This window comes from Anaerorudis cellulosivorans (assembly GCF_025943985.1).
Taxonomy (GTDB): domain Bacteria; phylum Bacteroidota; class Bacteroidia; order Bacteroidales; family Dysgonomonadaceae; genus Anaerorudis; species Anaerorudis cellulosivorans.
In genome coordinates this window covers 1-115,343 of the sequence record NZ_JAPCWE010000001.1, presented here as the reverse complement: position 1 = coordinate 115,343, position 115,343 = coordinate 1, and the positions used below count along the sequence as shown (strand labels likewise).

Below are 115,343 nucleotides of genomic sequence, written 5' to 3'. Positions count from 1 at the left end.
TTCAGACGGGTTTGTATTTATATGATCTATTCAATTTGCAAGATGCATATCATTCTCACCTCGCCTGAAGGCAGGTATGAAAATGATGATGATGAAGCATGTTAACTTTCATTTTATCGTTTTTGTTCCGCAAAGATAATGGATTTATTTTTATCGACCGCTATTTTTTCTAAAAAAATCGAGTTTCGACTTTTTTTGTCCCTATTCTTATTTAAAGATTGCGCCCTTACGATTCATCTTTTAAAAATTCCGGTTTCTTGTTTAGTCCCGATATACGTTTACAACAAAGGAAACAAAACCCGGGACGATACACACGTCTGCATCTCTCTCATACGGAGAATCCTACGCTTTCCTACACTTTCCTACACTTCGGTATGCACCTGAAACCCGCTCCGGGTAAGACTTTCCTACACTTCCTACACTTCCTACACTTCCTCTATTATGAGGCTTAAGGAAACCGGGTTATTCTTCGCTAGCATTACGTAACCCTGAACATTTCAATTCCTTCCGGTGCGATTAAAAGAACCAACTGAGCGTGGAAATAGTTTCCCATGCTTTTTGAAGGCAAAGAATAATCAAGATTAATAAGTATAAGACACAAAAGCTACTCTTTTTGAATCCGGGCTCCACGAGGGCACATTTATCGTTCCTTGTCCTCCATATAGAAATGCCATCACTCTGATTTTGTCTCCCCTCATTGGCATCAGTCGCAGCATTACTCGTTGGTTATGGGGATGGGAATTGGCTGGAACTTCCGGTAGATAGGAAATAAAAATAAGATGTTTCCCATCAGGGGAAGGATGAGCAAACCAATTTTGGTATTCATCGTTCGTCACTTGTTGCTGTTCGCTGCCATCGGGCTTCATACGCCAAATTTCCATGTGTCCCGATCTTTCCGAATTAAAATAAATGTATTTTCCGTCCGGGGAATACTCGGGACCGTCATCGAGTCCATCAGCGGTAGTAAGCCGAATTTCTTCACCTCCTGTGGCAGGAATTTTATAGATATCATAGTTTCCATTTCTTTCGGCACAGTAACATAGCCATTTATCGTCGGGCGACCAACCATGCCAGTAAGAAGGTCCCAGGGGGGTAATTCTATTTGGCCATCCTCCTGTTATCGGCAACGTATAAATAATAGAATGACGCCGATCGTTATCTTGAGTATCATGACTGATGGCTATAGTTTTTCCATCGAAAGAGATACCATGATCATTATTAATGGCATCTGCAAAACCCGTATGAATTTGTTGTGAAGTTCTGCTTTTCAAATCGAAACGATACAATTTCCCGCCGGAATTGTAAATCAAAAATTTTCCATCTCTCGACCAGTTAGGTGCTTCAATATGAGCTTCGGTTTCATCAATGATAGTACGGTAACCCGTTTCAATATCCAAAATTTCCAGTCGGCTTGGCGAAGGAGTTTGATAACCATCGATCCCGTCGGGAGCAGGTTTTTCGATTCGTACGTTCCAAAACTTTGCCCGTTCCAATATGTTTTCATTGTGAGAACACACAAACATCCCCGCAAAAACATTTTGCGGCATATCAAGAGTTATACGACCCACTTCGCACAAAGGTTCGCCATTCTTAGAAATTCTGAAAATGAAAAGATTGTTTTTCCTTTCCACCTGAATGAAATCAGGGAGTCTTATTTCAGTAGAAATTTCTTTTGTTTCTTTTCCCTGATTTTCCCTGTATTGAAGGGAAGTAAGGCCATCACCATGAACAACCCCATCCATATAAACTGCATTCTCTGTTTGAGCAGCCCGGATCATTAGACCCATTTTTCGGTGCGATTCCATGCCTTTCCCTAAAAATTTAAGGTTAGCAGAAAAAATAAAATTGCCCTCGATGGGGAGGGAAACAAAATAAAATTCGTCACGAGTAAACCATATATTGTAGCCACCCCCTTCGACAGTAAATTCTTGTTTTACCTCGTCAAATAGAAAATTGCCTTTTTGTTTAGGATTCCCTATATTATATCCATCGAATCCCATAAATAAATTTTGCCCACAAATGGCCAATGACGAAGAGAAAAAAAATAAGAAAAAGATACTGTTTTTGATCGTTTTGATTTCCATGTTTATCCTATTTTTGTTTGCTATTTGTTTTTTTCTATGTCAAGTTTACTCATATTATTTTTATTTTTAAGGTATTCGTGATTGCTTTGCAATTCACAAGGTTGTTTACGAAAACTTGGATTTTCAATAGGCTTTAAAAGTATAATTTTATTTTTAAATTAATAAGGATTTTGTTTAATAATTTCAGGTTTTAACATAAACCATAACTTCATCCAAAGGCAACCAGGTAGTTTCCCTTATGGAGACGGCTAAACTTTCTTCCAACTCATTTAAAGCGTATACGATCTTATGAGGGCGTGAGCTCTTATAAGATCGTATTATTGCTTCAGGTAGATTACACTATACACAAATTTGAGGGACGAACAGCGTTAATTTGAATTAGTCAAGACTTAATCTGGCAAATACAAATAAAAAGAATAATTTTTGTAACAGAAAACGGATTGAGTTATGGCCACATCAGAAAAAGTCATCAAGAACAAATTGGGATTGTTGGAACTATCCCAACAGTTAGGAAATGTGTCACGAGCATGTAAGATCATGAGCTATAGTCGTGACAGCTTTTACTGTTTCAAAGATTTGTACGAACGAGGCGGAGAACTTGCATTGAAGGAAATATCCCGTCGTAAACCTGTCATAAAGAACCGGGTTGAAGAGCATATAGAGCAGGCTGTTATACAAATGGCTGTTGACAAGCCGGCCTTAGGGCAGGTTCGTGTATCTGATGAATTACGCAAGAAAGGTATCCTAATCTCTACCGGCAAACCATCATCAATACCTATTCCAAGATTGGGTTTGCAAAGTTGTATGATCGCAAGAACGCACTTGTTGCCGCCGATATGCTTAATGATAGGGTTATTCTTTTTTCGAACAACACGATCTGAAACTTATGCGTATGCTCACGGACAGAGGAACTGAATATTGCGGAAACAGGGAAACTCACGAGTACGAACTTTATTTGGCCGTAGAAGACATAGATCATACCAAAATCAAGGCTAAAAGTCCTCAGACAAACGGTATTTGTGAGCGATTCAATAGAACCGTCCAAAACGAATTCTATGCTGTTGCGTTCCGAAAGAAAATCTACACTTCGATCGAACAGTTGCAGACGGACCCGGATATATGGATGAACTCCTACAACACGCAAAGAACACGCTCCGGAAAGTTCTGTTTTGGCAAGACACCGATGCAGACTTTCATTGATGGAGTAGCTGTAGCAAGAAAATATGAGATACAGAATACAGGCAATCTGCAATCGGATGAGCATAACAGTATCTCTTCCGATTGTAAGGATGAGAAAAATTACGTAACTTCGCAAAAGTCATCGGACAGTTTTTGTTCCCTAATGTAAGATAAGTGTCAGAGAAAGTCTTGACTATTGCAATTGAGATACATAAGAAATTTTGTTTTTATGCGCCCGCTTCCGCCCTTCGACACATTCAAAAAGCACCTCTCTTGGGTTACTTTTTCTCTTTCTGACACAAGTTGTCTAAAGCAAATATTTTCTTTGTCGTTTATATGTCAAAAAACTTTTCTTTTCGCTTTATTCTATTTGTGAATAATTGTTTAACTTTGCCGTATTACGACAATTCTTATAAACATAAGCTAAAAGTATAATGATAATGCCATTCGTTAATAAAATTCGATAATTAAAGATAGACGATCAGGGGTTGCAATACCACATAACAACAACTCTCAATGAAGACAATTGGACATATTATAAAGTCAATCAATAAAACCGTATGGCAAAAACATTTACAGGTAATTGTTATATCTCCATTGCTTTCTACCGATAAAATCGAACTGCTCACCCATCCGGTTGTCAGATAAAGTGCCGGAAATGTTAGAAGGAGAAAAAGAGAGGTGGCAGGAAAGGCAATGAAAATCGTAAAAGATTATTTTAAATAAGCATAATGATGAACATAGAACAATATTGGAAAAATATAAATCTAAACAAGGAATTGCATATTGCAGGTACCTTTTTGTATGATGCAATTTCTTGTTTGGAGAAAATGAGACATTTTTGTTATGAAGACGAATGTTTTAGTTTTTTATACAACACTTCTGTCGGCATTGAGCGTTTGGAAAAGATAGTTATTATTTTATTAGAACATAATGAAAGAGATCAAAAACAATTTGAAAAATCTTTGATTACACACAATCATTTAGAGTTGATCAAACGTATTGAAAGAATAAACTCTTTAAATTTAGGAAAAGAACATAAGAAATTTCTAAGCTTATTATCAAAATTTTATAATTCATACAGATATGATAGATATAATTTACTTTCTGAAATAGGAGAAGATAAGGATCAGTTGGCATTAATCTCGTTCGTTTCAGAAAGTTTGGGTATAGAAATACAAACAAATCTTTTATTTCCGACGCCAATCGACAAACAGATTAGAAGTTTTCTCCAAAAAATAATAGGCAAAATAGCAACTCAATTATATCAAATAATTCGAGAGTCGAAAACTTTTACTTATGAACTAAGATGCGATTCAAAAGCGGCAAAGATATTTTACGCAAATGAAAAAGAATATAATTTTGTTGATAAAAGAATATGCCAAAAAGAGATACTTGTATATCTAATGAACAATCAAAATACAAATAATGGTTTGATTGGTTTTATAAAATCAATTAAACCATTAGAGCTTGATCCAGCCGTCATTGCTGAATACATTAAGTTTCTGTTTGATATTAAAGACGATACCTATGGAGTAGTTGATGAAATCACTCAAATTTATGAAGATAATAGATTTGATAAGGAAAGATTTGAAATGTTATCTATAATTGGAGATGATAGAGTTAGTTTTGATATTGATGAAGATTATGAATAAATCAAATAAATTGATCACATAGTAAAATTATTTAAAAATATTTATGACCAAAGAACAAGAACGCGACGAGCTTCACCGCACCATTTGGCAAATAGCCAACGACCTCAGAGGCAGCGTAGATGGATGGGATTTCAAATCGTACGTGCTGGGGATGTTGTTTTACCGCTTCATATCCGAAAATCTCACTTCCTATATTAACGAAGAAGAGCGGCGGGCAGGCAATCCCGACTTCGACTATGCGAGCATTTCCGACGAGGAAGCCGAATACGGAAGGAGCGAAACCGTAAAGGAAAAGGGTTTTTACATTCTGCCCTCCGAGCTTTTCGAGAATGTGCGCCGTAACGCCAAAAACGATCCCGATCTCAACGAAACGCTCAGTCGTGTTTTCAAGAACATTGAAGATTCAGCGAAAGGTTCCCCGAGTGAAAAAAACTTCAAAGGGCTGTTTGACGATATCGATGTCAACAGCAATAAACTCGGACCTACGGTTGTCAAGAGAAACGAAAAGCTAGTGAAGATCTTGGATGCCGTTGGCGATTTGCAACTGGGTGACTATCAAGACAATTCTATCGACACTTTTGGCGACGCTTATGAATACCTGATGACCATGTATGCAAGTAATGCCGGCAAGTCAGGAGGCGAATTTTTCACCCCTCAGGAAGTATCCGAGCTGCTTGCCCGCATTGCCGAAATCGTTATCCGCCAGCAAAAACTTCGCGAAGCTATCGACGAAATTGTGGCCGATTTGGAAGGAGGTGCAGCATGAATGAAACGCAAAGAGGAGAAATTATAATTTATCAGTCCGAAGAAGGCAAAACCAACATCGAAGTTCGTCTCGAGGATGACAATGTTTGGCTTACGCAAAAAATGATGGCGGAATTGTTTCAAACCACGCCTCAAAATATTACGCTCCATCTGAAAAATATTTTTGAAGAGGGTGAATTACAGGAAGATGCAACTTGTAAGGATTTCTTACAAGTTCAAACAGAAGGCTCTCGTAAAGTCAGACGGAAACAAAAATTTTATAATCTTGATGTTGTTATTTCTGTCGGTTATCGCATTAAATCGCGCATTGCCACCAAGTTTCGCATCTGGGCTACCGAACGGCTCAAGGAATACATGATTAAAGGCTTCACCATGGATGACGAGCATGTAATATGCAACATGCAAATGGTTGTTTTTCGGCAAAGTTGATTCCCTGACTTAGGGGATTCATAGTTACCGATTACACTTTCAGCCGGTAGATTCATTCCGTCATTCCGCTTCGCTTTCTTTACTCAATAAACAACTCTCAAACTGCTAAAAACTCAAATCTCCAAATCTCCAAAATGGCAATTTGGAGATTTGGCAAAATAGAAAATCAAAATTGTGAACTTTTGTTCGGCGTAACCTCCCGGCCGGATCGCAATAAAATAAATTTTTCCGATATTATTTTTTTCGCTGCCCTTGCCGGCTAACGCATGCACACTTGCCCATTGTGAAATACTGCAGATAATCAAACATGATTTTCATGGAGAATGGAATTATACAATTAGTCCAAAAACTATTATTAAATGATAAACTTATTTCGTTGCCATCACTAAGTCAAAAATATTTAATACATTTGTAGCTCGAAATATGTAACAAATTATTGCTTTATTTGTGACACAACATTAGATAATATAGAATGAAAAGTACTAATGATGAAATAATTAAATACATAAAGCGAAATCGTCGTGGAAAAATATTTTTTGCAGACGAATTTCGTAAGTTCGGCAGTAATGAAGCAGTCAGACAATCATTGTCACGTCTGTGTAAAAAAAATTTTCTTGTACGGCTTTCGGTAGGAATTTATCTGTATCCGCAAATCGACAGCGAGATTGGCATTGTTTTTCCGTCAATAGAAAACGTCGCCAAAACCATTGCCAAGCGGGAAAAAACGAGAATGATACCGACAGGAGCCTATGCTCTTAACGCTTTGGGGCTTTCAACTCAAGTGCCTGCAAAAGCCGTTTTTCTCACTGACGGAACACCAAGAGTGGTGAAAGTAGGCAAAAACGCTACCATCAAATTCAAAAGAACAGTTGCTAAAAATTTATCTTATAAGGGGAAAATTTCGCTTTTGGCTATCTCTGCACTCAAAGAAATTGGCAACGGAAAAGCAACTGCAGAACAACTACAAATAATCAAAGAGGCATTACAGCAGGAAAAGCGAGAAAATATAATACACGATGCAGCGATTGCACCGGTATGGATTTCAAATACTATCCTAAAGCTCATTGAGAATGAATAAGTTTATTGATCTGTCAGCAGCTCAGCAAATCAGATATTTTGACAATTTGTCGTTGCAGTACAACCTCTCATCGGTCGCCATCGAAAAAGATTGGTGGGTTACGGCAGTACTGCGGGCATTGTTTGCTTTGCCATACGCTGAACAATTGTCTTTCAAAGGTGGAACTTCGTTAAGCAAGTGCTACAACCTGATAGAACGATTTTCTGAGGACGTTGATATTGCACTAAATCGTGGTTTTCTCGGTTTTGACGGAAAGCTGTCAAAAACGCAGATTAGCGACAAATTGCGTCGTGCTGCTTGCTCGTTTGTCCGCCGGAAATTTCTGAAAATGCACTAAACGACAAAGATTTATACAATTCTGTTATCGAACATCGTCGGATATTCGTTGGCTTAAAAGATTTTGATTATGATACACTTGCACCGAAAACATTAAAAATTGTTCCGCCCGATACTATTATTTCCGAATGGAAAGAGGATTACGAAACAATGCGCGAAACAATGATTTACGGTGAATCTTTGCCATTCAACAGGTTGATAGATAAGATAAAACGACTGAATGACAGGATAAACCACATGGATTGGTAACTTTCGAAAATTCTCAAACCCCCATATCCCCACAACTGAGGATGGGATATTTTTCAATCTTAGCGGTATAAATCCGTTAATAAGTGCCTCCGTTCCAACAGAGCAGGTAATAAAAGTGTTCGTCAATCGCTCTCTTTGTGCGCAAATTTCGTGTAAAGCGAACGCAGAGCTTAGCTCGCTGAAGCTTTGATGAGCAACGCTGCAATTTGCTTCAGCCCGAGAACCCACTTGTTTGACGGATGAAAGGAAAAACAATACTCATCGGCCTCACACACCAACGAAGCCACCGGCAGCATTCTCATCGACTCGCCCGACTTATGCAACTGTTTTCATAAAAAAGGCAGAAGTTACAGGATGAAAAATAGAAAAAACCATTTTCAATGGAGAACTAATGATGGAGTCCCCCTTCGTAAGTCAAAAAATACGAAATCGAAATTTGTGATTATTTAACTATAAAAAAGGGGAAAATAGTTTGTTGTCTACGAAATATTCGTAACTTTACATCGTATATGTAGACAGAGCATTAATAATAAGAATAATAATTTGATTATGGAACGATTAACCCCTCAGGAAGAAATGGTGATGCTGCATATTTGGCAGTTAAACGAGTGTGCCATAAAAGATGTGGTGGAGAGAATGGAGGATCCTAAACCACCTTACACTACGGTGGCGTCTATTTTTCAGAAATTGGAAAACAAGGGATATCTGACCAAAAGAAAATTTGGGAATGTTAAGGTGTTTAAGCCGAAAATTACCGAAGCTGCCTATAAAAAGCATTTTTTAACGGGAGTAGTACGGAATTATTTTGATAATTCGTACAAGGAGTTGGTGTCGTTCTTTGCAAAAGAACAAAAGATAACGAAAGAGGAACTGGCCGAAATTATTCGTCTTATCGAAAAAAAAGAGGAATAAAGCGGGAGCGGATTCTTTGGATGTATAAAACCGTCTACTTTTAATTTTCGAAAAAATGGAAACGCTTTTCATCTACTTGGTTAAAGTAAACATTGCATTAACGATGTTTTACCTCATGTACGTAGGATTGTTGAGAAAAGACACTTTTCTCCGGTTGAAACGGTTTTACCTTTTTGCAGCGATTGTTTTTTCGCTGGTCTACCCGCTTTTTACCATCGAAGTAGGGGGAAATATCTTTTCTTTCCTGAGAAAAAACTATGCTGCAGAAGTTCTTATCGGACAACCATCCATAGCACTGGAGACAACAGATGCTTCTGCGGAAAATCATTTTTTCCCTCTTCATGGGGAGAATATCTTCTTTTTTATCATGATGGCGGGAACGGCATTTTTCTTGGTGCGTTTTATTTGGCAGCTCATCACCATCTTTCGTATTAAACATAAAAGCGTTCCGAAAAGAATAGGCACGCAGAACGTTTACCATTTATCCGAGAAGATGATGCCTTTTTCTTTCTTCCGATGGATTTTTATCAATACCGAAGTTCATTCCGAAGAAGAATTGAAGCAAATTCTCCTGCATGAGCAAATTCACGTACAACAGTGGCATTCGCTGGATATCCTGTTGGCGGAATCATTGTGCATTTTTTTCTGGTGGAATCCGATCGTGTGGTTAATAAAAAAAGAAATTGCCATCAATCTGGAATATCTGGCCGATAGCGAAATCTTACGTAAAGGCGTAAACAGTCGCGATTACCAGTACCACCTTTTACGATTGACTTATCATGGAACTGCAGTTCAGATAGTAAATAATTTTAATGTATCACAATTAAAACAACGAATTATGATGATGAATAAAAACAAATCGCCAAAGCGGAAGCTGGCAAAATACCTGATGATACTGCCACTTGCAGTAGTATTGATGATGACAAACTGTGTACAGGAAAAAGATCCGGGAGGTGTTTCTTCACAGGAAGAAACGGTGCAGGATGAGAAACAGCAGAAGGTAACGGACAACGACGAAATATTTGTTGTAGTAGAAGAAATGCCTCAATTTCCCGGCGGGCAAGAAGCGCTAATGAAGTATCTTTCCGAAAACATTCATTATCCGAAAGAAGCACAGGATAAGGGTATTCAAGGAAGAGTAATCTGCAGTTTTATTGTCGGAAAAGACGGGAGCATTACGGATGTGCAAATAGTTCAAGGTGTTGATCCGTCATTGGATGAAGAAGCCATTCGGGTAATTAAATCGATGCCTAAATGGGAACCGGGCAGGCAAAAGGGAAAAGTCGTAGATGTGAGGTTTACTTTACCCATCGTTTTCAGATTGCAACCATCGGGTAAACCCGCCCAAAATTCCACAGACAATGCAGAAGGAAAAATAAGCGCTACCGATGCGAAGTATTTCAAATTTATAAGTGAAAATATCCGATATCCTGTGATTGCGCAAGAAAATGGGATAATGGGATTGGTGAAAGCCAAATATAGTGTGAACGAAAAAGGCGAAATTTCAAATGTAAAAATTATCCAAGGTGCAGATCCTTCTTTAGATGCTGAAGTTATGCGGGTAATAAAAGCGCTTCCTCCCGATATTGCTTTGGCAAAAACAGGAGGCAAAGCAAATTCCAATGTTGAATTTTCAGCATATTTCCGCCTTCAGGACGACGAATCTTCACAAAAAATTAGCAATATCCAAAGCGAAATAGTGGTTGTAGGTTACGGAAAATCGAACATGAAAGATAAGGAATAAAAATAACTCAATAACTTGTTAATCATTATTTTTTAATCAAAGGAGCATAGCGGCTTTATTTTCCTATGCCCCTTTGATTTTTTCCTATACTTCATCCAAGGGCAACCAGGTAGTTTTCCTTATGGAGACGGCTAAACTTTCTTCCAACTCATTTAAAGTGTATACGATCTTATGAGTGCGTGAGCTCTTACAATCACGTATTATTGCTTCAGGTAGATTACACTATACACAAATTTGAGGGACGAACAGCGTTAATTTCTCAAAACAGACAGATGATTTCGCCATTATAAGTGATTACAAAGCGCTCGGCGATTTCTGACGGGTTATTCTATGCAAATTCTGCACACGTCTGCATCTCTCTAATACGGAGAATCCTATACTTTCCTACACTTTCCTACGCCTCGAATATGCACCTGAACCCTGCTCCCAATCTCACTTTCCTACACTCTATACCCCCTCCTTAACTCATTAACTTACTAAACACTCATTGTTTCGGATTAGACCTACTGACAATTGAATTAAAAGTATCAACTTTTATTTCTCTTTTTGGAAAAAAACAATTGTTGTTTTAGTCGTATATTTTACCAAATCATTATTTTATGTATCTTTCCTCTATAAATCATAGGTTATCCGCAGGGTCATGAAATTATATTATATTGATAATCAACAGTATTATTATTTCCTCAGGGATAGAAAAAGACAAAGCAATAACATCCGTCTTCATTTCCGAAAAACGGGAACATAGAAAAAATAAAATACTTTCCTCTGCGAGCTTTCCTGTCTCACACGCGCTTTCATTGCCGGCACAGTCTGTTGTTCATTTTGCTTGCACGGGATAATATTTTTCGATATTTCGCCACAAAGATAAGGAACTTAGAAAATGCCGGAAGAAACCATTCCAAGTGAGATAGGTTTCTCAATCAGGCATTACTGCCTGTAAATTTCTATTGACATCAAAGGGTTGCTCCGTTCGCAATACGTTGAAAATGACGACGAGTATTTTGCGGGTTATAGCCAGTAAAGCTTTCTGCGATTTCATCCGTTTTGAAAGATGAGCGTATTTTTTACCCAAAAATGTTTTCTTTGAACGCGATGCCGACCAGGATACCTGAATAAGTATCTCTCGAAGGTATTTGTTTCCATGCAAGGTTTTGCGCGATTGTATCTTTCCGGCCGACTCATCATTTCGTGGACGCAATCCGGCCCAACCCACCAAATGGGATGCTTTACCGAAAACGCTCATGTCATTGCCGATTTCGGAAAGTATGCACATCGCACTGTAGGGTTGAATGCCCGGTATGGTACACAGCAACGAGATTTCCCTTGCAAAATATTCCTCCGCAAGTTCTTCTAAATGGTTAAGGCAAGCAGCCTGCTGTTTTTCCAACAAATCTATTTGTTCCATACACCCTTTGAGCATTTCAATATCGGTGGGATTGATCACTCCCTCTAAAGAGGCGGCAATGACCTGATGTCCATGCTTGTTTTTGGTACGCCCGTGAACCGGTCGGACAAGTCGGGATGGGTCTCGTTCCCCTGTGATAAGGGCTTCTATGACCTTACGCAACGATACATTGTTTCCCTGATTGGAAACATAGTTGCTGAAACGGATATTGCATCGCTGCAACTGATTGTCCATCTGTTGCTCAAGTCGAACCCTGCTTTTGGTTATACGGCGGCACTGTCGGCTCAGTTGCCGCATCTGCTGTAAAATCCCTTCAGGAACAAAACTCCCTTTGATCAAATCTTTCTGAAGACATTCCGCTATCCACTGCGCATCCTTTACGTCGCTCTTGCGACCGGGTAGCTGTTTGATGAAATAAGGGTTGACCAGTTTTAACGAAAAATCCGATTCAAGAACATGCCATACAGGCATCCAGTAAATGCTGGTACTCTCCATCGCAACGCTTCCACAACCCCGCTCTATCAATGCTTCACGCAAAGCAGTCAAATCCGGGGTAAGCGTCCCATAACGTTTTTCTAAAATTCTTTTGCCTTGTTCGTCCAAAATGCACGCAAATACACTATCTTTGTGAACGTCAAGGCCGCAAACTTTTTCCATAAAAATTACCGGAATAAATTGTTAGACAATTAGTTTATTTTTCGTTGGTGAATGAAAACCAACTTACAAAGGTAACATTTGTGCTTCGAGCACCGTACGGTAAGCCGTTAAAGTTTTGTGGCCTTGATTTTTATTGCGCGCGCTTGGAAATACCTCTTTTTTCATGTAATTTTGTTCTACTAAAACAGATGGATGTTTATTTCTTCGTTTAAATCGGATTCGGTGCTGTAAACAATCTGTATTCACTTACACAGATTGTCCTTTCGTTAATTCTCGAATAACCTCCTTTTTTCGAGAATAATTTCTCATTAAATTAATTTCAATTTTTTTTATCTGCATACAACGACTAAAGCATTTCTATGTCTTTGCCTGTATGCTATAATACATTAAAACAATGAAAACCGAAAAACAAACAATTCACGATTTTGATTTGAATATTATTTACGATTTTTTTTCAAACTCCGAACGACAAGGACCCGGAAGTCCTGAAGAAACGCTTAGAGCTTTGAGCTTTATAAACGGACTTACAGAAAAATCCAAAATTGCCGATATCGGCTGCGGAACAGGTGGTCAAACAATGGTATTAGGACAAAATACACCGTGCGAAATTATCGGTGTCGATGCTTGGCCGGACTTTATCGACCAATTCAACCAAAATGCCCGAAGCAAAAATCTTCAAAATAGGGTGAAAGGTATAGTTGGCAATATGGAAAATCTCCCGTTTGAAGAGGAGGAACTAGACTTGATTTGGTCGGAAGGTGCGATTTATAACATTGGATTTGAACGCGGATTGAATGAGTGGCGAAAATTTTTGAAAAAAGGCGGATATATCGCAGTTACAGAAAACACTTGGTTTAGCGAAGAGCGACCTGACGAAATTCAGGATTTTTGGCAAAAAGCCTATCCCGAAATAGACACTATTCCAAATAAGGTTGCTCAGATGCAAAAGGCAGGTTATCTTCCCATAGCCACTTATGTCTTGCCCGAAACTATTTGGACAGCCTATTATACTTGGCAAACGTTGAGACGAGAAGCTTTTCTAAAAAAATATGCCGGTAACAAAGCCGTAGAAAAATTTATTGATGCCCAGCGATATGAGGCAGAGTTATATTACAAATACAAGGAATATTATGGTTATGTGTTTTACATTGGGAAAAAGATTTAAGACATAACAATTTTTTTCTGGTGGAACCCGATCGTGTGGTTAATAAAAAAAGAAATTGCCATCAATCTGGAATATCTGGCCGATAGCGAAATCTTACGTAAAGGCGTAAACAGTCGCGATTACCAGTACCACCTTTTACGACTGACTTATCATGAAACTGCAGTTCAGATAGTAAATAATTTTAATGTATCACAATTAAAACAACGAATTATGATGATGAATAAAAACAAATCGCCAAAGCGGAAGCTGGCAAAATACCTGATGATACTGCCTCTTGCCGTATTGTTGATGATGACAAACTGTGTACAGGAAAAAGATCCGGGAGGTGTTTCTTCACAGGAAGAAACGGTGCAGGATGAGAAACAGCAGAAGGTAACGGACAACGACGAAATATTTGTTGTAGTAGAAGAAATGCCTCAATTTCCCGGCGGGCAAGAAGCGCTAATGAAGTATCTTTCCGAAAACATTCATTATCCGAAAGAAGCACAGGATAAGGGTATTCAAGGAAGAGTAATCTGCAGTTTTATTGTCGGAAAAGACGGGAGCATTACGGATGTGCAAATAGTTCAAGGTGTCGATCCGTCATTGGATGAAGAAGCCATTCGAATAATTAAATCGATGCCTAAATGGGAACCGGGCAGGCAAAAGGGGAAAAATCAATGTTGAATATTTTATTCATGCGCGCTAAATTTTTTTATCAACTCCATAGGCGATTTGAGAAGAAGAAGTGGTGACCCATTTTATTTCATGAAAAACATTCGAGTACACTCGAAAAAAGTAGTATTTTTGTAGAAATTTTCGAGTATGGACGAAAAAATTGCAATATTATCCAAGTATAATTTTTGGAATGGAAATGTTCCGGAAACAGGTTTTCCTCGCCATGATTATACCGATAAGATTATGGATTATCTGAATACCAAGCTGGTGAAAGTATTGGTCGGCCAACGGCGTGTAGGCAAAAGTTATATTCTAAGACAAATAGCTTCACAATTGATAAGCAATGGCATTTCGCCGGAAAACATTTTTTATATCAATAAGGAATTTATAGAGTTTGATTTTATGGTCACTTACAAAGAATTGGAGGAAACAGTAAATGTCTATAAAACTTATTTTAAACCCAAAGGAAAATTTTATCTTTTTATAGATGAAATACAAATGATAAAGGGGTGGGAGCATTTTGTCAATTCCTATTCGCAGAATTTTACAGAACCTTGCGAAATTTTTATTACAGGTTCAAATTCCGAGATGTTGTCGGGGGAATTGGCAACATTACTATCCGGTCGGTATGTCAAATTTGAGATTTTTCCTTTTAGCTATGCAGAATATTTGGGAATCACGAAAAAACAAAAATCCCGACAGAGTTATATGGAATATATGGAAACAGGTGCTTTACCCGAATTATTTATGCTTCCTAACGAAGAAACTAAACGGAATTATGTTTCGGCTATAAAAGATACCATATTATTGCACGATATTATTCAGCGTTATAACATTAAAGATGCCAAACTGCTTGAGGACGTGTTTATTTATCTGGTAAATAATGCTTCAAACCTGATTTCTGTCACCAACATTCTAAACTATTTTGAATCGAAAAAACGGAAAACAAGTTACGATACCTTGTCAAACTATATTTCTTACCTCCAACAATCCTTTTTGATTCATAAAGTAGAACGTTTCAGCATCAAAGGGAAAGAGGTATTGTCGGGTATTTATAAATATTATATTAACGATTTGTGCTTTAAGAATTATCTTTATCCGGGATTTGATTACGGAGTAGGGTACAAATTGGAAAATCTGCTTTTTTTGGAACTGAGAAGAAAGGGGTATATGGTTTATATCGGCACTTTCAGAGACAAGGAGATCGATTTTGTTGCCAGAAAAGGTGACAGGATAATCTACATACAATGCTGCTATATGCTTATCGACGAAAAGGTAATCGCTCGCGAATATTCTCCCTTGGAAACCATCAAAGATAATTATGATAAATATGTTGTGACAATGGATGAGGTGAATTTTTCTTCGAAAGAAGGGATAGAACACATTCAGGCATGGAACTTTTCCGATATAATTAATTGAGGAAAGACAGATAATGATATTCTCATTCTTTACTTTCATTTTTTGTTCATTTTCTCTACGGTTCTCCATTGAAAATGGTTTTTCTGTTTCCATCTTGTAACTTCTGCCTTTTTTATGAAAACAGTTGCATAAGAACGGCGAGTCGATGAGACGAAGAAAGAAAAAATAATTACCTTTGTGGTGTAGATAGCTTTACAGGCTTTACAAAGGCAGCGTTACGCTCGATGAAGATCGGATAGATGCGGCCGTTCATATAGAAAACAACCACTAAAAACCGACGTTTGTGGATAGCAGTCGTCGGTTTTTTGATAGTCCTGAAAGTGTATTCGAATAAGCGAATTATCAGAGTCAGTACTCCACTTTTATTAAGTTTACTTGCACAAAACGTTTTGCAGGTAATCGATACGGCATTTCTTGGTCGTGTAGGGGAGGTGGAGTTGGGTGCCTCGGCATTGGCAGGGGTGCTCTATATTGCCATTTTTACACTCGGATTTGGGTTCAGCATGGGAAGTCAGATCCTCATAGGACGCCGCAATGGCGAACAAAATTATCGACAAATTGGCGAAATCGTTATTCAGGGAATCGTGTTTTTAAGCATGCTTGCGGCGGTATTGATTCCGTTGATGAGTATTGCTTCCCGTCATTGGTTTCCTTCGCTTTTTGAGTCGAAACGCATTGCCGGTGCGGTTACCGAATATCTCGACTGGAGAATTTTCGGAATCTTTTTTGCTTTTGCCAATGCCATGTTTCGTGCTTTTTTTGTGGGAATAGCACAAACCAAAGTGTTGACCTGGAATGCAATTGTGATGACGCTCGTGAACATTGTATTCGATTATGCACTCATCTTCGGAAATTTCGGTATGCCCAAAATGGGAATTGGTGGCGCGGCACTTGCATCGGTAATTGCAGAAATTGCATCGATGTTGTTTTTCGCTATCTATCTCATGAAAAACATCGATTTCAAAAAATACGGTTTCAACATTATCCGTTTTCGTTGGCCTGTGATGAAACGCATTCTCGATATTTCCATTTTCATGATGATTCAGAATATCGTTTCTATCGGGACGTGGATGTTGTTTTTCCTTTTCATTGAAAACTATTTGGGAGAACGACCTTTGGCAGTCGCCAATATTGTCCGGAGTTTTTATATGATTCTCACTATCCCTGCAAATGCACTATCGGCTACTACCAATACATTGGTCAGCAATACGATAGGGGCGGGACGTAAAGATGCGGTGCTCTCGCTCGTAAAGCGCATTTGCCTGATGAGCTTTTCGATAATTGTTGTCGTAGTTCTCTGCGTAGCCATATTTCCCCAAGCCGTCATTGCAATTTATACCAACGACCCCTCGCTCCTCGGCGATACGGTGTTGCCGCTTTATGTATTGCTTTCGGCATTGCCTTTCTATAGTGTGGGCGGCACCTTGTTTAGCGCGGTTTCGGGTACGGGTAATACGCGTACGGCATTGGTTTTCGAATTGATAACAATGGTTTTTTATGTTTCGTACATGTGGTTCATCATCGTGCATCTGCGCTCATCCGTTGCAATTGCCTGGACTACCGAACATCTGTATTGGATTTTTCTGCTGATTATGTCAACCCTTTACTTAAGAAGCGGAAAATGGAAAAACAGACAGATTTGAAGAAAACGCTTAATGGTTGTACACAGCTGAATCTCTCCCATACGGAGAATCCTGCGCTTTCCTACACTTCCCACACTTCCTACGCTTTCCCACACTTCCTACACTTTCCTACACTTCCTACACTTCCTACACTTCCTACACTTCCTGTACCCCCCCCCTTAACTCATAAACTTACTAAACACTCATTTGTTTCGGAGTAGCACATTAATAACGTTGAGAACTGATAAAATCTTTGGTATTGCTCAACTGGAATAGTTAAAATCTATTCTACATTTCTTTAACCAATCAAAAACTAAGAGCATATGAAATATCTATTGAGTTCAATGGATTGAAAATGGAAAACAGTCATAACTATTCCGCATTCCATTTTCAAATGAGTTTACAAATCAGATTCTTTTCTGATAACAACTAGATCCCCAAACTCGTTACGAGACAGTAGTTTGTGTAATGTAGAAATAAATCGACCTAATTCTCTTCCTAATATTGATAAATACTTTTGACTTGTTGTGTTAAAGTCATCTGGAAATAAATTCTTAATAGCATAATTAATTCCAGAAATAATTGTAGGGAAATCAATTATCATAAGTGCTTCATCTCTTACCTCTGCTTCAATTGTTATTTTCCTTGGTCTGCCTGCACATTGAATTTCTGTATCTTTGGTTGTAAATCGATGTTTAAGCCTTTGGAATTGCAGATTCACATCATCTTGAATATTCTCAGGTATTATCACATTTACTTTACAATTATCATAATGCTTATCAAGATAGTCGAGGCCTTTATTTTCAATCAGATACTTGCATGTTGGAAGTAGAAAGTTTTCGTAATAAACTGAGGCCAAAGTTACTGAAGGAAAAAAATTTATTTCTTCATCAGAACTGCGCAAAAAATGCCCCGATACTTTTTCAATCTCACTTTTAAATGAGTCTTTTTTGTGTTTATCAAAAATGGCCAATGTGATGCCGTTGATATCTGATGGTAACTTTACATCTTCTTCGACAACAAAAGCACACTTTGAAATTCCTAAACGCCCTGTAAAGAGACCTAGCTCAAATATGACATTGTCTCTTGGTTGTAGTTTTCTAGTTCTTCTGCATTTGACTTTATCATCTTTTGTTCCAATTAAAATCCCAAAGTCAAATTCAAGTGAAGCTTTTAGCAAGTCTGTTAGAAAATTTTGATTTAAATTAAAAACAGAAGAACCCAACGCATTTTCATACCAGATTGTGACATCAAAATGATCCTTTAGGATAGATTTTGCCTCTTCGGCATATTTTTTTGCTTCTGATGATGATCCTATAAATAATTTTTTCATAAGCTGATTTGAGAAAAGTGTCTGTTAATATTAACAATTCCAATATCTCTAAGTGTTTCAAATCTCTTTAAATGGCATTTTTTGAACTTTTTCCCATTTTTACATATGCATGGGTCATCCCTCTTAATTTTTAACGGTCTTTTACCAAATGCAAGCTCTAGGTATTCTCTCCATAAATTTGTATCAGAAGTTCCCATTAATTCTGTATAATACCTGATTAAGCCTTCTTTTCCATGTGGGTACTCATCAAAATATTTTCCCTCAATTCTCTTATAACATTGATTTGCAAAATAAGGTATGGCATAGTTTGATATGAATTGTGTAACCGTTATACCATGTTTGCATTTATGAATCTCATCAGGTTCAACTGTAACGCAACAAGAATTATTCTTATACTTATGCCAATCAGGTTCGCAAGGAATATCACCACCGACTTCAAAGAGTGCTGGAAAGCGATAGGGGAACCCCTCACTCCAACGTACTTCAATCAGAAAACTTCCGACTAAAATATTATCTGTATTTAGGATATCAAGGGTTCCCTTTAAGTAGCATTTGCCATCAATTGACTTTACTCGAAGGTTCTGAAAAGAATTACAAGCATCGTTCAACTGACTTTCGAATATTGCATAGCTATCATTCATAATACGGCTTAGAGGCACCGACTACTGGTGCTATAGTACTTGCTGCAACTTTCTCCTCGTCTTCGTCTTTCCCATCAGGAAATCTTTCCCCAAGGTGTTTTTGCCATAAATGGCTTGCTCTCAACTGATTTTTTTCTTCGTCTACGGCTTTTTTTGCATCAGCGATAAAGTCTGCTAAATTGGACATAAAGTTATTCTTTCTGCTTTCGTCATATTCGGCAAAAATATCATCATTTGGTGTCGCAGGGACAATACACTTGAAATGTCTCTTCAATTCTTTTTCAATTTCAATCAATGTAAACTTCAATGCGACATCGTCTCTGTCGTTTGTCTGAATGTTATCAATAGCAAGAACGGTCATCGCTAAACCGCTAGGCATTTTTTGCCTTTTGTAATCACACCATGCTTTCAAATAACGCACTATTCTCAGTAATTGTCCATTTTTGTCTTTAGCGTTATTAAAGGCCGAAATCATTTCTTTTGGATCATCCTCTCTCCAATCACCATCCTTTATGGCTAAAGAGGGGTGATCCTCAGCATCTTTATCAAACAAGTAAACAGGCAGATCAATATTGTAATCAGCTTTATAATCAACGGTAATGCATTTCTTTCTATGACTAATACTATCCGTTGTACCTTCCACAGCATTTTTTACCCAAGTTTGTAATGTCGTGCATGTTACTCCGTCAGGATTACTATTGAAGTATACACCATCATCAATATCGCAAGTATCATCTTTTCTTCTAATTAAAGTACCCATCTTGTATGATCCTTGCATAAAAAATTTCGGATAATAACCTGGATGTTTCTCCGTAAAGTAGTCTTTGATTTTTTTTCTAAGGTTGTCCCTTGAATTAATCAATCTATTTTTCTTTGTATCTGTAATTTGTAAGTCAGTATTGAATACCTGAAACAGATTATGCGAATTTGCCATGGTTTTGATTTTTTAGTTAGTGTTTTGTGTCGTGTGGAGGACAAGGATCATTTCCAAAACTATCACTATCTCTAATTGTACCATCTTTGCGATGGATTATTAGTTCCGACTCCTGATTTTTGGCGATTTTACTAGCGTAATCAATTGCTTGTTCCTGAGTACTAGTAACTTTTGTTACTTTTGAGTTCCCTGACCCTTTTACAGCCCATCCGCCCTTATGAGGCACTACATGTTGATTCTTCCCCATCATTTTTAGTTTTAATAGATGAATAAATTGAAAAAGTGGGAAACTAACGGAAAAATCGCTTTGTATTTTACTTTTTCGGCTGTTTTCATTCCAGCAGAATATATTTCAAATTTTCGTATCGTTTCTCGTTTCTCGTTTCACACTCTATGGATAGGAACTATAAACTTCTATCCTTTTTTATAAGATAAGCAAATATTATGCCAAAATCAATATGTTGCTATTGTGACATTTTAACATCTCGAAAAATGACATAAAATGGGATGATTATCGAAATTTTGTCATGACATTATTAAAATAATCATTTAGGATAATTTGATACGAAATAAGGTGTGTCAGGATAGTCATTGAAAGATTATTTTGACACATGCAACCGTTATCACATCAGTTTTTTGTTAAGGATTGGAATACAGTGCTTTTCTATAAACATCTGTTCATGGTATTTCCGTCCATTTACTTGAGATAAATGTGCTCTCGACAGTCCTATATCCAGGACGTGCATTTCTTTCGTCCCAAAACGATCCTTTTGACGGAGAGCCATACATCAACTTCAAGTCATCTAACTGATTAGGCACTTTGAATTTACAAGCCACGGTGAAGCCAAATAAGCTCCAGGTTGAGATGAACTCAGAGCCAGAAGCAAAAACTCACACCTGAGAGATGGCGATCCTTCAAGGCTGTTAAATGGCCTTCTTAAAGCTACTCCAATTGAGATGAGTAAGGGAATGACCGTTTGGCCCGTAATAATATCAATTGTAATAAGCAACATGCAAAATGGCTGTTTTTTGGCAAAGTTGATTCCCCGATTTTAATTTGATGAAAGTTTTACCTGGTCGTCCTATTTTTTTTCATTATTGAAAATGGTTTTTCTTTTTTTCATCTTGTAACTTCTGCCTATTTTATGCAAATGTTTTCATAAAAAAAGGCGAGTGGATGAGACGCAGATAGAATAAATAAATTACTTTTGCGGTATATGTTTACAGGCTTTAGAGCGGGTACCCTTTGCTCCGCTATAACCGGTACCATTACACCGCTATCATCAAGTAATTATATGTTGGTTACTTGGAACATTTATTGTGATCCTATTTATACGCAAGTTAAAAAAGAATGAATTAGATCAAAAGGAAAAGAATAAGATAAATGAGAACTAATGTCTCTCATAAGCATTATCCCAACAATTTCCTTTCTTTCACTCCCTTTTTCACTTTTCCGGTCCTTGGCGGCATTCGTTTGTCCTTAAATTACTTTTTTTGATATCGATATCATTTGTCCTCCAGGCACAAGCATTACGTTAGTGCTCCATTTTCACTGAAGTTGCTGCGCTTTTCATTATTTTTTCGCCTGCCGATAGGATGGTTTCGGCTTGTTGACGGCGAAGCATCGCGGCTACAATTTCGGCCGGCAGGGGTTTTCAGCTTGCCGGTCTTCTTGTTTTCTGCTAAATTTGTAATTTTTATATTTTAATTACCGTTGCTGTTTTTTATCGGGTTTGGATGGGTCTTCTTCGCTCTTCCTTCGCTTCATGCTTGCTCCTAAGTGGGGACAAGTGCACCGGATTTAGAGTGTTCGGTATAGGACAAACCTCCATACAACATTATCAATTTTCAAATTTTTCTTATAGCATTAATTTTTTGTGAATATTGTTTATCTTTGCCGTATTACGACTATTTTCAAAAAAATATAAGAGTCTGCTTTAAAAAGTACAAAATGCTTAAAATAAATTTTGTAAAAACTTGATTATCAAGTTTATTTTTTACACATTTTCGATAAATAAGACTTATTCAAGTGGACTCATATAAAGCTAAAACAAAAGCATGATGCTGTTTTCGAATAAAATCCGACAAATAAGGATTACTGGCAAGCAATTATTGGTAAGTAATTAGTAATTAGTAACGTTTTGATAGATAACTATAAAACAATATGAGTAACATAGAGAAACTCGACCTCAGCACTCCCGATTTCGTGAACGAAAACATTGAAAAAATTGCAGCCTTTTTCCCCAACTGCGTTACCGAAACTGCCGAAGGGAAAAAGATAGATTTCGACCTCTTGCAGCAAGAGTTGAGCCACGACATAGTGGAAGGCAACCGCGAACGTTACCGTCTTGAATGGCCCGGTAAACGCGAAGCCATTGTTACGGCCAACTTGCCCACCACCAAAACACTCCGCCCGGTGCGCGAAGATTCGGTTGATTTCGACAACACCGAAAACCTCTACATTGAGGGCGACAACCTCGAAGTGCTGAAACTTTTGCAGGAAAGCTACTTTGGCAAAATCAAAATGATATACATCGATCCGCCCTACAATACAGGGAACGACTTTGTGTACAAAGATAACTTTGCCATCGACCGCGAAACCGAGCTTTTTGAAAGCGGACAAATTGATGAATATAACCAACGCCTGGTAGCCAATCCCGAAACCTCCGGACGTTATCATTCCGACTGGCTCACCATGATGTACCCACGCCTGAAACTGGCTCGCAACCTGTTATCGGATAACGGTGTGATTTTTATCTCCATCGATGACCATGAGGTACATAATCTGAGAAAAATTTGTGATGAGGTGTTAGGGGAAGAAAATTTTGTTGCACAATTCCCTTGGCGGAAAAGAACCGCAAAATCAGATGTTCCATTTGGAGTATCGCAAGATTATGAATGGGTACTTTCTTATGCAAGAAAAGAATTTATAGCAGCACTGGAAGGTGGAACGAGAAAATATTATGAATCTCCCGACTTGCCTAATCGTCCATGGAGAATCCATGATTTAACAACACAAAGAAGTGCTAGTGAAAGACCTAATAGTGATTTCACTATAATAAATCCAAAGAATGGTGAAAAATATCCTGCCAACCCACTTCGAACTTGGGCGATGACAGAAGATACATTTCCGAAATATTATGCTGAAAATAAAATAGTTTTTCCAGGAGACTATGATTTTCTATACATATCAAAGCCTGTATTTAGATATTTTAAAGATGATGACGAAGCAAAGGCTGGCGATTTGTTTGGATTTATTCCAGTAAGTACAAATTTCCCTGCTGAAATAGGTATGAGTCAAGATGGCACAAAAGATTTCGGGGAATTGTTTAAGGATAAATTATTCAGCTTTCCCAAGCCAGTTGAGTTAATTAAATATATACTCAAAGCATCAACAAATTTCGATAAGGACTCAATTATTCTCGACTTCTTCTCCGGTTCTGCCACTACTGCCCATGCCGTAATGCAGCTCAATGCCGAAGATGGCGGCAAGCGCAAATATATAATGGTGCAACTGCCTGAACTAACCGATGAGAAAAGCGAGGCTTACAAAGCCGGCTACAAAAATATTTGCGAAATAGGCAAAGAACGAATCCGCCGTGCTGCAAATAAAATAAAAGAAGAAAAGCGCAGAAAAGCAGAGAAAGAAGGAATGTTTGCTAATGGTGAAGATACACAGGATTACGGATTCCGCGTCTATCGCCTCGATAGCAGCAATATGAAGGATGTGTATTACCGTCCGCAAGACTACAAACAGGAAACGCTGGCTATGTTTGCCGACAATATCAAGCCCGATCGCACAGCCGACGACCTTTTGACGCAGGTAATGCTCGATTGGGGTCTTCCGCTTTCGTATAAAATTGACCGGACTAACATCAACGGCAAACAAGTGTTCCGGGTAGCACAAGATTCACTCCTTGCGTGTTTCGATACCGGCATCGACGAGGCATTTATCAAAGCCATTGCCAAAGAAAAGCCTTTGCGTGTGGTATTCCGCGACAGTGGTTTTGCCGACGATACCGCAAAAATCAATGTACGGCAGTTGCTCCAGCAACTCAGCCCCGAAACGGAAATGAAAGTGATTTAAAAAAATGGAAAATTATACTGCACAAGAATTATTTGAATTGCTCAATCAACAAGACGAGTGCGAATGGATCGAGGGCAAAGGAGGACATGAGAGTTCCCATTCCGTTATGGAAACCGTATGTGCTTTTTCCAATGAACCCGGTTTAGCAGGAGGTTATATTTTGATGGGTGTAGCTGAAGATAAAACAAGCCTTTTTCCTCAATATAAAACAGTGCACATTTCTGATCCGGACAAGTTTCAACGAGATTTTGTGTCTCGATGCAGTTCTATGTTCAATATGCCTATTCGTCCTAAAGTAAGTGTAGAAAAAATTAATAAACATACTGTCATTAAAGTTCAGGTGAACGAATTGCCACAAAATCAGAAGCCTTTATATTTCAAATCAGAGGGTTTGCCATCAGGTGCCTATCGACGGATTGGTTCTACTGACCAGCGTTGTACCGAAGACGATATGCACATCTTTTATGCGGATGCTACCAGTTTTGACCAAACGCCCGTTAAAGGTTCAAGTATGAATGATGTGGATGAAAATGCACTAAAGAGATATAGAAATCTTCGGGAGAAAGTGAATCCTGCAGCTGAAGAATTAAGTTATACCGATAATGAGCTGTTAGAGGCATTAGGCTGTTTGAATCGAGAAAACAAAACAGAACTCAATTTGGCAGGTTTGTTGCTTTTTGGGACAACAAAAGCATTGAGGACATTTTATCCCATGTTGCGTGTTGATTATATCAGAGTACCCGGGAACAAGTGGGTAGAAGATCCTGACAACCGATTTACAACTATTGATATGCGAGGACCTCTTTTAACCCTGATTTATCGATTAATTGATGCTATTCAGTCTGATTTGCCTAAAGGCTTTTTACTACCTGAAGAAGGTATTCAGGCAAGCCCCCTTGGTTTGCCTACCAGAGTGCTTCGTGAGGCTATTGTTAATGCTTTAATGCACCGTTCTTATCGCGAACATCGCCCTATACAAGTTATTCGTTATGACAATCGTATCGAAATTATCAATCCGGGGTATTCGTTGAAATCCAAAGAACACTTGGGAGAACCTGGCAGCGAAACGCGAAATCCTTTTATCGCTGCCGTTTTTCATGAAACAAATTTAGCTGAGACCAAGGGTTCCGGCATCAGGGCTATGCGTAAATTAATGGAACAAGCTCACTTAGCTCCACCCACTTTCGATTCTGACAGAAATAGTAATGAATTTACTTCAAGACTGCTTTTACATCATTTCTTGAATGAAAAAGATGTTAGTTGGCTCAACTCCTTTGAGGCTTATGGTTTAGCTGATAGTCAGAAACAAGCATTAATATTTGTTCGGGAGGTTGGAGCTATAGATAATCTGACTTACAGGCAGATGGCCGATTGTGATACCCTAAAGGCAAGTAGTGAACTTAGAACTCTTAAAGACTTTGGCTTACTAAGTCAGAAAGGCAAGGGGAAAAGTACGTATTATATTGCAGGCGAAAAATTAAGTGCACCACCTCAAGAATTAAGTGCACCACCTCAAGAATTAAGTGCACCACCTCAAGAATTAAGTACACCACCTCAAGAATTAAGTACACCACCTCAAGAATTAAGTACACCACCTCAAGAATTACTTGACCGGATAGCTCAGCTTAATCAAAGAGAGCATGATGCGGGGAAGATCAAGGCTATTATTAAAGATTTATGTGCGATTCGAGCTATGAAAGCAGTTGAAATAGCATTCTATTTAAATAAAGGGGATGATTATATAAAACGAAAATATCTGGCAGTGATGATACAAGAAGGAGAATTGATTTATCTGTACCCCGAAATGATTAATCATCCTGAACAGGCATACATAACCAAGAAATAAAAATAGGTCTATATTGTTCAATTATGTAAATCATATCCTTGATTTGTGAACAGACTGTATCCGTGAATAGGAAATGTTATGAAATTACAATTCAAAGAACAACAATTTCAGATAGATGCCGTGCAGGCAGTGGTCGATTGTTTCGAAGGGCAACCGTTGAAAACCAATCGGTTTACCCTTGAGCGAAGTAGCGAAATTATTCGTCGTGCAAAGTTGGCAGCAGCCGGAGCTACCGAATTGTTCGAAAATGAGATATTCGAAGAGATCGGTTATCGCAACAGCCCCATTCAAATTACTGAACAGCGTATTCTGGAGAATATCCGAAAAGTACAGGCAGCCGGCAATATACACGAAAGCACTGCCATTGAACGCCCAAAAGAAGACAGGAACAGAAGTTACCACCTTACCATTGAGATGGAGACCGGTACGGGGAAAACCTATACCTATATCCGCACCATGTACGAGCTGCACAAAAAATATGGTTGGAGCAAGTATATTGTTATTGTACCGAGTATTGCTATTCGTGAGGGGGTTTACAAATCTTTTCAACTTACCCAAGATCACTTTCAAGAGCTGTACGGACACAAAATCGCACCCTTTATCTACAATTCGAGTAATCCGCAGGATATCGAAACCTTTGCCTCCGACAGCCGCATCAGTGTGATGATTATCAATACTCAAGCATTTAATGCCCGTAGTGCCGATGCCCGTCGTATCTATCAGGAGCTCGATCAGTTCGGTACGCGAAAACCGATAGAGATTATTTCGCAAACCAATCCGATTTTGATTATCGATGAACCTCAATCTGTCGATGGCGCCAAAACACTGGCAAGCATGCAGGACTTTAATCCCTTGTTTACATTGCGCTATTCGGCTACGCACCGTGTGGAATACAACAAGATCTATCGTTTAGACGCACTCGATGCATACAACAAACGCCTTGTCAAGAAAATTCAGGTAAAAGGAGTCAGCCTGAAAAGCAGTACCGGAACAAGCGGGTATTTGTATTTGGAGCAAATTATGTTGAGTACCAACAAGCCGCCTTTGGCTCTGGTAGAGTTTGAACAGCGTTCATCCCATGGAGTAAAACGCGTACGAAAGAAATTGGAACAGGGTGCCAATCTTTTCGAGCTTTCAGGTGGAATGCCTGCGTATCGAAATGTGATGATCGAAGAGATCAATGGTGCGCAAAACAAAATTGTTGTCGGCGGGGTTGATATTTTTCCCGGCGATATCATCAACGATCAAAACGATAGCACACTTCGGCGTGTGCAAATTCGTGAAACCATTCTTTCACACCTCAAAAAAGAGAAACAGCTTTTCGATAAAGGCGTAAAAGTGCTTTCCTTGTTTTTTATCGATTCGGTAGAACGTTATCGCAAATACGATGAGAATGGCGATGAGTCCCCGGGTGAATATGCTCAAATTTTTGAAGAAGAATATAACAATGCAAAAAACGATTTTCTCGACCTTTTTCAACAGGAATACAACGATTATCTGAGAAATACGGATCCGAATCAGGTGTATAAGGGTTATTTCCCAAATTACTTTTCCTATTTGGAACGTGACGAGGCGCAACGCATTCACGAAGGCTATTTTGCCATAGATAAAAAGAAAAAACGAATGATCGACCCTTCGTTGAAGAAAAACAGCGAAGATTCTGATGATGTTTCGGCTTACGATTTGATTATGAAAGATAAGGAACGTTTGTTGAGTCTTGACGAACCTGTTCGCTTTATCTTTTCTCACTCGGCGCTCAAAGAGGGTTGGGACAATCCTAACGTGTTCCAAATATGCACGCTGAAGAATCCTGAAGGAGGTAGCGAAATTCGCCGCCGACAGGAAGTAGGACGTGGCATGCGTTTGTGTGTCAATCAGGCCGGTGTACGTTTGGATTACGAAATGATTGGCGATGAAGTGCACAAAGTCAACGTGCTCACAGTCATTGCTTCCGAAAGTTACGAGGCTTTTGCCAAAGGCTTGCAAAGCGAAATTGCAGCCACACTTAAAGACCGTCCGCAAAAAGCAGAAGTGGACTTTTTCATTAGTAAACTGGTTGAAAATGAAAAGGGCGAAAAATATCGCATAACAGCCGACGATGCAAAGAAAATCAACAAGTTGCTTTATAAAAACGATATTATCGACGAAGAAGATAAGATAACACCCATAGGTAAAGAAATAATCGAAAAAGACGCTGTTCCTTTACCCGATAACCTGGAAATGTATCGGGCTAGTGTGGTAAATCTTTTAAAATCAATCTACACGGAAAGTACGTTCAAACCTGAAAATGAGCGTGCAACATTGATTCTTCAAACTAACGAAAATTTCAAAAAGAAAGAATTTCAGGAGCTGTGGAATAAAATCAGTTTGAAAACCATTTACGAAGTTAATTTCGATACTCCCCAACTGATTGAAGAAAGTGCCAATCGAATCAACGGCGATTTATACATTGCCGACATGGTGTATGAAGTTAAAACCGGTGAACAAAAAACAGAGGGCACAAAGCAGGATATGGATAACAGAACGCATATTACACAATCGAGTACGGAACGATTCGTACTCAAAAGCAATCCGTCTCACACAACAGTGTACGACATTGTGGGTGAAATTGAAAAACAAACAAGTCTGACTCGTCGTACAATTGTGGCAATCTTGCAAAAAATAAAAGGTGATAAATTTTATCTCGTTCGTAAGAATCCTGAAGAGTTTATAGCCAAGGTCGGCAAGATTATCAATGAGGCTAAAGCTAAATTGATAATCAACAACATTGTATATCACAAAATCGAAGATAAGTACGATGCAAAAACGGTATTTACCAACGACAACGCCGTTCTTCGGAGTTCAATCAATCTGAAAAAGCATATCTACGACCACCTTACTTCGGATTCAAGCATAGAAACCGAATTTGCAAAAGCATTGGATCAAGCCGTTGAAGTGGTGGTATATGCCAAGCTGCCGAAAAGTTTTTATATCACTACTCCCGTTGGTCGTTACAGCCCCGATTGGGCGATTGTCTTCGACAAAGAAAAAGTCCGCTACATTTACTTTGTGGCCGAAACAAAAGGATCCGATTCTTCAATGGAGTTGCGAGGTACCGAAAATTTGAAAATCCATTGTGCAAAAATCCATTTCGAAGAAATTGCCGGTGCTGACGTGAAATATGATGTAGTCAATAATTTCGATAAATTGATGGAATTGGTGCAATTGAAATAGATTTTAGAAATGAAGTTGATAGATAATGTAAATACCCGTTTGATTGATGATTTAAAGCAGACAATCACAAAGGGGAGCCGCTTATATATTGCAGGGGCTTCATTTTCCATATATGCTTACGAAGCCTTGAAAAAGGAACTCAATCAGATTGACGAATTACAGTTTATTTTCAGTTCCCCTACTTTCGTTGAAGAAAATTTAAAGAAAGATGCACGGCAATTTTACATACCTCATATCAACAACGAAGCCGACCTTTGCGGCGGCGACTTCGAAATTCGCTTAAAAAACCGGCTCAATCAACGGGCAATTGCCAAAGAATGTGCCGACTGGGTAAAAAAGAAAGTTGCCTTCAAATCCAACAAAAATCGAATGCCATTAAATGGGCTCATTTACATTGAAGGGAAAAATAAAAACGAATTTGCTTATTCGGGCATAAGCAGTTTCACTACTTCCGATTTGGGGCTTTCCCAACGTAAAGGTTTCCCGACATTAATTCAGCAAACAGAATATCCCCATAGCAGAGCCTATCTCGAATGGTTCAGACAAGTTTGGGAAAACGATGATGAATTGACAGATGTTAGCGACAGAGTTCGCAATTATTTTGAGAATGCATACACAGACAACAGTCCCGAATTTATCTATTTTGTTACCCTTTATAACATTTTCAACGACTTTTTGGAGGACTTATCCCTGGATAATCTTCCAAACGACAAAGTGGGATTCAAAGAATCCGTTATTTGGAATACACTCTACAACTTTCAACAAGATGCCGTTATTGGGGCGATCAACAAACTCGAAAAGTACAACGGTTGCATTCTGGCCGATAGTGTCGGATTGGGTAAAACTTTTTCGGCATTGGGCGTTATCAAATATTATGAAATGCGCAACAAGGATGTGTTGGTGCTTTGCCCCAAAAAATTGGAGGCCAACTGGAATACCTATCGATATAACGACAAAAACAATATGCTGGCCGACGATCGTTTTCGCTACGATGTGTTATTCCATACCGACCTTTCACGCGAAAAAGGTGAAAGCAACGGTAGAAACCTCGAAGCTGTAAACTGGGGAAATTACGGTTTGGTCGTTATCGATGAATCCCATAATTTTCGAAATAACAACACCGTGGCAGGTAAAGAAAATCGATACCAAAAACTTCTCCGAAAAGTTATTCAGGAGGGTATTCAAACCAAAGTGCTGATGCTTTCGGCAACGCCTGTCAACAATCGTTTCAACGATTTGCGCAACCAATTGGCTTTGGCTTACGAAGGTAATCCCGAAAAAATCAATTATCGGTTAGCTACTTCAAAAAGCATCGACCAAATATTCAATCAGGCTCAAAAGGCATTTAACAGTTGGAGTAAAATGGAAACGGCAAAACGAACTACCGAGAAGTTACTCGATATGCTTGATTTCGATTTCTTTGAAGTACTCGATTCGCTTACCATTGCCCGTTCCCGCAAACACATAACCAATTATTACGATACCACTGCTATCGGCACATTTCCTAAACGCAACAAGCCGGTCTCTGTCGAATGTCCCTTGACCGATGACAACAGCGTGGGTTTCGCCTATATTGCCGAACAACTCGGTTTTCTGAACTTATCGGTTTATACGCCACTTAACTATGTGTTGCCAAGCAGAATTGAGTATTATGAAGCACTCTACGACAAAACCGTAAAAGAAGGAAAAGGCGGGCGATTGAAACAACGGGATCGTGAACAGAATTTACAAATCCTGATGCGAATTAATCTGCTAAAACGGATTGAGAGTTCTGTGCACTCATTTCGCCTTACGCTCACCGGAATCATAGAGCAGATAGAAAATACATTGAAATCGATTGAACAAAATGACGTTGATAATCAACTCGAAGGTATTCAAAAATACATTAACGATGAAAATTTCGATTGGGAAGCCGATTGGGGGGATGAAGAGAATATTATTGGCAAAAAGGTGAAAATTCACCTTGCGGATTTGGATAAAACAAAATGGAAGGAGGATTTGACGGCTGATTTAATTTTGTTGAACGACTTGCTCAACAAGACTAATCCGATTGAAAAAGAACGCGACACTAAGCTGCAAGTGTTAAAGAAGTTGTTGGACGATAAAATATCTCAACCTTTCAATCCAGACAACAAAAAAGCAATCATATTTACGGCTTTTGCCGATACGGCTTACTATTTATATAACGAACTAAGTAAATACATCAAGAAGAAATATGGATTGAATACTGCCTTGGTAACCGGATCCCGGCGCCTTTGTTCAGAAAAGAAAATTCCGACAGAGTTGAATGCCATTCTTTCTTGTTTTTCTCCTTTGTCGAAAGGGAAATCGCAAATCTACCCAACTCTAACCGAATCAATTGACTTGCTCATTGCAACTGACTGTATTTCCGAAGGGCAAAATCTGCAGGATTGTGATTATCTGATCAATTACGATATCCATTGGAATCCTGTTCGCATTATACAACGTTTTGGCCGTATTGACCGAATTGGATCAAAAAACGACAGTATTACGCTTGTCAATTTTTGGCCGGATGTTACGCTCGATGCATATATCAATTTAAAGCAGCGTGTTGAAAATCGTATGCTTATAGCCAATATGGCTGGCACGGGCGACGATAATGTGCTGAATCAGGAAGAGAAGGAAATGGAGTACCGCAAAATTCAACTTCAAAAGCTCAAAGAGGAGGTGATCGATTTGGAGGATTTGCGGGAGGGTGTTTCTATTACCGATTTAGGATTGAATGATTTTCGTGTTGATTTGAGTAATCTTATTAAAGTTTACAACGAAACGAAAAACGTTCCCGAAGGGTTGCATGCTGTTGTTCCGGAGGGTGAGAATTTACCTCAAGGAGCAATCTTTGTCTTGAAAAATGTCAACGAGAATGTGAATATCGATAAGCTCAATCGTTTGCACCCCTATTATTTGGTTTATATCAAAAATAACGGTGAATTATTTTTGAAACATATCGAATCAAAAAAAATATTGGATGCAATGAGGCTTGCTTGTAATGGCAAACGTCATGCTATGGATGACCTTTGCAGAAAAATCGCGGAAGAAACAAACGATTATTACAAAATGGATCACTATTCTTCGTTGCTTAAAAAAAGTATTCATTCCATATTGCAAACCGAAGAAGAAAAAACAATATTAAGTTTATTCAGATCGGGTGGTACAATATCCGGTAAGAATAAATTTAAGGGAATGGAAGATTTTAAACTAATCACATTCTTAATCGTGCGATAAATGGAATTTTTTGATTTGCCACATAGTACGATTATCCGACGATTTGTAGCAAAAAGTCTTTTTGACTCGGTTACGAACACCAAACAAAAAGCGATGTTTACCAATGATATTGCAAAAATTATGTGGTGTAATACGCTTTCTTCCGAAACTACAAATTTGCCTCACAACGAAATTGAAGAGATTCAAATTTTTAGTATTGAGCTAAAAGAAAAAAAAGAGATTAAAAGCATTCTTGAAATAATCGACAAAACAATCCCTTATCATATCATCTTTATCGTTTCGTTTGCAGACGAGGTATATTTGTCGGCTTCGGCAAAACACCCTTCACCTCTAAATGACGATAAATCGGTTATTGATTGGACTTATACAAGTCCGTGGTTCAAAAAAACGGAAAATACATACCGCATCAAGCTAATGAAAGATATTGATACCGTTTTTTTTGATTTTTGCCGACAATTATCTCCACAATCAAACAGCAGTATAAAAAATATTTCCGACCTTACAGCCTATAATTCCAGAGTAAGTGCGCTTTCAAAAGAGATTGAGCAGCTCAAAAAGAAGGTTCTTTCCTGCCCTCAATTTAACAAAAAAGTCGAATTGAATTTGAAGTTAAAGGAGTTGGAACAAGAACTAAAAACTTTGAAATCATAATTTTATATTTAAAACCAAAAACATCGAATACCTTATGATTCACTACGTTAGTCAGACAATTGAATGAATGAAACAGGTTAAGGGCTTTTTCACTTTTCCGGTCCTTGGCGGCATTCGGTTGTCCTTAAATTACTTTTTTTGATATCGATATCATTTGTCCTCCAGGCACAAGCATTACGTTTGTGCTCCATTTTCACTGAAGTGTGCTGCGCTTTTCATTATTTTTTCGCCTGCCGATAGGATGGTTTCGGCTTGTTGACGGCGAAGCATCGCGGCTACAATTTCGACCGGCAGGGGTTTTCAGCTTGCCGATCTTCTTGTTTTCTGCTAAATTTGTAATTTTTTTAACTTAAATACCGTTGCTGTTTTTATCGGGTTTGGATGGGTCTTCTTCGCTCTTCCTTCGCTTCATGCTTGCTCCTAAGGGGGGACGAGTGCACCGGATTTGGTGCGTCCGGTATAGGACAAACCTGCGTATGTGTGGCATGCAAAGCGGGATTCACGTGCGTCGACGGTGCGGAATCGAAGCGAGGATGGTGCAGCCTTGGAGCGAGGATGGAGCGGACTTGGTACGGACTTGGTACGGAGAAGGTGGGTCTTGTTCTTGTCTTGTCGGAATGCGTTTGCAGAAAATGTAAAAAATCAGGACGATACAGTGTAGGAAGTGTAGGAAGTGTAGGAAAGTTAGATGGGGAGCGGGTTTCGGGTGTATAGGAAAGCGTAGGAAAGCGTAGGAAAGCGTAGGAAAGTGTAGGAAAGTGTAGGAAGTCAGGGTACAAAGTGTAGGAAGGGCAGAGCCGAGCAGTTTGAGAAAAAGCAGGTGTATATATTACTCAAAAAGTACCCCACATTTCAATCGAAAAGTATACCACTTACCAACAAGAATGGATAGCATCCGTTCATAAAAAATGATAAGTATGTATACAAAACAAGAAATTATTATCAGCAGCTATCGTGAGGGTAAAAGTCAGAGACAAATATCCCGAGATCTGCAAATTAGTCGAAAGACCATAAGAAAGTATCTTTGTGAGCACGAAGAAGCGTTACAATCGGCCGAGAGTGTACAAACAGCCCAGTCAGGCAATTTATCGAGTGAGCCCTGCTATAAAATGACTACTCCTCGCACAAAAATAAAACTAACTCGTGAGGTGGAGGCCGCTATAGACGAGTTACTTGAAAAGAACGAACAAAAGAAGCAGCAGGGTCTGGTCAAGCAGCTGCTCAAAAAGAAGGACATTCATGAAGTGCTTCAAGGGCAAGGGCACGAGATAAGTTACACTACGGTGTGTAATTACATCATGCAAAAAGAGAATCGACAAGGAAGGAAAGAGGCCTATATTCGTCAAGTATACCGGCCGGGAGAAACTTGCGAGTTTGACTGGGGTGAGATCAAACTCGAGATATCGGGAAAAAGGCGATCGTTACAGCTTGCCGTATTTACCTCCGCCTACAGCAATTACCGGTATGCTTTTATTTACGAACGGCAGGATACACTTGCTTTCATGGAATCCCATGTGCGTTTTTTCGAAGCTATCGCAGGCGTTTTCCAAGAGATGGTTTATGACAACATGCGCGTAGCGGTAGCACGGTTTGTAGGTCGTCATGAAAAAGAACCGACCGAAGCCTTACTGCGCTTGCGTGGACATTATCAGTTCCGACATCGGTTTTGCAATATCCGTCGGGGAAATGAGAAAGGACATGTAGAGCGCAGCGTAGAATACGTACGCCGTAAAGCCTTTTCTTCAAAAGATACCTTTGCCGATATTGAGCAAGCAGAGCAGTGGCTGGAAGACACCTTAAAAAGGTTGAACGCTACCCCCCAGCAGGGAACAGGAAAGAGTGCCGACGAGCTGTTTGGGGAAGAAAGCGCAGCTTTGATTCATCATCCCGCAGCAGGAATGATCTGCAGTGAACAGGAGCAGTGCCGTGTAGATAAATATGCCACCATCAGTTACCGGACAAACCGTTATTCGGTTCCGGATCATCTGGTGGGAGAATTTGTAGAGGTAAATGTTCAGAGCCGGAAGCTGGAAATCTATTTTCAGAACAAACGGGTTGCCACACATGTTCGAAGTTACGAAAAACATAGCTGGCATATCGATATCGAACATTATCTGGACACCTTTAAGAAAAAGCCGGGAGCACTGGCCGGGAGTCAGGCCCTTGCCGACAACCATTATTTGGGAGGGCTGTACCGGAATTTTTTTCGGGATGAACCCCGCGAATTTATCGAACTGCTTTCTTACTGTCGAGAACAGAAGGTAAGTGAAGAAAAGCTGGAGGAATCCCTCCGGCGGTTGTTGGGTGCATCACCCCGGGGGGTGGTGAGTGTGGAGAAGCTACGAGCCCTCGTTGGAAACATCCCTACGGAAACTCCGATCAGAGCATCAGAAGATAACATAAGTATGAAAGCCAAAGAACAGCTTGCCGGAATCACCCGGTTAATGCATCAAACCCATTGCAATGGATACCGTCAATCAACAAATAATAACCTACAGTAAGGAGCTTCGCCTGCCGGCCTTCCGTCGAGACTACAAGGAACTGGCCATGGAAGCCGCCGGGGAGAGGCTTGACTATGAAGACTATCTGTTAAAGCTCATGGAACGGGAATATGAGTTACGGCTTGAGAATCGGAAAAAGACGCAGATAAGAAATGCACAATTTCCCTCCAGGATGTATCTTTCCGATCTTGACCGCAGTCAGTTACCACCGGCTGCCCAAGAGAAACTGCCCATACTGGAAAGATTGGATTTTATAGCCTCCGCCCAAAACGTGATACTTGCCGGCAATCCCGGTACGGGCAAAACCCATATCGCCATAGGACTGGGACTGAAAGCCTGCATACAGGGATATAAAGTACTCTTCACCACCGTTCACCGCTTATTGACCCAGCTGCGTGAATCACATGCCGGGCGAACTTTAAGACAGGTAGAAGCACAATTTGAAAAATATGACCTGGTCATCTGCGATGAATTTGGTTATGTTTCCTTCGATAAACAGGGTGCGGAGCTGCTTTTCAATCATCTCTCTTTGAGAACGGGCAGAAAATCGACCATCATCACTACGAACCTGGGATTCGATCGATGGGAAGAAATCTTCGGCGATCCCGTATTGACGGCTGCTCTGGTTGACAGATTAACTCATAAGGCTTATCTGATAGATATGAACGGGGAATCGTACCGACTGAAACAAACCAGAGATATGATGAGTGGGAAATGAAAACATCAACATCTACCAAAATAAGAGCGCCCGTTTTATCCTTTTTGGAGGTACCTCCAAAAAGGATAAAACTAACTTGGAATTTATTTTAAATTGGTATACTTTTGGATTGAAATACCGGTATACTTTTAGAGTGAAATAAACAAACGAATCAACTCATCATACCACACGCCTAAAGGCGGTGGGTTGTGGGATAACGGACTGTAAGTCCTTTTGAGGCTAAAGCTTCTTATAAGCAAGGATAGAGAGCCTGTTAAAATTCAAGAACCAACTCGAAAATCATCATCAGGTATACCTATATCCTGATGATGATTTGTCTTTTAATTTTCATACTCCATAAACAACCTTGTGAAACTTGACAGTTTATGTTAAAACCTAAAATTTTAAAAAATCCTTGTGAATATTAAAATAAAATTATACTTTTGAATCGAAATAAAATCCAATTTTTCACAAATAACTTTATTAAACTTTATAAGTTGGATGAAAATGAAAAGAGTAGTTACTTATTGTTTTTTGGCAATTACTTTCTGTTTTTCTTTTTTGCCGTCGTGCATGAACGATATCGACCTGCTGAACATCTCTTCCGATATTCAATGGAGCGGATCATTGGCCATTCCCATTGGCGAAGCCAATCTGAGCATGGAAGAGTTGGTGCACCAACTGGACAGCCAAAACATTTTGGTTACCGAAGGACAGGAAATTCTTTATCGGCAGGTGGATAGTATCGAATCGGGATTTAGGGAAATCGATCTGCGGGAGTATTCGCAACCGCTCAGCATGTCAATCCCGGTTTCTCCGATGGGCACCCAAACCATTCCTGCCAATTCTTCTTTCTCCGTCACAAGCAATGGCACTATCGACTTGGGTTTGAATCGTTCTCCGGAAGAAATCGTTGACAGCATACAAATTAAGTCCGCAACGTTGACCATTAAGGTGAATGTTGCCAATATTGCATCATTATCACCCGGCAATACCCGGATTACGCTGGAATTTCCGCCGGAGAGAGTCCGCAAGTCGGATGGTTCACCGTTGAGTCTTGTTTACGTACCTGCCGGTTTTAATCAAGCGGACTCTATCCCTATTCAGGATGTTGCGATAAACACTGCTCATGCAAGCGGGATTCCCGTTGCCGTAAAGGTCGAGTTAAAAGCCGGGAATTCTCCCGTTACCGTAAGACCATCATCCATGGTGAACGTTGAATTGAAATTTACCCAACTTCAATTTGAGGTTGCCTACGGTAAATTCGAACCCTCCGAAATTGCTGCCACAACATTCAAACTGAATTTAGATTTGCCTTCTTTCACGTGGGATGGAAATTTCAAATTTGCCGATCCCCGATGTGATCTTACCGTCAAAAGCAATATCGGAACGTATATGCTTCTTGATGTGGCATACGTAAAAGCATACAGCGAATCTGCTCCGGAGCAGGCAATCTATGCTTCTTTCGATGGCAATCATTTCACCACCGAAGCGTTGAATGATAAACCCGGTCGGCCGGGTCTTTGGGTTGCGAAACAATTGCGTCAAATAAATAAGGAGTATGGAGCTATCGATCAATTTTTCGATCATCCGACCCTCCCTGATGTGATTGAATTTAAGTATACCGTTCGTCTGGACGAAGATAAGATCAACCGTGACCCGACACCGAATTTTATCACACCCGATGCAGCAATCAAAGTGATATACAAGATTCAGATTCCCCTGTATCTCAAACCCGAAAGTTATTACGAACTGAACGATACGATTAAGGATGTAGGCGACGATATCGACGATGCACTCGAAGAGGCAAGTATCGACAATGCCAAGTTAATCCTTACCGTTTCAAACGGGTTACCGATTAAAGGAGACTTGTCTATCATCCTGTTGGATTCACTCAACAGGGAAATAACCTCCGATTTGGATACGGATTATCCTATCGATGCTCCTGCAATTGATGCCGGCGGTTATGTGACACAGGGAGGAGTTACTCCTCAAAAAATTGAAATTGGATTAACGAACAGTCAGATAGAAGATTTAAAAAAAGCGAACCATATCGCATACCGGTTTCGAATAGACAGTAAAGATGATCGTTCGTTTATTCATTTTACGACCTCCAACTATTTTGGCGTTAAATTGGGAATGTTTGTCCGGGGAAGTGTAAAAAATACCGATTCCAATAAAAATTGAATATACCCATGAAAACAATGATTACTTCAGCCACCATCAGTCTGTTGTGCATGGTTTCCATTCTATCTGTAAAGGCTCAACAGCTCAATACGCTTTATTTCATGGACAATATGCCGGTTCGCAACGCTTTGAATCCTGCCTTTCAGCCGATGAACAGTTTTTATTTGGGACTTCCTGTGTTGGGGTATACTTATTTAGGTATCGGGAATAATTCGTTGACCCTTAAAGATGTGGTATATAAACAGAACGGAGAAACCATCTGGTTTTTGAATCCTGCGGGAGACAAAGATAAATTTTACAAGTCACTCCATTCGAACACGTTGCTCAATACCGATTTGCAACTCAATTTGCTTTCCTTCGGATTCCGTCGCGGTATTTCTTATTTTACTTTTGGAATTACCGAAAAAGTGGACGGACAATTATCGCTACCGAAAGAGATGATGAAACTGTTGCTTTATGGCACGCCGAATCCGGAGAACAATTATTTCGATTTTAAAAATCTGAATGCCAATGCCTCTGTCTATACTGAAGCAGCTTTGGGCTATTCCAGAATAGTAAATGACCGGTGGACGGTGGGAGGTAAACTTAAATTTTTGTATGGTACAGCCAATGTTTCCACTTCCAATGAATACTTGGATTTAAATGCCGGCATAGAAGCGTGGACATTAAAAGGAAAGGGATCGATAAACATTTCTTCTCCGGCCGAAGTTATCGTGGGCGACAACTTAGAGTCGATCGACTTTAATGAACCTTCTTCGGTTAACGGTTGGCTCAAACCTTCGGGGATGGGAGCAGGTATCGATATCGGCTTTACGTATAAAACTACTGAACGGTTAACTTTATCGGCAGCCCTGATCGATTTGGGGATGATTCGTTGGAACGGCAATGTTAAACGGGTAGGGTATTCCGTGGATTACACTTTCGAAGGAATTGCCCAAATCAACAACTTGGATTCCGTGAACATGGAGGCTTTTACGGATTCCTTAGAAACCGCATTTAAGAATTCCTATACTACTGAACAGGCGACCCATTCTTTTACCACCTATACTTCTCCTAAACTGAATATTGCAGCCGAATATGGTTTTCGCAACAATAAAATCAGTGTGGGTATGCTGTCGCGGACAATGAAAGTGAAACGGAATATTTATGAAGAATTGACGGCGTCGGTCAATCTGAAACCCGGCAGTGCTTTCAATATGTCTTTCTCCTATTCGTTGACGAATGGAAAAATGAGCAACGCAGGCATGGCCATGGGGCTTCGTACCGGATTTATTCACTGGTGTTTATCGGGTGATTACTTTTCTTTCAACAATGCCCCGCTGCCGTTAGATGAAGGCGATGCTTCCGTGTCTTCCCGTAAGCTACCGGTACCTTATAAAAGCAAAGGGGTCAATTTGGCGTTAAGCGTGAATCTTGTTTTCGGAAACAAAAGAAGAGATATCCCTAAAGACCTCATGCCGGATTATTGATAATATCGCTTAAATGATACCGCCGCTATCATCTATTTTATTAAGGTTAAATGTCATAAGAAGATAAGTGCAAGTTTTACAGAGCGTTGCACAGAGCATCCGTTTCTCCTGCTCACTTTTAACGACGTGGACGAGCATTATCCTTCGTTTGTGGGCGGAAAAACCTTATTACATGATTACATGATTGCGAGTCCGAGTTTTAAGAAAGCCGTGATAAAGTTGAGAAACAACAAAAAAATTATCCTTGTTGCCCATAATGCTTCTTCCGAAAATATATATAAATCCGGTCTGTTAAATTGAAAGGGAAAGCATATACCAATAATTATTTATCTCACAGCGACATACTAAAAGAAGGGATGATCGAATTGGATATGGGTTCAACTCCAACCATGAAGTGGGAGCAGTAAACACATGATACGGTGACAGTGAACTGTTAGCCGACTCATTCATGGGGTTGCCAATACTTCGATAGGCGGAATGAATTTTACGGTTGAAAAAGTAGGCAAATATAAAAGAAGCCGAGAAGAGAAAAAATACATTTGTTCTTAACATGTACCGGGTATAAATTTCCAAACATATGAAGCGCAGCCATTATGGTTGTTGCCTTTTGATAAACACGCTTTCTCTCTCGGTGGTTCGAGCAGTAGAGAATTCCCCTCAAAATTTCATATTCTGTTTAAAAAGTTATTAGGATATTTTGTTTTCTAAAATTAAATCTCGATGATATAAAATTCAGAGGGTCGGCAAAATCATGTTGAACTTAAAGTTCACCTTTATAAAACATATCTATATATTTTATAGCTTCCTTTATAAAATAAGATTTAATCTTAAGTTCAAATAAATATTCTTCATTTACAATACATTGAGTACTCCCTGCTTCTGTAGCAATGAGGTTAGATTTTTCTTTCGGAATACCAATCAGACAAAGAATTTCACTTAACTTAGTTCTTGGATCTTCGTATTTCATTTGTAATATGTCATCAATCCGAGAATGATCTATGTAAGGATAAAAATCAACTTCTAGAAAATCATCTGAATCCAAAACAATTTCTTCTTTACGATAATCTTCTTTTACTTTTGATATTGCACCCTCAAGATTTTCCGCTTCAACACCGATTTTCCTTGATAAAATTTCTTGAACTTCTATTACAAATGTTTCCATATCTATTCTACAATTTAAAGAATGAATTCGAATTTTTGTTGTTCAATCAGACTTTCATATTGGTTATTTAATGCTTCATAGTCGAGGAACGACACTCTGTTATTTTTTGTTAAATCTTTAAAAGAAGAATACTTTATTTTATTCAAAAACTCTTCTCTTCTTCTATTGTCAGCAACAATAACCATGCGGGAATAAAAGTCTTGTAAATCATTAAATTTTAGCAATGAATTTTGAATGTCGGTTGAATGCTCAACTTCGAAAAAAGAATGAGGCATATTTCTCTCGTTGAACCAGATAACATCGACTGTTGAACTTCTTTGAACTAAATAATTGAAAGAAAATTTTGGTAATTCTGACAGTGAGCTAATATCTCCTAATTTTCTCCCATCATAAAATTTTCGGTTTTTATCCTGATTAGGGACGAATGTTGATAATCCTTTTAATTCCCCAACAATTAAAAGTAAACCCTGATAATAAGAGTGATTAAATTCTTGTAGTTCGATTGCGTCTTTTGTTTTATCAGTTTCTATTATAATTCCTCTATTTTCGATTTCTTTTCTTAATTGTTTTAGCCCATATAACCCTGGTTTTATTTTAAAAATATTTTCATTAGTTTGTACTATTCTTCTAATACTTGCAAATGGAGTTTTTGTTTTCCATTTACAATCTTCTATCTTTAAAACTTCTTGGTACAATTGTCCTAATGTTGCAACTCCTCCAAGTTTTTCCAGTGTTAATATCACAGCTTCGTATTGTTTCATCTAGGCAAGATTATGAAATATTTCTTTGAACGAGAACTTCGAGCGTAGTACAAAATCGTGTTAGACGAATTTGCTCACTGTCGTCAAAACTTTCTTTTGTGTATGAATTGAAACTTGATGTTCGACATATAAAACACGTTTTGTTGAGGAAAATGAACAAACCCAACCCATTTCACAAAAGGTTTTGCGTTATTCTGCATCTATTTTTTCTTTTATTAAACAACAAATTTTCTTGATATTCTTTATCGAAACAAATGTACATGAAAAAAGAGGTATTTCCAAACGAGCAAAAATAAAAAATCAAGCCCACAAAACTTTAACGGCTTACCGTATGGTGCTTGAAGCACAAATGTTACCTTTGTAAGTTGATTTTCATTGACCAACGAAAAATAAATGAATTGTCAGACAATTTATTCCGGTAATTTTAGAAAAGAGTTTTTGAAAAACAATAGAATTGTATAAATTTTTAAAATCATGAGAAAATGAAAAAGATGTTGGTTTTTGCATGCATCGCTGCGTTTGTTGCCATTTCAACAAATGCCGGTATAGATCAAGATTATAAAGGTCTTGTTGGCGAATGGAAATTTGAAGTGCCTTCCGCACCTTATGGTTATGAGAAAGGGATGCTGTATTTTTTTGAAAAAGAGAATAGGTTGGAAGGGGAAGTTAAATTTGGTGAAGGCAATAAAATTAAATTGACGAATCTACGTTATGCTAAGGACTCTTTAAGATGTAATCTGTATGTTGACAATGAATACGTAGATGTTAAAGCCAAGGTTGAGGGTAAAAAAATCCGGGGTGTTGCCCATACTTCAATAGGAGAGATGAATTTTGCGGCTGAGAAAACCGGTAAATAAAAAAGTGTCTAGTTCTGAAATAGGTTTACAAAAAAGTAAACAGGATTCAGGATTATAAACTAAAAACTGTAAACAAATTTCAGGACGATACAATCTTGACTTTTTCGTGGAAGGCGATAAGTGTAGGAATGTAGAGAGCCGGAAGTGTAAGAAAAACAAGAAGTGTAGGAAGTGTAGGAAGTGTAGGAAAGTTAGATGGGGAGCGGGTTTCGGGTGCGTAGGAAAGTGTAGGAAAGTGTAGGATTTGGGGTTAAAAGCGGAGCAAAAACGATGAGTTTGTTCAAGAGTTGGTAGATGATGAAGGCCGGAGAGGGCGGAAAAGCGAAGGCAGTGGGAGAAGCGGCGAAAGAAGCGGAAGAAGTGGAAAAACGGGGACGGCGGCTGCACAAGCGTACGAGCAGAGGCGGGGAAAGAATCGAATGGTTTTTTTCTCTCTTGTTAATTTACTTTTATTTTTTTGGGCATGGAATACATATCGGGTAAATCGTGAGAGAAAAAAGTTCTCGGATCATTATAAAACTTCAAAAAATCATTTTCTGATGCATGTCCTTTGTAAACGGAAAAAAAGTGCGTGCCTTCTTCTGCCGGATCATAAGCATTTCGCCACATTACCACCATACTTATGGTTTGACCAACAAGCGGGGTTAACAGCTGCTTGGTCCAATAATCCGTAACCGGAGATCCATCGGGATAACGGATGCCTTCTACTCCGGTTTCTGTGATCCCGCAAGGCTTTTTTATGTCTTTTGAAAATTTGCTCAGGGCATGAGCGTTAATTGTCAACGTATTGGGATTTAATCCATGATATGAATCCATTCCGACAAAATCGACATAGTCATTTCCCGGCCATCGATACAAAAAGTCATTCGTTGTTTTGGGTGAATCCATTTGAGGCGAGATGGCATAAATAAAAGAATGAACTCCCTTGGTATCCCGAAGATAGTTCACAGTAAAATGCCATAAATTGATGAATTCGTTTTGAGTGGTACATGAACTTCCCCACCACGACCATGTTTGGGTATGTTCATGAAAAGGGCGCAAAATTACCGGTATTGTTTCTTCTTTATCGCCTTTTAGATGGGATGAAAATTCGGCCAAACGATCCAGCCAACTTTTAAATCGTTTATTGGTATCGCTGCCCTCCTTAAGAATTTCCTTTACCACATCGTTGCGCGAATTATCCCACGAGTCACCCCCGGTTAACGGATTATTCAAATGCATGCAAGCTATGATTACTTCTCCGCGTTCATAGGCTTCCAATATGACTCTCCTTCGGATGGCATTTTCACGAATACCGTTTTCAGTGAGGCACCGATCATCCATAATGGGACCAAAATCGACACTGAAAACCGCAGGATAGTCACCACATACCTCTTTGGTATCGGAACGCCCGGCTTCATTGTACCATTTACGTCCGTACCAAAGATCATCATGATGTCCAAACATAAATCCTTTTTGTTGTATTTCCCATAAATTGGCATATAATGCTTTGGTTTCCAACGTAGCGTTTTTATCGGCCAGGGATAATTCCGTTATTTCTTCTTCCGTATTATCCTCTGTGTTTTCGATTCCGTCTTCGGTGCTTGAGCAGGAAACGGTAAAAAGGATCCATAAAAATGCCAAAAGTACCTTGTTATTTTTCATTGTGCAGTAAGTAATTATTATTCGTAAATTGGAAAGATTATGCTGTCCAATCGGTTAAATTGTTTTTTTGCCGTTGACACGTTTAACTCAGTATACTAAACGCGTGTAATTTAATATTCAAAAGTAGTATAAACAACCAACGAATTGGCCGGCACAGTGATGATTTCTCCCTTATCCCATCGCAATGTCAAATTATTTTCAGTGGGCAATAATACATGATCGCCTTCTGTTTTTAAGTTATCCTGCGAGTAAACGAATTTTTTTGCATGATCCAATCCGGTTAACGAAGAGTGCCGAATTTTCACTTGTTGAACTTCGTTTGAAATATTAAGTAATGCCAACATATAGTGGTTGTCTTTCCCCGAAAAAGCAGCTTTTATAGCCGGATTCCCGGTTACGCTTACCTTATACACATCAGATCCTGTGGGCATATACCGACACAGCAACGACCATGCATAATACCAGGGACGAACTTTTTCTTCTTCTTTGCCAAAAAATTCTTCTCCCAATATATTCCAAAAACCCCATATTTTCAACTTTTCCGGTGATTCGTTAGCGTGCATGGCATCATCCAGCATCCAGGCGACTGACCCCGAATACCCTGCATTTATCGTTTGTAATAAAGCATCAGCCATATCTATCCCATACATATAATCGTAAACAAACAGTTGGGAATCGTCTTTCGATGCATACTTTTTTGATTGTGCCCGACTGATATTTTCTTTTCTGTAGACGGAATCGGCTTCTTCCACAAATTTAAGGCCAATTTCACCCATAACGATTTGCTTGTCTTCAGGAACTTGTTTTTGATAGGCTTGAATGATATCGCTGTATTTTCCGGAATTTACCGTAATTTTGGATGGATAGGTATGAATATCGTAAAGTCCGATTTCTTTCGATAAGTGTGTCGAACAACTATCGATCCACCATGTTTCTTTGGTATCCCAAATCGCAATGTCGGGTCCAACAATTTTCAGTTTTTTTGTCAAATTTTGATTTTCCATTTCATCATGGAAAAAACGAAGGGCTTTTTTCCATACCGGATAACTGCCGTTAGTGGCTGCCCAATAGCCGTTGGGTTCGTTTATCAAATTGTAATAGTTGATGCATGAAAACGATTTTTCATTTACCAGGTAATTCAAATAATCGACTGCATATTTGATATTCCGCTCATTTATATCGGATTCATCGATCAATCCCCAACCCCAATCACCAAACATAACCTTGACATTGCGTGATTGGCAATAATCCAAAATAGGTTTGATATTCTCAAAATTCTTATCGGGGTTGAGAATGCCGTTTTCAACTAAGGAGGTGGTATTGAGCATCACCCTGATAAAATGAGGGCGCATAAAATCGAGGCGAGCATATAATTTTTCCCAATCCGAGGGGGAAATTTTCAGTTTCACTTCACCGTAATCCAGTTGATAGGGATCCCATTGAACGCCGTTGCCGATATAATTTTTACTGACTAAGGTATCGCCATGAATGGTTACATAGGTAATATTTTTTTCGCTGTTGCAACCTGCAAACGAAACTAGCAGTAACGAGAGAAAAAGGATGTATTTTGTCATATTCTTCATTTGTTTTTAAGGTGGAATAAAATGCAGGGAATCAACTTATCATCCCTGCATTTTAATTTGTAAATTTATTGTTTTGTCACCATTATGAAAAATTTGCGGGGTTTTTTTACAAATTTATCGTAATCGGAATAAATGCGGGTCCAATCGTCAGTTCCGGATAATTGGAATGAAAAAGCGTTATGAGGAATGGTTATCCAATGTTCGATATTATTGCCAATGTTATCTTTGAAAAGCAAATACGTACCCGGATTTTCCAATACACTTATCGTTGTTTTTCCATCCTTATCGGTAAAAGAGATTGTTCCTGCCGAATAATTTCTTACCCAATGACTTTCTCCCTTAGGAATTTGACGATAAAAATGATTCACGTCGATATCGACTCCCGGATTCTCCGGATTTTGACTGCCATTAAAGATAAAATCGGCATATTTACCATCCGGACCCGGATCATTGACACATATGCCGGAAGTATTTCCCTCATCCGAAATTTCGGTCATGGTAAAGGTGAGGGTATTGTCGCATTCGGCTTGCGGTAAATTATCCACTTTCCAACACCATGGTTTATCCAATAAAGACAACACTCCGCCTCCCCACCATTCGGGACCGGTTCCTCCATATAAGACCAAATCGTCGATGGTCCATGTTCCAATCAGGGTTTCCGAAAATTCGGTTGCATATATGGTGTATTCCCTTGTTTTTCCATTCTGTGATGTGACCGTTATCGTTGCTTTTCTTTCCGCATTATTAAAATCGAGAGTACTGCCGGGTTGGATTGAACAGGTAGCGCGGTAAGAGAGTAAAATCTTTTCCAATTCAACTTTTGATAGATCGGGTATTGCATCCACATTCAATTTAATATAAATTACACCTTTCTCCTCATCGATGCGTTGAATTTCGGCTGTTCCAACTTGATTTTTAAACTTAATGCTCAAAACGGATCGCTCATTGTTCCATTTGCCTTCCTCTATATCGGCTAACGGATCTTTTACGCAGGATTGTTGAAAGATGGCAACCACGATCAGACTGACAACTAGTATTATTTTTTTCATACCTTTTATTATTTTCTTAATTCACCATTCAAATTAATTTCGGCTTGAGGTATAGGATAAAATGTATATTGATTTTCGGTTAATCCGGCATCAACAACTTCCTTAATTTCCCCAATTTTATTACAACGACGAAGATCATACATATAATCGCCTTCGAAAGCCATTTCAAATTTTCTTTCTTTCCTTACTTCATTTCTAAAATCGGCGGTACTCAAACCCGGCCGCAAATTTCCTAAACCGGCTCGTGAACGAATGTAATTGACCAGGTTGTAGGATTGATCATTCGGACCTGCAGCTTCGGCGTAAATTAATGCTATATCAGAGTAACGGATCAAAAAAGGTCGGGTACTTGTTTTGTCTCCTTCAAATTTAGGGTCGATATATTTACGACAGAAGGGATATAACAAATTACCGGGATATTCACTTTTTACCTGCCCGTTGGCATCATATACTTTATTCACTATCAGGTGATTTTTTCGTCTGTCATTGGCATCGTATTCGTTATAAAAATCAATCTCTGTACGATATTCTCCCCATCCATCATGCGATGGAATAAATTCATCGGTATCACCTTGTTTCAAATAAATGGTCGCTCCATCGATATAAGGAATGAACATTTTCGATATTTTGGAATATTCTCCTTCGCTTTGACCGGTTCTATCCATTCCCATGATGAATATTTTTTCTTTGCCCCGCGGATTTTCAACATCATATATGCTAAGTAGATTATTTTCAAATCCATACGTATTTTGCTTGGTAATCACTTCATTGGCAAAATATGCTGCACTATCATACATTTGGGTAACATCGCGTTTCATATCGCGATACAAAAGCACATTGTTTTCTTTTGCGCTGGCCACATATAAATAGGCTTTTGCCAATAACGATTGAGCTGCAACACGATCGGCACGTCCGATTCTGGGTTGTTCATAAACAGGCAATAATTCGATGGCTTTGCGGCAATCGGTAAAAATAATTCCCCACGCTTCATCCATATCGGCAGCCAAACCGGCCGAAGTCTGTTCTAACGTTTCAACAAGGCTGTAGTGCATTGGAACCAAACCAAAGTTGCGAACCAAATTAAAATAATTCCAAGCACGAAGAAAATAGGCTTCCCCTAAATATTGATTTTTGAGTTTCGCATCGAAATCCGCATCCGGCACTTTTTTAATCACTGCGTTGGCTCGGTTGATTCCGATATAGGCATATTTGAAAAAATTCTCGAGCGTCTCATTGGTTTTAAAATTGATTACTTTCCAATTGTTCAAGTCTTGATTGTGTACCGACGCATCGGATTTTGTTGTCAACATCTCGGTCGGCATATCGCCGAGGAAAAATATCGATCGTGAATATTCCAAATAATTCAGCGTACCGTATGCATAATTAACAGCAGCTTCTGCATCTTCGGCTGTCTTGAAAAAATTATCTTCAGAATAAAATCCGTAAGGGTATTCATCCAAATTGCAAGCCGAAAGGAGAGCGATAGAAAAGAAGATAACGAGTTTTATTTTAGTATTCATAATAATAGCGTTTTAAAAAGTTATATCGATACCAAAAGTCCAATTTCTTAGACGTGGGTATCCACCATAATATACCCCTAATAAATCGACTTCAGGATCATATCCTTTAAAGTTGGTAAAGGTGTACAAATTGGAAGCATTTACATATAAACGGAGTTTTGAGGCAACTATTTTTTCGCTTGGCAACTTAACCGTATATCCCAGTGTTAAATTTTGGACGCGTAAAAACGAACCGTCTTCAATCCACCAATCGGAAAACATAACTTGCCGGCCATCCCTTAAACTTGGGTATTTATTTGTGGGATTATCCGGCGTCCAACGCAAGGGTTGGTTGCTCGGTTGATTAAATGCTTGGGTATTGACCACATCATTACCTACAACTCCATTTAAGAAAATCTCGGCATCGAAATTCCGCCATCGGGCATTCAGTGATAAACTGCCGGTAAAATCGGGATTGGGATCTCCAATAACATCTTTATCGTTTTCATCGACTGTGCCATTTGTATCCAAATCGACATATTTGTATTCTCCAGGCATGGCATATTCACCGGTCAGTCCGGCTTCTAAGCCTTCAGCCAAGGTTTGTATGATTCCGTCTGTTTTATATCCATAAAAAACATTTACAGGGTGACCTATGGCCAATATATTGGTGTATCCTCTATACTGTTCCAAATTATTGCCACTGTATTCGAAAAGTAAACCGGTTCGTTCATTGGTAATCAAACCCGACTCGAGGGTATTTCCTAGATCGAGCACTTTATTTTTATTTTTTGAGAAGATGAGAGTCCCAGACAACGTCCAATCGTTGTTGTCGAGAATTATACCATCGACGGTTAGTTCGATGCCCCGATTTCGAAGTTTACCATCATTCACCCACATTTTATCGTAACCCGAAGAAAGAGCTAAATTACGTTCGCGTAAAAGATCATACGTCAATTTGTTATAATAATCAAACGTCATTCTCAATCTTCGATTAAAAAAAGCGAGATCGATTCCGAAATCCGATTGAGCCGTCGTTTCCCATTTCAAACCCGGATTGGGTATCCCGCTCCATACGCGATAAATCCATCCCGGTCCGGTCCATCCGGATACGTAGCCCGGACCAATAGTGGTTACCCAATTGCCATCGTTGTAATATTTCCCCGTTCCGTATCTGCTCAATGTTTGATAAGGGCTTATACCTTGGTTACCTGAAATGCCGTAGCTGAAACGAAATTTCAATTCGTCAAACAGGTTCAAATTTTTGATAAAATTCTCTTCATGAGCTTTCCAGCTGACTGCGCCGGAAGGGAAAAAAGCCCATCGATTATCTTTTCCAAATTTAGACGAAGCATCGGCTCGAGAAGTAAATGTCAGCAAGTACTTATTATTGTAAGTATAATTTATTCTTGCCAGGTAAGACAAAAGTTTCGATTCGGAGTAACCGTTGCTGATCACATTTTTTTCGGGATTTCCTGCCGACATATTTTCGTTTTTCAAGGCTTCATTTACAAAATCATTTGCTTGAAGATACGAACTTCGAGACATGTAATACTCGTATGAATGTCCTATCATTATACCGATGTCGTGTCGGTCTGCTACGAGTTTTTGGAAATTGGCATAATTTTCCGTAACAAAATTTTGTCCTTCCCAATTATTTATCACCCCTTGTCCGTTATTGAATGTACCGGCTTCGGTATATTTTTTGGGATAATAGGCATCTTGGGTAGATTTACCATAATGGTAATTGAGTTGCGAGGTTAATTGCAGCGATGGGAATACTTGCCATTCCAAGGCAGCCGAACCGATATTATCAAACATTTTCGTTTGATTTTTCCTGTGATCCGAAATCGCTATGGGATGTGAGTAATCGTTGCTGCTCGTCAAATAGTAATCTCCATTTTCATCATATACAGGGAATATGGGATTTCGCCAATATGCCAAATCGTTATTGGTATTTCGGTTTCCTAAATATATAATATCGGAAAAACGAAGGTTTAGGTTGTCATATAGCTTGTGATCGACTTTCAAATTAAGCCCCAATTTGTCGTAATCATCCTTGATATATACACCTTGATCGGTAAAATAGTTTGCACTAAAATTAATACGGGTTTTTTCAGTTGAATTGGCAAAAGAAAGGGTAGTATTATTGGATAGAGGAGCATCTCTGAATACGAGTTCATCCCATCGGGTATTCGTTTTCCAGGTAGTCATAAGTTCTTCAACGGAGGGATAATAGATACCCGTAGAACTTACTTCACCAACATAAAGCGGGGACAGTCCGGCATTGGTTCGAGCCTCATTGCTAAGTAATGCCATGAGAACAGGATCTCGCCATAAATTGAGTTTGGAAGTAAATTCAGACATAACCAGCTGCTGCTTGATTTGTATGGTAGGCTTTCCTATGCGCCCTTCTTTAGTGGTCACCAAAATGACGCCGTTTGCACCGCGAGACCCATAAATAGCGGAGGCTGAAGCATCTTTTAAAATTTCTACCGATTCGATATCGATTGGATTTATTTGTTTCAAATCGCCTGCTTCACCTAAGGGGAAGCCATCGACAACAATTAACGGAGAATTTGAACCGCGCAAAGAACTGGCACCTCTGATACGTACTATTGAGCCTGCACCGGGATCTTGCGAAGAATTTACAATCTGCAAACCGGCTGCGCGTCCTTGCAGTAATCCTTCGATGGAATTGGCCGGAATATCTTTCACAACATCGGTTTTTATACTTGCAACCGATCCTGTGAGGTCGCTCTTTTTCACTGTACCGTATCCCACTACCACAACTTCTTGCAATTGTAAATTATCCACCAAAACCACGTCAATTCTCGATCTGCCTTCAATCGGTATTTCTTGTGACTGAAAACCAACGTAGGAAAATTCCAAAACAGCATTTTTTGGCACATCTTTCAGGGTATAGAAGCCGTTAATATCGGTGACGGTTCCCAGGGGTTCTCCTTTCACCTTTACTGTTGCCCCTATAAGAACTTCTCCTTGACTGTTCTTAACGTACCCCGACACATTTATCGGATCACCCTCTTGTTCGATAGAGGCAAAGGTAACATGAGGAGTAATCCACCACAGCATGATTGCCAGGCAATAAAATAATAATAAGGATGGTTGTTTTTTTCTTTTCATTTTCATGTTCATTTTAAATTATCAGCGGTTACTAAACAATAGACGGATTCTATTTTTCAAAAGTAGATATTTCTATCATCCTTTCATTCAAATAATTTGCTAATTAATTATACTATTTTGAATAGGATAATTTTTTTTATGTCGATTTCCGGAATTTATTGTGCTAGTTGTTTTTGGTGTTGCTAAGTAAATAATCGATCAATTCGTCAACTGAGCATGTGGCTAATCCCACGTATTTATCGGAACAACCGTAATACACGTATAAAGTGTCATTGACAATAACGTTTCCGGTCGGGAATACGCATCCTTTATAGTACCCGTCAAACTCATAATCGAATTCGGGTTCTAATATAAAATCGTTGGTTTTGGCTATGATTTTGAGGGGATTATTTAAATCGAGTAATAATGCTCCTACACGATAACAACCCTGTCCACCCTTATTAACACCATGATACAATAACAGCCATCCCTTATCCGTTTTTAAAGGAGGAGCTCCTCCACCCACTTTTTCCTCCCATGTTCCTTGTCTTCCTGTTAGGAGCAAATGACTTTCTTTATTTTCCCAGTTTAACAAATCATCAGAAAATTTAATCCAAATGGACGGGTATTCTACACCATATTTTTCGCCGACATATTGTTTTGGCCGGTGCATCATCACATATTGATTATTAATTTTTTCCGGAAATAATATAACGTCACGATCATCCAATATGGGTGAAGTAATGCGGCCTAATCTCCTGAATGAACGGAAATCATTGGTAGCAGCCAGCCCCGAATTGGCTAAATTGTATTTTAACACCTGAGGGGCTTCATCATCGCATTCCGACAATAAAACCTCATCATGACCAAATTCCCAATATTGTCCCGGATGAAAAGGGCGGTATGCATAAGTGATATAGTACGTATTTCCAAACTTAACTATTCGTGGATCTTCAACACAACCTGCATCGGGACCATCCGGACTAGGAGAGAAAACAGGCAAATTCGATTGACGCTCAAAATTTATCCCATCATTACTTGTTGCCAGTCCAAAACGGATAACATGTTCCTTGTCATTTCCCGCTGCCCGGTATAGCATATAAAATACACCTTTATCGTAATAAACCCCCGGATTACAAGTAACTAGCGATTCCCAACTGTTTTCAATTTTTGGACTTAGGATCGGATTTCTTTCAAATTTTTTTAATTTCATACCTCATTCTTACATTTGATTATTAAAACTTATTATGTGTTTATCTAAATATGAACCATATTAAAGCACAGATTATCAATAATATAATAGACCAGACTAAATAATTTTTATACCAAGCTCTATCTTTCAGTGAATAATATTCTTCAATAAAATCTTTTTTAGAGAATGTGGTATTTGTTAATTTTTCGCTACTTGGTTTCGATGAAAAAAGGCTGGTGATATATATTACTATCAAACTAAACATGAAGAGAAAGGGGACAATTAAAAGAAAATGCAGGTTGCCAAATATATGTGTTTTGAAAAACAATAAGAGCACAGCCACACCTAATCCGCCTATTAATCCGATAAATGCCCCATTGGCATTGGTGCGTTTGTTGAATACACCTAATATGAATGCTGCCACGATGGGAGGGGAAATATAGGAAAGCATTTCTTGATAATATTTTAATAATGAACCGAATTTTCCAATTTGAGGTGCCCAAACAGCTGCAATTAGTATTACTATACAAGAGGTAATCTTTCCAATTTTAACTAAATTCTTTGAATTGGATTGTTTGTTTAATTTTGAATAAAAATCCATGGTAAATAAGGTAGAGGTAGCATTCATAATTGCGCTTAATGTCGATATTAAAGCCGATAATAAAGCTGCAAGTGATATGCCTAATAAACCGACAGGCATTAAATTCAATATCATGGAAGGATAAACCATATCCGGTTTTTCTAAACCAGGGAATAAGTTTCTTGCAATTACTCCGGGAATAGCGATAATAAACAACGTACTAATGGTTAAAAATCCCGTCAAAATAACTCCTCTGCGGCCTTCATCAATCGATTTGGAACTTAAAACACGTTGTACCAATGTTTGATTATTCGCCCAAAAATAAATTCCCAATATCGGCATTCCCACAATAAGTCCCGGCCATGGTGTTGCAGGATCATCTAAAGGACGTATAAGTTTCGTTAAGACGTTATTGTTTTGAAACAGCTCTGCGAAATAATCTCCCCCTTGGATAAAACAAAAATAGGTTAATAAAACAGATCCCAATATAAGAATAATGGCTTGTATTAATTCGGCATTAATGGCTGATGACAATCCTCCAGGAATGGTATAAGAAGCGGCTATCAACGCAAATACGATAACGATCAATTGGAGATCGGCAGCAGGGAAAATGAGTTTGATAATAAGAGCAGCAGCATACAGTGCACCGGCTGCATCAAGAAAAATATTTCCAATAATGCAAATTGCCGAAAAATAATACCTCGAACGTTCGTCATAGCGTTTCTCTAAAAATTCGGGAATGGTGAATACTTTCGATTTTATATAGAGAGGCAATAAAAATATGGCAAAAAATACCATAACAACAACCCCTGTTAGATTGTAGTTAAAAACAGCCAAGCCTGTGTGGTAGGCGTCACCAGATTGACCGATGAGTGTTGTACTCGAAATGCTTGCCGCAGAAAGCGATAATCCCACAATCCACCATGGCATGGAACGTCCTGCCAGAAAATAGGATTGCGAATCGGCACTTTTGCCCTTTTTTAAAGCCCACCAAATGATTGCACCTAAATAAACAAATACGATGATTACGTCGATGATTCCAACTGAAATTGTTTCCATATAATCGCTATTCGCTTTTATTTTTGTGGAAGCAAAAGTAGGGAAAAACATGACAATATTTTTGTATTATTTTGTTTTATAGTTATATTATTTTGAACAAAATCGTGCATTTTCATTATTATTTATATATTTGCCATAGAAAAATGTTTTAATGATGAAGGAGATACAAAAAGAAATAACCCCTATTTCCGACAATGATTTATTTATCGTGTTGGATCATCCGAATGCTATGTTTGATTATCCGGTTCATTATCATTCTGATTTTGAAATCAATTTAGTATTGAATACCTATGGCAAACGAATCGTGGGAGATTCTGTGGAAGAATTTGATGGGCTTGATTTGATAATGATAGGTCCAAATGTGCCTCATGCATGGAAAGGAGAAATCATAAAAGGCAATCATGTCATCACAATTCAGTTTTCGGATCAAATTTTGAAATTTCCCATCTTGGAGAAACGGTTATTTGTCCCGATCAAACAATTGCTCTTTGATGCTCAGCGAGGCTTGGATTTTGCAGAATCTTCAAAAAAAATGGTAGGTGAAAAAATTCTTCGCCTCACCAAAATGCAAGGATTCCATACAGTGCTTGAATTTTTTTCAATACTTCATGATTTATCGGTTGCCGATAAACGTGTTTTGGTGAGTAATCAATTTGACAGTTCTTCTATTATACAAACCACGAAAAGCCGCAGAATTGCAAAAGTTTGCGATTATATCGAAAAAAATTACGATAAGGAAATTAAACTAAATGACGTAGCGGAATTAATAGGTATGTCAGAATCAGCATTCAGTCATTTTTTTAAGAAAAAGACAAATAGTACTTTTATAGATTATCTTACCAATATTCGGATTGCCCATGCTTGCCAAATGTTAACTGAAACGACTTCAAATGTTGCTGAAATTTGCTACTCGTGCGGATTTAATAACATGTCGAATTTTATACGAATATTTAAAAAGAAAAAGGGGAGGACACCCAATGAATATCGGGCATTTATTTCACAAATGCTGATAAAATATTGACCCTTACAATCGATACTTTCGGTGAATGGGTACACCTATAAACGTTCGATAAAACAGCAACTGTCTCTATTTTAGGTGTGGGGTTTTGGGAATAAAAATTTGATTATGAAGAAAAAATCATGTTAATTTGTTTTTTGTATCTCTACATGATAAAATTTCCTATACAAATGGCTTCAATTGATTTGAATTGGGAAAAATTTTTGGGAAAAGGAGACGAGGCTTCTTTCGAGGCAATCTATATCACGTATGTGGATGATTTGTTTGCGTATGGAATGGGCCTTGGTTATCAGAGGGAAACGTGCAAGGATGCCATACAGGATACGTTTATGAAACTTTATTTATGTAGAAACGATTTGCGCCAAATAGAAAATATAGCCGGATATCTTTTTAAATCGTTCAAAAACCGATTGATCGATTTGGCAAGAAAAAACCGCAATAACGATAGCATCGAGTCGATGGAGGATAGATTTACCATAGAGGTTACCGTGCTGGACAATATAATTGAAAACGAAACCCGTGCCATCTTAAAAAAGCGGGTGGGCTTGCTGTTAAATCAGTTAACCCCTAATCAACAAGAGGCAATTTATCTTAAATATGTAGTGGGGATTTCCCATAAGGAAATTGCCGTGATATTGAATATGCGTGAAGAGTCGGCACGAAAACTTCTCTACAGGGCCATGGAAAAATTGCGTCAAAAAGCAACGGAGGCTAACCTGTTCGATAAAACGGTAGTACTGACGCTTATTAACCTGTTTTGTCAACTGATGTAAAGGTAGAAGTGCTACCCGCCGAACCGTACTTCAACCGTAATGCCCCTATTTTGTCAACCGAGATAACGACGAAAGAGCAATCTTCGGCTCATGCAGTCTGCTTAAGTGTTAAATTTTGATTTTTTTGTCTCTTTTCTGTCCACGAAAGTGAAACCGATTCGTTATATAGGAAAAGGGGTACTATGGATATCAATACTAATTTTTCCCGGGATGTTGATAACTTGTTACAAAATGAGGAGTTTATCAAATGGAGACTTTTTCGAACGAAAGAGTGGGAGGATTATTGGGATAACTTCAGGAAAGAAAATCCGCATATGGAGGATGTATTGCAAGAGGCAATCTCCCGCTTCAATGCAGTAAAAATCAATTACTACCCGATTTCCGATACCGAGAAAAAAGAGATTTATAGCAGCGTTAAACATCGTATCGAACAACATAAAAGGCGCACGAGGATGTTACGTGCCGGTTCTGTTGCGGCCGTGCTCTTAATGGGGTTGTTGTCTGTCATCTTCGTCAAAGAAATGAAAGATAATGCGCGTCATGCGATACCCGATAGCACGGCAATGATTGTTGGAAAAACGCTTCCTGATGAAGAGATTTATCTGATTACAGCCGGTAAAAAAATGCCATTACGTCATAACTCCCATATCGGACTTGCCGAAGGGGGAAAGGCTACGATTACCGCCGGCACGGATACAAAAAAAGAAATAGTGCTTGCCAAAACGGAGATGAGCAGACTGGTTGTGCCCTATGGTAAACGAACCCATATTACGCTTTCGGACGGTACGGAAGTATGGCTGAACTCGGGTACCCGGCTGGATTTTCCTTCGGAATTTAAAGAAAAGCGACGTGAAATTTATGTTGACGGGGAGATTTATATCGATGTTGCACACCGTGCGCATATTCCGTTTATCGTGCATGCATCCGATATGAATATTTTGGTAGAAGGTACTGCATTCAATATTACAGCTTATAAGGAAGATAACTGCAAAACAGTGGTGTTGGTGAGGGGTAAAGTTAAAATTGAGGCTGCTGACGGTTATCAAGCCGAATTGATGCCCAACGAAAAAATCGAGATGACCGAAAATGCCGTTTCGAAAGAAAAGGTGAATGTTTCGGAATATATCGGCTGGAAGGACGGGATATTGGAATTTAATAGCGCTCCCTTGTCCGAAATTCTGAAAAAGGTGGGGCGGTATTACAATGTTCAATTTGATGAAACGTCGAAGTTAAACGATCAGACCTTTTCGGGGAAATTGTTTTTGTCCAACCATCTGGATAGTGTGATGACTTCCATTTCCATACTTTCTTCTACGGAATATGAAAGAGAAAACAACGCCATACGAATACGTAAAAAAACAGCTATGCCTATGAAGTAAAAACCCAAAAAGAAAAGTTCAATGAAAAATCGGACAATGCCGTCACATTGTCCGATCATGCGAAAATTAATTTACAAATAAAACCTAATCAGTAAACTAAATTCATTACAAAGGTATGAAAGAAATTATTAAATCTGAACGATGTGCATGCAAAAAATGCACCCGAAGTTTGAAGATCATGAAAGTGTCAGCATTATTTTTGTTTATCTGCATTTTCGGTTTAAGTGCGGAAAATAGTTATCCTCAACAGAAGGAGCTTTCGCTGGATTTGAGCAATGTAACGCTGTTAAAAGCGTTTTCAGAGATTGAAAGATTGAGCGATTATGTGTTTTTGATTACAGATGAGGCAAAAACCGAACTCGATAAAAAGACATCTATTCGTGTAAAGAATGAGAACATTGGGAATATTCTGAAAATGATGTTGAAGGGTACGGATTTGAATTACAGCTTGGTAGAAAGACAGGTGACGGTGTATAAACGTCGCACAACCAAGGTACCGGGTAATTCGATGACGACCATAGAAAGCATTGCTCAACAGAAGAAGCAAATTAGCGGAAGAGTGGTAGATGAAGCAGGCATGCCAATTACCGGAGCCAATATTGTTGAAGTTGGAACGACCAATGGAACGGTTACGGATCTCGATGGAAATTTTACGTTGAGCGTTGCCGATGATGCCCTGCTTCGTATTTCGTATATCGGTTATCTAACACAAGATGTCAACACCGCAGGTAAAACCCATGTTGATGTGGTTTTACGAGAGGATACGCAAGCGTTGGGAGAGTTGGTGGTGATTGGTTATGGCAGCATGGCGCGTAAGGATGTAACCAGCTCGATTACCACTGTGCGGGCAGAGAAGATGAACGTAGGTGCCTATTCCGATCCCGCGCAGCTGCTGCAGGGTAAGGTGCCGGGATTGGTCATTACTCAGAGTAGCGACCCTAACGCTTCACCTTCCATTACGCTGCGTGGTGCATCTACTATCCGCAGCGGAGCAGCGCAGGAACCCTACTACGTGATCGATGGTGTACCCGGCATGTCGCTTGCTCTGGTTGCTCCCGATGACATTGAAAGCATTGATGTGTTGCGTGATGCCACGGCAACTGCCATTTATGGATCGAAAGCGGCAAACGGTGTGATTATCATCAATACCAAAAAGGGTCGTTCCGGACATACCGCCATTAATTACAGCGGCTATGTTGCATCCGATGAGATACTGAAAAACTGGGATGTGATGGATGGCGACCAACTGCGTCGTTATGCCACTCAGAATAACATTACCCTTATCAACGATCTGGGTGCCAATACCGACTGGCAGAAAGAGGTGCAACGAACGGGATTAAGTCATAATCACAATGTCTCTATTAACGGCGGATCGGAACAGGTTTCATATAATTCCAGTATCAATTACATGGAACGCAAAGGTGTGATTGAGGGAACGGAGATGGATCGTCTTATCGGACGGGCGTATGTCGAGTCGAAAGCGATGAATAACCGGCTCACCCTTTCGTTCAACGTGAATACCAGTGTGACCAACCGCCGGAGTGTGCCCTTTGCCACTCAGGGACAAAGTGTACTGGATGCGATGTGCTATTACTCGCCGCTTGTTCCCGTGAAAAATGAAGACGGTACCTGGTATGAAAATATCGGTATCTCTCAAAATTATAATCCTGTGGCGCTGATCAGGGAGAATATGTATGACACAGAGAACAAACAGATACAGGGAAATGTGAAGGCTTCGCTGGATATCTTGAAGGGACTGAAGTACAACATGACGCTTGCCTATCAAAACGAACAGTTCATTTACAGCAACTATAACACGACAAAGTCGCTTGTAGCCGTCGGGATGAATGGTAAAGCCGACCGATCGACTATTAGCAACAAGAAAAAAATGATCGAGTGCTATTTTAATTATGACCGAACTTTTAACGATAGTCACAAACTGGGACTGATGGCCGGGTATTCTTGGGAGGAAAGTAACGATAACGACGGATTTAAGTTAACCACCTACGATTTCTACAATGACGATTTAACCTACTATAACCTGGCTATGGGAAACAAAGTAGATATCAACGGCCTCGGACTTGGAGATGGCAGTTATATGCTTTCTACATTGAGAATGATTTCCGTTTATGGTCGTGCCAACTATTCTTTCAACAGCAAATACATTCTTCAGGCGACTATCCGGCGTGATGGTTCTTCGGCTTTTGGTAAGAATAACCGATGGGGTACATTCCCTTCGGCATCGGTTGCCTGGCGTCTTTCGGAGGAACCCTTTATTAAAGACCTCCATGTGTTTGATGACCTGAAGTTGCGTGTGGGATACGGTATCAGCGGGAACTCGCTGGGATTTGACGTATTTACCGCGACACAGGTTTATGGTGCTACCGGATGGTTTGAATATGTGACACCGTTGGGCGAGACCGAACAGTATCATGTAATCGGACCGACCCGAAATGCGAATCCCGATCTGAAATGGGAACGTACAGGTATGTTTAACGTGGGTATGGATTTCTCTTTTTTCAACAGCCGCCTGAACGGTACCATTGAATTATACGACAAGCGTACAAAGGATCTGATTGCCGATTATCAGGTATCTACCACCCGTTATCCCTATAACTGGCTGACGGCAAATGTGGGAGAGATTAGCAATAAGGGAATCGAATTTAATCTCAATGCTATACCTGTACAAACCGGTCGTTTCAGCTGGGAGACGTCGCTCAATCTTTCCCACAACAAAAACCGGGTGGAGAGACTATCCAACGATACTTATTCCGTCGATTATTTCGACCGGGCTAACCTGGATGCTGCAGGTTTTTCAACGGCTACCGTGCAACGGGTGATGGAGGGTTATCCCATCGGACAGTTTTATACTTGGGAATGGGCAGGTTACAAAGAGGGTGTATCGCATTTTTATGTATATGGCGAGGGAAGTCTGAAAGATCTCTATGGGGATGAGTTTGCTTCGAAAGTTACTCGACAGGCCGACGGACGGTACACGGATAACCTGACGGGGGATGTGGTTACTACGGCCAAGCCGTTGTACGACGACCGTACTGCAACCGGATCGGCTCAGCCAAAACTGGCGTTGGGCTGGGATAACACGCTGAATTTCGGGAAATGGACCATGACTGCCTTTTTCCAGGGTGTTTTCGGAAACAAGATCATGAACGGAACTCGCGCCTATTTGAGTAACTATGCCAGTGTGGGTAACGGAAAGAATGTGCTGGCTTCGATGTTTGAAGATAACTTGGCCACGGACTACAACTCGCATGCACCTTCGGACCGTTATCTGGAGAGAGGCGATTACCTGCGGCTTTCTACCCTCACTTTGGGATACAACTTTGGCGTTATCAATCCATACATCAAAGGGCTGCGTCTTTATGTTACGTGTAACAACCTGTTTACCATTACAGGTTATAAGGGTATTGATCCGGAAATCAATCTCGGCGGACTGGAGCCGGGCGTCGATAACCGACAGACTTATCCGCGTACCCGCACCTTCTTGTTGGGAGTAAATGTTAATTTTTAAAATTGTATCAATATGAATATCAACTATATAAAATTTATTTTTTCGATTTTGCCGCTGATTTTTGCTGTAAGTTGTACCGACCTGGATGTGGAAATCAAGTCGCAATACACGTCATTCCCAAATTCCGAGATAGCTATCGAAGCAAAGAGTGCCGATGTACTTTTTGCAATGCGTGATCCGTTGGCTCGCGATTACCATCATGCCCAGACACTTTCCTCTGATGAGGCTGTGGGTGTTTCCCTGAGTGGCGACTATTATGACAACGGACGTTATGCGCATATGTCGCTCCATTCCTGGACACCTGATGATGCTGTTATCGGTTATTTCGAAACATTGACAAGCGGCATAACGAAGTGCAACAAAACTATTCTTGAATTGGGGGGTGAGGAATCGCCGGTAACGGCTTCGATTCGCGCTGTCAGGGCATACTATTTTTGGGTGCTGATGGACAGTTACGGTGATGTACCTTTATTGAACCGTCTTCTTGATGAAGATGAGGCGATTGATCGCTCGCCTCGTGCTGTTGTGGCCAGGTATATCGAATCGGAACTGCTGGCGGTACTCGATTACCTTCCCACCAATGTGGATGCCTCTACCTACGGTAAACCGACACGATATATGGCGGAAGCCCTCCTCGCCAAACTTTACCTGAACTGGGCTGTATATACCTGTGCCGATGTGGCTTCTTATACCCCGGCTATGACCAATGAGAAGTTGGACGATGTAGTGGCGATGTGCGACGACATTATCGAATCGGGCAAGTTTGATCTGAGTGATCCGTATTTATCCAAGTTTATTCCCGAAAACGGACCGCACATCAAGGATTTCATCTATGTTATGCCTTACGACAGGGCAACACAGCAGGGAATGACGTATGCACGTTTCTGGACACACCGCAGTGGAAACAAAGGTTTTTACGGGGTCGATCTTCCTAACAGTGTGGCAGGCAACTTTGCCTACAATCCTGAATTTGCGGATAAATTTTCGCTGACGGGTGACGATCGGAACGAACAGATTCTCAGAGGGCCGCTTTATGTGCGTGATCCGTCTACATACAAAGCTACTTCGACACCCTGGATTGTGGATGGTGTGCATGTGACGCTTACCCGGGAGATCGAACTGAAAGACCTTCCAACCCTTGATGTGGGGAATGATCTTAAAGGTCGTTCACAGGGTTATCGCTCCATTAAGTTTTATATGGATTTGAAGACAACGAAAGCACAAAATCGCAGTCAGAGCAATGATGTTCCCATCTTCCGTTATGCCGATGTGTTGCTGATGAAGGCCGAAGCAATTTTGCGGGGAGCATCTGCAACAAAAGGCGATACCCCGGCCTCGCTGATGAATCAGATCAGATCGTATGTTCATGCGCCGTCGTTTGTCGGTTCGCCGACCCTGGAAGATCTGCTGGACGAAAGGGCTCGTGAGTTTGTAGACGAGAGTTGGCGTCGCAACGATTTGATCCGGTTCGGAAAATTCGAGGATGACTGGGGTTTTAAGCATGTGGTTAATCCGGCTGCGAAAACGCAAAAATTCCGCCGTATATTTCCGATACCTACATATGTGTTGAATACCAATACGAATTGGAAACAAAACACGGGTTATTGATGTGGTATAAATTAAAGAAGGGCAGTTGAAAGGTCGATTGATATTCGCTTTCAACTGCTTTTTTATAGATGATATCTTTTTTAAACAGATATCAGTATAAACAGCATCCCTTCAAAATGGGAAAACAATATACATTTGTATGAAAAAAGTGCCTTTTAAATTGTTGTTTCTCAACCTGGTGATAATATCTTGTGTCAATTCCCAACATTTTCGACAAGAAGGGAGGATTCAATACGTCGACACACGGGTGGGAACTGCAGCTTCCGTAACAAAGCATGCCGGTCGTTTCGGCAAAGGAAGGGAAGAGTATGCGCAAACGATTCCCGCTGTACTTGAACCCAACGGCATGAATTTTTGGACGCCACAGACAAGAGATACGGAAATCAAATGTATCGCCCCCTATTATTACCGGGATTCTATTTTGCAGGGATTTCGAAACTCACATTGGATTAACGGTGGTTGTACACAGGATTACGGATCGATGACATTGATGCCTCTTTTCGGAGCACTAAAAACCGATCCCGAAAAACGAGGCAGTATTTTTTCCCATGATCAGGAAACAGCCACTCCTTCTTATTATTCCGTATTTCTTAAAAATTACGGTATTAAGGCGGAAATGACCGGAAAATCACGTTCTGCTATTTTTCGGTTTACCTACAGCGAACAAGGTGATGCTTATTTGGTCGTAAATCCCAATAGCGATGAGGGGGAAGGGTGCATTGAAATAGATACGGTTCGGCAAGAAATCAGAGGATATAATCCCGTTCATCGGATTTATCAAGGATGGGGAAAATATGCGGGATACAATGGATACTTTATCGTTTCCTACCAAAAGCCATTGGAAGAATTCGGTACTTTTATCGGCGATACCGTTTTTCCCGGAAAGACCGCATTGTCGAATAGGAAAAAAATCGGAGCTTACCTCCGTTTTCGGGTTAGAGAGAACGAGGAAGTCATCATAAAAGCTTCATCCTCGTTTACGGATATGGAAGGCGCCCGTTTAAATATGGAGGAGGAAATCCCCACATGGAATTTCGACCAAGTCAGGGATGATTTATCGCGGATATGGGAAAAACAGTTGGCATTAATTGAGGTTGAGACGGATTCCGAAGAAGATAAGTGCAAGTTTTACGGAGCGTTGTACAGAGCATCGTTTCTCCCGCGCACTTTTAACGATGTGGACGGGCGCTATCCTTCGTTTGCTGCGGGAAAACCCATTAGGATCGTTGAGAAGGGTCGGAATTATTACGACGATTTCAGCATGTGGGATACTTACCGTGCGTTGCATCCGTTGCTCAATATCATCTCGCCCCGGAAATCGGGAGACATGGTGCATTCCTTGATTTTGAAATATGAGCAGGGTGGATGGTTACCCATTTTTCCATGCTGGAACAGTTATACATCGGCGATGATTGGCGATCATGGTATTTCTGTCATTGGGGATGCCTTTGTAAAAGGAGTGAGAAATTTCGATATCGAAAAGGCGTATGAAGGGATGCGGAAAAATGCGTTTGAATCGCATTCCTCTATCGAGGATTACAAAAACGGGATGGGACGACGTGCTCTGAAATCGTATCTTCGGTATGGATACATTCCGCTTGAAGACAGTGTGCCTGATGCATTTCATACGCATGAGCAAGTATCGCGTACATTGGAATATGCATACGATGACTTTGTGTTGGCGCAGGTAGCCAATGCATTGGGCAAAAAAGAGGATTATCGTATGCTTTCATTGAGGGCGACGAATTATACGCATGTAATCGACACAATTTCGGGTTATGCACAAGGACGTTATGCCGATGGAGAATTTCTCAAAGCGAATAATGCGTTCAATTTCGTCGATTTTATTACGGAGGGAACACCTGCCCACTACACATGGTATGTTCCTCATGATGTACCCGGGTTGATTCAACAGATGGGTGGTAGAGCGAAATATCTCGCCAAGCTCGATTCCATGTTCTCTGAAGGGCTTTATTGGCATGGTAATGAACCCTGTCATCAAATACCGTTTATGTTTAATTATGCCGGTCGGGCATGGCGAACTCAAGAAGAAGTACGTCATATTATGGAGACGGAGTATCTAAATGATCCCGGTGGCCTCTCTGGAAATGACGATGCGGGGCAGATGTCGGCTTGGTACGTATTTGCTTCACTTGGCTTTTATCCTGTTTGCCCGGGCACGCCTTATTACATGATTGCGAGTCCGAGTTTTAAGAAAGCCGTGATAAAGTTGGAAAACAACAAAAAATTTATCCTTGTTGCCCATAATGCTTCTCCCGAAAATAGATATATCCGGTCTGTTAAATTGAATGGGAAAGCATATACCAATAATTATTTATCTCACAGCGACATACTAAAAGGAGGAATGATCGAATTTGATATGGGTTCAACTCCAAACATGAAGTGGGGGCAGTGAACACACGATACGGTGTCAGTGAACTGTTAGCTGACTCATTCATGGGGTTGCCCATACTTCAATAGGAGAGATGAATTTTGCGGCTGAGAAAACCGGTAAATAAAAAAGTGTCTAGTTCTGAAATAGGTTTACAAAAAAGTAAACAGGATTCAGGATTATGAAAACAAACGTAAACAAATTTCAGGACGATACAATCTTTACTTTTTCGTGGAAGGCGATAAGTGTAGGAATGTAGAGAGCCGGAAGTGTAAGAAAAACAAGAAGTGTAGGAAGTGTGGGAAGTGTAGGAAAGTTAGATGGGGAGAGGGTTTCAGGTGCGTAGGAAAGCGTAGGAAAGCGTAGGAAAGTGTAGGAAGTGTGGGAAGTGCTTCGATTTTTGTGGCGTGCGCTTGGATAAACCTCGATTTTCATGTACTTTTGCACACGATGAGAAAAAAGGGATATATAGTTTGTCTTTTGTTGCTGTGGACAGTGGCTTCTTTTCCGCAGGCACACATCATTTTGCCCGATTCATCCCAGATTACGTTCGATCGCGATTCGTTGGATTTGTTGCCCCGTAAAAACCAATCGCCACCTGAGCCAAATGTTCGTTCTGCATCGGATTCGGTGAAAGAGCAACCGCGGTTCACCTCGTGGAAAATCGACGAGCGAACGGGTGAACGCTATCCGGCACCTATGGATACCGCTCTATATAATTATCAGCACACCACTTTGCCCGATGGCTATGCTGTGGCGGTAGGGCATTTGGGAAATTTGGGACTGCCACTTTTTTCGAAAATATTTTTCGATCGTAAGGAGAAAAGTCAGTTTGTCTTTTACGATGCCTATGATCCCTATAATAAAGATCCCGAAAAGCATGTGTTTCTTAATGTGCGTGTTCCCTATTCGCGTCTTAGCTATCACACTGCCGGAAGCACCGAAAATAAGGAAGAACGGTTTGAGGGGCGTTTGACCATGAATTTCGGTAAAAAACTGAATCTTGGATTCGATATCGATTATCCGTATGCGCGTGGTTTTTATAATTCGCAATCGGCTAAACATATCGACTGGGTGTTTTATGGTAATTACTTGAGCGATCGATTTGAAGCACATGCGTATGCTTCAACGGCAAGTATTACCCATTACGAAAACGGCGGAATAACAGACGATCGTTTCATTAAGCAGCCCGATTCCATTCAACAGGATTTCAAGACCGGAGACATTCCCACGAAATTTTCGCAAACATGGAATCGACTCAAAACCGATCAGTTTTACCTCACCGGTCGTTATAATCTGGGTTACCGCAAAGAACCGGTTGAGGAAGATGAAAAAGGTGAATTTGTACCTGTGGCAAGCATTATTCTCACATCGCGATATCGGCAGCAATACCGGCGTTTTCTATCATACGATACGGCTTATGTCGATCAGGAAAAAACTATTCAGGCCATCGATACCGTTTATCGGCATCGTTTTTATTCCGGTGCGGTTGACGACAGCACCCATTATTCTTCCTTTAAAAACACGTTGGCTTTGTCCATGCGTGAAGGATTCAGGGATTGGGTGAAATTTGGCTTGACGGCTTTTGTGGAGCACGATTTGCGCAATTATTCGCTGCTCGACACCGTAGGTACGATGCGCACGACACACAAAGAGAATTCGGTTGTTGTCGGCGGTATCCTCAACAAACGTCAAGGCGAAAATCTGCGGTTTAACCTTCAGGCCGACCTGGGTGTGTTGGGATATAATTTGGGAGAGTTCAGGGCAATGGGTAACGTAGAAACCGGTTTCAATATTGCCGGAAAGCGTACGGAAATAGTGGGCGAGGCTTATATTAAGAATCTAAAACCAAAATATTTGGAAGAAAATTATCACTCGAAATATTTTTGGTGGAACACCGATTTTGGCGATATCCGTCGTGTTTATGTCGGCGGAAAATTATTCATTCCGTTTACCAATACCACCGTGAGGGTAGGAGTGGAGAATTTGCAGAATTACCTCTATTTCGATGAAAATAAAGATCCCGTTCAAGAAGGGAACAATATTCAGGTACTTTCGGTGCGAGTGGATCAGGATTTGCAATTCGGGGTTTTCAATTGGAACAATCAGGTGGTTTACCAGGCTTCGAGCAATCAGTATGCCATTCCTGTTCCCACGTTGAGTTTGTATTCCAATCTGTTTCTGAAAACGAAAATTGCCAACGAGCTTACGTTGCAGTTGGGCGTGGATGCGCATTATCATACCAAGTATTACGTTCCGGGATACGAACCGGCATTGCTCCAGTTTTACAATCAGCGCGAAATGGAAATCGGTAATTTTCCCATTGCCACCGCTTATGCCAACATGCATCTGAAGCAGACCCGCTTCTTTTTGATGTTCTACAACATTGCGCCTTACATCATGGACCCCGATTATTTTTCGTTGCCTCATTATCCGGTAAATCCTCCTCTTTTTAAAATGGGGGTTTCCATTAATCTTTATAACTGATAACCGATAACAGGTTGGTAACATGAAATCGAAGAAAACGATTTATCTCTATGTTTTTCTGCTTCTTGCGGTTGTTGCAGTGATGGTGCAGTTGCGAAAGGCAAATGTTAAAAAACAGCCGACCGTTCGCGATTATCCCCAGATTGTGAAGTCGGGCGTACTCAATGTAGCAACCGGATACAGTCCTGTCGGCTATTATATTGCGGGCGATTCTGTTGCGGGCTTTCAGTACGAATTGATTCGGGCTTTGGGAGATGACTGGGGATTGGAGGTGAATATATTTCTCGGAAACAGTCTGGATGAGAACCTGAAGGGATTGCTTTCGGGAAAATACGACCTTGTGGCTCAAAACATTCCCGTCAATACTCATCTACGGGATTCGTTTGCTTTTACCGAACCCATTACCTTGAATAAATGGGTACTTGTGCAACGCAAAGCTGCATTCAATAACGGTGCTGAACCCATACGGCAGCATTTGGATTTGGCGAAAAAAATTCTCTATGTTCCCAAGAGTTCCCCGGCAATTGTGCGTTTGGATAACCTTTCGCACGAAATTGGCGATACCATTTACGTTAAACAAGACGATACGTATGAGGCCGAACAATTGGTAATGATGGTGGCAGCCGGCGAAATCGATTATACGGTGTGCGACGAAAAGTTGGCTGTGCGCCTGGCAGAACGTTTGCCGGAAATCGATATCGATACCGATATCAGCTTCACGCAACTCGAATCGTGGGCAGTGCGAAAAGATTCGCCAATTTTGCTGGACAGCCTGAATGCGTGGCTCAACCGTTTTCGGAAAACGGAAAAGTTTCGGCAAATTTTCGACAGGTATTATTAGTACGTTCTTAGGGCATCATGATTTCCATTTCTTCTCATTTCATTTGATGTGGTGTGATTTCCTCCGTAATTTGTTAATGAGTCATATAGATCCGGATGAAATGAGCATTTTACAGTCTTTCATACCTTCATTAATTCGCTGATGATGCCGTCGGAAATAAACATCCCTTTTCGGGTAAGTTTCAGCACATTATTTTGAAAAACCAGCAGACCTTCCTCTATAAATTTTTGCGCGCCATCGAGGCAGTAGCGATACAAGGATTCTCCAAAACGGTTCTTTAATTCGAGCGTATCGATTCCGTCTCTGGTTCTCAATCGCGTGAGGATAAATTCGTTATAATGTTGGAGAAGCGACAGATGCTCGGTTTCGCAGGACATATTTCCCGTGAAAACGCCCTTGAGATAAGCGGTTAGCGAAGCTGTGTTCCATGAGCGGTTGTGGCCGTCGAACGAGTGTGCCGAAGGTCCCAGTCCCAGATACGTATCGCCTTTCCAGTACGACGAATTGTGCTGTGAAAGATATCCCGGTTTGGCAAAATTGGAGATTTCGTAATGAACGAAACCTTCCTCTTCGAGGGTATCGATGAGCTGATTGAAAAAAGTTGAACTGAGTTCTTCATCCACCGGATGGATTTTCCCTTTTTTGAGCAACCCATACAACGGGGTGTTTTCTTCATATGTCAAATGGTAAGCCGAGATATGTTGAATATCGAGAGCGCACGCTTGTTGCAGGTTGTTTTGCCATATTTCGGGGGTTTGAGCAGGCAGGCCATACATCAAATCGATGCTGATGTTGTCAAACCCCATTTGCTGACTGTTTTTCACTGCTTTCACGGCATCATGCGAGGTGTGTCTTCGCCCGAGAAATTTCAGTTCGTCGTCGTTGAAACTTTGAATGCCGATGCTGATGCGGTTAAACGGAAGCCGGCGAAGCATGCCGATATATTCGGGGGAAAGATCGTCGGGATTGGCTTCCAACGTTACCTCGGCAAGGTTGTTCATTGAAAATTCAGCAAACAGCGTATCAAAAATCTTTTCAAGATGTTTCTCTTGCAAGCGCGATGGTGTTCCTCCCCCAAAATAAATTGTCCGAACGGTTTCGTTTTCAAGCATTTGTTTACGCAAATGAGCTTCCCTGCATACCGCTTCGGTAAATTCGTCGATATAGGTTTCGTCTGTTTGCGAATAAAAATCGCAATAGATGCATCGCGATTTGCAGAACGGAATATGAAGATAAATTCCTGCCAATATTATTTTTTTTCGTTGATGATTTCACGCACCAAAAGCGGTTCGTCGGTAGTGATGTAATCGACTTTCAAATCGATCATTTTTTCGATATCCTCGGGTTTGTTCACGGTCCATACGTTCACCTTCATCCCTAAATCGTGAGCCGATGTTACCCATTCCGGATGCTTATATATCACATTGAAATGATAATCGATACCTGCTGCACCCATAGCATGAAGGGCTTCAGGAGCAAGATCGCCGCTCAGATAATATACCTTTGCTGAAGGATCGAGAGCCCTCACCCGATTTACAAAATTCATCCCGAAAGAAATGTATTCTACCCGGTCGCAAAGATTCCGTCGATGAATGGCATCGATTACTTTTTTTGCCAGTTCATCTTCCCGCTCTTTTGCTTTGTGGGTTTTAAATTCGATAATCAGTTTTACGTTTTTGCACTGTTCGAATGCATCGAGATAGGCTTCAAAGGTGGGTAACGATTCGCCATTGGCGAGGGTTACCTTTTTTAATGTGGCAAGAGGACTTTCTTCAAGGGTTATCTTTTCGTCGTTTGCTATTGCGGTTGCATCGTGATTGACAACAGGCACACCATCCGACGATAACCACAGATCGCATTCCGATCCATAAACTCCAATGGAATCGGCTTTCAGCAGGGCTGCAATGGAATTTTGTGCAGAACCGTCGGTTTTCCAATAGCCGCGATGGGCAATAATTTGAGGCTGGGCGGCAATTTCTCCAACACAGAGCGCCAGCAGCAAAAGAGAAACCGCTAACGTCAATTTTTTTCTCATGATTTGCATTTTTTTTAGTGTGAATGTTCTTTCGAAGGGCAAATTTAAGGTTTAAATTTTTATAGTCATCGATATTTCAATTAAATTATCTATAAATTATACCCGATAATATTTAATTTTTTTTATTTGCTTATCCCGGTATATATATATACTGAGCCATGGGTTCGAATATTTTATATGAAATGAATTTGCATGTAATTTGCAACACGATTTGGAAAAACTTGGCACAAATCGGCAAAAAACAAGGTAAATGAGCACTCCAACTGGCCTGAAACTGCAATAAAAAAGCCTCGACAATCCATTCAATAAATTGATTATCAAAGCTTTTAATTTGTTGTGGGCGTTGACGGATTCGAACCGCCGACCCTCTGCTTGTAAGGCAGATGCTCTGAACCAGCTGAGCTAAACGCCCGGGTACTTTGTTTTCAGAAAAGCGATGCAAAGATATATCCTTTTTTGTTTTATTGCAAAATATATTCGATATTTTTTTCGATATATTTTTTAGAAACTAGATTTATACCTATTTTTGTATCGTGAAACGTTGGATGGATTAAATGGAAAAACATGAACTCGCGGCCGTATCCCCAATTGACGGTCGATATAGGGAAAAAACCAAAGAATTGGCTTCATTTTTTTCGGAAGGGGCTTTAATAAAATATCGTACACGGGTTGAAATCGAATATTTTATTGCGCTTTGCGAAACAGGTATTTCACCTTTAAACGAAATATCTGCCGAAAAAATGGCCGCTTTACGGGAAATCGTTTCCGATTTTTCGGAAGGAGATGCTCTGCGTATTAAAGAGATCGAGAAAACAACCAATCACGATGTAAAGGCTGTCGAGTATTTTCTGAAAGAAAAATTCGACACCCTGGGTTTGTCGTCCTACAAAGAGTTCATCCATTTTGGTCTCACTTCGCAGGATATCAACAATACCGCTTTTCCGTTGATGTGGAAAGATGCCTTGCACACCGTTTACATTCCTGCGTTGGAACAGCTGATTGCATTGCTCGAGGACTATGCTGAAAAATGGAAAGATATTCCCATGTTGGCCAGAACACACGGACAACCGGCATCGCCAACACGATTGGGAAAAGAAATCAACGTTTTTTCCTACCGTTTGCGGATTCAGACCGATGTCCTGAAAACGATTCCCGTGACGGGGAAGTTTGGCGGGGCAACCGGCAATTTCAATGCCCATCATGTGGCATATCCTCATATCGATTGGAAAAAATTTGCCGACAACTTCCTTTCGCAAAAGCTCGGAATCGAGCGTGAGCAATATACCACGCAAATATCCAATTACGATCAGCTGGCTGCCGGTTTCGATGCCGTTCGGCGCATTCATACCATCATGATCGATCTCGATCGCGACATGTGGCAATACATTTCGATGGAATATTTCAAGCAGCGCATCAAGGAGGGAGAAGTGGGTTCGTCGGCCATGCCGCATAAGGTTAATCCTATCGATTTCGAAAATGCCGAAGGCAATCTGGGTGTGGCCAATGCTTTGCTCGAGCATTTGGCGGCCAAATTGCCTGTTTCGCGTTTGCAGCGCGATTTAACGGATTCCACCGTCATCCGGAATATCGGTGTTCCGCTGGCTCACGGATTAATTGCCATAAAAAGTACAACAAAAGGGCTCAATAAATTGTTATTAAACAAAGAAGCCATCGATAGAGATTTGGATAATAACTGGGCGGTGGTGGCCGAAGGGATTCAAACTATTCTTCGAAGAGAAGGCTACCCGAAACCCTATGAGGCGTTGAAAGGATTGACCCGCACCAATGTGCATATCACAAAAGAAGATATGGCTAACTTTATTGATTCACTTCAGGTATCGGATGAGATTAAAAAGGAATTAAAAGCCATTACTCCACGAAATTACACAGGAATATAAAAATGAAACAACTAAAATTATTTTTTATGCAGACATCAAAATGAAATGAATTTACAGTTTGTGTGAAAACAAACTGAGTACTTGTTTTTTAGTAAAAACAATAACACCGTGAGGTTTTAATAAGTATAAAAATTAAATCAGTATTTAAAGAAAATGACAATCAACAACGAAGAATCACAGCCTAAACAAAATTTTAGGAGCAAAGGCGATGGGAAGCACGTTTCTTTCAATAAGTCATACACTAACGATAAAAATATGCAATCGGAAAATAGGGATGCCAATGAAACAGAACGTAATTCTCGTCAACCTTACAACGAATCCGGGCAAAAAATGGAAGAGGGTGCTCCTTCAGGCGAAAATGTTAAGAAACGCCGCCCGCGGATAGGGGAAAGGGTGGCTCAACCGCCGTATAATCGAACGAACAATGGCGGAGGTCAGCAAACACAATATGGTGAAAGAGGGTATTCGCGTACGAATGCTTCTTTTAACAACTCCGCTAATCCGAATCAGAGAAAATTTATAAAGCCCAAGAAAAAGAAAAAACCGTTTAAGCAGATCAAGTACAAGGAAAATGTCGATCCGAATGCACCTATTCGTTTAAACAAATACCTGGCAAATGCCGGTGTGTGCTCACGCCGCGAAGCCGATGAGTTTATTCAGGCCGGGGTGGTGAAGGTAAACGGACAGGTGATTACCGAACTGGGAACCAAAATTACCCGTGCCGACGAGGTTACTTTCCACGATCAACCCGTAAAGCTCGAGAGTAAGGTTTACGTGTTGCTCAATAAGCCGAAAGGCTTTGTTACTACCACCGACGATCCCGAAAACCGCAAGACGGTGATGGAATTGGTGAAAAGTGCCTGCTCCGAACGTATCTATCCTGTGGGAAGGCTTGACCGTTCGACTACAGGTGTTTTGCTGCTTACGAATGATGGCGATTTGGCGTCGAAATTAACACATCCGAAATACGAAAAGCGGAAGATTTATCAGGTTTGGCTCGATAAACCTGTGGCTGCAGAACACATGCAAATGATTGCCGACGGCATCGAGTTGGAAGATGGAGAAATTCATGCCGATGCCATCAGTTATGTTAGCGAAGAAGATCTTTCGCAGGTAGGAATCGAAATTCACTCGGGCAAAAATCGTGTTGTACGCCGTATTTTCGAGAAATTGGGATATAAGGTGCTCAAACTCGACCGGGTTTATTTTGCCGGCTTGACCAAGAAAAATCTTCCCCGCGGGAAATGGCGTTATCTCTCAGAGCAAGAGGTAAATATGCTTCGCATGGGAAATTTCGATTAACAGTTTCCCAAGAAGCAAAAAAGAAAACGATCACTCATTTTTTAATTCAACAAGTAAAATAATAAATCCCCCCGTCCGTCACAATAAAGTGACGGCGGGCGATTTAGTGTAAAATTATGAAGCAAATTAAAAGAACGAAAATAGCAGATGCATTAAAGTCGACCGATTTTGGGTCAGAAATCAACATAAAGGGTTGGGTACGTACCCGAAGAGGAAACAAAAACGTGAGTTTTGTTGCACTGAACGACGGTTCGACCATTAACAACCTGCAAATCGTAATCGAAAATGCCAAATTCGGCGACGAATTCTTAAAACCCATCACCACCGGAGCATGTATCAATGTAAACGGTGTATTGGTTCAATCGCAAGGAAGAGAACAATCGGTTGAAGTTCAGGCTGTCGAAATCGAAATCTACGGCACGGCCGATCCGGCAACATATCCGTTGCAGAAAAAAGGGCACTCCTTGGAGTTCCTTCGCGAAATTGCTCATCTTCGTCCGCGCACCAATACTTTCGGGGCTGTTTTCAGAATACGGCATCACATGTCGTATGCCATTCATAACTATTTTCACGAGAGGGGATTTTATTATTTTCATACCCCCATTATCACCGCTTCCGATGCCGAAGGAGCCGGTGCCATGTTTGAGGTCACCACGCTCGATTTAACCAATGTGCCAAAGAAAGAAGACGGTACGGTGGACTATTCGCAGGATTTTTTCGGACGTCAGACCAACCTCACCGTTTCAGGTCAGCTCGAAGGTGAGTTGGGGGCGATGTCGCTGGGAGCCATTTACACGTTCGGGCCTACGTTTCGTGCCGAAAATTCCAATACCCCACGCCATTTGGCCGAATTTTGGATGATTGAGCCCGAAGTAGCTTTCAACGATATTACGGATAACATGGATCTTGCCGAGGATTTCCTGAAATACCTCATTCGTTACGCACTTGAAAACTGCAAAGAGGATATCGATTTTCTTGCAAAAATGTACGACAACGAACTGTTGGATCGGTTGCAATTTGTGTTGAACAACAAGTTTGTCCGGCTCACCTATACCGAAGGAATCGATATTTTGGAAAAATCGGGTCATAAATTCGAATATCCCGTACATTGGGGAACCGATCTGCAAGCCGAGCACGAACGTTACCTCGTGGAAAAACATTTTAAATGCCCCGTTATTCTGACCGATTATCCGAAGGAGATCAAATCGTTTTATATGAAGCAAAACGATGACGGAAAAACCGTACGTGCAATGGACGTACTGTTTCCGAAAATCGGAGAAATCATCGGTGGATCGGAGCGCGAGGCCGATTACGATAAGCTGATGAAACGGGTACAGGAGCTGGGTATGAGCACTGAGCCCATTTGGTGGTATCTCGAAAGTCGGAAATTTGGCACGGCCCCGCATTCGGGGTTCGGGTTGGGTTTCGAGCGACTGATGCTGTTTGTTACCGGCATGACGAACATTCGCGACGTGATTCCTTTCCCGAGGACACCCAACAATGCCGATTTTTAATATAAACTTTTAATTTTTGGAGAACATTTATTGAATGAATAACATACGTAATTTTTGCATCATTGCTCATATCGATCACGGCAAAAGCACACTTGCCGATCGGTTGCTGGAGTATACCCACACCATCGACAGTAAGGATATGCAAGACCAGGTGCTCGACAGCATGGATTTGGAACGCGAACGCGGAATCACCATAAAAAGCCATGCCATTCAGATGAATTATGAGTATCAAGGTGAAAATTACACCCTTAATTTGATCGACACTCCGGGACACGTGGATTTTTCCTACGAGGTTTCCCGCTCCATAGCCGCCTGCGAGGGCGCACTACTGGTTGTGGATGCCACACAAGGCATTCAGGCACAAACCATTTCAAATGTATATATGGCTATCGAACACGATTTGGCCATTATTCCTGTCATCAACAAAATCGACATGGAAAGTGCCATGCCCGATGAAGTGGAAGATCAGATCGTTGATCTTTTGGGATGCCGACGCGACGAAATTCTTCGCGCCAGCGGTAAGACGGGAGAAGGTGTCGCAGAGATCTTAAAAGCTATTATCGAAAAAATTCCCGCACCCGGGGGTGATCCCGATGCCCCATTACAAGCCTTGATTTTCGATTCGGTATTCAATCCTTTTCGCGGGATTATTGCCTATTACAAGGTGGTGAACGGCAGCATCGGTAAAAACGATCATGTGAAGTTTGTGGCCACAGGACGAGAATACGATGCCGATGAAGTAGGCGTGCTCAAACTGGGGATGATGCCCAAAGACCGTATCTACTGTGGTGATGTGGGATACATCATTTCCGGAATTAAAACCTCCAAAGAGGTAAAAGTCGGCGACACCATTACGCATGTCGAACGTCCGTGCGATAAACCCATTTCCGGTTTCCGCGAAGTGAAGCCGATGGTGTTTGCCGGTGTATATCCCATCGAAAGCGATGATTTCGAGAACCTGCGTGCGTCGCTCGAAAAACTGCAGTTGAACGATGCTTCGCTCACCTTTCAACCCGAATCGTCGGTGGCACTGGGTTTTGGCTTTCGTTGCGGCTTTTTGGGATTGTTGCACATGGAGATCGTGCAGGAACGCCTCGAGCGCGAGTTCAACATGGAAGTCATCACCACCGTTCCCAACGTTTCGTATCATGTGTTCGACAAAAAAGGGAACATGAAAGAGGTGCACAACCCTTCGGGATTGCCCGATCCGGCATTGATCGAACACATCGAAGAGCCGTTTATCCGGGCATCCATCATTACCAATACGGCCTATATCGGCCCCATCATGACGCTTTGTCTGGGCAAACGCGGCGTGCTCATCAAGCAGGAATATGTTTCCGGCGACAGGGTAGAGCTCATTTTCGATTTGCCGTTGGGCGAAATCGTCATCGATTTTTACGACAAACTCAAAAGTGTTTCCAAAGGCTACGCTTCGTTCGATTACCATATGCTCGATTTTCGTCCTTCCAAGTTGGTAAAGCTCGATATTCTGCTCAACGGCGAGCCGGTGGATGCGCTGTCCACTCTTACGCATTTCGACAATGCGCAGTCGTTGGGACGCCGCATGTGCGAAAAGCTCAAAGAACTGATTCCACGTCAGCAATTCGATATTGCCATTCAGGCCGCTATCGGATCGAAGGTCATTGCCCGCGAAACGGTGAAAGCTGTGCGCAAAGACGTTACCGCCAAGTGTTACGGAGGCGACATCTCGCGTAAACGCAAGCTGCTGGAGAAACAAAAAGAAGGGAAGAAACGGATGAAGCAGATCGGCAATGTAGAAGTACCTCAAAAAGCTTTTCTTGCCGTACTTAAGCTCGATTAGGCGTTGCTCAATTCTGGAGCGGCTTTTGGAGAATGTGAAGCCTCCATTTGCCTTTGCAATAGCTATCGGAATCTTTGTAATTATCTTAAATATATTTAAATTATAAAATTCCTTAGTATTGTGTATTGCAAAGTACAATGTTTTCTATACCTTTGCGCTGTATATATGCGCTGATTGAGAAAATCCCTAGTCGCTCAGTCAAAGTCGTAATTTGCGAGTAAAATGATTGATTTAAAACAGCTCCACAAATCATATTACACCGAAGCAATTTCGCTTCACGTGCTCAAAGGTATCAGTTTGCATATCGATTCAGGCGAATATGTATCCGTAATGGGTGCATCGGGGTCGGGAAAATCTACCTTGCTGAATATTTTAGGCATTTTAGATACCTACGATTCGGGTGAATATTACCTGGATGGCACATTAATGAAAAACCTCAGTGAAAAGCAGGCAGCGCACTATCGCAACGAAATGATCGGGTTTGTTTTTCAGTCGTTCAATCTTATCGGTTTTAAAAATGCGTTGGAAAACGTTGCACTTCCGCTTTATTATAAAAATGTCAGTCGAAAAAAGCGCAACATCATTGCCATGGAACTGCTTGATAAAATGGGATTGAAGGAATGGGCTTATCACATGCCGAGCGAACTTTCGGGAGGGCAAAAGCAACGTGTAGCCATTGCGCGAGCGATGATTTCGAATCCCCGCATCATTCTTGCCGACGAGCCAACCGGTGCTCTCGACAGCCAGACCACAGTGGAGGTGATGGATGTGCTTACCCATCTCAACAAACAGGGCATTACCACCATTATTGTAACGCATGAAAAGTCGGTTGCCGATGCAACCAACCGTATAATCCATTTAAAAGATGGAATGATCGAATATGAAACCCGTAAAGAAAACGGCGTGCACAATACCTACACCTACGCAGCTCAAAACCTATAGATAAATACCTACCCGAGATGAACGACCATCTGCAGGAAATATTCAGTACGCTAAAGAAAAACAAATTGCGTACAGCCCTTACCGGATTATCGGTTTCGTGGGGCATTTTCATACTCATTGTACTTTTGGGTGCAGGCAACGGATTAAAAAATGGGGTAATGTCCAATTTCAGTTCGCGAGCGGTTAACCGCATCAGTTTATGGTCGGGCACTACATCCATTCCCTACAACGGATTGAAGTCGGGACGAAATCTTCATTTTATGGAGAAAGAGGTTTCCACCATTCACCATGAGGTAACGCAAAGCGATTTGATTACTGCCCGATCGGACAAAAGTCAAACCATCTCCTACGGGTCGGAATACGGTACATATCAGGTAAGAGGCGTGATGCCGGCATACTGCGAAATCGAAAAACTGGTCATTCAACAAGGCGACGGACGTTTCATTAATCAACTGGATATAAACCAAACAAACAAAGTGATCGTCCTCGACCAAAAAATCGTGGAAGTGCTCTTCAAAGGTAAACCGGCATTGGGGCAATACGTGAAAGTTGGTCAGTTGATGTTTAAGGTAATCGGTATCAATTCAAAAAAAGAACAGTGGGGAGGGTCTAACGCCTACATCCCTTTTTCAACTTCACAGGTGATTTTCAATCCCGACAAAAAATTCAATCAAATCATGTTTACGGTCAACGGACTCGAAACAAAAGCTGCCAACGAACGCTTCGACGAATCGTTGCGTAATCTCATGGGGCGCAGCCTCAGTTTCGATCCCCAAGACAAACAAGCTCTCTGGGTTAATAATACGCAAGCCGAATACATCGAAACCATGAAGATTTTCGGCGGCATCACCATTTTTGTGTCGATCATCGGAATTTTTACGCTTATTGCCGGTATCGTGGGGGTGAGCAACATCATGTTGGTAACGGTGAAAGAACGAACCCGGGAAATTGGCATTCGTAAAGCCATTGGTGCTCCCCCTTCGTCTATCCTCAAATCGATTATTCTCGAATCGATCATCATTACAGCCATTTTCGGCTACGTCGGGTTGATGCTTGGTATAGGGGTTACCGAATTGGTGAATTTTCTGATGGAACAGGCTGCTGCCGCAAATGCCTCGTCGGATAGCATGCAGATGTCGGTTTTCAAAAACCCTACGGTGGATATCGGATATGCCGTTTTCGCCACCGTCGTCCTCATTATTGCCGGTGTTCTTGCCGGATACTTGCCAGCCCGCAAAGCAGTGAAAGTGCATCCCATCGAAGCCATGAGAGAAGAATAGGCAAATACGACATAACAATGAAATCATCAAAAAATAACCATAGCGATTCCCTTTTCGGCCTGTTCAAAGATATCGGGAAAATCTTCGATTTGGATCATTGGCAGGAAATTTGGATCACCATTACCCACAACAAATCGCGAAGTACGCTCACAGCCTTTGGCGTGTTTTGGGGAATGTTCATGCTCGTTGCTATGGTGGGTGCAGGCAATGCACTCGACAAGGGGATATCGTCGCAGATTGAAGGATTTGCCACCAATTCCTGCTTTTTTTGGACGAATCCCACAACGGAACCCTATCAGGGATTTCGTAAAGGACGCTATTGGAATATGACAAACAGCGATATTCCCATCATTCGGCAGCGGGTAAAGGAGCTGCAGTATATTTCGCCCGTGCTTTTCAGCGGAGGTGGCGGAAGCGAAAAAAATGTGGTGAGAGGCGAAAGAAACGGTGCTTATCTGGTAAAGGGTTGTTATCCCGAGTACGATTTGATTGAAAAGAGCAACATGATTTACGGTCGCTATGTGAATACTATCGATATTGCCGAAAAGCGGAAAGTCTGTGTAATCGGCGAACGAATTTACGAAGTTCTTTTTCAACCGGGAGAAGATCCCGTAGGCAAACAAATTCGCGTTAACGGCATCTATTTTCAGGTAATCGGGGTGGCTCGCAGTACATCGGGGGTCAGCATCGGCGGACAAACAGCCGAAACAGTAGTACTTCCGTTCAGTACAATGCAACAAGCGTTTAATCAGGGAAACATCATTCACTTTGTTGCAGCCACAGCCAATCACGGAACGCCTGTTAAAATCGTACAGGATCAAATTACCGATATTTTAAAGCAGCAACATCAAATTTCGCCCGACGACAAGGAAGCTGTTGGCGGCATGAACATCGAAGAGCAGTTCAACATGTTCAATTATTTGGGCATCGGCATTGCTTCGCTCATTTGGATCGTGGGGTTGGGAACCCTGTTTGCCGGTGCTATCGGCGTCAGCAACATTATGTTGGTGACTGTTCGCGAACGCACCCGCGAGATTGGCATACGACGTGCATTGGGTGCGACGCCGCGCGCCATCATCGGACAAATCATGAGCGAAAGTATTGTGCTCACCGTGGTTGCCGGCATACTCGGCATAGTGGTTGGGGTAGGGATTCTTGCCGCCACGGGCATCGTGCTGAGTCAGGGCGATCAGTTTTTCAAAGATCCTCAAATATCTTTCGGGATGGCTGTGGGTTCGTTGATGATTTTGATTGTGATCGGTACACTTGCGGGCATGATTCCTGCACAACGAGCCATGATGATCAAGCCCATCGAAGCGATCAGGGAAGAATAATCAGCGTTTAAAAATGACAAGAAAAATAACAAACTAAACAAGATACAGATGAAAAAAGTATTGAAAATAGCAGGGTTATCCCTGGTGGGACTTTTGGTAATACTCACCTTCGTGTTTCTATGGCAAAAATCGCGTCCCAAAGAGGTTGTTTACCATATCGAAACGGTAACGAAGGGAGATATCGTGAAACGTACGGTAGCCACAGGAAAAGTGGAACCTCGCAACGAAATTCTTATCAAACCGCAAATGTCGGGAATCATTTCCGAAGTATATAAGCAAGCCGGGGAAACAGTTCAGGCAGGCGACATCATCGCCAAGATACAGGTTGTTCCCGATATGGTGAATCTGAGCAGTGCCGAATCGCGCCTGTCACGCGCCGAGATTGCCTTGGATCAAAGTCGCCGCAATTACGAACGCGACAGCAAGTTATACGAAAACAAAGTGATCTCGAAGGAAGAATTCGAAAAAGTGGCGCTTCAATACAAAAACGACCAGGAAGAACTGCGTGCCGCATCCGATAATTTGAGTCTTGTCCGTACGGGAATTACTGCAAGTTCCGCCAAATACAGCAATACCCTTGTTCGTTCCACCGTTTCGGGAACCATTCTCGATATCCCGGTCAAGGTGGGCAATTCCGTCATCCAATCCAACAATTTCAACGATGGCACAACGGTGGCTTCGGTTGCCAACCTGAACGATATGCTCTTTGTCGGAAAGATTGACGAAACCGAAGTCGGCAAATTACACGAAGGCATGCCCATGGAAATTACCATCGGAGCCATTCAAAATCGCGAAATACCTGCGACGTTGGAATATGTTTCCCCGAAAGGAATAGAAGAAAGCGGAGCTATTTTGTTTGAGATGAAAGCTGCAATGAAATTACCGACGGATGTCTTCATTCGCGCCGGATACAGCGCCAACGCCGACATCATTCTCGACAAAAGGAACAATGTGCTGATGATACCAGAAAGTTCGCTGGAATTTAATGGGGATTCGGCTTTCGTTTACCTTGTGAAGAGCGAAAAGCCACAGACTTTCGAACGCAAACTCGTCAAAATCGGCCTTTCTGACGGAATTCATATCGAGGTGCAGAACGGATTGCAACTGAACGATAAAATTCGGGGAACAGAAGTTATCGACAAAAAGAAAAAGTCGTAATTACAAGTCAAAACGTTACCTGTTAAGATAAACAACAAGTCACAATCGATTAAAAATCTCCACATGAAATATTCATTTCTCCTTCTCTCGTTTTGCCTTGCAAGTGTTGTTTTGGCGCAGCAGCAACTCACACTCGAACAATGTATCGCCATTGCATTGGAAAACAATCGCAACGTCAAGCAACAGGAATTAAACAAGCAAAACCGCGAAATCGCTTACAATCAGGCGCGTGCTGATCTTTTACCTAACCTGAATGCTTCGGCAGGCCAAAACTTTGTGTATGGGCGTTCTATCGGATTAGACAACACCTATCAAAATACCAATTCGTCGCAAACCTCTTTCAGCGTCGGAAGTGACATTACGCTCTTCGACGGGCTGCGCATGAAGCACAACATCGACGCTCGAAGATCCGATGTGAACGCATCGCAAGCCGATTTGGATAAAATTCGTGACGATATTGTCATCAGTGTTTCCACCGCCTTCCTTCAAGTTTTGCTTAATAAGGAACTGTTGCAGATTTCGGAAGATCAGATCGAACTTACCAATGCCAATATCGCTCAGCGAAGCGAATTGATAAAAAACGGCAAAATGGCCGAAGGCGAAATTTACGAACTCGAAGCACAGAAAGCAAAAGAAGAGCTCAACTGCGTACAGGCCGAAAGCAACCTGAAGTTAGCCTTGCTCGATTTGGCGCAAATCATGGAAATCGAAAATGTTTCCGATTTGGATGTTATTGCACCTCCGGTTGAGCAACAAATCGGCGAGAGCCTGTTGCTGCCTGCCGAAGTCGTCTATGAGAGTGCCCTCCTCAATCGGCCCGAAATCAGTGGTGCCAATTTCCGATTGGAAAGTGCACAAAAAGAAGTATTGATGTCGAAAGCCCAATTGTTTCCCACGCTCTCGTTTGGAGCAAACATGGGTACCGGTTATTACCACATGAGTAACCGCACAAACGATTCGTTTCGTTCGCAATTGCGAAACAACATGAGTAATTCCATCGGCTTCAACCTGCGAATACCGATATTTAACCGTTTTCAGGTGCGCAACAGCATTCAAAATGCCCAAATTGCGGTAGAGAACAACCGTCTGGAAATGGACAAAACCAAACTCGATTTGCGCAAACGTATCGAACAGGCCTACTACAATGCTTTGGGAGCCAAGAGCCGTTGGGAAGCTGCCAACAAATCGGAAATTGCCGGCAGGGAAGCCTATCGGTTTGCCGAACAGAAGTTTGAATCGGGACGAGCCAATTCTTACGAACTGTTTCAGGCGAAAAACAATCTCACTCAAGTGTTGAGCGAAAAGGCCCAAGCCAAATATGAATACGCTTTCCGCTTACGAATGTTGGAATTGTTAAAAGATTGATTTTATGTAACCGATTTCGAATCGGAAACGTCTAATTATTACGTATTCAAAAAAAGTATTCGAAACTATGAAGAAAAAAAGTTTGATGCTCATTTTCCTCATCGGAATTTGCATTATCGCAACAAGTTGTTCTCTTAAAGCGCAGCAGCGCATCACGTCGAGAAACTTTGATGTGCCGGCCTTCGAGGCTGTCGAATCTCATTCGGTAGCAAATATTCACTTTGTTCAAGGCTCTTCAACAAGCGTACGGGCTGAGGGAAACAAAGAACTGATGGATCAGTTGAATGTGGGTGTGAAAAACGGAAAACTCATTATCGAAATGCCTGAAAATGCATTTAAAAATACCAAATGGAAAAATAAGAAACCGGATATCTTTATTTCGTCTCCCGTGCTGAATTTGATTGAGATGGAAGGGGTAGGCAATTTATCGTTCGAAACGACGTTTAATTCACCCAAACTCGAAATTGTTTTTGACGGTGTTGGCAATCTGAAAGCCCTAGACCTCAATTGCGAGCATATAATCATTTATTCGAAGAGAGTGGGGAATATTGAACTTGGAGGAAAAACCAATATCCTCAGCGTTTCATCCGATGGCGTAGGAAACATTAACACAGAAAAACTCATTGCACAACACGCCAAGATAAATTTGAGCGGCGTGGGCAATATCAGTTTCTACTGCAGCGAATCGATGGAGGTAGATTTGAGTGGCGTTGGAAATGCAATATACTACGGTAACCCGAAAAATAAAAACATCAGCAAAAGCGGTGTGGGTAAACTTAAATCTGGCGACTGATCCTCAAATCCCTTTTCTTTAGCTCAAAGCACAAATCATGCTGTTCTCAATTTCTTCGAAAAAATTTCTATTTCGCAACGATGTTCAATTTGTTTATTCCATCGGTTTGATCATACTTTCGATAAAGGCAATTTCTTCGTCCGTCAGGCCGTATTTGACATATAGCTGGCGGTCAATGTCGGCTATCGGACGGCTCCAATCGATATCCGAAGCCGATGTAAAGTCCTGAAGAGGAATGAATGAAAAGCATTCTTTAGTAACATTTACAGAACTTATGGATTGTCTAAGCAAAAATCTTGCAAATTTTGTATTCAAATATGATGAGTAGTTTAGAGCCTCTTCTTTAGTGTTTAATATAGCTACATCAATGTATGTTTCTGTATTGATTTCATTCGGATTAAGAATTTGAGGAGAAGTTATAACTCTATAACCTTCACCGGGTTTGACGTTTAGTTCACCATTGTTTGGCACAAAACGTCCTACTAAAATTTTATATTTGTCAATTAAATCTTTGTTTTTTCGTATTTCCTCACGTCTAATATATCTCCATCCAGCACTTGTCAAAATTTTTATATCACCTTCTTTTTTTTGTTCTCTACCTCTGAAGTAAGTTCTAAATCCGAATGGATTTATGGGAAATACCATTTCGTTTAAAAAAGAATCAGAATTAGATATGACTTTTTTTAATATCGGTATAGCAGCATTAGAACGAATAAAAACATTAAATTCGTTCAAATTGCGATCCATTTTTACTTCTGTTTGAACATTAGTATTAATTACTGAACATAAACCATTATGTTTTTTAGACCATAGGAAGTAACAAAGACCTCCAGCAATATCTACTGTAGGAAATAATGATTTGCTTGTTTCATAATCAACAAGTAAAACCATTCTTTTGTCCTTTAATAAATCTTCTCTAAAGGCATCCAATCCTCTCCCGCCAGCGTACCACCTAGCTGGCATAATCATTGAAATATAATCTGGAAGTAATTTTTTACTTATGCTTACAAAGTGTTGATAAACTGGTATTGCGCCTCTGTCTGTACCTCCATCCATCACTTGATACGGTGGATTTCCTACGATTGCGTTAAATTTCATATTGTCGTCGTTATTTGATTTCCAATAGGTTTTTCCTTGCTTCACCTTTTCTACAAAGGTAGCAGATTTGTTCGTGATTTGATTGATAAGATCTTCAAAGTAGCGGGTATTGACTTTGGCCTTGCGGAATCCGACCAGGGTGCGTTTGGTAATGCTTTTGGCCATCGGTGTTTTGCAGATGACAAAAATATTTTCAGCAACTACTTGATCCCACACTGCCATTTGCTGTTCGGGCGTGCCGTCGCCGTCGGGATATGCTGCTTTGAGCCGCGATCGGTAGATGCCGTAGGTCATATAAAGCGGATAAAGCCCCGACTTGGAGTTGATTTCGAGAATGCGTGCATCGGGAGCAAACACCTCTTTCGTCACTTCGCCCTGATCGACAAATCGAGGTTCTTCGAGCGGATGTTCGAATGCTTCGTCGTAGAACACATAACCGCCGACGCAGTCGCCCAAGTGCATATTCACCACGCGCCATGGCGTAAGTACGGTTTCCTTGTCGGGGTTGCGAAACGTATTGAAAATGGTAGTAATACGCCCGATGCGCTCTTCCACGCTCACCTTGTCGGCAGCACGAGCCATTGCCCTGATGCGTTTGCCGGCGGCGCGAAACACATCGGGTTCGTAGTATTTCTTGAATTTTTCGAATACTTCTTTGGTAACCCCTCTCGGCATAAATTCTTCCCACGATTGATCGTCGATGAGATGCGTGAAATTGTCGATGGTGAGTTCTACGTCTTCGTTGTTCACATCTGCTCCGTAAATCAGCAGCGGCATACGGATGGAGATGCCACGAAGAATGGAAACGGCCGTATCGCGGTTTTTCTTTCTTTCCACTTTTTCGGCAAGCAATCGTTTTTCTTCTTCGGTAAGTTCTTCCCGTTTACGTTTCTTCTGTTCGATATTCTCCAGCTGCTCATATTCTTCGTTGGTGAAACCCTGCTTGTTCAGGTCGATATCACCGCTTTTGGGCATTGCTTTGGTGCTGCCGATGATTTTTTTGAGTCCGTCGAAATCTTTCAGTTCCACCTCCTCCAGTTGCATCAGCTGATCGTTGTTGTAGAGATAACCATCCTCGAATCCGTTGCGGACTACCCGTTCCACATACACTTTTTTCAGCTGTTCGAGCATTCCGTTTACGTTGTAGGTTTTCATACGCGAACCTTCGATGGCAATGATGGGACAGAAATTGAGAAATTCGCCCATCGTTTCGCGATCGGACATGGTGGTTTTTCCGGCTTTTGCGGATATTTTTGCCGTTTCGGCAATCACTTTGAGGGTGCGGTCGGGTGCAAAGTCAAATACAAAACATTCTTCTTTTATGCGTCCGTTGATCTTGGCAGGTGTTTGCACACGGAAAATGGTTTGCATATAGGAAGTAGCCGAAGTGTTGTAGGAACCGGCAAGCATAAACACGGCAGTCCACTCCGGAACAGAAACCCCGGTGGTAAGTCTTCCGCACGAAAGGGTGATAGTATAGGTTTGTTCCGGATGATCTCCAATAGCATTTTGCACTTTTTTGAGGGCATCTTCGTTGGCTTCTTCCTCGTCGCCTTCGCCCGCTACGTTCACGATCGTGAATTGCGAAAAAACAGGGTGTTTTTTCAACATGGCACTGAGTGCCCGTGCTTCCTTGACACCCGGCACCATCCAGAGCGAATGGCGGAAGTTGTCCCGATATTCGTCGGTAGAATAGGGATAATTGCTTTCTTCGTCCTTTTTCGAAATCAGATTGAGAAATGAATAAACATCTTTTTCGTGAATAAATTGGCCGTCGGCATTCACCCTAAAAAATTCGTGAAAATTGAACGCCAGATCTTCATCGGCATAGTTGGGAAGCAGTTTGCCCAAATCGTAGGTAAATATATTGAGACGAGGAAGTTCCGCATACGGATTGGGATCTCCAAAATGTATTTTGTCCCAATCGGCTTTGGCGCGCTGTTCCATTACATAGTCCCATGTGTAAATTTCTTCTTCTTTAAAATCATCGAGCAAATTAAACGGCGTACCCGACAAACGCAATACTTTGGTTTCCGGCTTCACAAGCTCTTGCATCACGGCTTTACCCAATTCGGTTTGCGTTCCTTCGTGGGCTTCGTCCACGATGATTAAATCCCAAGGCGTGGCAAAAACTTCATCGTTTTTGTCGAAATTGCCTCCCACCAATTCGGAACCGCGTAAGTCCTGCATCGATGCAAAATAAACGTATTTGCATTCGCCTTTTTGGCATTGTTGTTCGAGGGTTTCGAAGGTATGTCCGTTGTTTTTCGAACCATAGGAAAATTCGGGACGGTCATAGAATATTTTACCAAAATCTTTAAACCACCCCGCGTCCACCACAGGACGATGCGTGAGAATGAGCGTGCGGGTAAAATTCATTTCCTTGACTACCTGCAATGCCGAAAGCGTTTTACCGAAACGCATTTTGGCATACCAAAGCATCTCGTTGCTGTTTCGGAATTGCTTTTTTGTCTTGTCGATTGCTTCACGCTGTTCCGGTCGGAAAACGATGGGGCTCCTGTCGTGTGTGATTTCGCCGGTATTGAGCGATTGCCGCCCTTCTTTTACGGCAGTAATGGCTTTTTTCACCGTTTCGAGATCGGTTACAAACCATTCGTTGGCTTTGTTCTGCGTGTCGAATGTTTTTCGTTGAACGCCCGATCGGGTGAGAACATTGTGCACTTCAGCATCAGAAAAAGAATGAATAACCCCATTTTTTGAGTAAACGGCGAGTTCGGTATAAAGCAATTCGTACCGAATGCCGGCCGTTTGTGTATATTGATTGATACGTTTGCGCGCGGCTTCATTAAGTGCTTTGCTGTTGGGCTCAAGCCCCCAAATGTTTTGGTCGTCGGAGGTTGCTTCACCGATTTTCAGGCAACCTTTGTGCTCCGGATCATTGATGCGAAAGACGTAAATGAGTTTAAGTTTCAGTGACGAAGTGAATTTCATTTTCGATTATGTTTGTTTTTCGATAAGGTCGATAAATCGGATTTTACGTCCGGTTTTATTTGTTTTGGGGTCTTTAGCTCCCCAGTCTTTAATCAGGCAATAGATGCCGTTGTGTCGTCTAATGTTGTCTTTGAGGCATCCTTCACAAGGTGTTTCTTTGATTTCGATTTCACCAAACAGGTTGGTTTCCGTAGCAATTTTTGTACTGCAACTGTTTGGCACAACTCCTTTCAGTCCGTCCATCTGCCAAACGTTCCACGATATGATATAGGCAATATAACGGATCGATCTGAGTTGTGGCGGTCTTTGAAATTTTCGGATATAATTATCGATAAAAGTATAAAGCATAGCCTCGCGTGCCAGTAAGAGGCTATCGCCCTGCCATTCGAAAGCGTATGTGTTTTTATAGGCAGTTTGTGCCGCTTCGAGCCATTCGCCTGTGGTATCTGTGTTTTCGCTGACGACGCGCAGTTTCCGGTCGAGAAGTCCTATGCGATTTTCAACCGGAATATATTCGCCGGTTGTGGTATCGTAACGGCTGGTAATATAGGGAGCTTCACCGCACGTTATTTCGAGACGGGTGTCGCGCACATACTGCTTCCATGTCTTATCGTCGGGAAATGTTATTTTTTTGGGATTGGTTTTCCAGGAATGTAAACCCTCCTTATTAAGGATTTCGGTATTAAATACATTTTTGCGTCCGAACCAGGCATCGTCGATCAAATTGATTTGAGCATTACAAATCCACAAAGGTGTAAAAACTTCTGCCATATTGCGTACCCGTATTTGTTGAAGTAGTTTATCCTTTTTCACTCGCGGCATGATGATGTTACCACGTTCGCCGGTAATCAGTTGCGGCAAAATCGGTGAATTGTATTCGTATCCCTCCCCAAATTCGAGGTAGTTATCGGTAGCCCAAAAGATGTTTTTTTGCGTGGTATGATCACGCAAAAGTATTTCCAAAACATCCGGATAATGTTCGCGTATTTCGTTTTCCAATATGTCAGCATCATTATTAAAAGCCGATTGCATATTGCTGTTTTCCTTTTTTCCCGGCCGGACTTTTTGCTCAATAAACATTCTTTTGTTTCACTATTGATCTAGACAAAAATAGCATTTTTTTTTTAGAAACGGTTATTTATCGGTTTTAATGTTCAGTTTTGCGAAATCTCCTCAACTTTTCACCTATTGCTCAATACGATATCTCAAAATTCGTTCTATGGCAAGTTTCGAGCTGATAATGGCCATCGGCAGTCCTTCACCCGGTACCGTGGAAGCACCTACATAAAACGTGTTAATGATCAACAAATATAAATCGCATTTAACAAAAAATTTTCAGGTATCCGCAAAGATGTTCTTTAAATACTTTTGTTATTCTTCCTTCAATTCTTTCAAAATCAGGCTCTTCAATGGCATTCATTTTCGAAGTAAGTAAAGCTTGTTTTGCATACAAAAAGGGGTTGTCCGAATTTGGGACAGCCCCTTTGTGATTGAAACGAGAGATGGTTGCCGGAAACCTGCGCAGATGTTTCGGTTTGCGGACGACTGTAACCGAATCCGGATGATAGTCAACGGACTGCAATTGCGCAAAACTGATGATTTCCGGACAACCCCCTTTCGTTTGAAACGTAAGAGGCCGTTGGCTGAAACGGTTGCCTGTACCGTAAAGCCGAAACCCCTTTCGTTAGGAACCAAAATAATAAATAATGAAAATTTGTCGGCTAATTAAGGAGAATTATTTTGTTCGGACCAATTCCCACGCCTTGAAGGGTAAATTTGTGCGTTCCTTTGTTGTCGAAGCACAACACATTGCCCGAGGTGGTATAATCGGATGTGGTTACATAAACATCGCCACTGTATGCATCGGCCGTAATTTTATATCCGTTCAGGATGGAGGTGCCGTCGGTCACAAAATTCTCGGTAACCACTTCTTCGGTCTTGCAGTCAAACACTTTCACTTCGCTTTCTTTTCCCCATTCGTTGTACAGGATGTATGCTTTATCGTTGACGATCGTAAATTCCGAAACTGTCAGATTGGGAATCGCGGATACTTCGTACAACGGGCTTATTTTTTTGAAACTCGGGGCAATATCGGCATAATTCCCCCGAACACTCACATACACATCGCCTTGGCTGTCGGCAAACACCTGATAGGGATTGAGGCCGACCTCGATTTGTTCTATTTCTTCGAAGCTGTTCAGGTCAATTACCGAAACCGTCTTGTCGTAATCGGGAAAATCCAATCCGCCGGAGTTGGCTACATAAATTTTGCGATTTTTGGTGGAGATGCAGATGCCCTCCGGATCGCGCCCAACGGCCACCGAGCCGTCGATGGTCAGCGAAACGGTATCGATGCGTGTCACGGTGTCGTCATAGGAAGTGACATATACTTTTCCCCCGTAAGCAGCTGCATATCGGGGCTGCCTTGACGAGCCTTCGGCTGTTTTCATTTCGATCTGTTTCACCGATTTACCCGTAGCGGCATCGATCACTTCTATGGTGCCCGACTCGTTGACAACGATATAGATTTTCGACCCGTATTTGATCATATCGTTTGCCGTATCGCCCAAGCCATTTTCGTTTACCGTAGTAAAATAATCGAGGTCTGTGGCTTTGCTTTTCAAATCGTAAAAAGCCAGCGTACTGTTGTTGTGGTTCCAAATTCCCTCGCAAAGTACCAGAATCTGTTGGGTTTCCGAAGGCGGAAGTTCCGTAGGATCAATCACGATGTCGCTGTCGCTGCATGCTGCAAAAAGAGCAGCCAGAAGTACTAAAATACAAACATTTTTCTTTTTCATATGCGTTATTATTTAAATGGTGAATTAAAAATCGATCGAAACGGTTCCTCTGAAGGAACGGCCGGGCATGTGGAAGTTGCGCACAATCTCGTAATTTTTGTCGCCTACGTTCAATGCCTCCACCGAGATATGCCAGGTGTGGCGCTTGGTGTTGACGACTTTGGAAAGCGAGAAGCTGTGATCGGTATAGCCCGGCAACCGATTTTGGGGAATATTTTCTGCCAGTGCATACCGTATGCCCGACCACAACAGGGTATATGACACTTTGAACCACGGCATTTCCACGGTGGCATGGGCTGCACCCGACGTGCGGGGAGTATAGGGAATCTGATTTTTGTATGTCGATGATTGGGGATCGGTCATATTCAATGCTTTTTGATAAGAAAATGTGCCTCCGGCCGACAAGCTTATTTCGTGTGGCAGGTTGAAGATGCTTTCCATCGAAAGGTCGATACCGTCGATACGCACTTTCCCGTAATTGACCATGCTCCATTCGAACATGTTTTTTACGGGAACGGCAACAATTTTGTTTTTTATCGTGTTGCGATATATGTCTGCCGCAAACGAGAGGAAGGGCAGATGGTCGCTGCCGGAAATACCGTAGGTGAGTCCCATGTTAAACTGTTGGGCATCTTCGGGTTTGAGGTCGCGCTTACCCACGAGCGAATAATACAAATCGTTGAAAGTGGGAAGCCGGAAAATGTTTTTATAGAAAGCCCTGAAATGGAGGTCAATATCGTCGAACGGTTGAGTCGATACGGCAAGGCAGGGCGACACTTTGTGGTGGTTTTCGGCCGGGTTGCCGTTTTTTACCTTTTCATCGGTTTGCGTGTAAAGCACGTTGGCAGTAGCCGTAAATTTTTCGGCTGTAAATTTGGCCGCCATTACCGATTGCAGGGTGATCCGTCGTGGATAAACAAAATTATAAAGATTGGCATCGAGTGTGGCCGATGTGAGATCGGCAGCTGTCGATAACTGCAGGGCAGGGTAGGGGCTGTAGAGCAGCGCCACAGAGCCGTAACCCTCATGTTGTCGGTACGTGTTCTCGAGTTTGCCGGCGGAATTGAGGTAGGTGGGATCGAGGTAATGCTGATACCCGTAATTGTATTTGGCGTTGGCCTGAAGTGCCCATTTATCCGTAAAATCGTTCCGGTAATGTACCTGCGCAAAAAACGTTTCATCCCAAAGGCGCTGTTTCGATGCATTGTCGGTATTATAGAAAATGACCGCACCCGGCAAACCGCGTTCAGAACGGTAGTAGTATATTCGCGCGTCGGCACGCGAAGTCGGTGAAATTTTTCCGAACAATGCCCCTTCCAGCCGAAGATTCTGCACATCGGTATTTTGTCGTTTCTCCAGCGACGAGCTGTCATTTTTCGATGGTCCGTAATGCAATACATAGGGGTATCTTCCGTCGGCCGAGAGCCACTCGCCGCTCAACGAGGCAGCCATACGGTCGCTGATTTTCTGTTCGAGGTAAACCGTCGGGTTAACCAATCCGAAAGAACCGGTTTTCAGCGAACCTTTGCCGTGAGTCTTTTCGCCTTGTTCGAAAGAAGGGATACGACTATGGATATGGAGCACCGAGGCAGCGGAAAAAAACCGTGCCGGTTGAAAAATTTGATCGCTTTGCGCCTGATTCAGCGTGATCGAGTTCACATTGTCCGTCGAAAAACGGCCGATATCGATTTGCCCCGTCTGCACATCCGAAAGCAGGACGCCGTTGTAGCCCACGGCCGTGTGCGTTGCGCCCAGCCCCCTCACCGAAACCGTTTTCAGTCCCCCGATGCCGCCGTAATCTTTTACGGTAACGCCCGAGAAATGTTTCACCACATCGGAAATCTGCAGTGCATTCAGGTTTTGTATTGCTTTTTCCGTCATGATTTGCGTAGGCAGCGCAGAACGAATCGCCCGGTTGTGGTAGTTTTCGGTAATTACTACTTCGGGCAAATGCAGCAACGTATCTTCGCCCGTTTGGGCCGACAGCCGCATGCACGACGTTATTGCCGCAACGCATATAACGATGAACCACTGTTGTTTTTTGAATACATTCATCTTCTACCGAATCCTTTTAAATTTCGGTAAAGCTTAAACGAAAAGAAGGCACGCAAAAATCGAAAAACGAAGAGAATTGTCGTGTCGTTTTCAAGCTTTATTCCCCGAAAGCCATTAACTGTTGCGAAATGTCGGCAGGTCTTCTGACTTGCTCCCGTGTCTGAACGCCTTCCCGTCCGCGCGGCGGACAGTGGCATAAGGTATGTGTTCAGCACATAAGCGGAGCTCACAGCAGCGGGTCTGTTCAGGATTTTCACCTGATTCCCTTTTCATTGTTCCTTTCGTAGCCTTTGTGAAAGGAACAACACCCACATTTCGGAGGCAAAGATAAGGATAATTTTTTTAAAAAGCTCGCCGTATGGGTTATTTAAATCGGATCTTCCGAACCAAACGGCGAGTGTGTTACCCGAAGAAGGCACTCCGGGAGTTGCTCCTTTATTCGGCTATTAATAGAAAATAATTCTTCTTGCCACGTTGAGCAATAATGTATTTGTTGCCGATGAGATAAGAAGAATCGATCACTGTATCGGAATTTTCCAATCGTTCTTTATTAATGGTTACTCCTCCCGATTGTGTAGTTTTGCGCATTTCGCTTTTGGAAGGGAAAACGGCAGCGTTTTCTGTCAATAAATCGACAGCTTTTATACCACGGGAAAGCGCTTCTTTTGAGATATTAAATTGGGGAACGCCATCAAATACCTGAAGGAATGTTTCTTCGTCGATGGAACGCAAGGTATCTGAAGTTGCTTTTCCGAATAATATTTGAGAAGCATTGACAGCCATTTCGTAATCGCTGCGCGAGTGCACCATGACGGTAATCTCTTCGGCCAGTCTTTTTTGTAAAGGGCGAAGATGGGGTGCTTTTTGTTGTTCGGAAATCAGTGAATCGATCTCTTCTCGCGAGAGAGTGGTAAATATTTTGATATATTTGGCAGCATCGTCATCACTCACATTGAGCCAGAATTGGTAAAATTTGTAGGGTGAGGTGTAGCGACGGTCGAGCCACACATTTCCGCTTTCCGTTTTTCCGAATTTGCCGCCATCGGCTTTGGTTATAAGAGGACAGGTAATGGCAAACACTTCTTCGCCGTCGATTCGGCGGATAAGTTCGGCTCCTGTAGTTATGTTGCCCCATTGGTCTGAACCTCCCATTTGCAAACGGCAGCCCATCTCCCTGAATAAATGCAGGAAATCGTATCCTTGAATCAATTGGTATGAAAATTCGGTAAAAGACATTCCCTCTGTTGAATCGGCGCTGAGCCTTTTCTTTACCGAATCTTTTGCCATCATGTAATTAACGGTAATATGTTTGCCGATGTCGCGGATAAAATTCAGAAAAGTATAATCCTTCATCCAATCGTAGTTGTTCACCATCACGGCTTTATTGGGGATATTACTGTCAAAATCGAGGAATTTCGACAGCTGCTCTTTAATTGCAGACTGATTATGCCGAAGGGTTTCTTCATCCAACAATTTTCGTTCGGCCGATTTCATCGAGGGATCACCGATCATTCCGGTAGCGCCTCCTATCAGGGCTATTGGCGTGTGACCGGCTCTTTGAAAGTGTTTCAGCATCATAATGCCTACAAGATGGCCGATGTGAAGGGAATCGGCAGTAGGATCAATGCCCACATATCCGGCCGTTTTTTCTTTTAACAAGTATTCTTCCGTTCCGGGGATGATATTCTGAATCATGCCTCTCCAACGAAGTTCTTCCACAAAATTCATAAAACGTTACTCTTTTTGATTTGTTAAAACGCTTGCAAAGGTACGACTTTATTTTCGGAAAACTAAACAGAAAAAACGATAGAACCGTTGTTTTCTGTTTATCAATGTTTTCGCGACAACATGGTCAGAAAAACGATGACATTCATAATTTCGAGACGACCGAGCAGCATGTTGCCTGAAAGGATGTATTTTGCGGCATCGGGCAAACCGCTGTAATTTCCCAACGAACTGACTCTTCCAAATCCCGGCCCTGCGTTTCCAAGCGTTGTTATAGCTGCAGAGAAAGCTGTTATTCCATCTATATTCATTGCAGTCAGCATTAAAGTAGTTACAAAAAAAGTGATAATGTACAACAGGATAAAAACGGCGGTCTGCAATTCCATATCGTTGTCGATGAGTGTTCCATCCACTTTTATGGCATATATTCCTTGAGGGTGTTTGGCGAGTCGGATTTGTTTGATCAGCGATTTGAAGAATAGATAAATTCGGTCGAATTTCAATCCTCCTGATGTAGATCCCACCATTCCGCATTGAATGGTAAAATACATTTGGATCAGGATAGCAAAAATAGGCCAAGTAGGGGTATCAACAATGGCAAAACCTGTGGTTGTTCCTAATGAAATCACCTGAAAAGCAGCATATCGCAACGATTCTCCAAAACTATAAACTTTTTCAAAAGTAAGTTGGGCGGCGACAAGGATAATTCCTATAAATATTATCATAACATAAGAACGAACAACACTTGAAGTGAAAATATTCAATTTTCGTCCGCGAACGGTATTGTAAATCAACCCAAAATGTATGCTGCTTATCAACATAAAAAACATGATGATGATTTCGATTCCTACATTGTTGTAATAAGCTATGCTCAGGTTTTTGGTTGAAAATCCTCCTGTGGCAACAGTGGCAAACGAATGGCAAAGCGCATCGAACCAGTTCATGCCGAAGATTTTCAGCAAAATAATTTCGATGGCAATAAGGCTTAAATATATAACAACGAGGATATTGGCAATTTCTTTTGCCTTCATCCGAAAGTTCAGCATGGATAAACCGGAAACTTCAGTATGATAAATGCTGGATCGGATTCCCTTTTTTTCGGGAAGGATGGCCAACACAAAAAGAATAATGCCAATTCCACCAATAAAATGGGTAGCTGCCCTCCAAAACAGCAATCCTTTAGGCAATATTTCGACATTGTTTAAGATGGATGCTCCCGTCGTGGTAAATCCCGAAACACTTTCGAACAATGCGTTGGCCAACGTGAACTCCCCTCCCCACATGAAATAAGGAATCATTCCTGTCAGACAGGTGAGTATCCAACCCAGCACGCTGATGGCCATTCCTTCATGAAAACTGATATCGTCTATTCTTTCGACAAATAACTGAGGAAATATTCCCAATACTGCACACACCAATGCTCCATAAAGAAGCGGAATGAACGAATCTTCGTGCAGGAAAAGCGAAATGGATGCCGAGATACACAAAAACAGCGCATTGAAAAGCAAAATAAATCCTAAATATTTTAATATGGCTTTTGTTCGCAACATAGGTTAATCATTAATTTTTTTCATTTTTGTCGTTCATCATGTTTTTGATGTGAAGAAAACGATGAATTAGATTATTGATTTCATTTTCAAGGTTTTTTATCTCGTCTTTAGTGTATGCGGTAACTTTCAGATTGTATTGTTCCGGATAGAATGAAGACACAGCATCGGTAATGTTGCGTATAGGATTGATCAGGTATTCCGAAATGAAAAAATTGAGTAGCAGGGCGAAAATCGCTGCCGTGATGAGCGACACAATGGCGGGCATAATGGCCCGTTTGGCATTATCTCTCATCGATAGGGTTTGTTTTTTGACGCCTTTCTCGTTGAGTTGCAACAAGGTGTTGATCGCATCTTTTGTTGCAAAATTCAGTTGTTGGTAGGTAGAGAAAAAATGATTGCTTTCCGTAGGCGTCGTGATGCTGTCTTTTTCAATAAAGGATAGAAGGAAAGTATAGTATTTACCGTATTCATCCTTTATTTTTTCGATGTATTTTTCCTCATCGACTTCTGAAACATGCTGAGTGGCAATTTTTATGGCGTGGTTCATTATTGAATCTGCGGTCATGATTATTTTTATCCCTTCTTCACGATTACCTTCCAGTAACAATAATAAACCTTTGTTTTCCTGGTCCATTGCATTAAGCATGTTCTGGGCCTGTTCAATGGATGTACAATTGTTATTAATGATGGTTTCGGCCGAAGTTTCCACTTTTTCAAACTCCATAACTAACATTATTCCTGCTATGGCCAGCATGAAAATCAGCAACAGGAAACCTGCCGATATTTTTGTTTTCAACGAGTTGGCTATTTTCATCGGATGAATACGGTTTTATTAATAAGTTCTCATAATAAATGGTGCAAAGGTACTTGTTTTTAAAATATTTTGCCAAAATAGGGAGAAAACTTTTTCAGCAAACGAAAAAGTGGAATGCATCCTGGTTTTCCGTTATGCATTCCACTTTTATAAAGATTAGACGATTGACGTTATCGTACTAACGAAACAAAATCGTTATTTGATCGGTATTTGGCAAATTCCAAATCGTTTGCTGCTTTTTTTGCCATGGATTTGTCGCGCAATATGGCTGTTTGAAGATTGGTTATGACATCGTTGATGTTGTTTGTTCTTGCAGCAACGATGGCGGCCAGGTATGCTGTGGTTGCATCGGGGTTAGGAATAGCCGCCAGTGTTTGTGATGCCTTGTTGTAATCTTTTACCAGCAATTGTGCCAATGCGGCATTATTCGATTTCAGATCGCCAAAAGCTTCGACAGCTTTATTGTATTCTCCTTTTTTCAGATAAAGCAATCCGAGAGCACCATTCAAGCCTTTGGCACCACCAGCTTTGCCAAGCAACTCTTCGGCTTTGTCGAGATCGTTGTTGATCATGGCAATCAAAGCCAGATTCATATTCACTTCCGGTGCATTTGGCGATATTTGTGCGGCACGATTAAACGATTGGGTGGCTTTGTTTAGATCTCCCCGTTTGTAGAAAAGAACGCCCAGGTTGTTCCAACCTCTGAAATCTTGTGGATAATTTACCGTTATATATTGGAAAATACGTTCTTTTTCAGCGTCATTGTCCGTGAGAGTAGAAGCATAAAGCAATTCGTTTACATTCAGCTGTTTAGGATCGTTTCTCCAGAATGACATGATTTCATCGTCGGTTTTTCCGATAATGTCGATGTTGGCGATCAAACGAGCACGGCGCAATTGAGGAAGAACGGTTTCTGCCAATTCTTTATATATATAAGATATGTTTTTTATTTGTTGTTCGCGCTCTTCCGGATCAGAATACATAGATAATACCCTGAGAATAAGTTCTTTGTCTTGCAGGTCTGATGCTTCTACCAATTGACGGAAACCTTCCCAGTCTTCGGCTGTAAAATGGGTATTGATATCGGTAGCAATATTCTTCTTTTTTAATTCCTTCTGCAGGTATTCCGTTGTATTTTTTTGTCGTTGTTCGGCCAGTGTTTCGTTAAGAGCCAATGGACCGTCAGGTGAAGCATATGCAGCTACTTCAATAGCAATTTGCTGTTTAGGATCATTAAAAGCTTCTTCCACGCGTTTTTTCCAAGCAAGCAACCCTTCTTTACTTAATTCGCTTTGACGCAATGCGGCATTTTGAATAAGGAACAAGATGGCTGCATCCTGTTTGTCCTTAATGATTTTTTGGAAATTATCGTCGGCCAGCGAAGGATCGGTGGTTAAAGCGTCGGCCAGCATTGAAGTGGCAACAACACCGTCGGCAACTTTTATATCGGGAAGATTTGCCTTTTTGTTTTTTATTTGTGCGTTAAAACGCATGAAAAGTTCGGAAACTTCCATTCCTTCCTGATACGGGAATTTAAAATTCATGATGAAATTCCCCCCTTTGTTTTTAGGAATCGTTATCCCGTTTCCTGCTACTTTTTCGCCCTGATAGGTGTAGGGTATCGCTTTCAACTCCTTGTTGCCCGCGTATTTAATTACAGGTGTAATGGTTACCGTTGCGTTTGGGTGAAACCATTTTTCGGGGAATGTTCCGTTAACGGAAACAGGCACTTCGGTTCCCACGGTTTCAAGTGGAGAAGGGGTTACTTTAAAATTGGATTGCGATAGCGGCTTAAGGCTGCTGCATGAGGTAGCAAACAGCACGATTGCTGTTGCTAATGCTAAAGATACATTGAACAATTTTTTATTCATAGGAAAAAATTTTATAAGTTGATTATTTTATTTTTATCGTTTCCTGATTCTTTCTGCAAAACTATCGATTTTTATTCGAATAAGAAAACTGCGGAGTTGATATCTCCTGCACATTTAGTCATTTTTTAGAAATTCCACATGAAATCCCAATTGTTGCAACACGTTTGCCGGTACCGGATCGGCATTTATCACCGTATAGGCTTTGTATTCACGTCGAAGAGGATAATGGGAACGAAAATAGTAGAATTTTTCGGGCGATTTTTTCAATGCTTCGGTTTCCTTCAACGGATTATAGGTATGCAGAACGGCATGGGTTGTTTGTCGATGCGGGTCAATATTTTTTAGATCTATGACGGGATCGTCAGGAGCAGGGATAGGTGGCATGAGTTGTACGGGATCGATGTCGAGATGAAAGAAATCGCATAGGTTTTGGAGGGTCATTTTAGTTGCAGTCCATTTGCCGTCGGCAGAATATCCGGCAACGTGCGGCGTGGCGATGTCGACCATTTCCAGCAGTTCGGTGTCGATGTCGGGCTCGTTTTCCCAACAATCGATTACCGATCCTGACACGAGGCCCTCTTCAATGGCTTTTTTCCATGCCCGCGTATCGGTTACGCTACCACGACAGGAATTGATCAGCACCGGTTTTTTGTTTAATTCGTTGAAAAAACGTTCGTCGGCCAGGTGCCACGTTTTGTATTTTCCTGTTTTGGTAAGGGGTGTGTGCAGGGTGATGATGTCTGCCTCATGTTTAATGGTTTCCAGATCGACAAACATGTTGTCTGCGTTGCCCTCTCGCTCTTCTCTTGGCGGATCGTTTAGCAGCACCTTCATGCCGAGTTTTTTGCAGGCAGCTTCCACTTTACTTCCCACATTTCCCACACCAACAATACCGATGGTCTTCTCTTTCAGATCGAATCCTTTCTTCTCTGCCAGAAGTAGCAGGGATGCCGTTACGTATTGTTCAACCGAGCCGGCATTACAACCCGGTGCGGTACGCCATGCAATGCCGTGAGTATCGCAATAATGGGTATCGATATGGTCGTAACCTATCGTGGCCGAACAAATGAGCTTTACGGACGAACCTGCCAGTATTTCTTCGTCAAAACGGGTTACTGTCCGCACAATCAACACATCTTTGTCTTTTACGGTTTCTTTGGTGAACTGATTGCCGGGCAGGTATTCAACTTCGCCGAAGTGCTCGATGGCGCCTTTCAGGTAGGGTATATGGGCATCTGCTAAGATTTTCATTGTTCTAATTGATTTATAACGTCTTTTTCAACCATGCATCCATTCCTTTTGCGGCTTTGCGTCCGTCACCCATGGCAAGGATAACGGTAGCTCCGCCACGCACGATGTCGCCTCCGGCAAATATATATTCTACACTGGTTTGCATGGTTTCGCCATCCACTACAATTGTTCCATGAGGGGTGACTTCCAAACCGGCGAAAGACGACGGAATCAAGGGGTTGGGAGAAACGCCTACGCTTACAATGACCTCGTCGACATCTACCCATAGGGTGTCGCCTTCAATGGGGATGGGTCGGCGACGGCCGGATGCATCGGGTTCACCGAGTTTCATGCGTTGCAACAACATGCGTTGCACGTGCCCATTTTCATCGCCTTCGTATCGTAAGGGATTATGCAGGGTAAAAAATTCGACGCCTTCTTCTTTTGCGTGTTTCACCTCTTCGATTCGTGCCGGCATCTCTTCTTCTGAACGTCGATACACAATCATTGCTTTTTCGGCACCCAGACGGCGTGCTGTGCGAACGGCATCCATTGCGGTATTGCCGCCGCCGATTACGGCTACTTTTTTGCCTCGATGAATGGGGGTATCGCTTTCAGGATCGGCTGCCTGCATTAAATTTACCCGCGTGAGGTATTCGTTGCACGACATTACGCCGATAAGATTTTCTCCCGGAATATGCATAAAATTGGGCAATCCGGCCCCACTGCCGATAAAAAGTCCACGATATCCCATTTCTTTCAGATCTTCTTGAGAAATGGTTTTTCCTACGATGCAGTTGGTTACAAATTTCACCCCCATTTTTTTGAGCCCTTCTATTTCCACCTCCACAATGGTGTTGGGAAGGCGAAATTCGGGAATGCCATAGCGTAGAACGCCACCCAATTCGTGCAGCGCTTCGAAAACCGTAACATCGTATCCCATTTTGGCCATATCGCCGGCAAAAGCCAACCCGGCAGGACCTGAGCCTGCAACGGCAATTTTAATGCCGTTTGCGGGAGCAGTTTCGGGAATAGAGATGTGGCCGCTTTCCCTTTCGTAGTCTGCGGCAAAGCGTTCGAGATATCCGATGGCTACGGCTTGTTTTTTAAGTTTTTGGACATAAAAACATTGGCTTTCGCATTGACGTTCCTGAGGACATACACGTCCGCACACGGCAGGAAGGGCATTGGTTTCTTTCAGCGTTTTGGCGGCTTCAAGTATTTCGCCTCGCTCGATGTTTTTAATAAATTTCGGGATGTTGATTTCAACAGGGCATCCCGTAATGCAGGTGGGATCCACGCAATCCAAACAGCGATGCGATTCGGCAAGAGCTTGTTCCGGCGTAAGTCCGAGATTAACCTCCCGGAAATTATGGATGCGGACTTCCGGTGGCTGTTCGGGCATTTTTACCCGGGGCAGATCCGTACGTTCTTTATTTTTCATCGTTTTACGTAACGCTTCGCGCCACGGCTGATTGCGTTCAGCTTGCAAATATTCTTTTGAAGGCATTTCCTTTTGTTTTATTGTTGGCTAAGCTATGAATATTCGATTATGATCGATGATCGATTGCGGCAATTGAAGTTAGTTATAAGCTTTCAGTCGCATGAGCATCTCATCGAAATCGACTTGGTGCGCGTCGAATTCGGGTCCGTCAACGCAGACGAATTTGGTTTTTCCTCCCACAGTCACCCGGCATGCTCCACACATACCTGTACCGTCCACCATGATGGTATTGAGGGATGCGATGGTCTGGATGTTGTATTTTTTGGTGAGTTCCGAAACGAATTTCATCATAATGGCAGGCCCGATGGTAACGCACAAATCCACTTTTTCGCGTTGGATAACCTCTTCAACACCATTGGTAATCAATCCTTTTTTGCCGTATGAACCATCGTCGGTCATAATGATGACTTCATCGGCAAATTGACGTACTTCGTTTTCAAGAATAACGAGTTCTTTGGTGCGGGCTGCCAAAACGGCAATTACTTTATTGCCGGCTTTTTTCATTGCTTCTATAATGGGCAACATGGGGGCAATTCCCACGCCGCCACCGGCACAAACTACGGTACCGAAATTCTCGATATGTGTGGCTTTGCCGAGTGGACCAACCAAATCGGTTATATAATCGCCGACGTTAAGTTCGCAAAATTTTCCCGAAGATTTACCTACGTTCTGCACAACCAACGTGATTGTTCCTTTTTGCGGATCGGCCGATGCAATGGTATACGGTACACGTTCTCCTTTTTTCCCGATGCGAACAATCACAAAATGACCCGCTTTACGGCTTTTGGCAATTAACGGGGCTTCGATCTCGAATTTTACAACCTTATCGGATAAATATTCCTTTCCTACGATTTTATTCATGACAAATAATATGTTGCTGATTATTTTTTCGAATAAATCCTATTTTATTTTTCAGCTTACAAAAGTACACTTTTTCATGTGAATAGGAACCCGAATTTTAAAATAATAGCGAAATTCGGAGAAAAATATAGCCCGACCTGCGAAATGGTATTTCATTTATTCATTTATTCATCCGATAAGTGCGTTGCCGGAATGGGTTAAACATCGTCGTAATTTTATTGTCGAATGTTGTGCCCGAAATCGTTTCTCGGGCATGGCAGAATGTTTTTTATGGTCTTCGTTTTATTTTTGAAACAGAAAATTGAGGCACCTCAAGCTGTAATGGACGCATCATAAAGGTAGAATGTCCGCTTCTTGTTTGCTTCTTGTTCGCTTCTTGTTCGCTTCAAGGCGGGGACAACAACACCGGATTCCGCGACTTCGAGGTAAAAACGACCTGCGTTTTCGCAGTAGAAATCGCAAAATTGTCGAGCGGACTTGGAGCGGACTTGGTACGGACTTGGTACGGAGAAGGTGCAGTCTTGGTACGGACCTTTTTCGGGCTCATTTTTGCAATAAATGGCATTTGAGTATCGACTTTGTTTTTTCAAAATTAGCGCGGATTAATTATCTTTGCATTATTAGGATAAAAAAATAAATTATGGAAAATTTCAGTGCAAATGCTAATGCTATTTTTGACCGTGCCACGCAAGATTATCATCTCTTGAATCATGTTGATGCATTTATGAAAAATCCGTTTCAATCGGGGACAATCGATTTCCTTCTTTATGAAAAGAATTGGATTGATGTAGTTCAGTGGCATCTTGAAGATATTATTCGCGATCCTGATATTGATCCTTTCAAAGCATTGGAAATCAAGCGTCGTATTGACCGATCGAATCAAGAAAGAACTGACTTGGTTGAAAAAATCGATGATTATTTTCTTAATTTATTTAAAGAAGTTAAACCGCTTCCCTATGCTTCCATCAATACGGAAAGCCCTGCTTGGGCAATTGATCGATTATCCATTCTTGCCGTAAAAATTTATCATATGCGTGACGAGGTTAATCGTACCGATGCTGATGAACAGCACGTGATCAATTGCCGTGAAAAATTAAATATTCTTCTGAATCAACGCGAAGATCTCTCCCAAGCTATAGATACGTTGCTACGGGAAATCGGTGAAGGGAAAAAATACATGAAGGTTTACAGGCAAATGAAAATGTATAATGATCCTTCTCTTAATCCTGTACTATACAGTAAACCAATAAAATAATGGCTAATGTTTTGGTAATCCGTCTCTCCGCTTTTGGCGATGTAGCGCTGCTTGTTCCTCCTTTATATTCAGTGGCAAAGGCCTATCCGGACGACACTTTTTACGTTTTGACAAATAAAAATTTTATTGCGCTTTTTGATCTTGGATTGCCTAATATTCAACCGATTGGTATTAATCTCGCAGATTATAAAGGCATCAAAGGTTTGTTCCGTTTGGGAAATTTACTCAGAAAATATAATATCGATAAAGTTGCCGATGTACATGATGTATTGCGAAGTAAATTTTTGAGAGCTTACTTTTCCCTTTTAGGTAAAAAAACAACACATATAGATAAAGGCAGGAAAGAAAAGAAAGCCATTATTTCAAAGAAAGCCCCTTTACAACCGTTAAAACATACCATCAATCGATATAGAGACGTTTTTGATGCGATGGGATATCCTGCGGAAATGACGTTTTCTAATTATTTCTCAGATGGTTCTCCTGAGGTTTCATTACCTGAGCATATTTTTTTTGATAAAACAAAAAAAAATATCGGAATAGCTCCCTTTGCCAAACATAAAGCGAAAATGTATCCACCGGAGAAAATGGAAGAAGTAATAAAAAAAATTTCATCCTTTCCCGATGTTGTTATTTATCTTTTTGGCAGTCAGAGGGAAGCCGAAATAATGAAAAAATGGCAGGAGACCTATCCCCATGTGGTTTCTGTTGCCGGAAAGCTTAATCTCCTTCAGGAGTTATATCTTATGTCTCAACTTCGGGTAATGCTTTCCATGGATTCGGCTAATATGCATTTGGCATCCTTAGTCGGAGTCCCGGTGATTTCTATTTGGGGAGCTACTCATCCGTATTTGGGCTTTTATGGTTTTAATCAGTCTATTGAAAATGCAATTCAGATCGATTTAGATTGTCGGCCATGTTCTGTTTTTGGAAACACAGCTTGTCGGCGTGGCGATTATGCGTGTTTAAATTCTATTCATCCGAGTATTATTGTTCGGCGATTACAAAAGTATTTAGGTTAATTTTTGGCATATCTTTTGCAATAATTAAACCAAATCATTATTTTTGTGTCATAGTTCATGAAAAAAGAGATCATTGAAATATGGGGTTGACCGGTTTTGACAGCGAGCAGAAGAGGTTTGCAAGCATGCAGTGCGTTGACGTTTTTGCACTTTAATCTCAAACGTCGAAACATTAACTGGCAATAACAATTATGCTCTTGCAGCGTAATCGAAGTATAGTAGATTAGTCGCTTAATCCCGGCACAAGGTGCCGGGACAAGACATCACCCGGAAGCTCTGGCTCCGAAGCGTTCCGATAGGGTGGTGCAGGTAAATCGGAGATAGGATAGGCGAGGCTTCGGCGCTTATCTGAAAAAGTAGAAGCTAAGGAAAGAGGTTGGTAGCTTCAGCCGTTCTCTTTCCCGACAACCAAAGTGAAGCTAAGCATGTAGAAAGCAAATGGCTTCCTCGTTTGGACGAGGGTTCGAATCCCTCCAACTCCACAATAAACCTTAAATATCAATTAATTACAAAAAAATACGTACGGAATTACGCACATCCGCAAAATTGATCTGCCATTTCACACCGGGAAATATACATGTTATGGTAAAGCATATGCATGACTCTTCGGCGCAATATTATGAAGTTATTTTCAAATACAGGTATTAACCCTTGTTCATGAAAAAATATTACGCCGGGACTTTTCGGAAAAGAGTATTAATCGGGAAGAATGTTCCGATGAATAAAGCTGAGCATATTATCGAAATGTGATCCCTTCCAATAGATACGATCACAGGAACCGCAGTGGAAAAACTCATTAAAATGGTTTGCCGTGCGAGGTTTGAGTCGGGGAAGGATTTGCTGTTTATCTATCGGGATAAGTACGTTGTTACATTCCATACAACGGGTTAGCGGATCAATACTCTTCGACAAATCCAGTTTATTCACGAGATCCCGAATCTGTTCCAACGGAACAGATGACCTGATCCAATAGGAATGGGTTACTCTTTTATCTCTGATTAACCGGTAATTGCGGGAAAGGATAATTCTTTTTTCTTCAGCCGCGATCCGGATAATCTGCTCATTGGTGTATTGGTCGGAATACAAGGCATCAAATCCGAGCATGCGAATATACCGGCTCAATTTGCCCAAATGTACATCGCAGATAAACTTGATCTCACGGAGCGGTTTTTCCCGTAATTGGCTTATTTCTGAAATATCGAAAAGCTCAAATACGGGGTATACCGATATCCGGTCTTCATCCTGCAGGATGTAGTCAAATCCCTTTGAGAGTTGATTCACCAGGATCAAATCAACTTCAGCCGGCGGCACCCCCAATGAAGTGATTGCCTGTTGCACCGACATCCTGTCTTTCAGCGGATATTCAAACCATACCTTTCGCATCTCCTCAGGAAGATGCTCATTCAACTCTTCATAAAAACGAAAATATACCTTACTCATTAGTTCGATTCAATCAGATCTCCCTTAATTGTTCTGCATTTTTTAGGGTAAAGCCCTCGAAATCGTTATTGAAAAATCCCCATACCTCGTTTCCCTGCTCGAGCCAATTTTTAATTTTTTGGGCGTACCCGGCCAAATCCGTTTCGCTGTAATTGGAAGCATAGAGCGATTCATGTCTGTAAAACCTGATGAAATAAACCACTCAAAAAGCAATGCATTTTGTTTACAAAGCTATTATTTTTTCTGGTTCATTTGTCTCATCGACCTGTTTTTAACTCTATTCGTTTGTATTATGAGTCAAACAGGCCGATTATTGGTGTTTACCAAGGTGTGTGCTCTTTTATATAATCGTTCCAATTATCTGTGGAAAATTGTAAGGTAAGTGCAACCTGATGTCTGCATTGGTTTTGGGCGGAGGGCAAAACGGGTGTTTATCCGGATTAATAAAAAGCTTGTGTTTAGCGAAATCTGATAATTTATCTTGAAAAATGGGATACAAAAAATAAAATGGTTACATTTGGAGCAAATAGCTGTAAATTTCGGACATTTAATATATTGTAGCGATGAAAACAACAAAATTTTTAATCGTAGCCGTGTTGACGCTGCTCGGTGTAGCAGCCAGTGCAAATGAAAAAGTGATTGAGCTTCCGCCGGCCGTATTTAGCAATAACCGGGCTGTGGAGATTAGCAGAGTAACCCTTTCCGATACGGCTACCGTGTTGGATATAGCAGCTTTTTACCGCCCGGGTTGGTGGATAAAAATTGCTTCCGACAGTTATCTGCTGGCCGACGGCAAGAAGTACATGATTCGAAGCGGACAGGGCATCGATCTCGATTCGTTGTTTTGGATGCCTCAATCGGGCGAAGCTTCCTTCAAACTCGTTTTTGAACCGTTGCCGGTCAATACTTCCGCCTTTGATTTTATAGAAAGCGATTGCGATAATTGTTTTAAGATATACGGAGTGGATCTCAAGAACAAACGGTTGAAATTGTCCGACATTCCCGATGAATATGCCCGTGATTATCTGCCGGAAAACGATCTTGAACTGAAATTGGTGAAAGGCGAGGCCGTTGTAAGTGGCATGTTGTGGGGTTACCGTCCCGAATTTGGCGATGTTAAGTTGGTGTACGGCAATCCGATTACTTGCGAAGAAGACGAAGTGCCGGTGAACGTCGATGCCGACGGTTCGTTTCGTGCGTCGATTGCGGTATGCAGTCCCACCAACCTTTATCTTCGCTTGGGATCGGCTTCGTTTCCCGTGAAGGCAGCTCCGGGAAAGACATCGAAACTGCTGGTCAATCTTCCCGAATACACTCGCAAGTACTCTCGTCTGCATAAAGCGGAAGAGCCTTACGGCAAGGAGGTGTATTATGCTGGTTATCTGGCAAAGCTCAATACCGATTTGCAGCACGAAGCACTTACGGATCTTTCTACGGCGGATGTTTTTGCCGTGGCGGCCGATATGGACGCCCATGAATTGAAAACTTTCCTGATGGAGCGCTACGAACAATTGCTCGCAACAAGTGCATCGGCCGGTATCAGTCTGCTTGCCCAACAGGTTTTCAATATTCGTCAGGCATTTTTGCTGACCGATATTTTGATGAATGCCGATTCTTACATCCTGAGTTCCTATGCCCAAAAATACAAGGTTCCTTATGCCGAGGCTGCGCAAAAAATGAGGCATTCGTCACAAACCGACGATTATAACGACTTTTATCGGGTGTTGCCTTATGATGATCCCACTGTTCTGCTGGTTTCCGATATATCCTTTTATATCCGAAGCTTGGGATATGCCCGTGGGGATTCGAACGATCCGACGATAATTATGCGCTATTTGGCCGGATGTGAAGAAGTATCGACCGACGAAAAAGCGCTTATTCATGCGTATATCGATGCTTATGAAAAGGGAGTAAAGTTCGAAAAAACGGATTCGATCAATTCGTTGTACAAAAAGTACCAACCTCTTGTGGAAGAATACAACCGGGGAAATGTAGGTGTGGAATACCTGAAAAAGGTGTTGAATACCGAGGATGCTTTTTTGTTTGATCTCATCCGTTCGCAACAAATCAGTTTTGCTTTGAGGGACTACAATCCGTTGACCGATGAGCAGAAGCAGGAACTGGAGTCTTATCCCGAAATCATCCGAACCACCTTGCTGAAGGAGAACGAGGAGTTGCTGGCAAAAATAGAGGAAAACAAGAAGAAAACAGGCTATACGGTGTTGGAAGTGCCACAAGTTTCGAATGAACAACTGTTTGACGAAATGGTGAAGCCTTTTCGAGGTAAAGTAGTGCTGGTGGATTTTTGGGCTACGTGGTGTGGTCCGTGCCGACAGGCAAACAAAGCAATGGAGCCGTTGAAAGCCCAACTGGCCGGTAAGGATTTGGCATATGTTTACATGACCGGATATACTTCGCCCGAAAACACCTGGCGCAACATGATTCCCGACTTGAAAGGCAATCATTATCGGATGGACGATGCGCAATGGGAATATATCCGGCAGCAGAAGAAAGCGGAAGGAGTGCCCACCTATCTTATTCTTGACCGAGAAGGCAATCAGCGTTTCTACTCGCTCGGTTTTCCGGGTGCCGACATCATGAAACGCGAGTTGCTGAAAGCGTTGGATCAATGAAATGAAAATCATCGAAATTAACAACATTAATAAAGATAAAACTCGTAACCCACGTTTAAGTAATTGTACTAACAACCTTTGATAACTAATTTAATACTATTGCGATGAGGAAAGTGCATGTTAGAAATTTCAAGATTCGAAAATTTCACGTGGACGAAGAAGTACGAAACTTCTACAACGGGATATTTATTGATCTGGGTGAACTGGCCATTTTTACAGGGAAAGTAGTCAAACAATTTTTTCAACCACCATTCGAATATAAGGAATTGATAAAGCAAGGTTACCTGATCGGAAACAAATCTTTTTCGTTGATCAGTGTCACCGGATTTATTATGGGATTGGTACTTACGATGCAAATGAATCCGATATTATCGAATTTTGGCGCTCAAACATTGTTACCCGGCGTAATTGCCGTAGCAATGGTGAGAGAATTGGGACCTGTGATAGCAGGACTTATTTGTGCCGGAAAGATAAGTTCGGGGATCGGGGCTGAAATTGCGGCGATGAGTGTAACTGAACAGATTGATGCGATGGAAGTATCGGGGACCAAACCGTTAGGTTTTGTCGTGGCTACACGTGTTTTGGCTGCTACTGTCGTCGTTCCTATTTTGGTGATTTTTGCCGATGCGTTTAGTTTTCTGGGTGCGTATCTAGCCATTAACGTTTTCGAAAATATGAGCATTACCCTCTTCGTCAATAGTGCATTTGACATGTTGAGTTTTAAGGATCTTATCCCGGCTACCATAAAAACATTCTTTTTCGGTTTCTTTATCGGATTGATTGGCTGTTATAAGGGTTATAATGCCCGAAGTGGAACTGAATCCGTTGGCTATGCGGCTAATTCGGCTGTGGTATCCTCGTCACTTACCGTGTTTGTGATTGATCTCATATTTGTGTTGATAATCAATATTTTGTAGTAGATCATGGAACAAGAGAAGGTAATCATAGTAAAGGATTTGTATAAATCATTTCTCGACAAACATGTACTAAGGGGCATAAATTTGACGCTGCATCGGGGAGAGAATTTGGGAATTATGGGAAAATCAGGCATCGGAAAATCGGTATTGACCAAATGTATTGTGAGATTGATCGAACCTGACGCAGGAGAGATTAATGTATTGGGAACGAATGTGTTGAGATGCAATGAAGCAGAACTGAATGAAATACGGAAAAAGGTGGGTTATCTTTTTCAGGGAGGTGCTTTGTATGATTCGATGAGCGTTCGTGAAAATTTGCTATTTCCGATAAGACGTACACAATTTGTCGACAAAAAACGCGAAGCGGAAAAATTGGTTGAAAGTTCGCTTAGAAGTGTTGGTTTACTGGATGCCATCGATAAAATGCCATCGGAGCTTTCGGGAGGAATGAAAAAGAGAATTGCTTTGGCTCGTACGTTGATTCTTCGTCCGGAAATTATTTTATATGACGAACCGACAACCGGTCTTGACGCAGTGACGTCGGGCGAAATTAGTGAATTGATTGTTAAAATCAGGGAAGAATACAACACGGCTTCCATTATCATTACTCACGATACAAAATGTGTGAAGATTGCCACAGACAACATAAAAATCATGCAGGATGGCGTTTTCGTTGCCGAGGGAACCTATGAAGAACTGAGTCGCAGTTCAGAAAAAGGAATACGGGATTATTTTATGTAGAAAATGAACATAAAAACAACGTAAACATGAAAAAACAAAAAAGGGCATTAAAATTGGGAATTTTTATAGCTGCAGCTATTATTTTGTTTGTGGTGGCTGTGTATCTGATTGGCAGTAAAGAAAATCTGTTTAGTTCCAATACCAACTTATACGCTTCGTTTAAAGATATAGGGGGGTTGGTTGTTGGGAACAATGTACGGTTTGCCGGCATTAATGTGGGGACAGTAAAAGATATCCGCATTGTTTCGGATACTTCGGTGACAGTAAATATGTCTGTAAATGATCGTTATACAAAATACATTTACAAGAATGCTACTGTTCGAATAGGACAGGAAGGATTGATGGGAGGGAAAATTGTACTTATATTACCCGGAGATAAGGAAGCGGGACAGGTGGAAGAGGGTGATTTCTTGAAGGCGGTCGAGGGGATCGATATACAAAGTATAATTGCACAAGCGCAACGTATGATTGAAGAAGTGAACTCAACGATAACTAATCTTCATTCCATAACCGGAAAGATTGATAACGGAGAGGGAGATATAGGAAAACTTCTTAACGACGATTCGTTAACTGCTCAATTTAACGCAGCCATGAGTAGCGTTAATTCATCATTGAATCATATCGCCCAACTCACAAGTAAGATTGACAGTGGAAAGGGCGATTTGGGGAAGTTGATCAATGAAAATATGCTGACAACAAAATTGGATGCTATGTTAGAAAATGCAGACTCAACCTTATATGAATTGCATCAGACTGCTTATGCGCTGAATCATGGGGATGGCATTCTTTCGCGATTGGTGCATGATAAGCAAATGGGATTGAAGATTGATAGCACTGTCGCAAAAGTTGACGAAGGTGTTGTTCAGATTACCAAAGCTGCAGAAACAATCGCCAATAGCTGGATATTTCGTTTGTTCTCCAAAAACAAAAAGAAAACAGAGGATAAAAAACAACCCGTACAGGAATTTAAGGTGCATGCCGGCGATACTATTGTGATAGACGACAGCATAAAGGCACATATTCACTAAAAATTTAAGCTAAGGGGTGTTACAGAGTATTCGGTCACCTTTCACCATTTTTACGCAAGTGCATTTGACTTCTTCGGAAATAGGCAGTAAAAAAGTACTATCGGAATAAAAAAATTCGTACATTTCGTTTATTTTTTTAACACCTGTTTTTGGCTTGAGACATGACCCTTTGATAGGAAAGGTAAACGCCGAAGCAGCTCAGAAGCCCAAAAATGAGGAACGAAATTTTTGTGGCGAGCAACAGCCCTTCTTGACCAAACAGGGTAGCTTGTGAATTGTTAATCAGCAAAATGAGTGCCGATGCCAATGCCATGGAAAGAAATTGCCCGAACAACCTGCCAAAGGCAAGAAATGCAGAGGCGAATCCGTAGGAACCGGCATCTACCGAACTCATTACGGCATTGGTATTGGGCGAAGAAAACAGGGCAAATCCAAGCCCCAATATGGCCAACAGAATGGCCAACACATAAAGGGGCAGGGTTTCGTTGACCAGTAAACCGATGGCAAAAAGTGCAATGCTGATGGTGCCCATACCGTAGGAGGCTATTTTGCCGGGATTGTGTTTGTCGGAAAGATGTCCGGCATAGGCAGAAAACAATGCCATCATCACCGGTTGAAAACTCAAAACGATTCCGGCTGCGACGGGTGTCATGCCGCGGATATTTTGCAAATAGAGGCTTAGCACATAACTAATGGCAAAGGTGGTGGCATAATTGATTAAAGCGGCCAAAATGGAGTTGGTGAAATACCGGTTTTTTTTCAAAAAGGTAACGGAAATAAAGGGATGGGCTTTCCGGCTTTCGTAAACAACAAACGCATAGCAGGCAACGGCGCTGATGCCGATCCCGATCAGGGAATTCCGATTCATCCAATCCAATGCCAATACAATGCCTAGTATGGCAATCACGAAAAGAAGATATCCGTGGAGATCGAAGGGTTTTTCCGTTTCGCTTCTCCATTCTTTTTTGACGCCGAAAAACATGATACCCAGGGCGAAGGTTGTGAAAATGAAATTGAAAACAAACAGGCTTTTCCATCCCAATATTTGTGTCAACAATCCGCCCAGCAACGGAGCCAACGAGAGTCCGATATAGGTGAAGGTGGTTTGAATGCCGAGAACAAATCCTCGTCGTGAAGTCGCAAAAGCGGAGGCAATCAATGCCGGTGCCGATGCCATGATCATCGCGCTTCCCAACCCTTGAATAAACCGTAATACAACGGCAGGATAAAAACCGGGAATAACGGTGATCAGAAGCGAGATAAAACCAAAAACGACATTTCCGGCCAAAAATGTGTTGCGCCTGCCATAGCGGTCGGCTATCCACCCTGCAAGAAGCAACCCGATGGCCGACGCCAGCAGAAACGACTTCGATATCCAGGCCACCTGTGCAACGCCTACCCCGTACTCGGCGTTGATTACCGGCATGGCGATATTCAACGAAGAAGACATGAAGCTGTTGAAAAATGACCCGATGACGATGGCGATGAGCAACCATTCGTTTTCCTTGATCTTCCTATTCCGCATGCTATACCTATATTATATAGTGAAAAAATCCTCGAAATAACAAACACACGTTTCGAGTGCCGGATTTGTGACTGCAAAAATAATAAAAAGAGATGGGCAGTCCTATTTTTCTGCATTTCTTAAAAATGTTTTTACAAAAGAGTGTTTTTTCAATCTTTATTTGTAATTTTGTCGCTCCAAACAGAAGGGAGGTTACTGAAATACGTAAGAAATAAACAAAAGGGAAAGAAAATAGTAAAAAAACAAAATGGGTTGGTTTTGTACACCGACAATCGATGTGCATGTATAATAACCTATATATCAGCAATCACATTTTTATATATCAGTAATCACATTTTGTAATAAAGAAAAATAAAAAACAATCGAATTATATATGATTATCGTACAAGTAAGAGAAGGCGAAAATATTGAAAAAGCATTGAAGAAATTCAAACGCAAATACGAAAAAACAGGCGTATCAAAAGAACTTCGCAGACGCCAGGCATACGTAAAACCTTCGGTTGAAAAAAGACAGAAGAAGCAACGTGCCATCTACGTGCAAAAATTGCAGCAAGAAGAAGAGTAATTTTTTTTTTTGAATTAGAGAAAATTTCCTTAATTTCGAAGTCCCGATCAAGGGATAAACGAAATGTGGAAGGAAAAATTTATAGCATATCTCCGTTTTGAGAAGAACTATTCCTCTCATACGGAGATTTCTTATTTGAATGACCTTAATCAATTTGAAACATTCATTGTTGGGGAATGTGGAGAATTTGATCCGGGGAACATCGATTCCGACCTGATTCGCACATGGATAGCCCAATTGATGGAAGAGGGAATGAAACCCCGCTCCGTTAACCGAAAACTCAGTGCCGTAAAATCATTTTTCAAATATTTGAAAAAACAAGGTGTCATTACCCGTAATCCTGCCGAGAGGGTAGGCGGACCAAAAGTTGAAAAAAAATTGCCGGTGTTTGTGAGCGATAAGGATATGGAAAGAATTCTGGATGATGAAAATGAGTATCCCGACGATTTTGAAGGACATCGCGACCGCTTTATCATGGAATTGTTTTACGTGACGGGAATACGTCGTTCCGAACTGATCGGGTTGAAAGATTCCGATATCGATTTTTACAACCATACACTTCGGGTTACGGGCAAAAGAAATAAACAGCGCCTTATACCTTTGTCGGATATGACGATAGAAAAACTGAACGAATATATTCGAATAAGAGATGCCAATGTAAAGAACAAATCTACCTTTTTGTTTGTTAAGAATAATGGAGAACCCATGAATCCTGTTATGGTATATAAAGTCATTAATACCCATTTGAGCGGCATAGCTACGCTGACGAAAAAAAGTCCGCACGTGCTGCGTCATTCCTTTGCCACCGAAATGCTTAACAACGGGGCAGAGATCAATGCCGTAAAAGAATTGTTGGGACACTCCAGTCTTGCTTCCACCGAAATTTATACCCACGTGACATTTGACGAATTAAAAAAAGTGTATAAAAATGCTCATCCAAGAGCAAAAAAATGAAGGAGAAATACGTATGGAACTGACAATTCAATCTATCAACTTCGAGGCTACGGACAAATTGAAAGCATTTGTCGAGAAAAAAATCAAAAAGCTGGAAAAATTTCACGACGGCATTATCGATGCCGACGTAATTATGAGAGTGGTAAAGCCGGAAACAGCTAAAAACAAAGGAGTATCCGTGAAACTGAATCTCAGAAACGGAGAAGCTTTTGCCGAGAAAGTTGCCGACACTTTTGAAGAAGCCGTCGATTTATGTGCAGAGGCACTGGAAAAACAAATCATCAAGACAAAGGAAAAGAAAGAACGATAATTCAATTTTGGGGAAGGTTGCCCAATAAAATGAAATGCATCCCAAATGTCAAACACAATATTTTGGGGTATTAGTTTCATCATCGGGCAACCTTTTCTCTCCTTTTTCATTTGTAGAAAAGGGTAAAAAAATAGAACTTCTCCTCCTTTTTTCGATTTTTGAGAAAAAAATGAAAGATTTTATTTCGCTGAATAACAGTATAGATACACCTATTTTGATTTTTTTATTCGATTTTTCTCGAAAAAAGTTGTTGAAATATTTTGGAAGGGAAAGGAAAAGTTTCTATCTTTGCACCCGCTTTCCCGATGAAAGGGGGGGCTGAAAGAAAGGGCGCAAGCCGTTTTTTTGAAGAAAAAGA

General features: G+C 41.2%; 82 protein-coding genes, 1 tRNA gene, 1 other RNA gene, 1 pseudogene and 1 riboswitch. Of the genes and pseudogenes, 53 read left to right on the top strand and 32 right to left on the bottom strand.

The annotated features are described in order from the left end of the window. Window positions 1–581: 581 nt before the first annotated feature. Window positions 582–2,084: a TolB family protein gene (locus OLM34_RS00420; protein ID WP_264404425.1), complete on the bottom strand. Its 1,503-nt coding sequence runs from the start codon at window positions 2,082–2,084 to the stop codon at window positions 582–584. Between the two features lie 447 nt (window positions 2,085–2,531). Here OLM34_RS00420 and OLM34_RS00415 point away from each other — a divergent pair. From OLM34_RS00415 to OLM34_RS00370, 10 genes and pseudogenes are all read left to right on the top strand, one after another. Further along, a pseudogene (locus tag OLM34_RS00415) lies at window positions 2,532–3,432 on the top strand (helix-turn-helix domain-containing protein). A 347-nt stretch (window positions 3,433–3,779) separates the two neighbouring features. Next, window positions 3,780–3,911, top strand: coding sequence for a hypothetical protein (locus OLM34_RS00410; protein ID WP_264404424.1), 132 nt, complete (start codon window positions 3,780–3,782; stop codon window positions 3,909–3,911). Window positions 3,912–3,994: 83 nt separating this feature from the next. Beyond that, on the top strand, window positions 3,995–4,918 hold the full coding sequence (locus OLM34_RS00405) for a hypothetical protein (protein ID WP_264404423.1): 924 nt from the start codon (window positions 3,995–3,997) through the stop codon (window positions 4,916–4,918). Window positions 4,919–4,961: 43 nt separating this feature from the next. Continuing rightward, on the top strand, window positions 4,962–5,684 hold the full coding sequence (locus OLM34_RS00400; protein WP_264404421.1) for a type I restriction-modification system subunit M: 723 nt from the start codon (window positions 4,962–4,964) through the stop codon (window positions 5,682–5,684). Continuing rightward, window positions 5,681–6,112: a virulence RhuM family protein gene (locus OLM34_RS00395; RefSeq protein ID WP_264404420.1), complete on the top strand. Its 432-nt coding sequence runs from the start codon at window positions 5,681–5,683 to the stop codon at window positions 6,110–6,112. The genes OLM34_RS00400 and OLM34_RS00395 overlap by 4 nt, the downstream gene beginning before the upstream one ends. Before the next feature lie 472 nt (window positions 6,113–6,584). Then, window positions 6,585–7,190 (top strand): type IV toxin-antitoxin system AbiEi family antitoxin domain-containing protein, encoded by a 606-nt coding sequence (locus OLM34_RS00390; RefSeq protein WP_264404419.1) that lies wholly within the window; start codon window positions 6,585–6,587, stop codon window positions 7,188–7,190. After that, window positions 7,183–7,527: a nucleotidyl transferase AbiEii/AbiGii toxin family protein gene (locus tag OLM34_RS00385; RefSeq protein WP_264404417.1), complete on the top strand. Its 345-nt coding sequence runs from the start codon at window positions 7,183–7,185 to the stop codon at window positions 7,525–7,527. Before OLM34_RS00390 ends, OLM34_RS00385 begins: the two co-directional genes overlap by 8 nt. After that, window positions 7,488–7,775: a hypothetical protein gene (locus OLM34_RS00380; RefSeq protein ID WP_264404575.1), complete on the top strand. Its 288-nt coding sequence runs from the start codon at window positions 7,488–7,490 to the stop codon at window positions 7,773–7,775. The genes OLM34_RS00385 and OLM34_RS00380 overlap by 40 nt, the downstream gene beginning before the upstream one ends. A 549-nt stretch (window positions 7,776–8,324) precedes the next feature. Beyond that, window positions 8,325–8,687 carry a BlaI/MecI/CopY family transcriptional regulator gene (locus OLM34_RS00375; protein ID WP_264404416.1) on the top strand — a complete coding sequence of 121 codons (363 nt, stop codon included), beginning with the start codon at window positions 8,325–8,327 and terminating at the stop codon, window positions 8,685–8,687. A 55-nt stretch (window positions 8,688–8,742) separates the two neighbouring features. Next, window positions 8,743–10,431 carry a TonB family protein gene (locus OLM34_RS00370; RefSeq protein WP_264404415.1) on the top strand — a complete coding sequence of 563 codons (1,689 nt, stop codon included), beginning with the start codon at window positions 8,743–8,745 and terminating at the stop codon, window positions 10,429–10,431. Between the two features lie 916 nt (window positions 10,432–11,347). Here the strand turns inward: OLM34_RS00370 and OLM34_RS00365 are convergent. Next, window positions 11,348–12,493, bottom strand: a complete 1,146-nt coding sequence (locus tag OLM34_RS00365; RefSeq protein ID WP_264404413.1) for an IS110 family RNA-guided transposase — start codon at window positions 12,491–12,493, stop codon at window positions 11,348–11,350. A 394-nt stretch (window positions 12,494–12,887) separates the two neighbouring features. On the opposite strand from OLM34_RS00365, the gene OLM34_RS00360 reads away from it, so the two are divergent. From OLM34_RS00360 to OLM34_RS00345, 4 genes are all read left to right on the top strand, one after another. Next, window positions 12,888–13,658 carry a class I SAM-dependent methyltransferase gene (locus OLM34_RS00360; RefSeq protein WP_264404411.1) on the top strand — a complete coding sequence of 257 codons (771 nt, stop codon included), beginning with the start codon at window positions 12,888–12,890 and terminating at the stop codon, window positions 13,656–13,658. 33 nt (window positions 13,659–13,691) lie between these two features. Continuing rightward, window positions 13,692–14,324 carry a TonB family protein gene (locus OLM34_RS00355; protein WP_413777171.1) on the top strand — a complete coding sequence of 211 codons (633 nt, stop codon included), beginning with the start codon at window positions 13,692–13,694 and terminating at the stop codon, window positions 14,322–14,324. Between the two features lie 138 nt (window positions 14,325–14,462). Then, window positions 14,463–15,734: an ATP-binding protein gene (locus tag OLM34_RS00350; protein WP_264404410.1), complete on the top strand. Its 1,272-nt coding sequence runs from the start codon at window positions 14,463–14,465 to the stop codon at window positions 15,732–15,734. Between the two features lie 320 nt (window positions 15,735–16,054). Then, a complete protein-coding gene (locus OLM34_RS00345; RefSeq protein ID WP_264404566.1) occupies window positions 16,055–17,377 on the top strand; it encodes an MATE family efflux transporter in 1,323 nt (440 codons plus the stop codon). Window positions 17,378–17,756: 379 nt separating this feature from the next. On the opposite strand, the gene cap12 is transcribed toward OLM34_RS00345, so the two are convergent. From cap12 to OLM34_RS00325, 4 genes are read right to left on the bottom strand one after another with little or no spacing between them, the layout of a single operon-like run. Then, entirely contained in the window at window positions 17,757–18,689 is a 933-nt protein-coding gene (gene cap12 / locus OLM34_RS00340; RefSeq protein WP_264404409.1) for a CBASS system CD-NTase-associated NAD(+) hydrolase Cap12, read from the bottom strand. Further along, on the bottom strand, window positions 18,686–19,330 hold the full coding sequence (locus tag OLM34_RS00335; RefSeq protein WP_264404408.1) for a YecA family protein: 645 nt from the start codon (window positions 19,328–19,330) through the stop codon (window positions 18,686–18,688). Before OLM34_RS00335 ends, cap12 begins: the two co-directional genes overlap by 4 nt. Continuing rightward, window positions 19,323–20,264: a CBASS cGAMP synthase gene (locus tag OLM34_RS00330; protein ID WP_264404407.1), complete on the bottom strand. Its 942-nt coding sequence runs from the start codon at window positions 20,262–20,264 to the stop codon at window positions 19,323–19,325. The genes OLM34_RS00335 and OLM34_RS00330 overlap by 8 nt, the downstream gene beginning before the upstream one ends. Window positions 20,265–20,280: 16 nt before the next feature. Then, a complete protein-coding gene (locus tag OLM34_RS00325; RefSeq protein WP_264404564.1) occupies window positions 20,281–20,511 on the bottom strand; it encodes a DUF2188 domain-containing protein in 231 nt (76 codons plus the stop codon). Window positions 20,512–22,428: 1,917 nt separating this feature from the next. Between OLM34_RS00325 and OLM34_RS00320 the strand changes: the two genes are divergently transcribed. The 9 genes from OLM34_RS00320 (at window position 22,429) to OLM34_RS00280 (ending at window position 40,161) form a co-directional block, all read left to right on the top strand. Then, complete coding sequence (locus OLM34_RS00320) at window positions 22,429–24,351, top strand: site-specific DNA-methyltransferase (protein WP_264404406.1); 1,923 nt, start codon at window positions 22,429–22,431, stop codon at window positions 24,349–24,351. Window positions 24,352–24,355: 4 nt separating this feature from the next. Then, window positions 24,356–26,197 (top strand): ATP-binding protein, encoded by a 1,842-nt coding sequence (locus OLM34_RS00315; RefSeq protein ID WP_264404404.1) that lies wholly within the window; start codon window positions 24,356–24,358, stop codon window positions 26,195–26,197. Window positions 26,198–26,275: 78 nt separating this feature from the next. Then, window positions 26,276–29,410 carry a type III restriction-modification system endonuclease gene (locus OLM34_RS00310; RefSeq protein WP_264404403.1) on the top strand — a complete coding sequence of 1,045 codons (3,135 nt, stop codon included), beginning with the start codon at window positions 26,276–26,278 and terminating at the stop codon, window positions 29,408–29,410. A 9-nt stretch (window positions 29,411–29,419) separates the two neighbouring features. After that, window positions 29,420–32,656: a helicase-related protein gene (locus OLM34_RS00305; protein WP_264404402.1), complete on the top strand. Its 3,237-nt coding sequence runs from the start codon at window positions 29,420–29,422 to the stop codon at window positions 32,654–32,656. Then, window positions 32,657–33,307 (top strand): DUF4391 domain-containing protein, encoded by a 651-nt coding sequence (locus tag OLM34_RS00300; protein ID WP_264404401.1) that lies wholly within the window; start codon window positions 32,657–32,659, stop codon window positions 33,305–33,307. A 917-nt stretch (window positions 33,308–34,224) separates the two neighbouring features. After that, a complete protein-coding gene (gene istA, locus OLM34_RS00295; protein ID WP_264404400.1) occupies window positions 34,225–35,808 on the top strand; it encodes an IS21 family transposase in 1,584 nt (527 codons plus the stop codon). Next, window positions 35,771–36,526 (top strand): IS21-like element helper ATPase IstB, encoded by a 756-nt coding sequence (gene istB / locus OLM34_RS00290; RefSeq protein WP_264404399.1) that lies wholly within the window; start codon window positions 35,771–35,773, stop codon window positions 36,524–36,526. Before istA ends, istB begins: the two co-directional genes overlap by 38 nt. A gap of 486 nt (window positions 36,527–37,012) precedes the next feature. Beyond that, window positions 37,013–38,692, top strand: a complete 1,680-nt coding sequence (locus tag OLM34_RS00285) for a hypothetical protein (protein WP_264404397.1) — start codon at window positions 37,013–37,015, stop codon at window positions 38,690–38,692. Window positions 38,693–38,700: 8 nt separating this feature from the next. Further along, window positions 38,701–40,161, top strand: coding sequence for a DUF5723 family protein (locus OLM34_RS00280; protein ID WP_264404395.1), 1,461 nt, complete (start codon window positions 38,701–38,703; stop codon window positions 40,159–40,161). Window positions 40,162–40,921: 760 nt separating this feature from the next. Here the strand turns inward: OLM34_RS00280 and OLM34_RS00275 are convergent. After that, window positions 40,922–41,323, bottom strand: a complete 402-nt coding sequence (locus OLM34_RS00275; protein WP_264404394.1) for a DpnD/PcfM family protein — start codon at window positions 41,321–41,323, stop codon at window positions 40,922–40,924. 14 nt (window positions 41,324–41,337) lie between these two features. Then, the gene (locus tag OLM34_RS00270; protein ID WP_264404392.1) at window positions 41,338–42,084 is read right to left on the bottom strand and encodes a hypothetical protein; all 747 of its coding nucleotides are present in this window, start codon (window positions 42,082–42,084) and stop codon (window positions 41,338–41,340) included. 482 nt (window positions 42,085–42,566) lie between these two features. Here OLM34_RS00270 and OLM34_RS00265 point away from each other — a divergent pair, with 482 nt between their 5' ends. Continuing rightward, the gene (locus tag OLM34_RS00265; RefSeq protein WP_264404390.1) at window positions 42,567–42,941 is read left to right on the top strand and encodes a hypothetical protein; all 375 of its coding nucleotides are present in this window, start codon (window positions 42,567–42,569) and stop codon (window positions 42,939–42,941) included. A 438-nt stretch (window positions 42,942–43,379) separates the two neighbouring features. Here the strand turns inward: OLM34_RS00265 and OLM34_RS00260 are convergent, their stop codons facing one another. From OLM34_RS00260 to OLM34_RS00230, 7 genes are all read right to left on the bottom strand, one after another. Further along, window positions 43,380–44,585: a glycoside hydrolase family 26 protein gene (locus OLM34_RS00260; protein WP_264404388.1), complete on the bottom strand. Its 1,206-nt coding sequence runs from the start codon at window positions 44,583–44,585 to the stop codon at window positions 43,380–43,382. 110 nt (window positions 44,586–44,695) lie between these two features. Further along, window positions 44,696–46,159 (bottom strand): hypothetical protein, encoded by a 1,464-nt coding sequence (locus OLM34_RS00255; protein WP_264404387.1) that lies wholly within the window; start codon window positions 46,157–46,159, stop codon window positions 44,696–44,698. A 74-nt stretch (window positions 46,160–46,233) separates the two neighbouring features. After that, window positions 46,234–47,217, bottom strand: coding sequence for a DUF5018 domain-containing protein (locus OLM34_RS00250; protein ID WP_264404385.1), 984 nt, complete (start codon window positions 47,215–47,217; stop codon window positions 46,234–46,236). An 8-nt stretch (window positions 47,218–47,225) separates the two neighbouring features. Next, a complete protein-coding gene (locus OLM34_RS00245) occupies window positions 47,226–48,737 on the bottom strand; it encodes a RagB/SusD family nutrient uptake outer membrane protein (protein WP_264404384.1) in 1,512 nt (503 codons plus the stop codon). 12 nt (window positions 48,738–48,749) lie between these two features. Then, on the bottom strand, window positions 48,750–51,866 hold the full coding sequence (locus OLM34_RS00240) for a SusC/RagA family TonB-linked outer membrane protein (protein WP_264404383.1): 3,117 nt from the start codon (window positions 51,864–51,866) through the stop codon (window positions 48,750–48,752). 157 nt (window positions 51,867–52,023) lie between these two features. Beyond that, window positions 52,024–53,052, bottom strand: coding sequence for a glycoside hydrolase family 130 protein (locus OLM34_RS00235; RefSeq protein ID WP_264404381.1), 1,029 nt, complete (start codon window positions 53,050–53,052; stop codon window positions 52,024–52,026). Between the two features lie 40 nt (window positions 53,053–53,092). Further along, window positions 53,093–54,670, bottom strand: coding sequence for a sodium:solute symporter (locus OLM34_RS00230; protein WP_264404379.1), 1,578 nt, complete (start codon window positions 54,668–54,670; stop codon window positions 53,093–53,095). A gap of 154 nt (window positions 54,671–54,824) precedes the next feature. On the opposite strand from OLM34_RS00230, the gene OLM34_RS00225 reads away from it, so the two are divergent. The 8 genes from OLM34_RS00225 to OLM34_RS00190 all read left to right on the top strand — a co-directional run bounded on the left by OLM34_RS00225 (window position 54,825) and on the right by OLM34_RS00190 (window position 68,697). Beyond that, window positions 54,825–55,691: an AraC family transcriptional regulator gene (locus OLM34_RS00225; protein WP_264404563.1), complete on the top strand. Its 867-nt coding sequence runs from the start codon at window positions 54,825–54,827 to the stop codon at window positions 55,689–55,691. Window positions 55,692–55,858: 167 nt separating this feature from the next. Continuing rightward, window positions 55,859–56,461 (top strand): RNA polymerase sigma factor, encoded by a 603-nt coding sequence (locus OLM34_RS00220; protein ID WP_264404377.1) that lies wholly within the window; start codon window positions 55,859–55,861, stop codon window positions 56,459–56,461. Between the two features lie 182 nt (window positions 56,462–56,643). After that, on the top strand, window positions 56,644–57,840 hold the full coding sequence (locus tag OLM34_RS00215) for a FecR family protein (protein WP_264404376.1): 1,197 nt from the start codon (window positions 56,644–56,646) through the stop codon (window positions 57,838–57,840). A gap of 115 nt (window positions 57,841–57,955) precedes the next feature. Beyond that, entirely contained in the window at window positions 57,956–61,369 is a 3,414-nt protein-coding gene (locus OLM34_RS00210; RefSeq protein WP_413777169.1) for a TonB-dependent receptor, read from the top strand. 12 nt (window positions 61,370–61,381) lie between these two features. After that, window positions 61,382–62,977 (top strand): RagB/SusD family nutrient uptake outer membrane protein, encoded by a 1,596-nt coding sequence (locus OLM34_RS00205; RefSeq protein ID WP_264404375.1) that lies wholly within the window; start codon window positions 61,382–61,384, stop codon window positions 62,975–62,977. Between the two features lie 139 nt (window positions 62,978–63,116). After that, on the top strand, window positions 63,117–65,393 hold the full coding sequence (locus OLM34_RS00200) for a GH92 family glycosyl hydrolase (RefSeq protein WP_264404374.1): 2,277 nt from the start codon (window positions 63,117–63,119) through the stop codon (window positions 65,391–65,393). Between the two features lie 426 nt (window positions 65,394–65,819). Further along, window positions 65,820–67,856, top strand: coding sequence for a putative porin (locus OLM34_RS00195; RefSeq protein ID WP_264404373.1), 2,037 nt, complete (start codon window positions 65,820–65,822; stop codon window positions 67,854–67,856). A 22-nt stretch (window positions 67,857–67,878) separates the two neighbouring features. Then, window positions 67,879–68,697 carry a transporter substrate-binding domain-containing protein gene (locus OLM34_RS00190; RefSeq protein WP_264404372.1) on the top strand — a complete coding sequence of 273 codons (819 nt, stop codon included), beginning with the start codon at window positions 67,879–67,881 and terminating at the stop codon, window positions 68,695–68,697. Window positions 68,698–68,816: 119 nt separating this feature from the next. Here OLM34_RS00190 and hemW read toward each other — a convergent pair whose 3' ends face one another. The 3 genes from hemW to OLM34_RS00175 form a co-directional block, all read right to left on the bottom strand. After that, a complete protein-coding gene (hemW, locus tag OLM34_RS00185) occupies window positions 68,817–69,944 on the bottom strand; it encodes a radical SAM family heme chaperone HemW (RefSeq protein WP_264404371.1) in 1,128 nt (375 codons plus the stop codon). Between the two features lie 2 nt (window positions 69,945–69,946). Further along, entirely contained in the window at window positions 69,947–70,732 is a 786-nt protein-coding gene (locus tag OLM34_RS00180) for a glycerophosphodiester phosphodiesterase (RefSeq protein ID WP_264404369.1), read from the bottom strand. Between the two features lie 337 nt (window positions 70,733–71,069). Further along, window positions 71,070–71,144, bottom strand: a tRNA-Val gene (locus OLM34_RS00175). A 142-nt stretch (window positions 71,145–71,286) separates the two neighbouring features. On the opposite strand from OLM34_RS00175, the gene purB reads away from it, so the two are divergent. From purB to OLM34_RS00125, 10 genes are all read left to right on the top strand, one after another. After that, a complete protein-coding gene (gene purB / locus OLM34_RS00170; protein WP_264404367.1) occupies window positions 71,287–72,630 on the top strand; it encodes an adenylosuccinate lyase in 1,344 nt (447 codons plus the stop codon). A 153-nt stretch (window positions 72,631–72,783) separates the two neighbouring features. Beyond that, complete coding sequence (locus OLM34_RS00165; protein ID WP_264404366.1) at window positions 72,784–73,932, top strand: pseudouridine synthase; 1,149 nt, start codon at window positions 72,784–72,786, stop codon at window positions 73,930–73,932. A 116-nt stretch (window positions 73,933–74,048) separates the two neighbouring features. After that, on the top strand, window positions 74,049–75,446 hold the full coding sequence (asnS, locus tag OLM34_RS00160; RefSeq protein ID WP_264404365.1) for an asparagine--tRNA ligase: 1,398 nt from the start codon (window positions 74,049–74,051) through the stop codon (window positions 75,444–75,446). Between the two features lie 34 nt (window positions 75,447–75,480). Next, window positions 75,481–77,268, top strand: coding sequence for a translation elongation factor 4 (lepA, locus tag OLM34_RS00155; protein ID WP_264404364.1), 1,788 nt, complete (start codon window positions 75,481–75,483; stop codon window positions 77,266–77,268). A 222-nt stretch (window positions 77,269–77,490) separates the two neighbouring features. After that, window positions 77,491–78,210, top strand: coding sequence for an ABC transporter ATP-binding protein (locus OLM34_RS00150; RefSeq protein ID WP_264404363.1), 720 nt, complete (start codon window positions 77,491–77,493; stop codon window positions 78,208–78,210). A gap of 17 nt (window positions 78,211–78,227) precedes the next feature. Then, the gene (locus tag OLM34_RS00145) at window positions 78,228–79,490 is read left to right on the top strand and encodes an ABC transporter permease (protein ID WP_264404361.1); all 1,263 of its coding nucleotides are present in this window, start codon (window positions 78,228–78,230) and stop codon (window positions 79,488–79,490) included. 80 nt (window positions 79,491–79,570) lie between these two features. Next, complete coding sequence (locus OLM34_RS00140; RefSeq protein WP_264404561.1) at window positions 79,571–80,824, top strand: ABC transporter permease; 1,254 nt, start codon at window positions 79,571–79,573, stop codon at window positions 80,822–80,824. A gap of 48 nt (window positions 80,825–80,872) precedes the next feature. Then, window positions 80,873–81,982, top strand: coding sequence for an efflux RND transporter periplasmic adaptor subunit (locus tag OLM34_RS00135; RefSeq protein ID WP_264404359.1), 1,110 nt, complete (start codon window positions 80,873–80,875; stop codon window positions 81,980–81,982). Window positions 81,983–82,045: 63 nt separating this feature from the next. Then, window positions 82,046–83,347 carry a TolC family protein gene (locus OLM34_RS00130; protein ID WP_264404357.1) on the top strand — a complete coding sequence of 434 codons (1,302 nt, stop codon included), beginning with the start codon at window positions 82,046–82,048 and terminating at the stop codon, window positions 83,345–83,347. 67 nt (window positions 83,348–83,414) lie between these two features. After that, window positions 83,415–84,140: a head GIN domain-containing protein gene (locus OLM34_RS00125; RefSeq protein ID WP_264404356.1), complete on the top strand. Its 726-nt coding sequence runs from the start codon at window positions 83,415–83,417 to the stop codon at window positions 84,138–84,140. Window positions 84,141–84,233: 93 nt separating this feature from the next. Here the strand turns inward: OLM34_RS00125 and OLM34_RS00120 are convergent, their stop codons facing one another. Together OLM34_RS00120 and OLM34_RS00115 are read right to left on the bottom strand one after the other, a co-directional pair. Beyond that, window positions 84,234–88,190 carry an Eco57I restriction-modification methylase domain-containing protein gene (locus tag OLM34_RS00120; protein WP_264404355.1) on the bottom strand — a complete coding sequence of 1,319 codons (3,957 nt, stop codon included), beginning with the start codon at window positions 88,188–88,190 and terminating at the stop codon, window positions 84,234–84,236. A 6-nt stretch (window positions 88,191–88,196) separates the two neighbouring features. Then, window positions 88,197–89,222, bottom strand: a complete 1,026-nt coding sequence (locus tag OLM34_RS00115) for a restriction endonuclease subunit M (RefSeq protein ID WP_264404560.1) — start codon at window positions 89,220–89,222, stop codon at window positions 88,197–88,199. 493 nt (window positions 89,223–89,715) lie between these two features. Here OLM34_RS00115 and OLM34_RS00110 point away from each other — a divergent pair, with 493 nt between their 5' ends. Next, window positions 89,716–89,919 (top strand): hypothetical protein, encoded by a 204-nt coding sequence (locus OLM34_RS00110; protein ID WP_264404353.1) that lies wholly within the window; start codon window positions 89,716–89,718, stop codon window positions 89,917–89,919. Here OLM34_RS00110 and OLM34_RS00105 read toward each other — a convergent pair. The 9 genes from OLM34_RS00105 to OLM34_RS00065 form a co-directional block, all read right to left on the bottom strand. Next, window positions 89,912–90,988, bottom strand: coding sequence for a YncE family protein (locus tag OLM34_RS00105; protein ID WP_264404351.1), 1,077 nt, complete (start codon window positions 90,986–90,988; stop codon window positions 89,912–89,914). The genes OLM34_RS00110 and OLM34_RS00105 overlap by 8 nt on opposite strands. A gap of 24 nt (window positions 90,989–91,012) precedes the next feature. Continuing rightward, window positions 91,013–93,043: a TonB-dependent receptor gene (locus tag OLM34_RS00100; protein ID WP_264404349.1), complete on the bottom strand. Its 2,031-nt coding sequence runs from the start codon at window positions 93,041–93,043 to the stop codon at window positions 91,013–91,015. 116 nt (window positions 93,044–93,159) lie between these two features. Further along, window positions 93,160–93,370, bottom strand: a riboswitch (cobalamin riboswitch). A 108-nt stretch (window positions 93,371–93,478) separates the two neighbouring features. Beyond that, a complete protein-coding gene (gene tyrS / locus OLM34_RS00095; protein WP_264404347.1) occupies window positions 93,479–94,771 on the bottom strand; it encodes a tyrosine--tRNA ligase in 1,293 nt (430 codons plus the stop codon). A 101-nt stretch (window positions 94,772–94,872) separates the two neighbouring features. Further along, window positions 94,873–96,318 carry a TrkH family potassium uptake protein gene (locus OLM34_RS00090; RefSeq protein WP_264404345.1) on the bottom strand — a complete coding sequence of 482 codons (1,446 nt, stop codon included), beginning with the start codon at window positions 96,316–96,318 and terminating at the stop codon, window positions 94,873–94,875. Window positions 96,319–96,328: 10 nt separating this feature from the next. After that, the gene (locus OLM34_RS00085) at window positions 96,329–97,132 is read right to left on the bottom strand and encodes an MCP four helix bundle domain-containing protein (protein WP_264404344.1); all 804 of its coding nucleotides are present in this window, start codon (window positions 97,130–97,132) and stop codon (window positions 96,329–96,331) included. A gap of 170 nt (window positions 97,133–97,302) precedes the next feature. Continuing rightward, window positions 97,303–99,003 carry a tetratricopeptide repeat protein gene (locus OLM34_RS00080; RefSeq protein WP_264404342.1) on the bottom strand — a complete coding sequence of 567 codons (1,701 nt, stop codon included), beginning with the start codon at window positions 99,001–99,003 and terminating at the stop codon, window positions 97,303–97,305. A 114-nt stretch (window positions 99,004–99,117) separates the two neighbouring features. Then, window positions 99,118–100,254 carry a 4-phosphoerythronate dehydrogenase PdxB gene (gene pdxB / locus OLM34_RS00075; protein ID WP_264404341.1) on the bottom strand — a complete coding sequence of 379 codons (1,137 nt, stop codon included), beginning with the start codon at window positions 100,252–100,254 and terminating at the stop codon, window positions 99,118–99,120. Window positions 100,255–100,267: 13 nt separating this feature from the next. Then, window positions 100,268–101,743, bottom strand: a complete 1,476-nt coding sequence (gltA, locus tag OLM34_RS00070) for an NADPH-dependent glutamate synthase (protein ID WP_264404339.1) — start codon at window positions 101,741–101,743, stop codon at window positions 100,268–100,270. A gap of 72 nt (window positions 101,744–101,815) precedes the next feature. Beyond that, entirely contained in the window at window positions 101,816–102,598 is a 783-nt protein-coding gene (locus OLM34_RS00065; RefSeq protein WP_264404338.1) for a sulfide/dihydroorotate dehydrogenase-like FAD/NAD-binding protein, read from the bottom strand. Between the two features lie 640 nt (window positions 102,599–103,238). On the opposite strand from OLM34_RS00065, the gene OLM34_RS00060 reads away from it, so the two are divergent. The 3 genes from OLM34_RS00060 to ssrA all read left to right on the top strand — a co-directional run bounded on the left by OLM34_RS00060 (window position 103,239) and on the right by ssrA (window position 105,357). Continuing rightward, window positions 103,239–103,853, top strand: coding sequence for a DUF4254 domain-containing protein (locus OLM34_RS00060; protein ID WP_264404335.1), 615 nt, complete (start codon window positions 103,239–103,241; stop codon window positions 103,851–103,853). Then, window positions 103,853–104,872, top strand: a complete 1,020-nt coding sequence (locus tag OLM34_RS00055; protein WP_264404333.1) for a glycosyltransferase family 9 protein — start codon at window positions 103,853–103,855, stop codon at window positions 104,870–104,872. Before OLM34_RS00060 ends, OLM34_RS00055 begins: the two co-directional genes overlap by 1 nt. An 82-nt stretch (window positions 104,873–104,954) precedes the next feature. Then, window positions 104,955–105,357: a transfer-messenger RNA gene (gene ssrA / locus OLM34_RS00050) on the top strand. A gap of 211 nt (window positions 105,358–105,568) precedes the next feature. On the opposite strand, the gene OLM34_RS00045 is transcribed toward ssrA, so the two are convergent. Next, window positions 105,569–106,312 (bottom strand): Mut7-C ubiquitin/RNAse domain-containing protein, encoded by a 744-nt coding sequence (locus OLM34_RS00045; RefSeq protein WP_264404332.1) that lies wholly within the window; start codon window positions 106,310–106,312, stop codon window positions 105,569–105,571. 13 nt (window positions 106,313–106,325) lie between these two features. Further along, complete coding sequence (locus tag OLM34_RS11445) at window positions 106,326–106,514, bottom strand: DUF72 domain-containing protein (RefSeq protein WP_413777168.1); 189 nt, start codon at window positions 106,512–106,514, stop codon at window positions 106,326–106,328. A 361-nt stretch (window positions 106,515–106,875) separates the two neighbouring features. On the opposite strand from OLM34_RS11445, the gene OLM34_RS00040 reads away from it, so the two are divergent. The 4 genes from OLM34_RS00040 to OLM34_RS00025 all read left to right on the top strand — a co-directional run bounded on the left by OLM34_RS00040 (window position 106,876) and on the right by OLM34_RS00025 (window position 111,631). Beyond that, window positions 106,876–108,945, top strand: coding sequence for a TlpA family protein disulfide reductase (locus tag OLM34_RS00040; protein WP_264404330.1), 2,070 nt, complete (start codon window positions 106,876–106,878; stop codon window positions 108,943–108,945). 104 nt (window positions 108,946–109,049) lie between these two features. Next, entirely contained in the window at window positions 109,050–109,862 is an 813-nt protein-coding gene (locus OLM34_RS00035; protein ID WP_264404328.1) for an MlaE family ABC transporter permease, read from the top strand. A 6-nt stretch (window positions 109,863–109,868) separates the two neighbouring features. Beyond that, entirely contained in the window at window positions 109,869–110,603 is a 735-nt protein-coding gene (locus OLM34_RS00030; RefSeq protein ID WP_264404326.1) for an ABC transporter ATP-binding protein, read from the top strand. A 26-nt stretch (window positions 110,604–110,629) separates the two neighbouring features. Continuing rightward, on the top strand, window positions 110,630–111,631 hold the full coding sequence (locus tag OLM34_RS00025) for an MlaD family protein (RefSeq protein WP_264404325.1): 1,002 nt from the start codon (window positions 110,630–110,632) through the stop codon (window positions 111,629–111,631). Between the two features lie 136 nt (window positions 111,632–111,767). Here the strand turns inward: OLM34_RS00025 and OLM34_RS00020 are convergent, their stop codons facing one another. Beyond that, window positions 111,768–113,156, bottom strand: a complete 1,389-nt coding sequence (locus tag OLM34_RS00020; protein WP_264404324.1) for an MFS transporter — start codon at window positions 113,154–113,156, stop codon at window positions 111,768–111,770. A 373-nt stretch (window positions 113,157–113,529) separates the two neighbouring features. Between OLM34_RS00020 and rpsU the strand changes: the two genes are divergently transcribed. The 3 genes from rpsU (at window position 113,530) to hpf (ending at window position 114,985) form a co-directional block, all read left to right on the top strand. Then, window positions 113,530–113,721 (top strand): 30S ribosomal protein S21, encoded by a 192-nt coding sequence (gene rpsU, locus OLM34_RS00015; protein ID WP_264404322.1) that lies wholly within the window; start codon window positions 113,530–113,532, stop codon window positions 113,719–113,721. A 63-nt stretch (window positions 113,722–113,784) separates the two neighbouring features. Beyond that, window positions 113,785–114,675, top strand: coding sequence for a site-specific tyrosine recombinase/integron integrase (gene xerA, locus OLM34_RS00010; protein WP_264404320.1), 891 nt, complete (start codon window positions 113,785–113,787; stop codon window positions 114,673–114,675). Between the two features lie 13 nt (window positions 114,676–114,688). After that, window positions 114,689–114,985, top strand: a complete 297-nt coding sequence (hpf, locus tag OLM34_RS00005) for a ribosome hibernation-promoting factor, HPF/YfiA family (RefSeq protein ID WP_264404559.1) — start codon at window positions 114,689–114,691, stop codon at window positions 114,983–114,985. The last annotated feature ends 358 nt before the right edge of the window (window positions 114,986–115,343 follow it).

Coding starts and splice junctions, on each gene's coding strand:
- OLM34_RS00420 (WP_264404425.1), bottom strand. CDS start 2,084: ATGGAAATCAAAACGATCAAAAACAGTATCTTTTTCTTATTTTTTTTC.
- OLM34_RS00410 (WP_264404424.1), top strand. CDS start 3,780: ATGAAGACAATTGGACATATTATAAAGTCAATCAATAAAACCGTATGG.
- OLM34_RS00405 (WP_264404423.1), top strand. CDS start 3,995: ATGATGAACATAGAACAATATTGGAAAAATATAAATCTAAACAAGGAA.
- OLM34_RS00400 (WP_264404421.1), top strand. CDS start 4,962: ATGACCAAAGAACAAGAACGCGACGAGCTTCACCGCACCATTTGGCAA.
- OLM34_RS00395 (WP_264404420.1), top strand. CDS start 5,681: ATGAATGAAACGCAAAGAGGAGAAATTATAATTTATCAGTCCGAAGAA.
- OLM34_RS00390 (WP_264404419.1), top strand. CDS start 6,585: ATGAAAAGTACTAATGATGAAATAATTAAATACATAAAGCGAAATCGT.
- OLM34_RS00385 (WP_264404417.1), top strand. CDS start 7,183: ATGAATAAGTTTATTGATCTGTCAGCAGCTCAGCAAATCAGATATTTT.
- OLM34_RS00375 (WP_264404416.1), top strand. CDS start 8,325: ATGGAACGATTAACCCCTCAGGAAGAAATGGTGATGCTGCATATTTGG.
- OLM34_RS00370 (WP_264404415.1), top strand. CDS start 8,743: ATGGAAACGCTTTTCATCTACTTGGTTAAAGTAAACATTGCATTAACG.
- OLM34_RS00365 (WP_264404413.1), bottom strand. CDS start 12,493: ATGGAAAAAGTTTGCGGCCTTGACGTTCACAAAGATAGTGTATTTGCG.
- OLM34_RS00360 (WP_264404411.1), top strand. CDS start 12,888: ATGAAAACCGAAAAACAAACAATTCACGATTTTGATTTGAATATTATT.
- OLM34_RS00350 (WP_264404410.1), top strand. CDS start 14,463: ATGGACGAAAAAATTGCAATATTATCCAAGTATAATTTTTGGAATGGA.
- cap12 (WP_264404409.1), bottom strand. CDS start 18,689: ATGAAAAAATTATTTATAGGATCATCATCAGAAGCAAAAAAATATGCC.
- OLM34_RS00335 (WP_264404408.1), bottom strand. CDS start 19,330: ATGAATGATAGCTATGCAATATTCGAAAGTCAGTTGAACGATGCTTGT.
- OLM34_RS00330 (WP_264404407.1), bottom strand. CDS start 20,264: ATGGCAAATTCGCATAATCTGTTTCAGGTATTCAATACTGACTTACAA.
- OLM34_RS00325 (WP_264404564.1), bottom strand. CDS start 20,511: ATGGGGAAGAATCAACATGTAGTGCCTCATAAGGGCGGATGGGCTGTA.
- OLM34_RS00320 (WP_264404406.1), top strand. CDS start 22,429: ATGAGTAACATAGAGAAACTCGACCTCAGCACTCCCGATTTCGTGAAC.
- OLM34_RS00315 (WP_264404404.1), top strand. CDS start 24,356: ATGGAAAATTATACTGCACAAGAATTATTTGAATTGCTCAATCAACAA.
- OLM34_RS00310 (WP_264404403.1), top strand. CDS start 26,276: ATGAAATTACAATTCAAAGAACAACAATTTCAGATAGATGCCGTGCAG.
- OLM34_RS00305 (WP_264404402.1), top strand. CDS start 29,420: ATGAAGTTGATAGATAATGTAAATACCCGTTTGATTGATGATTTAAAG.
- OLM34_RS00300 (WP_264404401.1), top strand. CDS start 32,657: ATGGAATTTTTTGATTTGCCACATAGTACGATTATCCGACGATTTGTA.
- istA (WP_264404400.1), top strand. CDS start 34,225: ATGTATACAAAACAAGAAATTATTATCAGCAGCTATCGTGAGGGTAAA.
- istB (WP_264404399.1), top strand. CDS start 35,771: ATGGATACCGTCAATCAACAAATAATAACCTACAGTAAGGAGCTTCGC.
- OLM34_RS00285 (WP_264404397.1), top strand. CDS start 37,013: ATGAAAAGAGTAGTTACTTATTGTTTTTTGGCAATTACTTTCTGTTTT.
- OLM34_RS00280 (WP_264404395.1), top strand. CDS start 38,701: ATGAAAACAATGATTACTTCAGCCACCATCAGTCTGTTGTGCATGGTT.
- OLM34_RS00275 (WP_264404394.1), bottom strand. CDS start 41,323: ATGGAAACATTTGTAATAGAAGTTCAAGAAATTTTATCAAGGAAAATC.
- OLM34_RS00270 (WP_264404392.1), bottom strand. CDS start 42,084: ATGAAACAATACGAAGCTGTGATATTAACACTGGAAAAACTTGGAGGA.
- OLM34_RS00265 (WP_264404390.1), top strand. CDS start 42,567: ATGAAAAAGATGTTGGTTTTTGCATGCATCGCTGCGTTTGTTGCCATT.
- OLM34_RS00260 (WP_264404388.1), bottom strand. CDS start 44,585: ATGAAAAATAACAAGGTACTTTTGGCATTTTTATGGATCCTTTTTACC.
- OLM34_RS00255 (WP_264404387.1), bottom strand. CDS start 46,159: ATGACAAAATACATCCTTTTTCTCTCGTTACTGCTAGTTTCGTTTGCA.
- OLM34_RS00250 (WP_264404385.1), bottom strand. CDS start 47,217: ATGAAAAAAATAATACTAGTTGTCAGTCTGATCGTGGTTGCCATCTTT.
- OLM34_RS00245 (WP_264404384.1), bottom strand. CDS start 48,737: ATGAATACTAAAATAAAACTCGTTATCTTCTTTTCTATCGCTCTCCTT.
- OLM34_RS00240 (WP_264404383.1), bottom strand. CDS start 51,866: ATGAAAATGAAAAGAAAAAAACAACCATCCTTATTATTATTTTATTGC.
- OLM34_RS00235 (WP_264404381.1), bottom strand. CDS start 53,052: ATGAAATTAAAAAAATTTGAAAGAAATCCGATCCTAAGTCCAAAAATT.
- OLM34_RS00230 (WP_264404379.1), bottom strand. CDS start 54,670: ATGGAAACAATTTCAGTTGGAATCATCGACGTAATCATCGTATTTGTT.
- OLM34_RS00225 (WP_264404563.1), top strand. CDS start 54,825: ATGAAGGAGATACAAAAAGAAATAACCCCTATTTCCGACAATGATTTA.
- OLM34_RS00220 (WP_264404377.1), top strand. CDS start 55,859: ATGGCTTCAATTGATTTGAATTGGGAAAAATTTTTGGGAAAAGGAGAC.
- OLM34_RS00215 (WP_264404376.1), top strand. CDS start 56,644: ATGGATATCAATACTAATTTTTCCCGGGATGTTGATAACTTGTTACAA.
- OLM34_RS00210 (WP_413777169.1), top strand. CDS start 57,956: ATGAAAGAAATTATTAAATCTGAACGATGTGCATGCAAAAAATGCACC.
- OLM34_RS00205 (WP_264404375.1), top strand. CDS start 61,382: ATGAATATCAACTATATAAAATTTATTTTTTCGATTTTGCCGCTGATT.
- OLM34_RS00200 (WP_264404374.1), top strand. CDS start 63,117: ATGAAAAAAGTGCCTTTTAAATTGTTGTTTCTCAACCTGGTGATAATA.
- OLM34_RS00195 (WP_264404373.1), top strand. CDS start 65,820: ATGAGAAAAAAGGGATATATAGTTTGTCTTTTGTTGCTGTGGACAGTG.
- OLM34_RS00190 (WP_264404372.1), top strand. CDS start 67,879: ATGAAATCGAAGAAAACGATTTATCTCTATGTTTTTCTGCTTCTTGCG.
- OLM34_RS00180 (WP_264404369.1), bottom strand. CDS start 70,732: ATGAGAAAAAAATTGACGTTAGCGGTTTCTCTTTTGCTGCTGGCGCTC.
- purB (WP_264404367.1), top strand. CDS start 71,287: ATGGAAAAACATGAACTCGCGGCCGTATCCCCAATTGACGGTCGATAT.
- OLM34_RS00165 (WP_264404366.1), top strand. CDS start 72,784: ATGACAATCAACAACGAAGAATCACAGCCTAAACAAAATTTTAGGAGC.
- asnS (WP_264404365.1), top strand. CDS start 74,049: ATGAAGCAAATTAAAAGAACGAAAATAGCAGATGCATTAAAGTCGACC.
- lepA (WP_264404364.1), top strand. CDS start 75,481: ATGAATAACATACGTAATTTTTGCATCATTGCTCATATCGATCACGGC.
- OLM34_RS00150 (WP_264404363.1), top strand. CDS start 77,491: ATGATTGATTTAAAACAGCTCCACAAATCATATTACACCGAAGCAATT.
- OLM34_RS00145 (WP_264404361.1), top strand. CDS start 78,228: ATGAACGACCATCTGCAGGAAATATTCAGTACGCTAAAGAAAAACAAA.
- OLM34_RS00135 (WP_264404359.1), top strand. CDS start 80,873: ATGAAAAAAGTATTGAAAATAGCAGGGTTATCCCTGGTGGGACTTTTG.
- OLM34_RS00130 (WP_264404357.1), top strand. CDS start 82,046: ATGAAATATTCATTTCTCCTTCTCTCGTTTTGCCTTGCAAGTGTTGTT.
- OLM34_RS00125 (WP_264404356.1), top strand. CDS start 83,415: ATGAAGAAAAAAAGTTTGATGCTCATTTTCCTCATCGGAATTTGCATT.
- OLM34_RS00120 (WP_264404355.1), bottom strand. CDS start 88,190: ATGAAATTCACTTCGTCACTGAAACTTAAACTCATTTACGTCTTTCGC.
- OLM34_RS00115 (WP_264404560.1), bottom strand. CDS start 89,222: ATGCAATCGGCTTTTAATAATGATGCTGACATATTGGAAAACGAAATA.
- OLM34_RS00110 (WP_264404353.1), top strand. CDS start 89,716: ATGTTTCGGTTTGCGGACGACTGTAACCGAATCCGGATGATAGTCAAC.
- OLM34_RS00105 (WP_264404351.1), bottom strand. CDS start 90,988: ATGAAAAAGAAAAATGTTTGTATTTTAGTACTTCTGGCTGCTCTTTTT.
- OLM34_RS00100 (WP_264404349.1), bottom strand. CDS start 93,043: ATGAATGTATTCAAAAAACAACAGTGGTTCATCGTTATATGCGTTGCG.
- tyrS (WP_264404347.1), bottom strand. CDS start 94,771: ATGAATTTTGTGGAAGAACTTCGTTGGAGAGGCATGATTCAGAATATC.
- OLM34_RS00090 (WP_264404345.1), bottom strand. CDS start 96,318: ATGTTGCGAACAAAAGCCATATTAAAATATTTAGGATTTATTTTGCTT.
- OLM34_RS00085 (WP_264404344.1), bottom strand. CDS start 97,132: ATGAAAATAGCCAACTCGTTGAAAACAAAAATATCGGCAGGTTTCCTG.
- OLM34_RS00080 (WP_264404342.1), bottom strand. CDS start 99,003: ATGAATAAAAAATTGTTCAATGTATCTTTAGCATTAGCAACAGCAATC.
- pdxB (WP_264404341.1), bottom strand. CDS start 100,254: ATGAAAATCTTAGCAGATGCCCATATACCCTACCTGAAAGGCGCCATC.
- gltA (WP_264404339.1), bottom strand. CDS start 101,743: ATGCCTTCAAAAGAATATTTGCAAGCTGAACGCAATCAGCCGTGGCGC.
- OLM34_RS00065 (WP_264404338.1), bottom strand. CDS start 102,598: ATGAATAAAATCGTAGGAAAGGAATATTTATCCGATAAGGTTGTAAAA.
- OLM34_RS00060 (WP_264404335.1), top strand. CDS start 103,239: ATGGAAAATTTCAGTGCAAATGCTAATGCTATTTTTGACCGTGCCACG.
- OLM34_RS00055 (WP_264404333.1), top strand. CDS start 103,853: ATGGCTAATGTTTTGGTAATCCGTCTCTCCGCTTTTGGCGATGTAGCG.
- OLM34_RS00045 (WP_264404332.1), bottom strand. CDS start 106,312: ATGAGTAAGGTATATTTTCGTTTTTATGAAGAGTTGAATGAGCATCTT.
- OLM34_RS00040 (WP_264404330.1), top strand. CDS start 106,876: ATGAAAACAACAAAATTTTTAATCGTAGCCGTGTTGACGCTGCTCGGT.
- OLM34_RS00035 (WP_264404328.1), top strand. CDS start 109,050: ATGAGGAAAGTGCATGTTAGAAATTTCAAGATTCGAAAATTTCACGTG.
- OLM34_RS00030 (WP_264404326.1), top strand. CDS start 109,869: ATGGAACAAGAGAAGGTAATCATAGTAAAGGATTTGTATAAATCATTT.
- OLM34_RS00025 (WP_264404325.1), top strand. CDS start 110,630: ATGAAAAAACAAAAAAGGGCATTAAAATTGGGAATTTTTATAGCTGCA.
- OLM34_RS00020 (WP_264404324.1), bottom strand. CDS start 113,156: ATGCGGAATAGGAAGATCAAGGAAAACGAATGGTTGCTCATCGCCATC.
- rpsU (WP_264404322.1), top strand. CDS start 113,530: ATGATTATCGTACAAGTAAGAGAAGGCGAAAATATTGAAAAAGCATTG.
- xerA (WP_264404320.1), top strand. CDS start 113,785: ATGTGGAAGGAAAAATTTATAGCATATCTCCGTTTTGAGAAGAACTAT.
- hpf (WP_264404559.1), top strand. CDS start 114,689: ATGGAACTGACAATTCAATCTATCAACTTCGAGGCTACGGACAAATTG.